The following is a 112,319-nucleotide window of genomic DNA, read 5'->3' on the forward strand; positions in this document are numbered from 1 at the left end:
CTGGGCCTGATGGGCGCAGTGGCGGACGCGGCGCTGGAGGCGGGCGGCGAGGTAATCGGCGTGATCCCCGAAGCGCTGGTCGGCGCGGAGGTCGCGCATCGAGGCTGTACCGAATTGCATGTCGTCCAGACCATGCACCAGCGCAAGCAGCTCTTCACCGACCTGTCGGACGGCTTCGTCACCCTGCCCGGCGGCGTCGGCACGATGGACGAATTGTGGGAAGCGATCAGTTGGGCGCAGCTCGGCTATCATGACAAGCCGGTCGGTCTGCTCAATGTCGCGGGCTTCTACGACCAGTTGATCGGTTTCAACCGGCAGATGGTGGAAGCAGGCTTCATCCGGGCGCAACATGCCGGGATATTGATCCATGCGGACAGTATCGAGGCGCTGATCGACGCCATGGCCGCCTATCAGCCGCACGAGACGATCTTCGCGATGAAGGCGGCGCGGCTTTGAAATTATAGTTCCCCTCCCGCTTGCGGGAGGGGTTAGGGGAGGGCATGTCTCCGGCTGTGATCCTGACAGACCCTCCCCCGGCCCCTCCCGCAAGCGGGAGGGGAGAATTGGTCGCCCACGCCCGCGACAGCATCGCGCGCGGGTCCAAGTCCTTCGCCATGGCGTCCAAGTTGTTCGATCGCGTTACCCGCGAGCGGGCATGGCTGCTCTATGCCTGGTGCCGCAAGTGCGACGATATCGCCGATGGGCAGGATCATGGCGGGACGCTGCGGGGCGTGGCGGACGGGCAGGCGCGCCTGTCGACCATCCGGGTGTTGACCGACGCGGCGCTGCGGGGCGATCCGACCGGCGATCCGGCCTTTGACGGATTCGGCCTGGTAATGCGCGAGTGCGCGATTCCCCCCCGCTATGCCCATGACCTGATCGAGGGCTTTGCGCTCGACGCGCGCGACTGGCGGCCGCGCAGCGAGGCGGACATGTTGCACTATTGCTATCATGTCGCGGGCGCGGTCGGCTGCATGATGGCGGTGCTGATGGGGGTCGATCCGCAGGATCAGGCGACGCTTGACCGGGCCTGTGACCTGGGCCTTGCCTTCCAGCTTGCCAATATCGCCCGCGACATCAGCGAGGATGAGGCGGCGGATCGTTGCTACCTGCCAGAAGCGTGGCTGGTGGAGATGGATATCCCGCCCGGCGAGCATATGAAGCCCTGGGCGCGGCCGCGTCTGGCGGTGCTGGCGCGGCGTATGGCCGACATGGCGGCCGCCTATGAGGAAAGCGCCCGCCATGGCACCGGCGCGCTGCCGCTGCGCGCGGCCTGGGCGGTGCTGGCGGCGGCGGGCATCTATGGCGATATCGCGCGGGAAGTCGCGCGGCGAGGCGAACGGGCCTGGGATCATCGAGTGGTGACGCCCACGCGCGACAAGCTGGGCTGGGTGATCCGGGCAGGTTGCCAGGTGCCGGGCCGTGCACGCCGCTGGCCCGCCGACGCGCCACGCGACACAAAGCTTTGGACCCGGCCGACCTGAACAAAAAGACCGATGCTTTCGCATAAGAAAATCCTCCCCTGCCAGGGGAGGATGAAGGATTACCCCCGGATGCGCGCGCTGAATTTGCAAACGGCATAATCGCCAAAAAAAGGGCCGGTACTTTCGTACCAGCCCAAGGCATGTTCGCAGGAGGAACAAGGTGGGGCGGGCGGGCCATGTCCCGATCGGGCGGCCCGCCCTGCCAAATTTATAGGTTGTAGGCGCGCTCGCCATGTTCACCGAGGTCGAGGCCTTCATATTCGACCTCCTGGCTGACCCGCAGACCGGTGACGGCCTTGGCGATGAAGATGGCGATGGCGGTGCCGATCCCCGCCCAGAGGATGGTCACGACGACCGCTTCGATCTGGACGAGCAGCTTGGCGCCGATCTCATAGTCCGCAGCGCCGGGGCCACCGAAGGCAGGCGAGTAGACGATGGCGGTGCCGATGGCACCGATCATGCCGCCGATGCCGTGGATGCCGAAGGCGTCCAGCGAGTCGTCATAGCCAAGCTTAGGCTTGAGGACGGTGACGGCATAGAAGCAGACGATCGAGGCGACGGCGCCCAGGATGATCGCACCGAACGGACCGGAGTTGCCGGCGGCCGGGGTGACAGCGACGAGGCCGGCGATGATGCCCGAGCAGAAGCCCAGTGCCGAACCCTTGTGACCGTTCAGCTTTTCGGCAAGCATCCAGAACAGACCGGCGGACGCGGTGGCGACGAAGGTGTTGATCATCGCGAGCGCTGCCGAGCCATTGGCTTCCAGCGCCGAACCGGCGTTGAAGCCGAACCAGCCGACCCACAGCAGGCCGGTGCCGACGCCGGTCAGCGTCAGGCTGTGCGGCGGCATGGGTTCCTTGGGATAGCCGATACGCTTGCCCAGGATGATCGCGGCGACCAGCGCGGAAACGCCGGCGTTGATATGCACCACGGTGCCGCCCGCGAAGTCGAGGGCGCCGGCCTTGAAGAAATAGCCGCTTGCCGCCCATACCATGTGCGCGATCGGGTAATAGACGATCGTCAGCCAGATCGCTGCGAAGACCATCACGGCCGAGAATTTGATGCGCTCGACCACCGAACCCAGCACCAGCGCGATCGTGATCGCGGAGAAGGTCATCTGGAAGCAGACGAAGACATATTCGGGAATTTCGACGCCGGCGGTGAAGGTCGCCGCTTGCGAAGCGGGCGTGATACTCTTCAGGAAGGCCTTGTCGAAGGTCGAGACGACGTTGGAGAGGCCGCTGGTGTAATCCGGACCGAAGGCCATCGAATAGCCGTAGATCACCCAGAGCAGCATCGCGAGGCAGGCCACCGCGCCGATCTGCGTCATGACCGACAGCATGTTCTTGGTGCGGACGAGGCCGCCATAGAAGAGGGCCAGGCCCGGCAGGATCATCGCCAGGACCAGGATGGTCGAGGTCATCATCCAGGCGGTGTCGCCCTTGTCGACCGTGGCGGCGGGCGTCGCCGCCTGCGCCCAGGCGGGCAGGGCGGCAAAGAGCGAGAAGGCCGCAGCCCCCGCCACGCCGCCGAGTTTCTTGGAAAAGGTCATTATTTCCCCCTTCTTACAGCGCGGTTTCGCCGGTCTCGCCGGTGCGGATGCGCACGGCCTGACCGACATCGAGGACGAAGATCTTGCCATCGCCGATGGCGCCCGAATTGGCCGCCGCCTGGGTCGCTTCCACGACACGCGGCGCGAGGTCGTCGTCGCAGACCACCTCGATCTTGATCTTGGGAACCATGTTGGTCGAATATTCGGCGCCGCGGTAGATTTCGGTCTGCCCCTTTTGACGACCAAAGCCCTTCACTTCGCTGACCGTCATACCGGCGATGCCGAGCGAGGAGAGTGCCTCGCGGACATCGTCAAGCTTGAACGGCTTGATGATAGCCATGACAAGTTTCATGTCGCCCCCTGTTACTGGTGTGCGGAACCATAGTTAGCAAGAGGCGTGCCAAATCGATAAAGACGGGTTCATGCGGGCTTGTGGTGCGATGCTTCGTGATGCAGCGCCGAAAAAATGGGCAGCGGTCCGCTGCTGCCTAAAAATTGGGCAGGGTTGCCTACCAGTGGCCGCCTTCAGCCACCGCGCTGGCTTCTTCCGGCAGGGTTTCTCGGCCGAGCGCTGCGTTACGGTGGGGAAAGCGACCGAAGCGGGTGATGATCGCATGATGCTGGCGGGCGAAGTCCAGCGATTTCGCGTCGCCCGCGCCTTTGAACAGGGTCAGGGACAGTTCCTGGTCTTCGCGCGCCTCGCTATGCTGGAACGGCATGTAGAAGAAGAGGCGTCCGGCGCCGCCGATCTGGATGTCATAGCCCAGGGCGATGGCGCCGCGCGCCACGTCCCGCGCCAGCGCGTCGGTGGCGAAGGCCAGGGACTGGTCGCGGAACATGTTGCGCGGCATCTGGTCGAACAGCAGCACGGCGGCGAGCGCATCGTCGGCCCGGTCGAGAAAAACCTCCGGCGGCAGGGCGCGTTTTTCCGCCCACAGCGCTTCGAAGCGAGCGGCGCAAAGCTGGTCGAGCGCGGGATCATGGCCCCACCATCCCGCTTCGCCCACCTGGTTGAACCAGAAATCGAGCAGCGCCGCCGCCCAGTCGGCGGTGATCGCATCATGGCTGTCGGTCAGCATGTTCATGCTTTCATAAGCGACGGACAAAGGGCACGGTTCCGCCGTTCGTGCCGCATCCGGCTCCGGTCGCCGCGCCGCCGGCCGGCGTTTTCAGGCTGCCGTGCCGCCCACGGTAAGGCCTTCCAGCAGCAAGGTCGGCTGGCCGACGCCCGCTGGCACGCTCTGCCCGCCCTTGCCGCACATGCCGATACCTTCGTCCAACGCCCAGTCGTGGCCGATGCCGACCACCTTGGTCAGGGCGGTCGGGCCGTCGCCGATCAGGGTCGCGCCCTTGATCGGATCGGTGAGCTTGCCATTTTCGACCTTGTACGCCTCGGTGCAGGAGAAGACGAACTTGCCCGATACGATGTCCACCTGACCGCCGCCGAAGCTCTTGGCGAAAATGCCGGACTTCATGCGGCTGAGCAGTTCCTCCGGATCGTCCTGACCGCCCTTGATGAAGGTGTTGGTCATGCGCGGCATGGGCGCATGGGCGTAGCTTTCGCGACGGCCGTTGCCGGTGGGCGCGACGCCCATCAGCCGGGCGTTGAGGCGGTCCTGCATATAGCCCTTGAGGATACCGTCCTCGATCAGGATATTTTCCTGCGTTGGCGTGCCTTCATCGTCGATCGATAGCGAGCCGCGACGGTCCAGGATGCTGCCGTCATCCACCACGGTGACGCCGTGCGCGGCGACCCGCTGGCCGACGCGGCCGGAAAAGGCGCTGGTGCCCTTGCGGTTGAAATCGCCCTCCAGGCCGTGGCCGATCGCCTCATGCACCAGCACGCCAGGCCAGCCGGGGCCGAGTAGCACGGTCATTTCCCCGGCGGGGGCGGCCACCGATCGCATGTTGACGCGCGCCTGGGCCAGCGCTTCGTCAATGGCGCGGTTCCAGACGCTCTTGTCCATTACCTGGTCGTAGAGATAGCGGCCGCCTACGCCGAACACGCCGGTTTCGCGCCGGCCATTTTCCTCCAGGATGATGGAGACGTTGAGGCGCACCAGCGGACGGATGTCGGTCGCGGTGAAGCCGTCGGCGCGGACGATTTCCACGACCGACCAGCTTCCGGCCAGGCTGACGGACACCTGGGCGACGCGCGGGTCGCGAGCGCGGGCGGCGGCGTCGATCTCGGCGCAGAGTTTCACCTTCTCGGCGAAGGGAACGATCTCCAGCGGGTTGGCGTCGGTATAGAGGTGGCGGTTGGTGCGCTGCGGCGGCGGGGCGGGCTGACCGTTGGCCGGATCGAGCAGGGCCAGCGTCTGCGCCGCCTTGCGGATCGCGGCATCGCTGATGTCGTTGGCATGGGCAAAGCCTGTCATCTCGCCCGACACGCCGCGCAGGCCGAAGCCCGCGTCGGTCGAATAGTCGGCGGTCTTGAGGCGGCCGTCATCGAAGCCGAAGGCCTCGCTCGCCCGATATTGCAGATATAGCTCGCCATCATCGCAGGCGGCCAGCGCTTCGGCCGTCAGGCGACGCGCGCCATCGGGATCGAGCAGGCCGGGGCGATAGAGAAGGCCACGGGCGTCGGTGAAGCCTGAGATGAGCGGGGGAGCGAGTTCGGTCATGCCGCCCGATATAGGGGCGACAATAGCCAAGCCCAATGGAAAATTTAGAGGCGCTTTAGAGGCTGGCGCCCGAAGCGATGTCCGGCCTGGTCACGACGTCGGCATTGTCGGCGACGCCGCCGATCAGCACGAAGCGGCGATCGCAATAGCCGCAATCGACATAGCCATGCTCGTCAATTTCCAGGAAGACGCGCGGATGGCCGAGGGCGGCGGGAATGTCTCCCGAACCGTCGCAGGAAACGCGGGACTTGGAGACTCGGATGATTTCAGGCGGCTGGATCATGGACAATGGCGTTAGCAGCGGCGAGGGTGCGCTGCAATATGCCGTGGCGCTACATCAGCGGCCAATGGAGCGGCGTGCAGGATGCCGGATCGCCCTTCATCGCCCGAACAGCCGGTTTCCAGTCGGCATGATCGCTGGCCGCCATCACCGCAAGTGGTGAGAGCATCAGCAGGACCGGCGCGAAACTGCCGCCAAGAAAGGCTGCGAACGTCATGCAGTAACAGTGCTGCATTCACGCTTGCTGCAGGATGAACGTTACGGCTGCGGATCGGCGTGTGCATGCACGCTTGATCGCAAGACTGGTGGGCGATGACGGGCTCGAACCGCCGACATTCTCGGTGTAAACGAGACGCTCTACCAACTGAGCTAATCGCCCCCTTCGGGTTCGCGCCTATCTAGGGATATCCGGCGCGGGGTCAAGCGGTCAATCGAGCGAAGGGGTCATCGGGCGAGCAGGCGGCGGCTGGCGCCGAACCAGCGCATCAGCGATTCGGCCGTCTCCTGCGCCAGGGTGATGAAGACGCGGCGGCCGTCATGCGGGTCGGCCTGCCGCTCCACCAGCCCCTTGTCGGTGAGCGTGCGAATCCAGCGCAGGGCGGTGGTCGGCGGCACGGCGGCGGCAATGCAGAGGCTGGAAACGGATACGCGCTCCTGCTCCAGCCGGGCGGCGAGCAGGTCGAGCAGCATGTCCCAGGCCGGATCGGCGAACAGGTCGCCGGGCAGGAAATCCGCGCGGATGCGGCGCGCACGGAGCAGGTCGCGAACCTGCTGCGGGGAGATGGCGGGCAGGTCGGCCGGGCGCGCCGTCGTGCTGATGGGCGCGAGCGTGGGCATACCGGCATAATCGCTCGGCCGGTCGGAGATGCGCGGCCCCAGGTCGAAGGAGGGAGGAGCAAGGCGGCTGCGCTGGGTCAGGGCGTCGAGCGTGCGGGCGAGGCGGCCGACCTCCTCGCTCAACTGCTGGAGCCGCACATTTTCCCGATCCATTTCATGGACGCTGCCGCTGATCGGCCGATGCTCGCCCGCCGCCACCAGGGCTGCGGCCAGTTCGGTCCGGTCGGGATCGCAGAGCAATTGGGTATGGGGGCTGCGCACGCAGGCGAAGGCGAGTTCGACCGTTTCCCAGCCCGCCACCAGGATCACCGCCATGCCGGTCTGGATCGCCTGGGTTTCGACCTGGACCAGCAAACGTTCCAGCGTCGGCGTGAAGGTGGGGCAAAAGAGCAGCAGCGCGTCGCATTGCACCTGCGCATCCAGCCGGGTCGACGCTTCGGTCAGGTCGGCAACACCCAGCAGGCGCAGGCCGGCCGCTTGCGCCACCGGCGCCAGATCCTGGACATCGGCCCAGTCCGCCACGACCAGAAGACCGGCGCGTTCGTCGCGCGGCGCAAGCGGCGCGGCATTGCCTGGCAACGGCTGGGCGTAGGAAAAATCTTCCATCATGGTCCGAATCCTGTTCTAGCTTCGTTCCGGAGACTAAAGCAAGAACGGATCGGTTCAGCCCGATCATCGGCCATTATGGAGCGAAGTTGGAAGAAGGCGTGGATTGGCGCTTTCTGCTACGCCCGGTTCGGTCCGTTTTCCATCCGGCCCGATGCCATCGCGGGGCGAAAGTCGAGGAACTTTCCTATCCTCTTAAGAAAGGATGATGATCGGTCCATAATGGAGTCAAACCTCAGAGTTTGTTTGAAAATGCGCGGAAGAGTGCATTTTGAGAGGGCTGGTGCCGCTATGCGCCGAAAGGCGCATCTTCAAACAGCGGTCGCGCGGGCGAAGTCGACATAGAGGGTGCGCAGCCGGGTTGCGACCGGGCCGGGCGTGCCGTCGCCCACGGGCTGGCCGTCGATGCGCACGACCGACAGGCAGAAGGTCGAGGCGCTGGTGATGAAGGCCTCCTTCGCGGCGAGGGCTTCCGCCACGGTGAAGGGGCGGCGGACGACGGCCAGGCCGCTTTCCTCCGCCAGCGTGGCCAGTGCCGCGCCGGTGCAGCCGGCGAGCACCGACTGGCTGTAGGGGCGGGTGATAATGCCTTCGTCGGTGACGATGAAGGCGGTGGAAGAAGCGCCTTCGGTGACGAAGCCGTCCTCCACCATCCAGGCCTCCTGCGCGCCGGCGTCCCTGGCGGCCTGCTTGGCCATGGCCTGGGCGAGCAGGCCCACGCTCTTGATGTCGCGGCGCGCCCAGCGCTGGTCGGGCATGGTGGCCACGGCGATGCCGGTCCTGACGGCGGGCATGTCGCTAAAGCTCTTGGCCTGCACGAACATGAAAAGGGTTGGTTGCAGGCCGGTGGGCGCGATGAAATCGCGGGTCGTGTCGGCGCCGCGCGTGATCTGGAGATAGACCAGCCCTTCGCCGAGCGTGTTGCGGGCGACCAGTTCCTTCTGTGCCGCCTCGATCTCCGCCAGGGTCAGCGGCAGGGCGATGCCGATCGCGGCGGTGGAACGCTCCAGCCGGGCGAGATGGCTGGCGCTGTCGACCAGCCTGCCGTCGATCACGGCGGCGACTTCATAGATGCCGTCGGCGAAGAGGAAACCGCGGTCGAGCGGGGAAATGCGGGCTTCGTCCAGCGGCAGATAGCTGCCGTTCAGATAGGCGACGGACATGGGCGATCCTTGGTGGGGGCGTTCAGGCGCTGCTTTTGCCGTTCGGGCGGGCGGGGTCAAGCGGGTCGCCGGGTGATAGGCGACGCAATTTTTGGAATGGGAGGTTACATCTTGTCATCACATCGAAGTTCACACCGTCGCAGGGGCAATTTCCGCGTCGGTTCGCGGCAATTTCGGCGGAAAAGCGTAGACGATGTGACGCTGGCGCACCATCCACGCGCCACCCCGGTCACGCCAGCGCGTCGCGGACGCCTCACCACCGCGCCACCTGGGTCACACTGGCGCGCCAGCAAGGTCACGGGCGTCTGGATGCGGGGGGAAGCAAGGGCTGTTTCATCCCCCAGGGTAGATCAGAGAAAATCCTACATTGAAAGCGGGACGGCATGTTCGCACCGCCGTCATTCGTTCCGCGTTCCGAGCGCGTTGCGCGGGCCCACCCTCAACTCTTCCCTTGAAAGGGAGGGGAGCGAGACTTGCCGCGCCGCAGGCGTGGCTTAGTCGCAGCGGGGTGGGTTTTGTGTCAGTCGGAAAGCGACCATTTGTTGCCGTTCACATTGTAATGAGTGCTTCCCAAAAGCGGTTACTTTCGGCACGCGCGCGGCCCAATCTGAACCACGCCAACGCTTGAACACTTCACAACGAGGCGGGCCAGGGTAATTCTGGTCACATCTTCAGCCTTAAGGCCCGGGTCCCCAGTTTTGTCCCTGTAACGGCATCTATAGCGACCGGTTCGATCTCTGCCCCGGACTCCGCATCGACATAGCGGGCCAGGTCGCCATCGCAATACAGATGGGCCCACGCTCCGATCATCATGAGTACCGGCAGGAAATCCCGGCCCGCATCCGTAAGCACGTACTCCTCGCGGGGAGGCTTTTCCGAATAGAGACACTTTTCGAGCAATCCACCCTCAGTCAGCGCCTTGAGGCGCTTTGTGAGCACGGACGGCACAATACCGAGGCTCTTCCTGAACTGGTCAAACCTGGTGAGGCCGGCATGGGCATCACGCAGGACAAGAATGCTCCACGCATCACCGACTGAATCAAGGCCACGGGCGACGGGGCACTGCGGAACTGAATTATTTTTCATTACATATCTTTTTGATAGTTACATAGTATCGAAAAGATAGTAACACGACTTCGGGCAATGATCCATACCGAATGAAAGTTGATGACATGCGTAACACAAACAATGGCGTTGCCCTGGTAACGGGCGCATCCTCCGGCATAGGCCTCGTGACAGCCGAAGCCCTGGCGAAAGTCGGCTATCGGGTGTTCGGCACCAGCCGCAAGCCGACAACCAATCCGCCGGGCATTACAATGCTGATCTGCGACGTGACCGATGAAGCTTCGGTCCAGACACTGATTGCGGAGATCGTGAAACAGGCTGGCCGCATCGACCTTGTGGTCAACAATGCTGGCATCGGCCTGCTCGGCGCCGCCGAGGAGTCTTCCATCGCCCAGGCCCAGCGCCTGTTCGACGTCAACGTCTTTGGTGTCGCTCGTGTCGTCAATGCCGTGCTTCCGGCCATGCGCAAGCAGAAAAGCGGCCGGATCATTAATATGAGTTCGATCCTCGGCCTGATCCCTTCCCCGTTCAACGCCTTCTATGCCTCTACCAAGCACGCCATCGAAGGCTATTCGGAATCGCTTGATCATGAAGTGCGCGCCTTTGGCATTCGCGTGGTACTGGTGGAGCCCGGCGTGACGCGCACTTCGTTTGAGGAAAACTTGACGCGCGCCGACCAGTCTCTTCCTGCCTATGCGTCCGAACGGGTACGTAGCGAAAATCTGATGCGCACCTGGGTCGAAAAGGGCGACGATCCGCAGGTCGTTGCTGACATCGTGGTCAAGGCCGCCACCGCGAAGAAGCCCAGGATTCGCTATTCCGCAGGCAAGCAATCCACTCAGGTTCGCGCCCTCCGCCGCTACCTTCCGGAACGGATAATCGACGGCATCCTGCGTAAGGTCAACGGCTTCACCGCGTAGGCGCGTTCGATATCCATCGCGATATCTTCGAAAAGTTCAGGCACCGACGCTCGACTATATCTCTACTCGAAAGCCCAGAACCCATAGCTCTCCTCCCTTATCGGCGAGCGGGTCGATGATGAAGACGGCCAGCTCATCTGCTGGCGGTGTTCTACCAAGTAAAGTAACGGGGCCGTCGCTACGAACTTCGTGGCGACGGCTCTTCCCTTGGCCCGCCCAAATCGGCGATTTCGTCACGCGCCGGTCAGACCACACGCCTGACTTCATGCCGCTTTCCCCTTGAGCGCTTTCTGCCGCCGCCTTTGCACCGACGATCCGATGCCCATCGCTTCGCGATATTTGGCGACGGTGCGGCGGGCGATGTCCATGCCCTTAGCGCGGAGCAGGTCGACCAGCGTGTCGTCGGACAGGATCGCCTGCGGGTCTTCGGCGGAAATCAGCGCCTTGATGTGGCTCTTCACCGCTTCGGCCGAGACGGCGCCGTCGCCGCCCGCCGCCGCGACGCCGCTGGTGAAGAAATATTTGAGTTCGTAGAGGCCGCGCGGGCAGGCGAGATATTTGTTGGAGGTGACGCGGCTGATGGTGGATTCATGCATCCCGATCGCATCGGCGACGGCCCTGAGCGTCAGCGGCTTGAGATGCGCGACGCCCTGGCGGAAAAACTCCTCCTGCTGGCGCAATATCTCGCTCGTCACCTTGATGATCGTCTTCTGCCGCTGGTCGAGCGCCTTCACCAGCCAGTTGGCGCTGGCGAGGCAGTCGGCGAGCCAGGCCTTGCTGGCCTTGTCCTGCGGGCCGCTCGACAGTTCGACATAGTAGCTGCGGTTGACGAGCAGGCGGGGCAGGGTGGCGCCGTTCACCTCGATCGCCCAGCCTTCTCCGGCGGGCCGCACGAACAGGTCGGGCGTCACCGGTGTGGCGCGATCGCTGGAGAAGCGGAGGCCGGGCTTGGGATCATAGCCGCGCAGTTCGGCGATCATGTCGGCCATATCCTCCTCATCCACGCCGCAGATGCGACGGAGGTGGGGCAGGGCGCCCTTCGCCAGCAGGTCGAGATTGGCGAGCAGGCGCGCCATGCAGGGATCATGGCGATCGGCTTCCTTGGCCTGGAGCGCCAGGCATTCGGACAGGCTGCGCGCGCCGACGCCGGTGGGGTCGAATGTGTGGATGACGCCCAGCACCCTTTCGACCTGATAAAGCGGCAGGTTCAGGCCATGCGCAATCTGGAGCAGATTGGCTTCCAGATAGCCGGCTTCGTCGATCTGGCCGATGAGCTGGCTGGCGATGAGGAGGTCCAGGTCCGTCAGGGCGGCGCGGGCCTGATCCATCAGATGTTCCTGAAGGCTGACATCGGGCGCGGCGAAAGCGTCGAAATCGGGCGCATCATCGCCATAGCCGCCGCCGGAGAGCATATCCATGCCACTGCCGCCTGCCGTTCCAAGCGCGTTGGCCATGCGATCACCGGGGCCGTCGTCGATGAAGGTGTCGGCGCCATGGTCGACGTCGAGCGGATTGTCCGCGCCGCCCAGGCCTTGCGCGATCAGATCGTCGCTGGCGCCGGTTTCGGCGGCGAGCGTGGGGCGTTCGACATCGCGGTCGATGCCGTCGGATGCGGGCAGGGCGTCACTGCCGCCGCCGGTTTCGAGCAGGGGATTTTTCTCCAGCTCGCCCGCGACGAAAGCCTCGATTTCCAGGTTGGACAGCGCCAGCAGCTTGATCGCCTGTTGAAGCTGGGGCGTCATGACCAGAGACTGGCTCTGGCGAATGTCGAGGCGCGGCCCTAGCGCCATAAAGACTGGCCCGCGACCGGAAGGAGACGATGCCGCGGTCTCATCTCAAAGCTGGAAATTCTCGCCCAGATAGAGACGCCGGACATCGGCATTGGCGACCAGTTCGGTCGGGCTGCCGGCGAAGAGCATCTGGCCGTCATAGATGATGCAGGCGCGGTCGACGATTTCCAGCGTTTCGCGCACATTATGATCGGTGATGAGCACGCCGATGCCGCGATTCTTGAGATCCTTCACCAGATCGCGAATGTCGGCGATGGAGAGCGGGTCGATGCCGGCGAACGGCTCGTCGAGGAGCACGATCGAGGGATTGGCGGCCAGCGCACGAGCAATCTCACACCGGCGACGCTCGCCGCCCGACAGCGCCATGGCCGCGCTGTCGCGCAGGCGGGTGAGGCCGAATTCTTCGAGCAACTGTTCGAGGCGGGCATCGCGCGACGCCTTGTCCGGTTCGGCCAGTTCCAGCACCGCGCTGATATTCTGCGCGACGCTGAGGCCCCGGAAGATCGAAGTTTCCTGCGGCAGATAGCCCAGGCCCAATATCGCGCGGCGATACATGGGCAGGCCGGTGATATCCTGCCCATCCAGGACGATGCGGCCGTGATCGGGACGGACCAGGCCCATGACCGAATAGAAACAGGTGGTCTTGCCCGCGCCATTGGGACCGAGCAGGCCGACCACTTCGCCCTTGGCCACGGTCAGCGACACGTCGGAGAGGACCACCCGCTTGTCATAGCTTTTCGCGATCGAGATGACCGACAGGCCATCACCCACTTCGATGGGGGCGGGGGGCTGGGCCGGGTTCGGCCGTTCCTGGGCGGTCACGTCGTGCATCCTGTCATCCTTGCGGGCCATGGGGCTCGCGGGGGTAAATTGGCAGCCCTAGGGCGATTGGCAAGCTTTGTGCATGGTAACGCGGCGGGAGCAAGGAGAAAATGGGTGCGCCGTGGCCGGTATGCGGCTGATCCGGCCTGCGTTACCGGATCGGCAGGGCGGTTTCATATTTGGTGGTGGAAAGGGCGAATTGGGACGAGGCGCCCGCGACCGAAGGATGTTTGAGCAGGGTGCGCATCAGGAAATGCTCATAGTCGGCGACATCCGACGCCACGATCCGCAGCAGATAGTCCCACTCGCCCGACATGGAATAGCATTCCATCACCTGTTCGTGGCCGCGCACGAAAGCCTCGAAAGCGGCGATGGCCTCGCCCGAAAATTCCTTCATGCGGACATGGCAGAGGACGGTGACGCCCTGGCCCAGGCCGCGCGGATCGGCGAGCCAGACGGCGCGGCGCAATATGCCCTGATCCTGTAGCGCGCGGACGCGGCGCCAGCAGGACGGACCGGTGCTGCCCACCCGTTCGGCAAGGTCCGCATTGCTCAACGCGGCGTCGCGCTGAAGTTCGGTGAGGATGCGGCGGTCGAGGGAATCCAGGGTGAGAATATTAGTCATGAAATCAGCATAACATGAAAGATATTGCCGATCATCACGGCAAATAACATGATTTTGAAAAGCATTTTCGGCTGTTCTTTGCGACCATTGCCAATATGGAGAAGACCGCCGATGCCCGTCCTGCCCATGCCGCGAAGGATTGGACGATCCCGCAGGACTGGGACCGTTATGATGCGGCCGATCACGCCATGTGGGACCGGCTGTTCGAGCGGCAGGCGGTGATGCTGGAGGGGCGGGTCGTGCCCGAATTTCTCGCCGGCCTCGACATATTGCGCATGGACCGGCCGGGCATTCCCGATTTCCGGGCGCTGTCCGACCGGCTGATGCAGGCCACGGGGTGGCAGGTGGTCGCGGTGCCGGGGCTGGTGCCTGACCGTGTCTTTTTCGAGCATCTCGCCAACCGCCGCTTTCCCGCCGGGCGCTTCATCCGCACGCCGGACCAGGAAGATTATCTAGAGGAACCGGACGTGTTTCATGACGTGTTCGGCCATGTGCCGCTGCTCGCCAACCCGGTCTTCGCCGATTATATGCAGGCCTATGGGCAGGGTGGGCTGCGCGCCGACGGACTGGGCGCGATCGAGAAGCTGGCGCGGCTCTATTGGTATACGGTCGAGTTCGGGCTGATCGACACGCCGCAGGGGCTGCGCCTCTATGGCGCGGGGATCGTATCGTCCAACGCCGAATCGCATTTCGCGCTGGAAGACCCGTCGCCCAACCGGATCGGCTTCGACCTCCGGCGGCTGATGCGCACGCGCTACAAGATCGACGATTTCCAGCAGAGCTATTTCGTCATCGACAGTTTCGAGCATCTGCTGGCGCAGACGACCGGGATCGACTTCGCGCCGCTCTACCGGGAACTGGCCAGGCTGGCGGACCTGGACACCGACACCATCCTGCCGGGCGACCGCGTGCTGACGCGCGGCACCCAGGCCTATGCGAAAAAGAAGGAAGAGGAAGTTTCATGACTGCCAACCCGGACAATCCCCCCCACAATCCGCTCGGCCTCAACGGCTTCGAGTTCGTCGAGTTCACCTCGCCCGATCCGGAGGCGATGGCGGCGCAGTTTCTGGCGCTGGGCTTCACCGCGACGCATCGCCATCCAGCCAAGAATATCACCCGCTACAAGCAGGGGCGCATCAACCTGATGCTGAACCGCGACGATGCCGGGCGGGTGGCGGCGTTCCGCGGCGTGCATGGGCCGTCGGCGAGCGCCATGGCGTTCCGCGTGGCCGATCCGGCGGCGGCGCTCGCCTGGGCGCTGGACAATGGCGCGAAAGCGACGGAAGAAGATGATACCGTCATCGAGGGGATTGGCGGGGCCTATCTCTATTTCATCCAGGATGACGTGGACCTCTATGCCGACTGGGCCGAATTTCCCGGCTGGCGCGAGGCGGAGGCGCGCAACAATGTCGGCCTCGACCTGCTCGACCATCTGACCCACAATGTCCGGCGCGGACAGATGCGGGTGTGGAGCGAATTTTACCGCACCCTGTTCGGCTTCGAGGAACAGAAATTCTTCGATATCAAGGGCAAGGCGACGGGCCTCACCAGCCAGGCGATGATCGCGCCCGACAAGGCGATCCGCATCCCGCTCAATGAAAGCCAGGACGACAAGAGCCAGATCGAGGAGTTCATCCGCGACTATCATGGCGAGGGTATCCAGCATCTGGCGCTGACCACGGCCAATATCTACGACACGGTGGAGCGGCTGCGGGCGCGCGGCGTGCGGTTGCAGGACACGATTGAGACCTATTATGAGCTGGTCGACACGCGCGTGCCGGGCCATGGCGAGGATCTGGAGCGACTGCGGAAGAACCGCATCCTGATCGACGGCGATGTCGAGCAGGAGGGCATATTGCTCCAGATCTTCACCGAGAATATGTTCGGCCCGATCTTCTTCGAGATCATCCAGCGCAAGGGCAATGAGGGTTTCGGTAACGGTAATTTCCAGGCGCTGTTCGAAAGCATCGAGCTGGACCAGATACGGCGCGGCGTCGTGAAGGTGGATGCGTAAGCGAGGAGACGAAATGGCCTATCTCCCCGGTTTCGCCAATCATCATGCGAGCGAGGCGGTGGCCGGCGCGCTGCCGCAGGGGCGCAATTCGCCGCAGCAGCCGGCCTATGGCCTTTATGCCGAACAATTGTCGGGCACGGCCTTCACCGCGCCCAGGGCGGAGAATCGGCGGAGCTGGCTCTACCGGATGCGGCCGAGCGCGGGGCATGGGCCGTTCCGGCCCTATGCGCGCGAGACGCTGATCCGGTCGGCCCCTTTTGACGAAGCGCCCCCTTCGCCCAATCGGATGCGCTGGAACCCGCTGCCGGCGGCGGGGGAGGGCGTGGATTTCGTCGATGGGCTGGTGACGGTAGCGGGCAATGGCGATGTCGGCGCGGGGAAGGGCTGCGCGATCCATCTCTATGCGGCGAGCCGGTCGATGGTCGATCGCGCCTTCTTCTCCGCCGATGGCGAGATGCTGATCCTGCCGCAGCAGGGCGCACTGCGCATCGTCACCGAAATGGGCGTGATCGATGTTGCGCCCGGCCAGGTCGCGCTGGTGCCGCGCGGGGTGCGCTTTCGCGTCGAGCTGCCCGAAGGGACGGGGCGGGGCTATGTCTGCGAAAATTACGGCGCGCTGTTCCGTTTGCCCGAACTGGGGCCGATCGGGTCCAACGGGTTGGCCAATGCGCGCGATTTCGAGACGCCGGTCGCGGCCTTCGAGGATGTTGAGCGGCGCACGCAGGTCGTGCAGAAATATAGGGGGGGGCTGTGGGCCAGCGACCTTGACCATAGCCCGTTCGACGTGGTGGCGTGGCACGGCAATCTGGCGCCCTGGCGCTATGATCTGTCCCGCTTCAACGTCATGGGGACGGTGAGTTTCGACCATCCCGACCCGTCCATCTTCACCGTGCTGACCAGCCCCAGCGACACGCCCGGCACCGCGAACGCCGACTTCGTCATCTTCCCGCCGCGCTGGATGGTGGCGGAGGACACGTTCCGGCCACCCTGGTTCCATCGCAATATCATGAGCGAATATATGGGGCTGCTCCACGGCGCCTATGACGCCAAGGCGGGCGGTTTTGCGCCCGGCGGCGGCAGCCTGCATAACTGCATGGGCGCGCATGGGCCGGACGTGGAAAGCTGGCGCAGGGCGAGCGCGGCGACGCTGGTTCCGCAGAAGATAGAGGAGACGATGGCGTTCATGATCGAGAGTCGATATCCGTTCCGCCCGACCCGCTGGGCGATGGAAACACCGTTGTTGCAGGGCGATTATGACGATTGCTGGCAGGGTTTCCCCAAGGCGAAGCTGCCGCGATGAGCTGGTGGACGACCGACGAGACGCATGACCCCCGGCGGACGAGCTGGGTCGAAAGCGCGCAGGAGCATCAGGATTTTCCGGTGCAGAATCTGCCCTTCGGCCTATTTTCGATCGAAGGGATGCGGCCGCGCGCGGGGGTGGCGATTGGCGACATGGTGCTGGACCTGCCCGCCTGCGCCAATGCGGGCCTGCTGCCGGCGGCGGTTGCGCCGCTCTGCGCCGGGGAGGTGCTGAACGGGCTGATGGCCTTGCCGGCGACGCAGCGTGTCGCGCTGCGGCGGCGGCTGAGCGAACTGCTGTCCGATCCCGCGCATCGCGCGGCGGTGGAGCCGATGTTGCATGCGGCGGTGGATTGCACGCTGCATCTGCCGGCGCGGATCGGCGATTACACCGATTTCTATGTCGGCATTCATCACGCCAATAATATCGGCCGCCAGTTCCGGCCCGACAATCCGCTGCTGCCCAATTATAAATATGTACCGATCGGCTATCATGGCCGGGCGTCGTCGGTGCGGCCTTCGGGCGAACCGCTGGTACGGCCGCGCGGGCAGCGCAAGCCGCCGGAGGCCGACGCGCCGCTCTTCGGCCCGACGGTGCGGCTCGATTATGAGCTGGAGCTGGGCGTGTGGATCGGGCTGGGCAATGATCTTGGCACGCCGATCCCGATCGGGCAGGCGGCGGCGCACATCGCGGGCTTCTGCCTGCTCAACGACTGGTCGGCGCGTGATTTCCAGGCCTGGGAATATCAGCCGCTGGGACCGTTCCTGGCCAAGAATTTCCATTCGACCATTTCGCCCTGGGTGGTGACGCCCGAAGCGCTCGCCCCCTTCCGCATCGCCCAGCCGGCGCGGCCGGAGGGAGACCCCGCGCCGCTCGCCTATCTGAGCGATAGTGACGACCAGACGCATGGCGCGCTAGGGCTGGCGCTGGAGGTGGAATTGAGCAGCGCGGCGATGCGGGCGGGGGGACATGCGCCGCTGCGCCTCAGCCGGGGACCGGCCAGCAACATGTACTGGACGGTGCAGCAGATCGTGACGCATCATGCGTCCAATGGCTGCAACCTGCAACCGGGCGACCTGCTGGGCACCGGTACCATCTCCGCGCTGGGGCGGGACGGCTATGGCAGCTTGATGGAACTGTCCAGCGGCGGGCGGGAGCCGATCACGCTGCCGACCGGCGAGACGCGGACCTTCCTGGAAGATGGGGACGAGGTGACGCTGCGCGCGCGGGGCGAGGCGGACGGGGCGGTGCCGATCGGCTTCGGCGAATGCCGGGCGCGGGTGTTGCCGGCGCAGTAGGGCGGATCGAGATTCGGGTGGAAGGGGAAGCCTCATTTTCATCGTCATTCCGGGCTTGACCCGGAATCCAGAGTCGTAGGTGCTGCCCTTTGTGGCCCTGGATGCCGGATCAGGCCTGCCCTGAGCCTGTCGAAGGGTCCGGCATGACGGCGTAGGAAGTGAATGTCGATCGGCCTCAGCCAAGAAAGGCGGGCGCGTCGGGATAGGCGGGCAGGACCGGTCCCAGCGCTTCCTCCAACGGGCCAAGCCATGGGGCGAAATGCCGCCAATGGTTGAGGCCGTCGGTGAAGATGGGTTGGCGCACCTGTTCGGAACTGGCGGTGCGCACCGCGCGTCGGTTGCGCCAGAAGGACAGGCACTCCTCCTCGAACGGCAGGCCGAGATGGTCGAGCAGCCGCGCGACTTCCCCCGGCGTGTCGGCGACCATGCGTTCATAGAGGACGCGGTGGACCCGGCCGGGCATGGCCGTGTCGAAGGCGGTCATATGGTCGACATAGGCGCGATAGTAGCGGCCGATGTCGGTGAGGTCGTAGCTGAATGCCTGACCGCGCGCGAAATGCTGCTTCCAGCCGGAAAAACAGCAGCCCATCGGATGGCGGCGCGCATCGATGATTCGGGCGTTCGGCAGGATGAGCTGGATCAGGCCGACATGCTGCCAGTTGTTGGGCAGCTTGTCGATGAAGTGCGGCTTGTCACTGCGGCGGTGGATGCGGGTGCGTTCCAGATATTCCTCGCCCAGCCGCGTACGGTCGGCCGGGGTGAGGGACAGGATCATGGCGCGGAAATCGGGAAACTCCCCTTCGTCCACGCGCGATTGCAGGCGACCGGCGATCGCCATCATGTCGGGCAGTTCCATCGTGCCTTCGACCCGGCTGTGGCTGGAAAGGATCTGCTCCACCAGCGTCGATCCGGCGCGCGGCAGGCCGACGATGAAGATCGGATCGGGCGCGGGGCAGCCGCCGTCGCCCCTCTGCGCGATGAAGGGCGCGGTGAAGAGGCCCGATGCGGCCTTCACCTCGGCGGCGAAGGAGTCGGCGTCGTGCAGCACCATGGTCCGGCGCAGGCGGTTGCCCTGGTCATAATGGGCGAAGGCGGCGGGATAGTCCTTCGCATCCTCATATGCCTTGCCCAGCGAGAAATGGAGGTGGAAGATATCTTCCCTTCGCGCTTCCTCCTCCGGTTCGAGCGAGGCGAGCGCCCGTTCCATCGCGGCGACGTCGTTTGCGGTCAGCGTGACCGTCTTGAGGTTGGCAAGGCTCCACCAGGCTTCGCCCATGGTTGGCTGCTGGGCCACGGCCCGGCGATAGGCGTGGATGGCGTCGGCCTGTTGCCCCAGCGTTTTCAGCGCATGGCCCAGATTCTGCCAGACCTGTGGCTGGTCGGGCCGGACGGCAAGCAGGCGTTCGTAGATCGTTCGCGCGCCTTCCTGATCGCCCAGGCGCACCAGCACCGACGCCTTGACGAGATCATAGCCGGGATGTTTGAGCGGGGAGGCGGTGAGTATCTCCGCATGGTCCAGCGCTTCGGGCAGGCGGTTGTTCTGGAGCAGCAGGCGGATGAGGAAATCGCGCGCCAGATCGAAGCCGGGGGCGAGGCGCACCGCGCGTTCGACCAGCGCCAGCGCCCGGCTCATGTCGCCGCGCCGCCACTGGATTTCGCCGGCCAGGCGAATGGCGGGGGGATCGTCGCGCGCGCTGAGTCTGGCGTCGGCGTCGTCGAGGCGACCTTCGTTCATCGCCACCGCCGCGTCGAGCAGGTCGCGGTCGCGGGAGGCGGCGTGGACGCCCGACAGGTCGGCACGCCAGCCGTCCTGATCGCGGCCGGCCTTGCGCAATTCCCCGGCGAGAAGGAACCAGCCGCTGGCGATTGTGGGCTGCTGACGGGTCAGGTTTTCCAGCGCGGCGATGGCCTGACCGGTGTCGCCCGTCTCGCTGGCCGCCTGCGCCAGTTCCCAGAGCAGGGCGGGCACGCGCGGCTGATTGCGGGCGAGGCGGGACAAGCGCGTCAGGGCGGCCTGGGGCTGGCCCAGCCGCCGCAAGGCCTGGCAGGCGATCAGTTCCGCTGGCGCAAAACCCCGTGCCTGCCGCAGGATCGCCTCAGCCTGAGCCAGCGCCGTGGCCGGTTCGGCATCCAGGTGCCGCGCGGCGCACGCCAGTGCCTGATCCAGTGCCGGGTCCAGTGGAGGAGGGCTGATCGCCTTGGCGGCGATGCCCGAAGCGGAATCCATAGACCTGTCCTATTTCTTTTCCCATATGCACAATGAACGCGATTTTTCGGCCGCGCAATGACGATGCGGAAAACTATGTAACAAAGGAGCAACTAAGCTGTTGACTCCTGCCTGCGTTGCCGCATTATCAAAGCTGGACGATCGTACGGAATTATAGAAAAGTCCAAGGGGTAGTCACGACATCATGGGTGTCGCGCCAGCGCGCGGCAGGTTCGGAAGCGCAGGGCGTTCCGGCCACAGGATTGTGCGCCTTTGCGAAGGCCGGGATCGGCCCTGTCCGCAGGGACGGGGTGCAATGCGTCATAAACACACGGGCACACCCGTGGACGGGGAGAGGGAGAAGGGAGGCTTCGTTTCTACAGGGGGAGTCCGATAGAATGAAAATCCAGTCTCATCGCCGGTCGCACTTGATGAAGATACTGGGGGTGACCACGATCCTGGCGGGGCTTGTCTCCCCCGCAATGGCTCAGCAGGCCGCCGCGAATCCGGCCGCCTCGACGCCCGTCGATGATGGTCAGGGCCTGGGTGAAATCGTCGTGACGGCGACGCGCAGCGCGCAGAGCATCCAGAAGGTGCCGATCTCCATGCAGGCGCTGGGCGCCGAAAAGCTGGCGGAGCGGCAGGTCAAGGGATTGAGCGATTTCGCCGCGCTGTTGCCGTCGGTATCGTTCGAGGGCATCGGGCCGGGCCGCAACACCGCTTTTTTCCGCGGCATCGTGCCTGCGGGCGGTGCCTATGCCTCGGTCGGCTATTATCTGGACGACATGCCGATCACCGGCACCGAAGTGCCCGATATCCACGCCTATGACCTGGAGCGTGTCGAGGCGCTGTCGGGGCCACAAGGCACGCTCTACGGCGCCGGGTCGCTGGCGGGCACCATTCGCCTCATCACCAACAAGCCCAAGCTCGACAAGTTCGAGTTTGGCTATGACGTCGAAGCCAATAAATATGGCAAGGGCGATTTCGGCGGCCAGCTCGAATCCTATGTCAATGTGCCGATGAGCGACACGCTGGCGGTGCGGGCGATGGGCTATTACCGGCGCGATGGTGGCTATATCGACAATGTCTTCAACAACGGCACCTTCAACGACGGCCGACCGGCGGTCTATAATCTGGGCGATAACAATCCCAACACGACCTATGCGGTGAGCAACGCGGCCATCGCCAAGGACGATTACAACACGATCAAGGAATTTGGCGGCCGTTTCCAGCTTTTGTGGCAGCCGGTCGAAGGGTGGGACATCACGCCGGAAATCACCGCCCAGAAACAGGTGTCGAACGGCTATTTCGGCTATGATCCGCGCGTCGGCGACCTGGAAGTCCATGACTATGACCAGACCCGCAATGATGATCGCTGGTATCAGGCGGCGCTGTCGATCCATGGCCATATCGGCGACTGGGACGTCGTGTCCGCGACCGGCTATTTCAAGCGCCGCACCCGTACGCTGAACGACTATACCTATTATACCGTCACCTATGACGGCTTCGGCGCGGGCTATGAAAGCTATCTGCAGTTTTTCGACAATTGCACCGGAACGGGCGCGTCGCAGCAATGCTCCATGATTAATCCGACGCAATATTATCACGCCGATACGCACCGCAACAAGTTCACGCAGGAATTGCGGATCACCACGCCCAAGGACTGGCCGTTCGACGTGACCATCGGCGGTTTCTACCAGCGGCAGAAGAATGAGCTGAACACCAGCTACGCGATCCGCGGCCTGGACAGCATCACAGGCTATACCCAGACCGGCGGCGGCGATGTTCCGGGCGGTCTGATCGGTGTGCCGGCCATGTACGGCATCGCCTATGATGAGGATGGCAATCCCTATTTCGACACCAGCGATGTCATCAATGCGAACGGCAATCCGTTGGGCACGATGCTGCTGGGGACGCAGGCGGTGAAGGGGGATGCCTTCTATTTCGTCGAGCAGAACCAGCTTTATCATGACAAGGCGGTCTTCGCCGAAGGCCATTACAACATCACGCCGACACTGAAGCTGACCGGCGGCATCCGCTATTTCTGGACCGATTATAAGGTGAAGGGTTTTGCCGGTGTGGCCGGGTCCGCGGCAGGCGTGGGCTGCACGACGCCGCTGCCGGATGACGAGCGACTGACCTGCATCAATACCAATCCGCTCGCGGCGGACGGGACCGGACGGTATAAGGAGGATGGTGAGACCCATAAGGTCGCGCTGGACTGGCAGTTCCAGCCGGACAAGATGGTCTATTTCAACTATTCGACCGGATTCCGCCCCGGCGGCTTCAACCGGCCGCTGCGCATCCGCAGCCTGGGCCAGATTGTCACCGTGCAGCCGTTCAAGTCCGAAACGCTCACCAATATCGAGGTGGGCGTTAAGACGACCTGGAACAATATCTTCCGCTTCAACGCCGCCGTCTATTATGAAAAATGGAATAATATCCAATATGGCGTCGTGGTGTCGGGCGCGCAGGGGGCGGGCATGACCGGCAATGCCGGCAAGGCCGAGGTGAAGGGTATCGAATATGATGCCGATCTCAGGCTGGGCAAGATCACCATTTCGACGTCCGGCGCCTATAATGACGCCAAGCTGAAAGGGGATTTCTGCAACTTCGCGCTCAACGCGGCGACCCTGTCAATCTCTCAGCTCAGTAGCTGCACATTGGGCGAGTTCGTGGAAGGCTCCGCCCCGCCGACGCCACAGGTCGCGGCGGCCAACGGCACGCGCCTGCCGCGCCAGCCCAGGTTCAAGGGCACGACGTCGATCCGCTACGACACCGACATCGGCGATTATGTCGCCTTCTTCCAGGGGGCGGCGCTGTACCAGACTGGGGCGACGCAGGATCTGAACGTGGAAAGCAACGAATTGCTCGGCAATACCAGGGGCTTTGTCAGCTTCGATTTTTCGGCGGGTGTGAAGAAGGACAGTTGGAGCCTGACCCTGTTCCTTCAGAATGCCTTCGACAAACGAGGGCAGTTGACGAAGAACACCTTCTGCTCGATCGATTTCTGTTCGGGATCGTCGCGCACCTTCCCGATCAAACCGCAATTTTTCGGCATCAGATTCGGGCAGAAATTTTAGGGCGTCGAGCCTTTATAGCGCGCTCTGTTTTTTGTTATCGCATCGTTTTTTGTGGAAAGCCGGTTTCTACCTTTCCGGACGATGCTTTGGGGCCGATCGGCATTCAGGCTTAGCAGAAGGTCTTCGTTCCCCATTCATCGTCATGTTGATGGCAATCAGCGTCCATTCGGTACTTCCCCCCGAAGAGGGGGCTCCGAATGAATCCTGACTTTTGTCAGGATGACGGGTCACAATGAGGGAGAGGTCCGGATTTCCTGAATGCCGATCCGTTCTGGCGCAAGACAGCGTTAAATCGGAGTAGCGGGGGTCATGGTGTTTGCGGCCCTGGATTCCGGCGTTCGCCGGAATGATGGTGATTGACTAGACGCCTGCCGCCAGATTCACGGTAAAAGGCCCGCCGCGCTACGTGGCGCGACGGGCCTTTTCAGTGCGTGATGCGCAAGGCGGGCGAGCGTCGTGGACCGCGCCCCGGCTGATCCGGCCGGGGCGATAGACCATGCTTATTCGCCATCATCCTCCGCATCGGGTCCGGTCATCATCTTTTCGGCGACCTCTTCGGTACGCCCACGGATCGCCTTTTCCAGCTTGTCCGCCATTTCGGGATGTTCTTTGAGGAAGGTCTTGGCGTTCTCACGACCCTGGCCGATGCGCACCGAATCATAGGAGAACCAGGCGCCCGACTTCTCGACCAGGCCAGCCTTGACGCCCAGGTCGAGCATCTCACCGATCTTGGAAATACCCTCACCATACATGATGTCGAATTCGACTTGCTTGAAGGGCGGGGCGACCTTGTTCTTGACCACCTTCACCCTGGTCGTGTTGCCGACGATATCGTCGCGATCCTTGATCTGGCCGGTACGACGGATGTCGAGGCGGACCGAGGCGTAGAATTTGAGCGCGTTGCCGCCGGTCGTGGTTTCCGGATTGCCGTACATCACGCCGATCTTCATGCGTACCTGGTTGATGAAGATCACCATGCATTTGGAGCGGGAGATCGAGCCGGTCAGCTTGCGCAGCGCCTGGGACATGAGGCGCGCCTGAAGTCCGACATGGCTGTCGCCCATCTCGCCCTCGATTTCGGCGCGCGGCACCAACGCGGCGACCGAGTCCACCACCAGCACGTCGATCGCGTTGGAACGGACCAGCGTATCGACGATTTCCAACGCCTGTTCGCCGGTGTCGGGCTGCGACACGATCAGTTCGTCGATATCGACGCCCAGCTTCTTGGCATAGCCGGGGTCGAGCGCATGTTCGGCGTCGACGAAGGCCGCTGTGCCACCATTCTTCTGCGCTTCCGCCACGGCGTGCAAGGCGAGCGTGGTCTTGCCCGAACTTTCCGGGCCATAGATTTCGATGATCCGCCCCTTGGGCAGGCCACCAATGCCGAGCGCGATGTCGAGGCCGAGCGAACCGGTCGAGATCGCTTCGATCTCCATCTTCTCACGGCTGCCCAGCTTCATGGCCGAACCCTTGCCGAAGGCGCGATCGATCTGGGCGAGCGCCGCCTCCAATGCTTTCTGTCTGTCCATTGTCCCTGTCTTCTTGGAATCGATGAGTTGGAGCATTGCGGTCATCGGCCTATCCCCTGTCAAGCGGATCGCGTCGATTCTTTCGGCGCCTGGCGATGATGTATCCTATTTGTTCTTGTGGAACAAGAGGGGAACAGAAATTTCCTATCCGTTTTCGGGAAAGGCGTCTTGTGCGCCCAGTACCTTGTTCAGCGCGCGTTCGACCGCGCCGATGGTGAAGGGTTTGGCGAGGGTCGGCCGGTCGGCATGATCCTGTGGCACATCGTCGGCTATGCCGCCGGTGGCGAAGATGAAGGGAATGTCGGCCTGCGCCAATATGTCGGCCACCGGCCAGCATTTCTCGCCCTGGAGATTACAGTCGAGCAGCGCTGCGTCGAAGCCGCCCTCACGAGCATGGGTGCAGGCTTCGGTCACGGTCGCGGCCACGGCATGGAGCCGATAACCCAGTGCGTCGAGATAATCTTCCAGCATCATGCCGATCATCGCTTCATCTTCCACGACCAGGATCGATTTTGCGTTCGACATCAATGCCACGTCTCCAATTCTTCCGCGCTGGCTATCGCAATGCCCATGGCTTGCCCAGCATAATCGCCTGCACCGCGCACGCTCATTCGGCGGCTGCAGGGCGCATCGCCAGCGCATCGCGCGTGGCCTCCGCCAGTTGATTGACGGAGAAAGGCTTGGGCAAGAAGGCGACATTGGCGATGTCGATCGACTTGCGCAATTGTTCCTCAGCATAGCCCGACATGAAGAGCACCGGCAACTGCGGATGGGTTTGCCGTGCCTGCGTGACCATGGCGGGGCCGTCCATATTGGGCATGACCACGTCGGAAATGAGCAGGTCGATGCCGTCATGGGCGGCCAGCACCTCCAGCCCCTGTTCGCCGTCATTGGCGGTCAGCACCTTGTACCCCTGCCGCGTCAGCGCGCGTTCGGCCACGGCGCGCACCATATCTTCGTCCTCGACCAGCAATATGGTGCCGGTGCCCCAGGTTTCGGTGCGGTGGGCAGGCGGCTGGACGGTAGCGGAAAGGTCGACATCGGCGCCGGCATAGACCGGCAGATAGATGACGAAGCTGGCGCCCCGGCCCAGTTCGGATTCGGCGAAGATATAGCCGCCCGACTGCTTGACGATGCCATAGACGGTGGAAAGGCCCAGGCCCGTGCCCTTGCCCAGTTCCTTGGTGGTGAAGAAGGGTTCGAAGATCTTCGACAGGATGTCCGGCGGGATGCCCAGCCCCGTGTCGGACACGCGCAGCGCGGTATAGTCGCCCACCGGCAATATCTGCTGCCGCATTTCGCGCACCTTGGCGGCGGGGACGGCATAGGTCTGGATGTTGAGCGTGCCGCCTTCGGGCATGGCGTCGCGGGCGTTGACCGCGAGGTTGACGATCACCTGTTCCAACTGGCCGGGGTCGGCGCGCAGGGCGCCCAGATTGCGGCCATGGCTGACATCCAGCCGCACATTTTCGCCCAGCAGGCGTTTCAGCAGGTTCGACACGTCGGACACGATGTCGGGCAGTTGCAGGATCTGCGGGCGCAGCGTCTGCTGACGCGAGAAGGCGAGCAACTGGCGGGTCAGGCCGGCGGCGCGGTTGCTGTTCGACTTGACCTGCTGGAGATCGTCATAGTCGCTGTCGCCCGGCGTATGGCGCATCAGCATCAGGTCGCAATGGCCGATGATGGCGGTCAGGATATTGTTGAAGTCGTGCGCGACGCCACCGGCGAGCTGGCCGATCGCCTGCATCTTGGTCGCCTGCGCGACCTGGCGCTTGAGCTTGGATTCCTCGCTATTGTCCTTGAGGCTGAGCAGCACCGCCGCTTCGCCCAGGCCCCGGACACCCGCCAGGCTGAGCGCGATCGATTCATCGGGCTGGTCGCGCATCCGCACGGCGATGTCGCCCGACATTTGCGGGCCGGCGGCAAAACGGCGCACCGCATCGGCAACCGCCGCCTGATCCTCGCGCACGACCAGATCGCCGGGATAGCTGGGCTTGGTGCCGGATTCGAGGCCGGAGGCGCGCGCGAACGCCTTGTTGACGAACAATATCCGGCCGTCGCGATCGGCCATGGCAAGGCCGAAGGGGAGCAGCGAGAGCAGGGTTTCGATATAGGACAAAGCGGAGGTGCCGCCGCCGCCCGCCGGCTCGTCGATCAGCAGCAGCAGCATCGGGCCGTCCTGCGCCCCCGCCTGCCCGCTACCCATCTGCCCGCCGCCCTGCTGGCTGGCGCGACGCAGCGGCACCTGCAGCAGCCGCAGGGGGAGACCGCCATTTTCCTCACGCGCCAGGAACAGTCGGCCCTTGTCGTCCACCCGCATGTGGGACGCGAAGTCGCGGCCGCTGATATTGGCGTCGATGCGTCCGGCGGCGCGCAGCATGAAGGCGCCGTTGGCGGCGCGGATGCGCCCTTCGCCGCCGATCATCACCGCCATGATACCCGCTTCGCCCAGTTGCCGTCCGGCTTCGCCGGTCAGGAAACGATGGACATCGTCCAGCGCGCTCGGCTGACGGACGGGGGTGAAGCGCCAGAGCAGATAATCTTCCGACCGGCCGGTGCGGGCGATGTCGACATCCAGCCGCATCGCCCCCAGTGTCATGCCTTCCAACCTGGCGTCGCCATCGCGCCAGGCGGCGCGCGCGGTTTGGGACAGACCTTCGGTCAGCACGGTGTCGCCGGTGATGCCCGGCGGGGTCGGATAGCCGGGGAACCATTCACCGAACAGGTCGCTGGCGCAGACCAGCCGCCCGGCGCGATCGGTGACGGCCATGGCGATGTTGGAGGCGGCGGCGGCGGCGCGGGCGACGGTCCAGTCGGGCGTCGCTTCCCGGTCGGACAATTGCGCCGGATAGAGCCGGCGATGCCAGCTCATCAGCGCGGCTATGATGATGATGCTTGCGGCGAAACCCGCCGCGAGCGGCGCGCTGCCCGCCGCGTAGAAGACCAGGCCAGCCGACAGCAGCGCCGCGCCGATCAGCAACGGCAGCGTAAAAGGCGAGGCTGGTTTCACCAGCCACGTCTCATCATCCTTTTTCAGCCGTGCCGCCATGACCGGCCAACCCCCTGCATCGACACTGGAACGAACCACCCGTCAGATACGGGCGGCCTCCTCCAATGCGCTGCTTTTGTGGACCTTGCCAATCCTCAATTTACGCGCCTGCCATTTGCGGCCCATGCGGCGACGCCAGAACCAGTCGGCGAGGATGTAGCCGATGATCGCGCTGGCCACTGAAATCAGGAAAAGGCCGAGCAGCATGGCGGGAGCCGCTTCGGAGAAGAGCCAGGCGCACCATTGGCGGATCGAGGCATGGCCGTCGACTAGCGCCATGAAGCCGGTGGCGTCGGCGCTGCGGCCCAATATCCAATTGCCGAGCCACACCGACGCCATGAGGATGAGCGGCGTGGTGGCGGGGTTGGACAGGAACGTCATCGCCGCCGCCACGGGGATGTTGGCGCGGAACGGCAGGGCGAAAAGCGCGGCGCCGGCGATCTGCACGCCGGGGATCAGCAGGAAGATGCCGACGAACAGGCCCAGGGCCACGCCGCGCGGCACCGAGCGGCGGGTGAAGCGCCAGAGCGAGGGTTCGAGTACGCGATGGGCGACGGGGGCCAGAACCCGGCTCTGCTCCAGCGATTCGCGGGTGGGCGCGTTGGCGTGCCACCAGCGGGCGAGCCGGCCCATTCCCGAATCAGGCTTCATCAGCCGTGCGCCTTCATGATGCGCTGCTGATCGCGCTTCCAGTCGCGTTCCTTGATCGTGTCGCGCTTGTCATGGGTCTTCTTGCCCTTGGCCAGCGCCAGTTCGATCTTCGCCCGCCCCTGACTGTTGAAATAGATCATCAGCGGCACCAGCGTCATGCCCTGACGCGACACGGCGCTGTGCATCTTCTCGATCTCGCGTTCGTGCAGCAACAACTTGCGGGGCCGCTTCGGTTCATGATTTTCGCGATTGCCATGGCTATATTCGGGGATGTTGCTGTTCACCAGGAAGACCTGGTTGCCCTTCACCTCGGCATAGCTTTCGGCGATATTGCCTTCGCCGCCGCGCAGCGCCTTCACTTCGGTGCCCTGCAGAGCGATGCCCGCCTCGAACACGTCCTCGATGAAATAATCGAATCGCGCGCGCCGGTTTTCGGCGACGATCTTCTTCTTGTCGAAGGTTGCGTGACGGGGGCGGGCCATAATGTCTGTTCTACTTCTTTTCCGTACGGATGTAGGGATTTAAACCAATCCCGCAATCTCCAGCGCGCGATCGACGGCGGCGCGGCTCGATTCCGACGGCCAGGTGATCGGCAGGCGGACGTCGCCGGGCATGTCGGGGCGAACACGTGTGAGCGCATATTTGACCGGGCCAGGTGAAGAGTCGCTGAACAGGGCGTCGTGCAACGGGTAGAGACGATCCTGCAGCGCCAGTGCGCCATCCCAGTCGCCCGCCCGGCAAGCCGCCTGGAAATCGGCGCACAGGCGCGGCGCGACATTGGCGGTGACGCTGATGCAGCCCTTGCCGCCCATCGCGTTGAAGCCCAGCGCGGTTTCGTCATTTCCGGAAAGCTGGCAGAAGTCGGCGCGGCAGGCCAGCCGCTGCGCGGTGACCCGGCCGAGATTCCCGGTGGCGTCCTTGATGCCGACGACGGTCTGATATTCCTCCGACAGGCGGTGGATCACCGGCACGCCGATGTCGGTGATGGTGCGGCTGGGCACGTTGTACAGGACGATCGGCAGGTCGCAGCGCTCCGCCAGCCAGGCGAAGTGGCGATAGACGCCTTCCTGATTCGGTTTGTTATAATAGGGCGCCACGACCAGCGCCGCGTCGGCGCCGGCAGCCTGGGCGGCATACATATGCTCCAGCGCGATCCGGGTGTCGTTGGAACCGCAGCCGGCGATCACGGGCACGCGGCCTGCGGCTTGATCGACGCAGATGGCGATGACCCGGTTATGCTCCTCCACCGTCATGGTGGCGCTTTCGCCGGTGGTGCCGCAGGGGACGAGGGCGCTCGATCCTTCCGCAATTTGCCAGTCGACGAAGGCGCGAAAGGCGGCCTCATCCACCATGCCATCGCGAAACGGGGTGATAAGAGCCGGAATCGAGCCCGAAAACATGATAAAACTCCTTCAAATCTCCGGGCGGCCGGGGCATGATCGGTGAAACGGCGCGCTATAGCGCGTCATTCAGGGCCTGATAAGGATGCAAATGGGATTATGTCCAGCATGCGCGCCTCTCCCCATGTCGAAAGTTACCTGATCCGCATGCCGATTATTGCCTTGCTGCTCATGACCGTTGGCGCTGGCGCGCAGACCGAAAACCGGGCGCCAGCCTCTCCGCCCGGCGCGACGGTCCAATCCGTCCCGCCCGAATATGGCCAGCCGAGCCAGCCCAGCCAGTGGAATCAGGTGCAGGCCCGCGTCGGCCAGCCCAGTGACGGGAGCATCGCAGGCACGATCAGCCAGTGGCGCGCGTTGCAGCAGAGCGACGGGCTGGGCGCATCGACCTATGCCAGCTTCATCCTGGCCAATCCCGGCTGGCCCGGCGAGGACCGGATGCGTCGTCTGGCCGAGACCGGGATCAATCCTGACAGCTTCGATCCCCGGCAGGTGGCGGCCTTCTTCGCGCGTTTCCCCGCGCGCACTGCGACCGGCCATGCCCGTAACGCCGTGGCGCTGATGCAGTTGGGACGGATGGACGAGGCGCGGGTGGCCGCGCGCAACGCCTGGATCGGCGGATCGCTCAGCCCGGCGGACGAGGCGCGGCTGCTCTCCCTCTTCGGGTCCAGCCTGACGCCTGCCGATCATGACCAGCGCGCCGATACGCTGCTGTGGGGCAATGACGTCAATGGCGCGATGCGGATGATCGCCTATGTCAGCCCGGCGCGGCGGTCGGTGTTCCAGGCGCGCATCGCCTTCCGCCGCAAGGCGCCGGACGCGGCCGCGCTGATGCAGGCGGCCGAGGGGATCGGCGCGACCGATGCCGGCTTCATCGCCGACAAGGCGATCTGGCTGCGCGATACGGGCAACTGGATTGGTGCACGCCAATATCTGGCGAACCGCGGCACGTTGACTTACCGTCCGAACAATGCCGAGAAATATTATGAAGTGCTGCTGAATCAGGCGCGCGCGGCGGCCAATGACAGCCAGTGGAGCTTCGCCTACGGCATCGCCAGCAAGATCGACGATGCGATCGCGCCGGGTGTCCAGGTGGGCGATCAGCCGATCGGCGTGCGCGACGATTATACCAGCCTGGCCTGGCTGGCGGGGTCGACTGCCTTCTATAATCTCAACCGTTCGGCCGACGCGGTGGCGATGTTCCGCCGCTATGCCGATGCGGCCAAGTCGCCCCAGACCCGGTCGAAGGGCTATTATTGGGCGGGCCGCGCCGCGCTCCAGGGGGGGGATGCCGCCGCCGCCAACAGCTATTTCACCCAGGCCAGCGTCTATCCCGACCAGTTTTACGGCCAACTGGCCCTCGAACGGCTGGGCCGGCCGATCCCCCCGCCCGTGACGGTCGAGCGGCCGGTGCCGATCTCCGCAGCGGAACGCGCCGCCTTTGACAACCGGTCGGTGGTGCGCGCGGTCAAGGCGTTGGGGCAGATGGGCTATTGGGAGGATCAGAGCAAGTTCGCCCGCGCCATCGCCAACAATGCCGACAGCGATGCCGATCATTATCTGGCGGCCGAACTGGCGCAACAGATCAACCGTCCCGACATGGGCGTGATGGTCGGCCGCCGGGCGGTGTCGAGCGGCCTGACCGGCTATGGGACAAGCGCCTTCCCGCGTGTGCCCGTGCCGCCTTCGGCGCAATATAACTGGACCATGGTCCATGCGATCGCGCGGCAGGAAAGCCAGTTCGACAAGCAGATCGTTAGCCATGCCGGCGCGCGCGGCCTGATGCAGCTCATGCCCGGCACCGCGCGCGAGCAGGCGGGCAAGCTGGGCATGGGTTATAATCCCGGTTCGCTCAACGAACCTGGCTATAACATCATGCTGGGATCGGCTTATTTTCAGCGGATGCTGGACTATTATGGCGGCAGCTATCCGCTGGCGGTGGCGGCCTATAATGCCGGGCCGGGCAATGTGAACAAGTGGGTCGCCGCCAATGGCGATCCGCGCCTGCCCGGCGCCGACATGTTGCGCTGGATCGAGCAGATCCCGATTTTCGAAACGCGCAACTATGTGCAGCGGGTGCTGGAAAACGCCGTGGTCTATGAGGCGATGAACCCGGAGCGGGCGAAGTTCCGGGGGACCAATGCGGTGCTGAGCCGCTATCTGGGCAAGCAGACGCCGGGTTGATTTTTTTGGTTCACGCGGAGGCGCGGAGACGCGGAGGGGATTGCTCGAAAGGTCTGCGCGTTGGACGATTTTTTCGCGCATAGGGCGCAGAGAGTTTTGAGGGCAGCTGCGCGGTGGATATCGGCTGAAGGCCGCTCCAAAAATCTCCGCGCCTCCGCGCCTCCGCGCCTCCGCGTGAACCAGATTGCCCACGCATCCTGCTGCGGATAAGGCAGGAGGATGAATACCCCCTATCCCAACTACATCACGCCTGAGGGCTTCGCGAAGCTGCGCGCGGAATATGACCATCTGCTGGGTGTCGAACGACCGGCGATCGTCGAGGTGGTGAGCTGGGCGGCGGGCAATGGCGATCGCAGCGAGAATGGCGACTATCTTTATGGCCGCAAGCGGATGCGCGAGATTGACGGCCAGTTGAAGCGCCTGTCGAAGAAGATGAAGGACGCCAAGGTTGTCGATCCCCGGCAGCAGCCCGACAGGGGCCGGATCTATTTCGGCGCGACCGTGACTATCGCCGATGAGGATGACTTGTCCCGCACCGTGACGATCGTCGGCAATGACGAGACGGATGTGGACGCGGGGCGGATCGGCTGGGGATCACCGATCGCGCGGGGTTTGCGCGGGGCGGCGGTGGGCGATCTGCGCCGCGTGATGCTGCCCGCGGGCGAGAAGGAATATGAGGTGATGGCGATCACCTATCCGGCCTGAGCCTCCACCAGCAGCCAGGCGCGAAAATCCGCCATCGCCGGGCTGTCGGGGCGGGACATCAGGCGGGTGAGCCAATAACCGCCCAGGTCTATGGATGCGGCGAAGGGCTGGACGAGGCGGCCGGCGTGCAGATCGCTTTCGAACAGGGCGGGCGGGGCGAGCGCGACGCCCAGGCCGCGCAAGGCTGCATGCACCATCAGGATCGAGCTGTCGAACACCGGCCCGCGCAGTGGCGGACAGGGCGCGCCGGCCGCCGCGAACCAGCGTGGCCATTCGTCGGCGCGGTAGGAGCGCAGCAGGGTTTCGCGGGCGAGCGCCGCTGGATCGGGCAGGCGCGCCGCCATCTCCGGCGTGCAGAGCGGCGTGAGCGGGGCGCGCAGGATCGGGTCGGCATGGGTGCCGTGCCAGGCGCCGTCGCCGAAGCGGATGGCGAGGTCCAGCCCTTCGCCCGCCAGATCGACGCGGTTGTTGTTGGTCATGATCCGCAGGTCGATATGCGGGCAGGCGCGCGCGAAATCCTCCAGCCGGTCCAGCAGCCAGCCGCCGGCGAAAGTGCCGACCACGCCCAGGTTCAATATCTCGCGCGGGCGGCCGCCCTCGATCCGGCCCAGCGTCGCGCCGATCCGGTCGAGCGCGTCGGCCATGACCGGGAGCAGCGCGCGGCCTTCATCGGTCAGCATCAACCCGCGCGGCAGGCGGCGGAACAATGGCGCGCCCAGCCGTTCCTCCAGTTGCGCCACCTGTTGGCTGACCGCGCCCTGGCTGACGCAGAGTTCGATCGCGGCCTTGGTGAAGTTGAGATGCCGCGCCGCCGCTTCGAAGGCGCGCAGGGCATTGAGGGGCAGTTGGGCGCGGTCCATGGGGCAGGAGGCATAAGCCTGGCTCATGGCTCTGTCGAGAAATGATGCTTTGTCGGCGACGTGGCGGCAGGGCAGCATCGCCTTCACGCAGAGATGGAGGCGGAATGATGCGAAAGAGGATGGTTCTGGCTATTAGCCTGGCTGGGATGGCGGTCATGGGGGCGGGCAAGCCGGACGACCCGCTGACGCGCCCGATCGCGCCCGATTATGCCAAGCGCTGGCTGGAGCCTCAGCCGCCGGCGCGGCTCTATGGGACGACCTATCTGGTGGGCTTTGGCGGGCTGAACGTGGCGCTGATCCGCACCAGCGCGGGGCTGATCATGATCGACGGCGCGGTGCCGCAAGCGGTGCCGGATATTGAGGCGAAGATCCGCCAGCTTGGCTTCTCGATCAAACAGGTGAAGCTGATCCTCAGCACCGAACCCCATTTCGACCATGCCGGCGGCCTTGCCGCGCTGGCGCGGGACAGTGGCGCGACCGTGATCGCCAGCGCGCCCGCCGCCGCCGTGCTGCGTCAGGGCGGGGGCGATCCCGACGATCCACAGGCGGCCTGGCTGGAGCGCTTTCCCGGCGTGACGAAGCTGCGGGCGGTGCGCGACGGGGCGGTGATCCGGCTGGGCGACGTCGCCGTCACCGCCCATGCGACGCCGGGCCATACGCTGGGCAGCATGAGCTGGAGCTGGAAGAGTTGCGAGGGCAAGGCGTGCAAGACGATCGTCTTCGCCTCCAGCCTCAATCCGATCGCGGTGGATGGCTGGCGCTTTGCCGATCCGGCGCACCGGCGCTTCGTCGATGCGTTTCGCACCAGTTTCGCGCGGGTGAAGGCGATGCGCTGCGACATGCTGATCGCCTCGCACCCGCTTGATGGCGATGCCGATCGGCTGGCGAAGCTGGCCAGGGCGCGCACGCCCCATCCCTTCGCCGATCCGGCCGCCTGCCGCCGCTATGCGGCGCGCGCGGAAGCAGCGCTGGAGAAGAAATTGATGGAATGAAAGGGCCGGGCGCGCAGGCCCGCATTGACTCGCGCTGTTCCCGTAAGCGATAAGAACATAACAGGAACAAAAATATCATGAGCGAGTCGCTGCACAGCCTCGCCGCCTTGAAGCGGCATATCGCATCGCTGGACCGTGCGCCAGCGTCGCAGCCCTGCGCCCGTTTCGCCAGCGGGCATGACGGGCTGGACGCGGCGCTGGGCGGCGGCCTTTTGCGCGGGCGGGTGCATGAGCTGTTCGGGGACAGCGCGGACGCGGCGGCGGCGGGCCTGTCCCTGCTCTGGAGTCGTCAGGCGAGCGGCGATGCGCCCCTGCTCTGGTTGCGCACCGTGGCGGCGGGCAAGGCGGGGGGGCATCCCTATGGGCCGGGCCTTGCCGCGCTGGGGATAGACCCCGATCGGCTGCTGCTGGGCGTGATGGCGGATGAGGCGATGCTGTTGCGTGCGGCGGTGGATGCGCTGCGCTGTCCGGCATTGGGCGCGCTGCTGATCGAATTGCGGGGGCGGGCGCCCTTGCTCGACCTTACGGCCAGCCGGCGGCTGGCGCTGGCGGCGGAGGGATCGGGCGTCACTGCGCTGGTGCTGCGGATCGATGCGGAGCCGGTGCCGAGCGCGGCGGAAACACGCTGGCGGGTGGCGGCTGTGCCCTCTGTGCCGCTGCCCGGCAATGCGCCGGGCCTGACCAGCTTCGCCCTCACCCTGTTGCGTCGCCGGGCAGGGTCGGACGGGCAGGCATGGCGGCTGGTGTGGGACAAGGAACGGGGAATATTCGGAGACGCGGGCGATGAACGCCATGACGAGGAACAGCGACATAGCGGTAGAGACGCGCCGCTATCTGGCGCTCAGCTTCCCCTTTCTGCCGATCGACCGACTGCGGATCAGGCGGCCCGATCTCTGGGCGGCCGGGGCTAACGGTGGCGATGGGCCGGCCATCGTCGTGGAGCCGGTGCGCGGCGCGATGCGGCTGGCGGCGGTCGATGCCGACGGGCTGACGATCGGCCTGACGCCGGGCATGACCTTGGCCGACGCGCGGGCGCGTGAGCCGGAGCTGCGCGTCTTCGACGCCGATCCCCATGCCGATCAGGACTGGCTGGAGCGGCTGTGCGACGGCTGCGCCCGCTATACCCCCAATGCCGCGCCCGACGGGGCCGACGGGCTGATGCTCGATATCAGCGGCTGCGGCCATTTATGGGGCGGGGAGGAAGCGCTCGCCGCCGAGGCCGCCGCGCGGCTGGAACGGCACGGGCTGCGCGTGCGCCATGCCATCGCGGCCAGCCCGGAGGCGGCCCATGCGCTGGCCCGTTTTCCCGTCCCGCCCGCGCCCGACGAGGAAGCGGCGGTGCGCCGCCTGCCGGTGGAGGCGCTGGGCCTGGAGGAGGAGAGCGCGGTGGCGCTGCGCCGGGCGGGACTGCGCATAGTGGGCGATTTGGCCGCCCTGCCCGCCGCCACGCTCGCCGCGCGCTTCGGCGAGGAAGCGGTCGATGCGCTGCACGCGCTGCTGGGCCTGGGGCATCGGCCGCTCCGCCCCCGCCGCCCGCGCCCCGCCGTCCGCATCGACCGCCGTTTTGCCGAGCCGCTGGGCAGCACAGCCTATGCGCTCAAGATATTGGAAGAGATGGCGGCCGAGGCGGGCGAGCGGCTGGCCGAGCGGGGCGAAGGCGGGCGGCGGTTCGAGGCGGTCTTCTTTCGCAGCGATGGCCTGGCCTTTCCGCTGCGGGTCGAAACCAGCCTGCCGGTGCGCGATGCGCCTGCCATATTGCGGCTGATGCGCGAGCGGATCGATGCGCTGTCCGACCCGATCGACCCCGGTTTCGGCTTCGACATGCTGCGCCTGACCGTGTCGCAGGCGGAAAGGCTGGCGCCGACCCAACTGGCGCTGGAGGGAGGGGAAGCCCGGCGCGAGGACAGCGTCGCCGCCCTGGTCGACCGCCTGTCGATCCGCGCCGGACGCGCCCGCATCCAGCGGCTGGAACCGCGCGACAGTCATATTCCCGAACAGGCCCAGCTTGCGCTGCCGGCGGTGGAAAGTCGTACGCCTGGAAATTGGGAGAATGCCGGTGAGCCGGACGACCCGCCGATGCGCCCGCTCCATCTGTTCGATCCGCCCCAGCCGATCGAGGTGGTGGCGCAGGTGCCCGATGGCCCGCCGCACCGCTTCCGCTGGCGCCGCGCGCTGCACGACATCACCCGCTTCGAAGGGCCGGAGCGGATCGCACCCGAATGGTGGCGGGCGAAGGATGGCGGGCTTGAAGGCGAGAGCGTCGGTCGCACCCGCGATTATTACCGGGTGGAGGATGCGCGCGGGCGGCGCTACTGGATCTTCCGCCACGGCCTCTATGGCGCGGAGGCGGCGCATCCGGGCTGGTATATCCACGGCCTGTTCGCATGAGCGCCCGGCCCGGAACGATCGAAGACGCGCCGCCCTTTGCCGAGTTGGTGGCGGCGACCAACTTCTCCTTCCTGCGCGGTGCATCGCCCGCATCCGACATGGTCGAGCGGGCGATGGCGCTGGGCCATAAGGGGCTGGGCATCGCCGATCGCAATACGGTGGCGGGGGTGGTGCGGGCGTGGATGGCGCGGCGCGATGCACCGGCCAGGGCGCGGGAAACATTGCTGGATGAGAAGAAGGAAAGGGGCGAACCGCTGACCCTGACACCGGCGGAGGAAGCGTTCTGCCAGACCGACTTGCGGGTCGTGGCCGGCGCGCGGCTGGTGTTCAGCGACGGGACGCCGGATATCGTCGCCTATCCGCGAACGCGCCATGGATGGGGCCGGCTGACCCGGCTGCTGACACGCGGCAATATGCGTGCGGTCAAGGGCGACTGCATCCTCCGTTTCGATGACCTGCTCGATCATCTGGAGGATATGTTGCTGATCCTGTTGCCGGTCGCCAGCGGCGGGGAGGAGGAGGCGCACCGCGATCCGCTGGATTTTCCCTTCGAGGATGAGGCGGATGGAAAGCCCTCCTCCCACCTGTCGCTGGTGCCGCCGCTTCCGCCTCGAACGGTCGAGGAGGTTCTATTGCGCCTCAAGCCCCGCGCGGAGGGCTGTGTCTGGCTCGGCATCGGCCAGGGCTATGGGGGGAAGGACAGGCGCGTCGTCACGCAACTGGCCGCGATGGCGCGGCGGATCGGCGTTCCCCTGCTGGCGACCAATGATGCGCTCTACGCCGCGCCGGCGGCACGGCCCCTGCATGACATCCTCACCTGCATCCGCCATGGCGTGACGATCCAGCAGGCGGGGCGCCGTCTGGAGGCCCATGCCGAACGGCATCTGAAATCACCGGCGGACATGGCGCGGCTCCATGCCCGCTGGCCCGAAGCGGTCGAGGAAAGCATCCGCTTCCTCTCCCTCATCATCTTCGACCTGTCGCAGCTACGCTATGAATATCCGCATGAACCGGTGCCGGAGGGCTGGGCGCCGCAGGACTGGCTGGCGCATCTGGCCTGGAAGGCGGCGCATGAACGCTATGGACCGGCCCTGCCGCCGGGCCTGCGCGAACGGGTGGAGGAAGAACTCGGCTTCATCGCCGACCGCAACTATGCCTATTATTTCCTGACCGTCCATGACGTGGTGAAGTTCGCGCGCGATCAGAAGCCGCCGATATTATGCCAGGGGCGCGGATCGGCCGCCAATTCCGCCGTCTGTTTCCTGCTGGGCGTCACCTCCATCGATCCGTCGCAGCATGACCTGCTGTTTTCGCGCTTCATATCCGCCGACCGCAACGAGCCGCCCGATATCGACGTCGATTTCGAACATGAGCGGCGCGAGGAGGTGATGCAATATATCTATCGCCGCTATGGCCGCCATCGCGCCGGCATAGCGGCGACGGTGATCCATTATCGATCGCGCAGCGCGGTGCGCGAGGTGGCGCGGGCGCTGGGCCTGAGCGAGGATATTCCCGCGCGGATCGCGGGCACCGTCTGGGGCAGCTATTCCAGCGACCTGGGTGGCAAGCGGATCGCCGAAGCGGGCTTCGACCTTGGCAATCCGCAGATCGCCCAGTTGCAGGCGCTGGTGGGGCAGTTGCTCGCCGCCCCTTTCCCCCGGCATTTGTCGCAGCATGTCGGCGGTTTCGTGCTGACCCAGGACCGGCTGGATGAAACCGTTCCGATCCATCACGCGGCGATGGCCGACCGCAGTTTCATCGAATGGGACAAGGACGATATCGATGCGCTCGGCCTGATGAAGGTCGATGTGCTGGCGCTCGGCATGTTGACCTGCATCCGCAAGGCGTTCGACCTTATGCGTGCAAACGGGCTGGGCGACCATCACTTGATGGTGGACATCGAATCCGGGGACGCGGCCGTCTACGACATGCTGTGCAAGGGGGAGAGCATCGGCGTGTTCCAGGTGGAAAGCCGGGCGCAGATCAACATGCTGCCGCGCCTCAAGCCCCGTACCCTCTACGACCTGACGGTGCAGGTCGCGATCGTGCGGCCGGGGCCGATCGAGGGCGATATGGTGCATCCCTATTTGCGCCGGCGCTGCGGTGAGGAGGCGATCACCTATCCCTCGCCCCACCCCGGACATGGCCCAGCCGATGAACTGGAGCAGCTTCTGGGCAAGACCTTCGGCGTACCCCTGTTCCAGGAGCAGGCGATGAAGCTGGCCATCACCGCCGCCGAATTTTCCGATGCGGAAGCCAACCAGTTGCGCCGGGCGATGGCGACCTTTCGCAATGTCGGCACCATCCATCATTTCCGCGAGAAGATGATCGGCGGCATGGTCCGCCGGGGTTACGAACCCGATTTCGCCGCGCGCTGCTTCAAGCAGATCGAGGGGTTCGGCAGCTATGGCTTTCCCGAAAGCCATGCGCTGTCCTTCGCGCGGCTGGTCTATGTGTCGGCCTGGATCAAATGCCACCAGCCCGCGGTCTTTGCCTGCGCGCTGCTCAATGCGCAGCCCATGGGCTTCTACGCGCCGGCGCAACTGGTGCGCGATGCGCGTGACCATGGCGTCACCGTCCATGATGTCGATGTGAACGGGAGCGGCTGGGACAATGGATTGGAGCCGTTGCTGCGATCGCGACGGAGCGACCGGGGCGAGGGGCAGGGACGGGCGCTGGCGCTGCGGCTGGGCTTTCGCCAGATTGACGGGTTCCGCGAGGCCTGGGCGGAGCAACTGGCGGCGGCGCGGGCGGAAGGCGGGCTGTTCACCGACATCGAGGATCTGGCGCGGCGGGCGAGCTTGCCCGCGCGGGCGCTGCGGCTGCTGGCCGATGCCGACGCCTGCCGGTCTCTGGGGCTGGACCGGCGTGCGGCGCTGTGGGAGGCGCGGCGTACGCCGTCGGACGAATTGCCGCTCTTCGCCGCGACGCGCGCACGCGGCGGGCAGGCGCGGGAACTGGGCGCGGAACCGGATGCCGGGCTGCCCGCCATGCCGCTCGCCGAGCAGGTGGCGACCGACTATCAGGTGACGCGCCTGTCGCTGAAGGGCCATCCGATGCAGTTCCTGCGCCCGGTCTTTGCCGCCGAGAATGTGCTGAGCTGTGCGCAGGTGAGCGCGGCGAAGAATGGCGCGCGCGTGAAGGCGGCGGGCGTGGTGCTGGTGCGGCAGCGGCCGGGCAAGGGCAATGCCGTCTTCATCACGATCGAGGATGAGACCGGCATCACCAACATCCTGCTCTGGGCGCGGCTGTTCGAAATGCAGCGCCGTCCCGTCATGGCCAGCCGGCTGATGCTGGTGGAAGGGGAGGTGCAGCGCAGCAAGGAAGGCGTCGTCCACCTGATGGCGACCCGCGTGCAGGACCGCACGGCGGAACTCGACCGGCTGACGCAGGCGGAGACGCGCGACGCCCGCCCCCACGCCCGCAGCGCCAGCCATCCGCGCAATGTGCGGATATTGCCGGGCTCGCGGGATTTTCATTGAGATGCGGAAGGAAAATGGCGGTCAAGAGGTCTTGGCATCGCGCTATCGACAATGCATCATGATCCCATGAAGACCGCTCCGAGTACCATCCGCATCGCGCTTCCGCGTCGCTGACGCGAGAAGCTGAACGCAGGCGATCATGCGATCGCTTGCGGACGCTCGCCTGCGCAACAGCAGGGAAGCCGTCGCCGCATAGGCTTGGATGCAAAGGCACTTCCAATGAGAAATTTCTTCGAAAGCCCCTTCAAGGGCGTCACTCTCGACCGTCAGGTCATGAGCCGCAACATCGTCGTTGGTCGTTACAGCTATTATTCCGGCTATTATCATGGTCATAGCTTTGACGACTGTGCCCGCTTTCTTCTGCCCGATACAGGTGCGGACAGGCTCATCATAGGCAGCTTCTGCTCTATCGGGTCGGGCGCCGCCTTCATCATGGCGGGCAACCAGGGCCATCGTAATGACTGGATCAGCACTTTCCCCTTCTTCTGGATGCCCGATGTATCGGCCTTCGCCGGCGCGGCGAACGGGTATCAGCCAGCAGGCGACACAATCATCGGAAACGACGTGTGGATTGGCTCCGAAGCGATCATAATGCCCGGTGTGCAAATCGGTGACGGCGCGGTGATCGGCACGCGCGCCTTGGTCACGCGCGACGTGAAGCCCTATGCGATCGTCGGGGGCAATCCCGCCAGGGTGATCCGCCATCGCTTCGAGGAGCCTTGCATCTCCATGCTGCTGGAATCGCGGTGGTGGGACTGGACGGACGAACAGCTCGGCAAAGCCATGTCCATCCTGACGAGCGGCGATGTGAAAGCCCTTCACGACCATTGGCAAGAAACCATAAAGCCTGGCGGATAGGCTGCTTCGGGGGAGGTGCTTCACACGCACCTCCCCCGCACGCCTGGTCAATAATCCTTCGAGTAACGCAAATTCGCCGACGACCCCGCGTTGGTGCCGGTCTTCGACAGCAGGCTCAGCGTCTTGGACAGTGCGATTTCCAACTGGGTGGCGGTGAAGCCCTTGGAGTCGGTGATGACCTCCACATAGATATTGTTGGAGATATGCTGGCCGACCGCGAGGCTGGTGCTGCGCCCGGTCGTCTCGTCGCCGCCGACGATGCCGATCCGGTCGAGGCCCGACGCGCCTTGCAGCTTGCCCATCGGGTTCAATCCGCCGCTGCCGCCGCGCAGGCCGTTCAGGGCCGCCGCGAGCTGGATCGCCTGGGTGGCCGACAGGTTGGCGACATTGTCGCCGAACAGGATGCGGGCGAGGATTTCGTCCTGCGGCAGGGTCGGCGTGGAGATGAAGGCGATGTCGGGTTGTTGCGCGCTGCCCGTCACCTGGATGCCCGCCGTTACCGTGTCGATCTTGGTTTCCGCCTTGATCGCCAGCGTCGGGTTCATCATCGGCCCGTTGAAGCTGATGACGCCCTGCTCCAGGTCGAACTGGTGGCCCGAGAAGCTGTAGCGGCCGCGGATCACCTCGATCTTGCCGACGACGCGCGGATCGGCAGTGGTGCCGGTGACGCGCATGTTGGTCTTCCATTCGGAATCGAGGCCCATGCCGGTCACGTAGATTTCATTGTCGGCGCGGACCCGTATGTCGAGCTTCCAGTCGGCGGGCCTGGCAGCCGCCTGGCGCGCGGCCGTGCGCTGGTCCAGCACGTCCGTGCCCACGCCCTTGCGTCGCACACCGGTTAGTTGGCGAACCTCGGTGCCGCCCTGCCACGCGACCTTGTAGCGGGTTTCGGGCAGGGTCAGGTCGCCCTTGATGAGACCGCCATTGGCCGTGCTGTTGGTGATGGCGAGCGTGCCGCTGACGACGCTGGTGATCGCCTCGCTGCGCGCCAGCCGCGCGCGGTTGAGCTTGACCGCGATGTCCATCGGGAATCCGCTCGCCGCCGCCAGCCCGACATTGCCCGACGCCTGCACCGTGCCGTCGCCGGCGCGGCCGGAGAAGTCGGCAATCTCCAGATGGTCATTGGTGAAGCGGCCGTCGAGCTTCATCTGGGTGACGCGGGTGCCGAAGCTCTCATTCTCGTACGTCAGCGCATTGGCGCGGACCACGCCGTTGAGGCGCGGATCGCTGAGCCGTCCGCTGAAATCGGCGGCGACGGCGAGGCCGCCGGTCAGTTGCTGGTCGGCGAGGCCGGCGAAGGAGAAAAGCACGTCGGCCGGCCCGGCATAGCGGATGCCACCACCCAGCGGGGCGTTCTGCAATTGCTCCGACCAGGTTGAGCCTGCGCCCGGAGGCGCCAGCGTGGCGACGAAGCGGCCGAGCGTGCTGTTTCCTTCCCGGATCAGGCCGCGCAGGTCGCCGCCCGCCGACGACAGCTTGCCCTCGACACTCATCGACATCGGATCGGACACGGCGGTCAGGCTGGAGCGGCGGAAGTTGCTGATGGCGAGGCGCGTGGTCGCAGTGGGGAAGGCGTTGCCGATCTGGCTGTAATCCAGCGCGCCGGTCATCCGCCCGCCAATGCCCAGGCCCGGCGCGGCGATGTTGGCGATGGCGAGGTCGAAATCCTTGAACCGGGCCTGCGCCGTCGTCGTGTCGCCGAAACGCCCGGCGAGATCGACCTTGCCCTGCGGCAGGACCAGGGTCGCCGGTTCCAGGCGATAGCCGCCCTGCTCGACGCGGATGATGGCGGGCTGGGCCAGGCGGAAGTCGATATTGGCCGCCTTGCCCTGCAACGCCACGGCATAGAGGTTGGGACGCAGCGCGGCATTGGCGGCGATGGAAAAGGGCACGCCGCTGGAGCCGTCGGCGACCAGTTGCGCCCGTCCGCGTCCGCCCTGATAGTCGATCCGCGCGCGGCCTGCACGCACCACATAGTCGCCATAGGCGGCGTTGGCGAATTGCGCGTCGGCCTTGAACTGCGGCTGGTCGGTCAGGACCATGGAGGCGGTCACGATCGCCCGGCCGATCACGACATCGGCATCGCCTGGCAGCTTGGCGTTGCTGGCGGTGGCGTTGACATCGACGCCCTGCGCCTTGCCCACCGCCGCCAGCCGGACCGCGCCGGTGATGCCGGAGCCGTTCATGGCGAGCTGCCCGGTGAAGGGACCGGCGGCGCTCTGCTGGATGCGGCCATTCATGTCGACCCCGGCGAAGCGCGCCTTGGCGACGTCGATGGTCAGCGGGCCTTGCGCGGTGCGGATCAGGATATTGGCGAAGAAGGGACCATAGGACGACCCGCCGGTCGCTTCGAGCCGATAGCCCGCCGCCTCGCCATTCAGCCTGGCGACCACATTGGTCAGTTGCACTCCGACATTGGGCTGCGCCGCGCGCAGCACCGCCTGCGGCTGTGCCATCGTGCCGCGCACGGTCAGCGCCAGCGGGCCATATTGTCTGGACGAAGCGGTCGCGTCGAAGGCGACCTGCCCGTCCGTGTCATAGCTGCCGGAACCCGAATGGATGGTGAAATTGGGCGCGGCGCCCTTCAGGCCCGCGAGGGTGAATTTGCCCTCCGGCGTCATGCCGATGCGCCCGGTGGCGATGGCATTGCCGCCCAGGAAATCGCGGACGGACGCATTCTCCCACCGCGCGGTGCGCACGCCGAAACGGCCCGACAGGCCGAAACCACCCTTCGGCCCCGGCACCAGTTCGACATCGGTGTTGAGGTTGACGATGCCGACGCCGTCAACCTTATAGTCGTTGACCCGACCTTTCAGCGCACCGCGATAGATGGCCTTGTCGAGGTCGGCCAGAACGATGGCGGTGGCGTCCACCTTGTCGCTGTCGATCTTGAGATTGTCGCTGATGAGCTTGCCGCCCGCATAGGCGAAGTCGCCCTTGACGCGGAGATTCTGCATCAGGCCGCCCGCCGCCGCGTTGAGGCCGGTGACGCGGGTCGCGGTGGCGTTCACGGGAATGCGGATGCGGTCGACGTCGATCACCGCGCGCCCGTTCGCCTTGAGATTCTCGATGCCCGTCGCGTCGAAGGCCAGGCTCTTCGCGGTGACGGCATAGTCGATGAAGGGCGTCGCCATTGGCCCGTCGAGGATGATGGAGGCACGCACGTCGCGGCCTTTCACCTTCTCCATGATTGCACCGGGTGTCAGCAAGGCGGCGTTGATCCTGAGTGCGCTGAACCGGCTGGTGCCAAGGTCGATCAGGCCCTGCGCGTCGGCGGACAAAGCGGGCGAGCGCAGCGTGCCCTTGAGGTTCACGCGCCGATCCTTGAGGCCGGCGGCCAGATCGACGTCCAGTTGCGGCGCAGTCAGCCGGTCGACCGTGCCGGCGAAGACCAGGCCGGGGCGAACCGGGCCTTTTGCGGTGAAATTGCCGTCGCGCGCGGCGAGCGTAATGTTCGCCAGCTCGCCTTTAGGCGTGGTCGCGATGATCCTGCCGTCCCAGGCCTGCCAGCTACCCTTGCCGTCCAGGGTCGCGGTCATGCCGTCGGTCAGGCCCGACATGGCGGCGATGACGCCACCCTTGGGCGCGGTCAGCGTGCCGCTCATGGCGAGGCGGTTCTGGTCCGGCACGGCGTCGAGCTTGGCTTGCAGCCGGTCGCCGCTGTCGACCACGGCATCGGCGGACAGGATCGCCCGGCCATCTGAAATATGGGTGACGCCGTCGATCGCGATCTCGCGCTTCTGGCCGATCACCGGCTTGGCGAGGATGAATTTGGCGATTGTCATCCGGTCGACGTCGATGTCGATGTCGGGCAGGATCGGCGCGTTGGGATCGGTCTTGGTGACGTTGAACTGCGGGCTGCGCGCCAGCACCACCAGCGGCGTTTCCAGCAGGCTGACCGAGATATGATTGTTGATGTAGCGGAAGGGCCGCCACACGACATGGACCTTCGGGCTGACCGCGAACACGCCCTTGGGATCGCGCAGCACCAGATCGTGGATGGTCATGTCGCTGTAGATCGATCCGTCGATCCGGCCGACCTCGATCTTCATCCCCGATTCCAACTGCAACGCGGCGATCTGCCGGATCAAGAAGCGCTTGCCCGGCGGGGTGTTGAGACCGAGCAGCAGGCCCGCGACCAGCACTGTCAGCGCGACGATCAGGCCAAGGAGGCCGATCGCGATCTTCCGCCACAGTGGTCGCTTTCCACGGATCGCCACGGCGTCGGGAGCGGGAAGCGGGGTGTCGTCCTGCGCCATCAGAAAGCCTGCCCGATGCCGATATAGAGGGCGAATTTGGATTCGCCCGGCTGCCGGTTGATCGGCATGGCGATGTCGGCGCGGAACGGGCCGAAATTGGTGTAGAAGCGCCCGCCAATGCCGACGCCGTAGCGCATGTCGGAAAATTGCGGGATCTGGCTTTCATAGACCTGCCCCGCATCGACAAAGGCGACGATGCCGTAATTGCCGAAGCGATAGCGGCCCTCGACCGCGAATTCATTGACCGACCGGCCGCCGATCGGATCGTTGTTCACGTCCTTCGGCCCCAGTTCCTGATAGCCATAGCCGCGCACCGATCCGCCGCCGCCCGCATAGATGCGCCGCGAAGGGGCCACATCGTCGCGATCGACCCCGTTGATCGTGCCGAGCCGCGTGCGCGCGGCGATCACCAGGCTGTCCGACACCGGATAATAGCCGCTGAGGTCAAAGGTCGCGCGCAGATAGGGCGAGAAACTGCCTTGGAGCGATCCTTCCGGTTCGGCGCGCAGGCTGGCGCGGAAGCCCTTGGTCGGGTTGAGCAGGTCGTTGGAGCGATCATAGCCGATCTGCACCGGCAGGCCGCCGATGAAATAGGTGCGCCGCGTCTTGTCCGCCGTCGCTGGATCGACCACCACCTGTTCGTTGGTCAGCAGCACCTCTGCGCCATAGCTGTAGGTCCAGCGCTTCTGGAAGATCGGCGTGGACTGGCGCGACCAGCCGATGTTGAGGCCGGCAGTATAGGCTTCATAGGCGTCGTAATTCTGGTGATTGAGCGAGACGCCGGTCTGGAATGTCTTGTCGCGCTTGCCCGCATTGGACCGGCGGAAGGTCGCCGACGCGCCCTGTTCCTGCGTCCCCGCGATCGCGCCCAGGATCAGCGCGCCTTCGGGCGGGAACATGTTACGATGGGTCCAGGTGCCTTCCGCCCGGAAGCCCTGGCCGGTGCCATAGCCCAGTTCGCCCGCCAGCGTGCGCGGTGGTCCCGCTTCCTGCTCGACATGCAGGTCGACATATTCGGTGCCGTCCGGCGCGCTTTCGTTGGTGCGCACCGGATCGACCGCAACGCTGGAGAATAGTCCGGTCGCGACCAGCGCCTTGCGCAGGTCATCGACCTTGCGGCTGTCATAGAGGTCGCCCGGCCGGTAGCGGCGGATCACCTCCATATGGTCGGCGCCGAACGCCTGTTTCTCGCCGCTGGTGGTGATGGCGCGGAAGATGCCGCGCGGGCCGGTCTCCACGGGCAGCATATAATCGCCCGTCACCGTCGCGGGATCGAGGAGGATGTCGCGTTCGCCGATCTTGGCGAAGGGATAGCCGTTTTCGGGCAGTTTCAGCGCGACATTCGCCTCCGCCCCCTCGACATTGGCGGCGATGATATCGTCGCCGGTCTTCAAGGGCAGGCTGTCGCGCACCAGCGTGGGCGGCACGGTCGGCCCGGCATGGATGACGATCTCGCCGATCCTGTAGCGCTGGCCCGGCGTCACGGAGAGGACGGCTTTCAACGTGCCGTCGCCCGCCTGGTCCAGGCTGGCGAGCGCGGTCGCGTCATAATAGCCCTGCGAATTGAGGATGCGGACGGCCAGCTTCTCATCCTCCTGCGCGCGCGCCTGCACCATGGCGGCGGTTTCCGCCTTGCCCTTGCCGTCGATCAGTGCGGACTCGGCGCGGAACTCGTCGTCCAGCCCGGTCTTGCCGAAGCCCTCGATGCTGGTGGCGTAGCGGATTTCGGGCAGCTTGGCGTTGGGGTCGTCGTTCGCCGCCACATTGGCCGGCACGGTGACGCTGTCGAGCGGGGGCAGCGGCTGGGCCAGTTCCTGTTCCTCTGCCGGTTCGGTGGCAGGGGGCAGTTCGGTGGGCGCGCCCTGACCCTCGACCGACTGCTGCGGCATCTGCTGGTCGATCCAGCTATCGATCGAGGGCAAAGGCGCGTTGGGATCGCTCCCTTCGACCTTGGGCAGGCGCGCCTCGAACTGGTCGTCGGGCAGGATCGTTTCTTCGGTTCCGGTCCGGGACGACGAGGGCGGTGTCGCGATCTGGGCCATCAGCGGCAGCGGCGATGCCGTCAGCAGGATCAGGCTCAACATGCGCCGGACATGATAGGCCTGCCGTCTGCTCATATGGTTGTGATGCCCCTTTCACCGCCGACCATAGAGAAGACCGACGAACTGGCAATACGCGCAAGGCGTTGAGCCGGTTCCAGCTTTGCTGCTGCGGGCGGACGCTTCCCTCTGCGCCGCTCACCGTCTAGAGCTGGATCATGACATTTGCGCTCAATATCTCGCGGTCGATTTCGGGTCAGCCCTGGCGCTGGCGGGGCGCCGGCGCCGACGCGCGCGACCCCACCTATCTGCCCGACGATCTGGTGACGCAATTGCTGCTGGCGCGCGGCTGCCCGCGCGAGGGGGTGGAGGCGCACCGCAACCCCACCATCCGCCAGTTCATGCCCGATCCCAGCCTGTTCCGCGACATGGATGCAGCGGCCGAGCGGCTGGCTGACGCCGTGCAGCGGGGCGAGGATGTCCGCATCTTCGGCGATTATGATGTTGACGGTGCGACCAGCGCGGCGCTGCTGATCCGGTTGCTGCGGGACATGGGCTTGCAGGCGCGGCCCTATATCCCCGACCGGCTGATGGAGGGCTATGGCCCTTCGGGCGAGGCGCTGGTGCGGCTGGCGGGGGAGGGCGCGACCCTGATCGTCACCGTCGACTGCGGTGCGCAGGCGTTTGAAGCGCTGGCCTTGGCGAAGGCGACCGGCGTCGATGTCGTCGTGGTCGATCATCATAAATGCGCGACGCAACTGCCCGAAGCGTTCGCGTTGGTGAACCCCAACCGGCTCGACGAGAATGACGGCGCGGCGGTGCATGGGCATCTGGCGGCGGTCGGCGTCGCCTTCCTGCTTGGCGCGGCGCTGGTGCGGGTGCTGCGGGTGCGGGGTTGGTTCGCCAGCCGGGCGGAACCGGCGCTGATGGAACTGCTCGATATCGTCGCGCTCGGCACCGTCGCGGATGTCGCGCAACTGAAGGGCCTCAACCGCGCCTTCGTGGCGCAGGGACTGAAGGTCATGGCCAAGCGCCGGAATATCGGCCTTGCCGCCCTGATCGACGCCAGCCGGCTGACGCGCGCGCCGCTCTGCCATGACCTGGGCTTCGCACTGGGGCCGCGCATCAATGCGGGCGGGCGCGTGGGGCAGGCGGATCTGGGCGTGCGGCTGTTGACCACGGAAGACCCGGCCGAAGCCGCGCGCATCGCCGCGCAGCTCGACCAGTATAATGAGGAACGCCGCGCCATCGAGGCGACGGTGCAGGAACAGGCCGAGGCTTTGCTCGCCGCGCAGGGCAACCGCGCCGTCGCAGTGATCGCGGGCCAGGGCTGGCACCCCGGCGTCATCGGCATCGTCGCGGGCCGCATCAAGGAGAAGGCCGGGCGCCCTGCCATCGTCATCGCCCTGGATGAGGCGGGCGTGGGCAAGGGATCGGGCCGCTCCATTTCCGGCGTCGATCTGGGCGCGGCGGTGCTGGCGGCGAAGGACAGCGGCCTGCTGGTCGCGGGCGGTGGCCACGCCATGGCGGCGGGACTTACGGTGGCCGCGGACCGGATCGATGCGTTCGCCGATTATCTCGACGATCGCCTGTCCGCGGCCGTTGCCAGGGCGCGCGACGATCGGGCGCTGCTGATCGATGCGGTGCTGGCGCCGGCGGGTGTGAACCCGGACTTCATCGCCGCGATCGAGCAGGGTGGCCCCTATGGTGCGGGCTGGCCGGCGCCGCTTATCGCCGCCGGGCCGATGCGCGTCATCAAGGCGGATGTCGTGGGCAACGGCCATCTGCGCGCGATCATGGCGGGTGAGGATGGCCGGTCGATCAAGACCATCGCCTTCCGCCAGGCCGAAACCGACCTTGGCCAGGCGATCCTGGGGGCGCCGCGCGACCGACGGCTGTGGGTCGCGGGCAAGGCGAAGATCGACGACTGGGGCAGCCGCCCCGCCGCTGAACTGCATCTGGAGGATGCGGCCTGGGCGGATTGAACAAGATTGCAATTTTCTTGGGGTTAGGGGTTGACCCTTTCCCCGTCCCCGCCTAATTGCGCCCTCGCTTCGCAGCGCTGCCACGGCAGCGCCGACGAGTGGCCCCTTCGTCTAGCGGTTAGGACGCGGCCCTTTCACGGCTGAAACACGGGTTCGATTCCCGTAGGGGTCACCAGTAAAGCGATTTATCACTTTGATTTGGCGGCATATTTCCTGAAATTTTGGAAATGGATCCCACGGCTGGTCCCACATTTTGAGTGGGCTTCAATGGCATGATTCGGTGCTTCGCGGGACATCTGGCACTGCGCAATTGGGTCGCCCGTTTCGCTGATACGCCGGGTGAGCATCCGCCGTAGATCTCAAACGGCTACGGTTATCCTCTGCAACCGATCGCAGGCGCTCAATCGCTGAAGGCCACCAGCCCCATCCCTCTGCTCACGGCTCCCTCAAGAAGATCCCGTATGGCATTGAACGCCGCAAGCGACTGCCCGCTCCCCCCCAATCCGGGAGCATTTGCCATGAAGGTCTGCAACAGGATCGTGACTTGCGCGGGCTTCAGCATCGAATCCCGGAAATATAGGAGATCGGTGCCAGCCTGCCGACTCTTTTCAAACAGGGTGGCAAGCGAACGATGCGCATCGAGATCAATGGAGCCTGCGAACTCCAGATGACCAGGCTCTTCCGGCATAAACCTTGTCGAGGGAGGCGCGTAGTAGATGTCCAGCATATTCCATCAACCAAAATTCCCGCGCCGATCGTCGGCGCTGTCCTTCTTCAATCGAACCAGAGCCATATTCGCGAGCGAGGCGTCCGCATTCTTGTCCGCGATAGCCAGAAAACGCAATTGCTCGGCTGATTGAAGCTTTCAACCCGCGGACAATCTTCCAGTATCGAGAGCAAGTCTTGATCGAACCGAAGAATGCCATCGTGACGGGCACAGCGGATGCGATAGGGTCTACCGCATGGCCTTTCCAATCCGCATCCAGGATATGGCCCCTGATTTCCCGGCCGTCGGATGTTTCCACACAGCCGGAAAATGCTTTAGGGCTGCTGTCGATGCGTTTCTTTCCTCGTCTGCTTCTCCTGCTGCTCGGCCTTGCGCCCGTCGCGGCCCTTGCCCTTCCCGCCAACAGGCCGACGCCCGGTTACACCCGCGTTGCGATAGAGACCTCGGTCGGCACGATCATCGTCGCGGTGGACCAGAAGCACGCGCCGCGCACTTCGGCCAATTTCCTGACCTATGTCGATGACGGGCGGTTCGACGGCGTCACCTTCTACCGCGCGGCGCGGCGCAAGAGCGATCCAAAGCTGGGCCTGATCCAGGGGGGGATCGACACCGATGCGCGCCGCTCCCTGCCGCCGATCCCGCACGAGCCGACGACACAGACCGGCATCCGGCATCTCGATGCGACATTGTCCATGGCCCGGCCAAACCGGCCCGATTCGGCGATGGGCAATTTCTTCATCACCATCGGCCCGACGCCGAACATGGACGCGCGTGGCGACTATATCGGCTATGCCGCCTTCGGCCATGTCGTGGCGGGGATGGATGTGGTGAAGAAGATATTGGCCGTGCCGACCTGTTGCGGGTCAGGGCCGATGCGCGGGCAGATGATCGTGAAGCCCATCGCCATCCTGCACGCGCGGCGGCTGGACGGCACGCCCAAAGCCTCGCGCGGGGTCAAGCCCTGGCTGATCGGCCTCCGGAAGACGGCGAAGTAGAGCGTTCCCAAGCGGGTGGAATCCTTGCTGTTCCCCGGCTTTCGCCGGAGAACAGGTCCGCATGAGTTGCCATCAATATATCCTGGTAAGACTTGGAAAACGCCTTAAATCAAAAGCTATAGCGGCCGAGCCGGCGCAATCGGCTCGACCGCTCTGGACGGGGCCACACACACTCAGGCGAATGCCGCCTGATCGCGCATCCATGCCCGCCCGCTGCCCTTGGGCGGCCGGGCCTGGATTTTCTTCCACGCCTGCTCGTGGAAGAAGAAGGCGACGGCATTTATCATCGGCTCGATCAGGGCAATGCCGCTGGCCAGCGCGACCGATCCCGTCATGAGATAGGCGACGGTGAAGCCGACGGTCAGGTGGATGGTCAGGTAAGTGCCGGTCTTGATGAGATCGAGCGATACGGTCCGGGGCATGAGTGGCGTCTCCTTTGTTGCAGTCCAACTAAGAGTCATTCGCAATAGTGGCCAATGGCTTTTTCTGCTGGCTCTGATCGGCGCGGCCGATCAGGATGCTATGAAAAGGAGATGCTGACATGGCTGGACGGATCAGGGTGGGCATTGGCGGCTGGGTCTATGAACCCTGGCGCGGCAGCTTTTACCCGCAGGGGCTGCGGCAGAAGGATGAACTGGCCTATGTCGGGGAGCATCTGACCGCGACCGAAATCAACGCCACTTATTATAGCAGTCAAAAGCCCGCGACCTTCGCTGGCTGGGCCAAAGCGGTGCCAGACGGCTTCCAATTTGCGGTGAAGGCGTCGCGCTATTGCACGAATAGAAAAATCCTTGCCGAGGCGGGCGAGTCGGTCGCCAAATTCGTCGGGCAGGGCCTGGCCGAGCTGGGCGATCGGCTGGGACCGGTCCTCTGGCAGTTCATGGCGACCAAGGCGTTCGATCCGGACGATTTCGGCGCGTTCCTGAAATTGCTGCCCGCCAGTGTCGATGGCGTGCCGCTCCGCCATGCGCTGGAGGTGCGGCATGGCAGTTTCGACGATCCCGCCTTTCTCGCCCTGGCGCGGGATGCCGGGGCGGCGGTGGTCTTCGCCGACCATGACGAATATCCGGCGATCCGGGGCCATGATGTCGGCTTCTCCTATGCGCGGCTGATGCGTACGCGGGCTAACGAGCCGATCGGCTATGCCCCCGCCGATATCGGGCGCTGGGCTGAACGGGCGAAGGGGCAGGCGCAGCAGGGTGACGTCTTCACCTTCTTCATCAGCGGCGCCAAGGAAAGGAACCCCGCTGCGGCCCAGTCGATGATTGTGGCTCTGGGGTAACGGGGCTGTTGCATTTGATGCAACCGGAAAGCCGCGCTTTGCGATTGTTACAATAATATGACGGGCGTAAGGGCCTGCATCCCCACAATATGGGGATTTATCTTGTGACAATGGAGTAAAATATGCGTCAGGCTTTTCAGGGCGCTGTGCTGGCCGTTGCGGTCGGTGTGCAGATGCTGACTTTCTATTCGGTGCTTTATGCCTGATCGCGGGGGTCCCGCGATCTTCATCCCGACTGGTCGGGATGCCAAAAGGCCGCTCCTGGATTGAACCAGGGCGGCCTTTTTATTTTGGGGTAACTTTGTATTTGGGCGCCATCGGCCGGGAAGGTTTCAGCCTTCCGCAAGCCATCCGGCGAGCAGATAGGCCACGACGCCAATCGGCCCCAGCGCGCAGAGCGTCAACAGAACCAGCGCAACACGGACGAGCGTGACATCAAGGCCGGTGCGGTTGGCGACGCCCGCGCACACGCCCATGATCTTGCCGTTGCGACGGTCGAGGGTGAAGCTGTTGTTCATGAGTTTGGCCTTCTGCTTGGATATGTTTTTATGTGAGGGGGGCGATCAGGCGATCGGCACCACCGGGACGGCTGCGCCGATGAACAGGCTGGCGAAGACGACGGCGCCGACGAGGGCGAAAGCGACGGTCTGGAACTTGGCGATAGACATGATATTTACTCCCTGCTGTGTGTCGGCCGGACCATCCGGCCTTGATGCCAAGCGTATAAGCAGGGGGCGTGCCAGTTTCGATTTTTGGCAGAAATACGTTGATTTTCCTATGGTGGCGTAAAATGGCTCGTGCGGGAAATTCCGTCAGTTGGGAAATTTCACCGCAACTTGGCAAAAACATCATGGGTTTTTGATGCGCGAGGCATTTCTTTTCGTCTATGGCAGCCTGCGCACCGGTTTCGGCGGCCCGATGGCGCTGCGGCTGCGGTCGGAGGCGCGGCATGTCGGTCGGGGCTGGGCGCGGGGGAGGCTCTACCGGATCGCCGACTATCCCGGCTTCGTGCCTGGGGAGGAAGGGCGGGTAGCGGGCGATCTGTTTGCGCCGGCCGATATCGATGCGACCCTTGCCTGGCTGGACGACTATGAAGAATGCGCGCCGTGCTTCCCCGCGCCGCATGAATATCGGCGCGAGCTGCTGGCGGTCGAGGGAATGGCGGGACCGGTCGAAGCGTGGACCTATGTCTATGCGCGCGACGTGGTCGGCCTGACGCGGATCGCGGATGGGGATTTTCTGTCGGGCGGCTAAGCGGCTGTCTGGGAATGCGCCCTTCGGCGCATTGCGGCACCGGCCCTCACCCCCACCCGGCCACCCAACGGCAGTATCATATGGGTGGCCGGGTGGGGGTGAGGGCCGGTGCGGTCTCAAAATGCGCTTTTCCGCGCATTTTCAAACAGACTCTAAGCCCCGGAGGGAAGCGGCGATATGCAGACGCTGCATATCGCCGCCCCTTGTCGTGACGCCATCCATCCACTCTTCCGTTTCCCTGTCCTTGCTCTACTCTGCGCGCCTCAGCCATGGGGAAGAGGAGCGTGCCGATGACCACCGATAATCGCGACGACAGTGAGCGCCTGCCCGACGATCGCAACTGGATCGGCACGACAGGCCTGCAACGCCGCCATGTGCTCGCCGGGGGCGCCTTCGCCGCCGGTTTCGCGGCGGCGTGCCATCCGGTCGCCAGCAGCGCGGTACAAACGTCGGGCGAGGGGTTGAAGGAGGAGACTGTCTCCATCCCCGCGAGCGACGGTTTCGCCATGCCCGCTTTCGTCGCCCGGCCGGCCGGCAGGAAGGCCGCGCCCGTCATCGTCGTCGTGCATGAGATTTTCGGCGTGCATGAATGGATTCGCGACATGTGCCGCCGCTTCGCCAAAGCGGGCTATTACGCCATCGCGCCCGACCTGTTCGCCCGTCAGGGCGACGCCACCAAGATCGCCGACTTCAAGCAACTGGTCGGCACGATCGTGTCCAGGACGCCCGATGCGCAGGTATTGACCGACATCGACGCCACCTATGCCTGGGCGGGCAGCCATGGCGGCGACGCCAGGCGGCGCGGCATCACCGGTTTCTGCTGGGGCGGGCGGGTCGTCTGGCTTTATGCCGCGCACAGCGCCGCGCTCGATGCGGGGGTGGCCTTTTACGGCCGGCTGGTGACGGACAAGACCGCGTTGCAGCCGCTGAGCGTGATTGAGGAGGTCGGCAAGCTCAAGGCCCCGGTGCTCGGCCAATATGGCGAACTGGACAAGGGCATCCCGCAAACCGACGTGGCAGCGATGCGCGCCGCGTTGGCGAAGGCGGGCAAGTCGCCGCCCGACGCCATCACCGTCCACAAGGGGACGGATCATGGCTTCATGGCCGATTATCGCCCCAGCTACAACGAAGCGGCGGCCAAGGTCGCCTGGCAGGAAACGCTTGGCTGGTTCGGCAAATATGTGAAGGGGTGAACGCCCCTCTTGCCCGTTCGCCCCGAGCTTGTCGAAGCCCTTCTCTTTCGGTCAAAGAAAGAAGAGCCCCTTCGACAAGCTCAGGGCGAACGGGGTAAAAGAGGGGGCCTTATTATTTCCCCTTCATCGCCTCCACCGCGGCCAGCGTGCTCTTCACATGGCCGGCATAGCTCATCTCGCTATGGACAAAGGCGATGCGGCCCGACGGCGCGATGACATAGGAGGTGCGGTCGGTCATGCCCGGCCGCATCTTGAGCGCCACGTCATAGCCCGACACGATGCCCGGCCCGGCCGATGCGACGGCGAACTTGCCCGCGCATTCCTTGGTGGAGAAGGCGACGAGATCGTCCACCGGGTCCGCCGACATGCCGATGACGGTGGCGCCCGCCGCCTTGAACTTGTCGATATTCTCCGCGAACTCGCGCGCTTCGGCCGAACAGCCCGGCGTGAAGGCCTTGGGGAAGAAATAGAGCACGACCGGCCCGCGCTTCAACTGATGCGACAGGGTCAGGGTGAAGGTCTTGCCCGCCTGCGCGCCGCGGGTGGTGAAGTCGGGCGCCTTGGCGCCCACGGCGAGCGCGGCCATGGCGCCGCCCGACGAAAACAGGGCAGCGGCGGCAGCGGCGAGGAGAATGGGCAGACGCTTCATCGATAAGCTCCTTGGATCAGGCGGCATTAATCAGTTTTCGGGACAGGCTGTTCCCATAGTTCGATCGCATTGCCCTCCGGATCGTGAATGCGGGCAAAACGGCCGACCACGGGGTCGTCCCATTCGGGCTTGGTGATGATCGCAACGTTCGCCGCGCGCAAGTCCGCCAGCAGCGCGTCGAGGTTCGATACGCGAAAATTGAGCATGAACGCCTTGTCGGCAGCGAAATAATCGCTGTCCGCCTTGAATGGCGCAAAGACCACAGGCCCGCCCAACGTCTGCCACACCCATTCATTGGGTTCCATGCCGGGTTCGGCCACGCAGCCGCCACCGACATTGAGATGGGTCCGATACCAGGCGGCCAGCGCCTCAGGATCGCGCGAACGGAAAAACAGGCCGCCCATTCCCAATACCGGCATGGCATCGACTCCCTTTATGGGGTTACAAGTTATCATGATGGCGGGGCCGAGTCATGCGGCGGAACCGGGAAGGGGCGATCGGGTTACTATGGTCATGCGAAGAATCCTGCCTCTTTTGCCCTTGCTGCTCATCACCGCCTGCAACCAGAAGGACGGGCAGCAGGAGCAGCAATCCGGCGTCGTCGCGAACATCGTCGACCAGACCTTGCCGAATGTGGAGGAAGGGCCGGTGCCCGCCAACGTCATCACCCCGGTCGAACCGCCGCCGGTGATCGATGCACCACCCCCGCCCGCCGCGCCGAACGGCCTGATCCCGGCGGGACTGCAAGGACGCTGGACGGGAATGGACGAACGCTGTGGTGACCGCTCCGCCGACCTGGGCCTGACCATCGCGCCCGACGAACTGATATTCCACGAAAGCGTGGGCACGGTGCAGTCCGTGCGCGAACGAAGCAATGGACGGATAGCGGTGAACGCCGCCTTCACCGGCGAAGGGCAGAGCTGGACGCGCACGCTGCAACTGCAACCTTCCGCCGATGGCAAAACGCTGACGATCATGAACGACGGGACGGCAGTGACGCGCAAGCGCTGCTAGACGCCGACCGGCGGACGACGGGAGGCGGGCAGAAGGGGACATAAAATCCTCCCCTGCAAGGGGAGGGGGACCGCCGAAGGCGATGGAGGGGTGTCCAGCTATCGATAGGGTGACACCCCTCCGTCTGGCTTGCGGCCAGCCACCTCCCCTACCAGGGGAGGATGAAAAAACCCGACCGTCCGCAAACCACCCATTACCGTCATCCTATCGATAGGGGGTCTCACGCGATGGCGCGATAGGCTTAGGATAAGCGCCGCGCCCGACTGCTGCGCGCTTCCGCCGGAGATGCCAGCTTTCGCTGGCATGACGAGACTGTAGGATGGCTTTCGCGTGGTGACGCCCGCAAAGATGCCGGTTCGTCAATCCACCCAACTTCGTCATTCCCGCGTAGGCGGGAACCCATCTCCTGCCATTGCCCCAGGCATAAGGCCGGGGAGGCATCGAAAACAGGCCGCAGCCACCCTTCGGCACGAGCCTCTCCGCCTTCCCCAATCCTATTCCCTTTCAATGTAGGATTTCTTCTGATCTATCCTTGTCGATGGACCAGCACGCCTTCCGCCCCCGTTCCCCCCAGCCGATCACCGCCGCACCGGCGCGCAACTGTGACCCATCCGGCGCGTCCCTGTCGCGCGGGCGGCGCGTCGGCGTGACCACCCTGTTGCGCCAGGCGCGCGTCGATGGCGCGTCTGTGTCGCTTCGCCGTGGCTTTTCTGCCGCATTGGCTGCCAATCGCGCCAAAAATAGCCTCCTGCGACACTGTGAACTTCGGCGCTGTCGCGTGCCTGTGACCTTCCCGCATGGATCTGGTCGCCGGCAAAGGCAGCTTCCCCCCGCTTCGACTCCCCGCTACAGCCACGCGATGATCGGCCGCCTGACTTTGAGCGATTTCCGCAACCATGCGGATGCGCTGATCCTGCCCGATCATGCCTTCATCCTGCTGACCGGCGACAATGGCGCGGGCAAGACCAATATATTGGAAGCGGTATCGATGCTGGCGCCGGGGCGCGGCCTGCGCGGCGCGGCGCTCAGCGCGATGGCGCGGCAGGAGGGGGCGGGCGGTTTCGGCGTCGCGGCGGAAGTGGACGGGGTGGTGCTGGGCACCGGCGTCGCGCAGGCCAGCGGCGAGCGGCGGCAGGTGCGGATCGGCGGGGTCGCATCCTCCGCCAATGCGCTGGCCGACTACCTCTCGATCGTCTGGCTGACCCCGGCGATGGACCGCTTGTTTCTCGACAGTCCCGGCGGGCGGCGGCGTTTCCTAGATCGGCTGACGCTGGCGCTGCATCCGGGCCATGCGGCGCACAGCGCCCGTTATGATGCGGCGATGCGCGCGCGCAACCGGCTGCTTGCCGACCTGCGCCGGGCCGATCCGGTCTGGCTGACCGCGCTGGAGGCGCAGATGGGTGAACATGGCGCGGCATTGGCCGGTGCGCGCGCCGATCTGGTGGCGCGGCTGAACCTGATGCTGGCCGATCAGCCCGACGCGCCCTTCGCCCGGCCGCTGGTCGCGATCGAGGGGGATGAGGGTGAGAGTGACGAAGAGCCGCTCGCCACGCGGCTGGCGCGCGACCGGCGGCGCGATGCGGTGGCGGGACGCACCCTGTCCGGTCCGCATCGCCACGACCTGGCCGTCACCCATGTCGCCAAGGGGCAGGCGGCCGCCCTCTGTTCGACCGGTGAGCAGAAGGCGCTGCTGCTCTCGATCCTGCTGGCCCATGCCGCGCTGGTCGCCGCCGATCGGGGGCAGCCGCCGGTGCTGTTGCTGGACGAAGTGGCGGCGCATCTCGACCCGGTGCGTCGGGCCGCCTTGTTCGATCGTCTGGCCGCGACCGGGGGGCAGATATGGATGACGGGCACCGAATCCGGGCTTTTCAGCGATCTACCGTCCGCAACGCGACTGACGGTAACGGCTGGGCACGTCTTTCGTTCCGCAACATAACGCATCGATAAAACGATTCGTCGCCCGGCGCTTGTCCATCCGTCCCGCGTCTGCCCTAAGACCGTCATCAAGGGTTAAGCCTACACAATAAGTCGGGGTCGCAATCGCATGATCGGTGGTTTTAGGACGTTTTTCGCCGCATCTGTTCTTGCGCTCACGACCCTGGTCGCTGTTCCCGCCACCGCCCACACACTGCAATGCGTGCCCTTCGCCCGTCAGGCTTCGGGCATCCAGCTTTTCGGTAACGCCAACACCTGGTGGGGTCAGGCCGAGGGTCATTATGACCGCGGTCATGAGCCGCGCGTCGGCGCCGTCCTCGCTTTCTCGTCTAGCCGTGCCATGCCGATCGGCCATGTCGCCATGGTCAGCAAGGTGGTGAATGACCGTGAAGTGCTGCTGACCCACGCCAACTGGTCCTATCGCGGCGGTATCGAGCGCGATGTCCGCGCCGTCGACGTGTCGCCCAATAATGACTGGACCGACGTGCGCGTCTGGTACGCTCCGATCGGCGGGCTGGGTCTGCGCTCCAACCCGGCCAAGGGTTTCATCTACGCCGATGCGCCCAAGGCGATCGAGCAGCCGGTCCGCATCGCTTCGGCGGACAATGCCGGTGGTGCGGCGCTTCGCGCTGCCTTCTAAGGAACGCAATCCTGGTCCAAATGAAAAAGGGGCGCTTCGGGCGCCCCTTTTCCTATTTCACTCGGCGTCGGCGGCCTTGTCCTCGGTGGCTTCGGCCGGATTTTCGAACCAGGCCTCGACCTCGCCGGTTAGCTTGATGGTCAGCGGATTGCCGTGGCGGTCGCGGGTCTTGCCGGCGGCGACGCGGATCCAGCCTTCGGAAATGCAATATTCCTCGACATCCTTGCGCTCACGGCCCTTGAAGCGGATGCCGATGCCGCGTTGAAGCACGTCCATGTCGAAATGGGGGCTGCGCGGATTGGTGGACAGATGGTCGGGAGGCGTGTCGCTCATGGTCAAGTTCCTTGGGAAGTTGGCCTGCGCCTAGCGCCTCGGCGCGCCTGTCGTCAACCGCCGCGCCGTTCATGCCGCATGGCCGCGCAGCATGAACGGCGCGGTCATCCTGCTTCAGCGGCAGACACGCGCCCGCACGCGCCGATCGCGATAATGATCGTAACGCCATTCGGTCCAGCAGCGCTGGCGATAGCCATAGCGCGGACGATCATAGCCGCGATGACCCCGCCAGTCGCGACGGTCCCCGCGCCAGTGACGCCGGTCGTCCCAGCGCCTGTTATCCCGACGCCGGTCATTCCAGCGGCCGTCGCGGTCGCGGTCGCCGCGCCAGCTATGGCCGCCACGGTCTTGCGCCTGTGCCGGAGCCGTCACCGCGCCCAGGCTGGCGACGGCAAGGGCCAACGCCGCGGCGCTCTTCCAGAAAAATTTCATGTCGCTCTCTCCTCACATGTCCCGCCCGTCAACAGGTGGGGCATGGAGGGGGAATGCACCGGACCGGCTGAACCGGCCGGGAACATGACTGTCAGCGATGGTTAATCCGGATCAGCGGCCCCGAAGGGCTGCCTCGGCATCCTGCATATAGTCGCGGGTGATGGGCAGGCTGCGGCGGTCGCGGACATATTGGACCTGATAATTCACCATGCTGCCATGCTCGAACACGGTCGCCGCCCCGGCCAGGTAAAAGGTCCAGAGGCGGAAAAAGCGCTCATCATACAGCGCGACGATCTCGGCCTTGTGCGCGATCGTCCGCCTGTACCATTCGCGGATGGTGAGGCCGTAATGGATGCGCAGCACCTCCACATCCGTCACCATCAGGCGCGTGCCCTCGCTACCCTGAATCATCTCCGACAAGGCGGGGATATAGCCGCCGGGGAAGATATATTTCTGGGTGAAGGCGTCGGTGATGCCCGGCCCGTCGACGCGACCGATCGTGTGGATCAGCATGACGCCATCGGGCGCCAGCAGCTCGCGGCACTTGTTGTAGAAGGTGCGGAAGTGCGCCGTACCGACATGTTCGAACATGCCCACCGACACGATCCGGTCGAACGGCCCCTGCATGTCGCGATAATCGATCAGCTCGAAGCGGACATGGTCGGCCACGCCCGCTTCCTCGGCGCGCTGGCGTGCGACCTTGAGCTGCTCTTCGGACAGGGTGATGCCAGTCACGTCGACGCCGCAGGTGCGGTGCAGGTACAGCGCCATGCCGCCCCAGCCGCAACCGATGTCCAGTACCTTCATGCCGGGCTTCAGGTGCAGCTTGGCGGCGATATGCGCCTTCTTGTCTTCCTGCGCCTGCTCCAGGCTGATCCCGGCCTCATTGTCGGCATCGGGGAAATAGGCGCAGCTATATTGGCGGTCGCGGTCGAGGAAGAGGGCGTAGAGCGCGCCCGACAGGTCGTAATGATGGGCGACGTTGGCCTTGGACCGGGATTTATGGTTCAGGCGCCAGAATTTCTGCCGGGCGGTCTTGAAGCCGCGGCTGAGGAGGCTCTTGGCATCGATGGAGCGGCCCTGTTCCCAGGGATTGTTGGCGCGGATCATGGAGATGAACTCCATGATGCCGCCGCCTTCTATGGCGACACGGCCGTCGATCCAGGCTTCCGCCATGCCAAGGCGCGGGTCCTTGATGATGTCGAGCGGCACGCGCCCGTCCTTGAAGCGCAGGGCCATGTTGGGAAAGGCCGGGTCGGGTTGCCCGACCGTGAAGCTGCCCCCATTGGCGTAGTGGACGGTAAGCTGGCCGCGTGTGACCAACCGCTTGAGAACACGTTCAAACAGTTTCATGCTGCTACCCTGTCATGTCATTTCGCAGGCGTCAAATGCCCGCTTAGCAGTCATGGCCGGCATGGTCTTCCCAATAACTGCCTTTTGTCAGCGCACACTGAACGAGCGGGGCGGCCTCACCTTCGAGCGAGGATTCCGGGAACGGCTGGCCGGCGTTGGCGTCGTTTTTCCGGGGACGGCGAGATGTAACAGTTTTGCAACACAAGGGGTGAAATTGAATGAAATAAATACTCTACCCCTTTGCAACTCAATCTGACGATCCTAGATGGCGATTGCGCGATCATGATGCAGATGGCGCCCTTCTCTCTCTGATAATGGAGAGAAAAGGAGCAGGAGGAATCGTGAGAATAAGTTCATGATTGCTTTGCATCAAACCTGAACGCCGGATGAACATCTAAGTCACGGCGACAAGAATAACATCGAGGACTTTATGAAGACTGTGATTTTCGCAGCCATTGCTGCTGCCGCTGCTGTTTCCGCTCCTGCTTTCGCTCAGGACGCTGCACCCTTCACCGGGCCGCGCGCGGGCGTGACCTTGGGCTATGACAAGTTCGACGGCCGCGACGGCTTCGCTTACGGCGTGACCGCAGGCTATGACCTCGCCGTCGTCCCCGGCGTGACCTTTGGTCCGGAAGTTTCCTTCGGCGACACCACCACCAGCGCCGGCGCTGGTGCGGAAGTCAGCCGTGACCTGGCCGCTTCGGTCCGCCTCGGCTACACCGTGACCCCGCGCATCCTGGCGTTCGGCAAGGTTGGCTATGCCAACACCCGCATCGACCTGGGCAATGGCGGCGCGTCGTTCGAAGGCGTGCGCTACGGCGGCGGTCTGGAATATTCGGTGACCCCGAACACCTACATCTCGGCCGAATATCAGCGTAGCGAATATGAAGCCAACATCGGTGGCCGCGACGCTGGCGTCGTCGGCATCGGTTTCCGTTTCTGATCCCTCTCAAAAGATCGGAACAAGGGAAGGGCGGTCCAACGGGCCGCCCTTTTCCTATGCGGGAAGCGGCTTGAGGTCTGGTTCCACCCACCCCCGGCGCGCCTCCGCCGACATGAGCCGCTCGCGCGACCAATAGGCGAAGGGCCAGTCCTTATCCCCTAGCGATGAAGCCATCAGCGCCGCCAAAGCGGTTGAGGGGCCGACGTCGCCGGGCAAGCTGGCGAGCAGAAGGCGCGCCATATGCAGCGACGCCTGGGTGATGGTTTCATGATAGCCGTCCGTATCGCTGTTCACTCCGCCCACGCTTTCATTGTAGCGGCGGATCAAGTCCGGCATGTCGCGTTCGGGTTGTACATCCGGGCGCTTGAGGATCAACCATAGCGCAGTCGCGAAATGGGCGACATGGGTCCACGCCACCTTGGGCAGGGTGCAGGCGCAAAAGCCCTCCGCCAGCGCTTCCATCTCTTCGTCGGTCATCATGGCTCTTCCCCCAAAAGAAAACCCCGCCGTTTCGGGCGGGGTTCCTGTTCCACGCTTCATGCGCGCGTCGTCAGCCCCGGATCATCCGAGCGCGGCTTGCTTCTCTTCGGCCAGGCGCTTCATTTCCGCCTTGCTCTTCTTCTCGCTTGCCGACTTGAGCTGACCGCAGGCGGCCATGATATCGCGACCGCGCGGCGTGCGCACCGGTGCGCTGATGCCGCCTTCGAACACGATGCTACTGAATGCGCGAACCCGCTCCGGCGTCGAACATTCATAATCGGTGCCGGGCCAGGGGTTGAACGGGATCAGGTTGACCTTCGCCGGCAGCTTATATTTGCGGATCAGCCGGACCAGTTCGTGCGCGTCGGCGTCGCTGTCATTCTTGTCGCGGATCATCACATATTCGAAGGTGATGCGCCGGGCATTATTCGCCTTGGGATAATCGGCGCAGGCCTGAAGCAGTTCTTCGATGCCATATTTGCGGTTGAGCGGCACCAGTTCGTCGCGCACTTCCTTGGTCACGGCATGGAGCGAGACGGCAAGGTTGACGCCGATCTCTTCGGCCGCGCGCGCCATCATCGGCACCACGCCCGACGTGGACAGGGTGATACGACGCTTCGACAGCGCCAGCCCGTCGCCATCCATGACCAGTTTCAGCGCGTCGCGGACATGATCGAAATTATAGAGCGGCTCGCCCATGCCCATCATGACGATATTGGTCAGCATACGCCCGTCGGGCGAATATTGCGGCGCATCCTCGTCTTCATCGACATCGTTCACGGCCGCCATATTGCCCTTGGGCCATTCGCCTAGCGCGTCGCGCGCCAGCATGACCTGGCCGACGATTTCGCCCGGCGTCAGATTGCGCACCAGCCGCATCGTGCCGGTGTGGCAGAAGCTGCAATTCAGGGTGCAGCCGACCTGGCTGGACACGCAGAGCGTGCCGCGGTCCGCATCGGGGATGAAGACCATTTCATAATCCTGGCCGTCGTCCGACCGGAGCAGCCATTTGCGCGTGCCGTCGCTCGACACCTGCGCTTCCATCACCTGCGGGCGGCCGACGACGAAGCGTTCGGCCATCCAGCCGCGCATCGGCTTGGCAAGGTCGGTCATGGCGTCGAAATCGGTCTCGCCGCGATGATAGAGCCAGTGGAAGAGCTGCTTGGAGCGCAGCTTGGCCGCCTTGGCGTCCAGCCCCGCTTCCTCCAGAGTGTCCTTGATCTGCGAGCGCGACAGCCCCATCAGGTCGGTGCGTCCATCCTCACGCGGCGTCACCGCGCGGGGCACGGGCACAGGGTCGATATGGCCGGGAATCGGCATCAGGGGGCTGGCGGCTGTCTGCATGGCCGCGCACATAGTCGATTTTCCCGGAGTTTTAAAGATGCGTTCGGTCAGCGCAGTTTCGCGCAGCCCAGGGCCGCCGCGTCGATCGCCGTCGCCGCGCCGCGCAGGGCGTAGCTGTCGGCGAAGGCACGGCCGTTCGCGCCGACCGTCTGCACGCTCATGCTGCTGGCCGAGCGCAGCGCGGCGATGATCTGCGCGTCGCTGCGCGCGTCGGGCGCCCAGGCGTCGATTTGTCCCGCGACCAGCGGGAAACGGCGATCGCCGATGCTCAAGGTGACGGGCGCTTGCGGCGCGCGGGCGCGGCTGAGGCGGATATGGACCTGTCCGCGCACCCGCTGGCGCGGCCAGTTGCCGACCGAGGCGAAGCCCTTGAGCGCCTGCCCTCGTCGCACGACAGGTTGGGCAATGGCGTAGCAGCGCGGCGTGGCGGAATCGCGAAAGGCGCCCCAGCTTTCGAACATGCCCAGCGAATCGCGTGCCACCACCGGTTCGGTGGCGAGCAGGAGCAGGATCGAAAAGGCAAGGATGCGGCGCATTCCTTTTGGCAAAGCCCAAGCCGTCCCCTTTTGCAACCCTGCCGCGACATGAAAGGGCGAAGGGGTGCTTGCAGGGACCGCAACAGTGGTTATGAAGAAGCATCCATCATTGTCGCCGGGATTCGACCGAATCCGGGCTATCGGCTTAAAAAGAAACGGACAGAACAGGGACATGAAGGCCACCATCGAACGCGCAACGCTCCTCAAGAGCCTGAGCCACGTCCAGTCGGTGGTCGAGCGGCGCAATACGATTCCGATCCTGTCCAACGTGCTGATCGAGGCGTCGGTCGACGGCGCGATCAAGCTGATGGCGACCGATCTTGATCTGCAGGTGGTGGAAAGCGTGTCCGCCCAGGTGGAGCAGGCCGGCGCGACTACCATTTCGGCACATACCCTGTTCGACATCGCCCGCAAGCTGCCCGAAGGCAGCCAGGTGTCGTTGCAGGCGGCCGACGGCAAGATGCTGATCCAGGCGGGCCGCGCGCGCTTCAACCTGTCGACCCTGCCGCGCGACGATTTCCCGGTGATCGCCGAAGGCGACCTGCCGACGATATTCGAACTGCCGGCCGAGACGCTCAAGCAGATCATCGACAAGACGCGCTTTGCCATTTCGACCGAAGAAACGCGCTATTATCTGAACGGCATCTATTTCCACGTTTCGGAAGATGCCAGTTCCGGTGGTCAACCGGTGCTCAAGGCCGCCGCGACCGACGGCCACCGTCTCGCCCGCGTCACCGTGCCGCGCCCCGATGGCGCCGACGGGATGCCGGGCATCATCATACCGCGCAAATGCATCGGTGAACTGCGCAAGCTACTGGATGAGGTGGACGGATCGGTCCAGATCAGCCTGTCGGCCAGCAAGATCCGCTTCGGCCTGGGCAGCGCGATCCTGACCAGCAAGCTGATCGACGGCACCTTCCCCGACTATAGCCGCGTCATTCCGACCGCGAACGACAAGCTGCTCAAGATCGACCCGCGCAGCTTCGAGCAAGGCGTGGATCGCGTCGCGACCATCGCCACGGAAAAGACCCGCGCGGTCAAGATGAGCCTGGATCGCGACAAGATCACCCTGTCGGTCACCAGCCCTGAAAATGGCACGGCGGCAGAGGAAGTGCCCGGCGCCTTCCAGGGCGAAGGTTTCGATATCGGCTTCAATGCGCGCTATCTGCTGGACATATTGGGCCAGATCGATACCGATCTGGTCGAACTCCATCTGGCCGATGCCGCCGCGCCGACGCTGATCCGTGAGAGCGACGAAAGTCCGGCGCTCTATGTATTGATGCCGATGCGGGTCTGAACCCGCCCTGGGGCGGGATGACAGGTTGAGTCAGACTCCCCGTTCCGGCATGATGTCCCCGGCGAAGGCCTTGGTCTGGCGCGGCTTGGTTCGTCCGTTGCCGCACCCGACGCTTATTCAGCCGCGCGGTCGGCTGCCGGCTCCGCCAGTGGGGAAGAAGAGCTTGCGGAAGCTGATCGAGACGGTGCGTCCCAGCGGGTCGAGATAATCCTGCTGGTAGCGCAGCGGCGTCGCCCCGGTCGCATCGCGCACCTCGCGGCGCTGGTTGAAGATGTTGTCGATGCCGATCGACACCCGCGATCCACGCAGGAAGGGCATGTCCTTGGTAAGCTGCGGCATCTGCCCCAGATTGGCGAAGATGCGCAGGTTCGCCGTCGCCAGGCTGCCGAAGTCGAGCCGTGAAGCTCCTCCTGCCGTTCCGCTCAGGGCGCCGTCGACATGGGTGCCGCTTTCCCAGTCAATACCCAGCCGCGCGCCGATGCCGTTGTTGGAATAGCCGATGCGTGCCTTGATCTCATGCCGAGGCTGGCCGCCCGACGATCCGGTGGCGTCACCGTTCAGCAGGTCCAGTTCCGGCACGCCGGGCGCGATCAGGATGCTCTCCTCCAGATGCCAGGTATGATAGAGGCTGAAGCTGAGGCGTCCGCCGCCCTGACCGCCGCCCGATCCGCGAAAACCGCCGGGTCCGCCAAAGCCGCCCCCTGGTCCGCCCGGACGCGGGCCATCGCCGCCTGGACCCGCACCGCCGTCGCCGCGCGGCCGGTCGCCGCCTGCTCCCGGCGGTGCACCGCCTTCCTGACCGCCCTGGCGCCGCTCACGATTGCCGAACAGCGCCTGCAATTCGGGCGGCCGATCTTCTGGTCGTCCACCCGATGCGCGCCATGCTTCCACCAGTTTCTGGATACGCGACTTCAGCGGTATGGACAGGTCGAAGCCCCAGCGGAGCTGCGTACTCTGCGATCGGAGGAAGTTGATCGGCCGGGCATCGATCTGCAACAGGTTGCCATCTTCATCGCGCAGGAAGCGCTGCGGGAACGCCTCCTCAATTGATGGGGTGGGTGTGGGGAAGGCGGCGATCGGGTTGCTGGTGCGGCTGTTGAGATAGGTCGCCGTCAGCGTCAGGTTCGGCTTTTCGAAAGGTTTCACCGTTGCGCTCAGGCGGAACTGGTCGCGCACGCTTTCGCGAAGCGACGCATTGCCGCCCGATAGCTGGGTCACGAACACGCTCTGTCCGGTCGCATAGTCGAAAACCGAGACGTTGGGCGTGGAGATGAGCGGATCAGTGATCTGCGAGCCGGTCGGCGCGGCGCGATCTTGATTGGCGGAGGCGAGAATCTGGACTGCCCGCACCGGTTGCCAGCGCAGCCCATAGCCCAGGGTCGAAAGCGTGCCGAAGTCGGAAAGCTGCTGCGCGGCGACGTTCAGGTTGACGCCGATATCGCCGATGCCGCCCAGCACGCCCTTCGACCGGCTGGTGAGCGGCACGTCGATACTCACCTGCCCACTGGCGATCTGGCGGCTATAGTCGGTTTCGCGCTCCACGCCGGAGCGGATCGATCGGCTTTCGAAACCGTTCGCCGATCCACCCACTCGAATCGAGGTCATGACGTCGCCTGCCGGCATACGGAACAGCGTGCCGCTCACCAGCAGGTCGGCGGTCACGGCCTGGCTCTTGGCGCGCGCCGTGTCGGTCATGCGGGTGGAGAGGAGGCCGGGTGCGAAGTCGCCATAGGGATTGACGCTGCCGTCGCCCGCATCAAGCGCTGCCTGGATCGCGTCGGTCGCGACGCCCCGGTCGGTGCGGGTGCGGGTGATCGACAGGTCGCCATTGCCGGTGAAGGACCATTGCCATTTGCGGCTCAACTGCCCGTTCAGGGTCAGGCCGATATGGCCGGTGGTGCCTCGGATCTGCTGCCCCAGCGCGCCTGCCTGTGCCAGATAGCGGTAGAGGGTGACGTCCTGGCCGAAGGGCGAGAAGGGACTGCCAGCATTGAGGCCTAGCGCTGCCGTCGACAGGCCTTGCAGCGAGTCATTGTCCGACAGTTCCAGCCGCCCGTTAAGCGTGGCCGACACGCCGCCCAACGCTCGCGCGAGCGTGGCGTTGGCGGAGAAATTCTCGGTTGCGGGGCTGAGCGTGCGATAGCGCGTAAGGTCACTGAGACTGGTCACGTTGGCGCCTGCGACGAAATCGCCCAGCATGGGCGCGCCATTGGCGGCGCTGGCCGGCACGCTGGCGATCGTCACATTCTGTCCTGCCAGTGCCGAAAGGGCTGGGTCGATCTCTGCACGTTGGGTTGCCGAAAGGATGTTGCCCGCCAGCGAATAGGGACGGCTGGACGGGATCGTCGTGATGTCTCGCTGGCTTTCCAGCAGGCGTGCGGCACGGCTATAGTCTAAATTCAGGGTGAAACGATTGTCGCCGCGGATGCGGAGCAGCCCGGCATCCACCTCGCCATTCTCACCTCCGCCTTCGGTCGTGGTGCCCAGCTTGATCTCACCGGTCTCCGCGCGGAAACGCTGGCGCAGCACGATGTTCACCACTTTCTGCGTCGGCGCATAGCCATAGGTCAACGCCACCTGCTCGGGCAGGATATCGACCCGCGCCACCGCTTCGGACGGCAGATCGCGAATCTCGGCGAAGCTGGAGATGCGCTTGCCATTGAGCAGGATGATCGGCGTGCCGTTGGTTTGCGGCGACAATTCGGTGATGAGTTCGTTGATGGAAGTGACGCCCAGCGCGCGGACATCGGCGGGGGACAGTTGCTGTTCGGGTTCGATTTCGCCCATCACCGCGCCGCGCTGCGGCTGGCCGGTGACGATGATTTCCTCACCCTCCTCGGGCGCTTCCTGTGCGGTGCCCTTGGGCTGGTCCTGCGCCATCAGCGCGCCGGGTGCTACGCCCAGCAGGAAAGGCAGCAGAAAAACAGATGCGGATCGACGCACGAAAACCCCCACGGACAGACCGGAACCCCTATTTGTCTAACCGCCACTTGTCGCAAGACTCTGGCAATTGCCGGACAAATTTGTCGCAAATTGTATTGGGCTGGCTGAACAGGGGCTGGCTGGATATCAGGCCGCGTCGTGAAAGATGAGGCCGAGCACATAGCGCGTGCCGGACAGAAGGCGGCTGACGCCATGGCGCATCTGTACCCGGTGGACGCCGTGCGTACCCGTTACCGGCCGGTCGCGCACCGGGAAGATCACGGCGTCGCCCTGCGACAGCGGCACCATCTCCGGTCGCGACTGCATCCGCGGACGTTGTTCGGTGAGGATGAAAGCGCCACCGGTGAAGTCCCGTTCCGGCTGCGACAGCAGGATCGCTGCCTGCAATGGGAAGATATGCGGGCCATAGACATCTTGATGCAGCGCATTCCAGTCGCCCGCTTCATAGCGGAGCAGCAGCGGGGTCGCCTTGTCCTGCCCGCCCAGCGCGCAGCGGGCGAGGAAGTCGGCATGACGTGTCGGATAGATGTCGCCCGTTCCCAGCATCGCCGCCCAGCGATTGGCGACATCCGCTAGCGCGGGATAGAGCATTTCGCGGAATGCTGCGACGGGCGCCGGCAGCGGATAGGCGAAGTAACGATAGCGCCCGCTGCCATAGCCATGGCGCGCCATTACCACCTCCTTGCGGAAAGCGGCGGGATCGTCCCACAGCGCGATGATCGCGGCGCGTTGATCGGGGGAAAGAAGCGCAGGCAGGCGCGCCGCGCCATGGCGGTCGAGATCGGTGAAGTCCATGGCACAAGGATGGCGGCGGCGCTAGCTGGCGTCATCCCGCGCCTTGCGGTCAAACGCGAATGTCTTGCCCCCTCTCTCCAGTCGAGTTGAGTCTGGTTCAATCCTTCGGTTTACGGAACCGGAAGAGGAAGCGATCGGTCTTGCCGCGTATCGACGGGTCGAACACCAGCTTGCTATGATCGTCCGTCGGATTGGCGAGCAGCGGGCTTTCCGCCTCCAGCACGAAACCCGCAGCGGCGAAATCGGCCTTGACCACGGCGGGATCGATACGGTGCAGCTTGTCCACGATCGCCCGCGTGTCCCCCGCGCCGCCGACATGATCGACGATGCCGACGATCCCGCCCGGCCTGGTCGCGGCATAGAGCGTCTTCACGAAGGCGGCCGGGTCGGTGCGCGGAATGCGAAACTTGTCCGACTGCCAGTAAAGATCGTGGTAGCTCATGTTGATGATCGTGAAGTCGAAACTGTTCGCCGGCGCGCTGAACGCCTCGAACGGGTAGCGCACCCATTGCACTTCGGGCCGGCGCGCGACCAGCGTCTGCCATGTCTTCTGTTCCTCAGGCTGGGTGTAGAACTGGTTCGGTTCGTACGCTGTCACCTTGCCCTTGCGCCCCACCGCATCGGCCATGATCTCCGCCCAATAACCCGATCCGGTCATGATGTCGGCCGTCTTCATACCCGGTTTCAGGCCCAAGAAAGCGAGCGTTTCTGCGGGCTTGCGGCTTTCGTCCAGCGCCTTTGCTTCAGCCGGGCGCTTGGGGTCTGCCATCGCGGCGGCATAGTCGGGGGATGACGCCGCGTTGGCGGGTGGGGTGATCGCCAATGTAGCGGCAAGGCAGAGCATGGAAAAAGCGCGCATGATGGAATTCCTCCCGAAAGCGGATGATGCGCCCGACTGGCGCGTTGCTCAAGCAGGCTCGATGACGATGGTCGACGGGTATCGCTCTTTTGTCGAAGAGAGTCTGGCCGATGCCTGAAAGCGGATGTTGTGCTTCATTCGGCGCGAAGCCCAGTCTAGAACAACGCCATGCGCACACTGTATCCCCCGATCGAACCATTCGCCTCCGGCCATCTCGATGTCGGTGACGGCCATCACATCTATTGGGAACGGGTCGGCACGCCCGGCGCCAAGCCTGCGGTTTTCCTGCATGGGGGGCCGGGCGGCGGCATCTCGCCCGACCATCGTCGGCTGTTCGATCCCGCGCGTTATGACGTGCTGCTGTTCGACCAACGCGGCTGCGGCCAGTCGACGCCGCACGCCAATCTCGACGCCAACACCACTTGGCATCTGGTCGCCGACATAGAGCGGCTGCGCAACATGATGGGTGTCGACCAATGGCTGGTATTCGGCGGTAGCTGGGGGTCGACCCTGGCGCTGGCCTATGCCCAGACCCATGCCGCGCGTGTGACCGAACTGGTCCTGCGCGGCATCTTCACCATCCGGCAGAGTGAGATCGACTGGTATTATCAGCATGGCGCCAGCCGCATCTATCCCGACAAATGGGAGCGGTTTGTGAGCCCGATCCCGGAGGCCGAGCGCGGCGACATGGTCGCCGCCTATCGCCGCGTCCTGACCGGAGACGATCGCGCGGCGCAAATTGCCGCAGCGCGCGCCTGGAGCGTGTGGGAGGGGGAGACGATCCGCCTGCTGCCCGATCCCGCTCTGTCGGCGACCCATGACGCGGACGATTTCGCTTTGGCCTTCGCGCGGATCGAAAATCATTATTTCGTCCATGGCGGCTGGCTGGAGGACGGACAATTGATCCGCGACGCGGGCAAGCTGGCCGGCATTCCCGGCGTCATCGTGCAGGGGCGCTACGATATGGCTTGCCCGGCGGAAACAGCCTGGGCGCTGCACCGCGCCTGGCCGCAAGCGCGCTTCGAGATGATCGAGGGCGCGGGGCACGCCTATAATGAGCCGGGCATATTGGATGCACTGGTGCGGGCTACGGATGGGTTTGCGGAATAGGCCTATGCGGTGAGTGGGAGTGGGGGGCAATGCCGGTTTGCGACCGATCCGCCGCTGAACGTTGTGCGTCGCGATGCTGCGATATGCAATGCCAAGCCTCTGGACGAACCGCTTGCAATCAAGCACAAGCCTCTTCGCTTTGGGCGCAAGGGGAGGCGATTAGCGGATGAAAATATATGTGATCGCCGCCATGGGGCTGCTTCTGGGAGCGGCCCCGGCGCCCGAACCGCAATGGCAGCCTATCTTTGATGGCAAATCGCTCGACGGCTGGACGCCCAAGATCACGGGCCATGCCGTTGGCGAAGATCCCCTCCACACGTTCATCGTTCAGCATGGCGCTATCCGCGTGTCCTATGCTGGCTATAAGAGCTTTAATGGCGAGTTCGGCCATCTGTTCTGGAAGGCGCCGCTGAAAGCCTATCGTATCCGGTTCGAATATCGTTTCTTCGGGGAAGACCTGCCTGGAATCAAAGTGTGGCAGGCAACAAATTCCGGCCTGATGCTTCATGCGCAGGCGCCTGAGACCATGCGCCGCGACCAGGATTTTCCGGTCAGTCTGGAAATGCAGCTGCTCGGAACCCCACGGCCTACCGAGGAGCCGACCGGCAATCTCTGCACGCCGGGCACCACCGTGGTTTTTGAGGGCAAGCGCGATCCGCGACACTGTATTCCGTCAAGCTCGCCTCTGATGCCTGTCGGTCGGTGGACGAAAGCGGAGCTTGAGGTGTTGCCATCGGGTGAGATCACCCATTTCATCGATGGCAAGGCCGTGTTGCGATATTCCGATGTCGAACTGGACCCAGAGTCTGAGGATGCCAAGCCGCTGATTGCGGCGGCTGGTGGCGCATTGCAGTTGAAGCAGGGATATATCGCCCTTCAAAGCGAGGGGCATCCAATCGAATTTCGAAACATCGAACTCCAGCGGCTCGAATAGGCTGGAGACGCGGGGGCGGACGACAATCGCGATGCCGCCCTCGATCAATTTGCCCTTTGGGCTTCCCCTCGCGGGGCATCATCATGGATACTCGTTAAAGATTTTGGCGGGTGAGGTGGAAGGTGGGTGCCGCCTGCGACCGGCATGATGGCTGCGGCCAGACCGCACCCATCACCGTCCGAACTTCTTCTGCACCTTCCCATAACGCAATTTCCGCGTCCCTGGCTTGCCCTCGGTCGCCCGCCCTCTCGGCGCCGCCACCTGCTGCTCTGCCGGCAGTCCAAGTTCTTCCGCCTCCAGCTTGCGGATTTCGTCGCGGATGCGGCCGGCTTCCTCGAACTCCAGGTCTGCTGCTGCTGCGCGCATCTTCTTTTCCAGATCCTCGATATAGGCGCGCAGATTGTGGCCGACGAGGTGCGGGCGATCCTCCAGCCCCGTGTCGATCGTGACCTGATCTTTCGATGCCACATGGGCGATGATGTCGCCGATATTGCGCTTGATTGTGGTCGGCGTGATGCCATGTTCGAGATTGTACGCCTCCTGCTTCTCGCGCCGGCGCGAGGTTTCGTTCAGCGCCCGTTCCATGCTGCCCGTCACCCGGTCGGCATAGAGGATAACGCGGCCCTCCACGTTGCGCGCGGCGCGGCCGATCGTCTGGATCAGCGAGGTTTCACTGCGTAGAAAGCCCTCCTTGTCCGCGTCGAGGATCGCGACCAGCCCGCATTCGGGAATGTCCAGCCCTTCGCGTAGCAGGTTGATGCCGATCAGCACGTCATAGACGCCCAGCCGCAAATCGCGGATCAGTTCGATACGTTCCAGCGTCTCGACGTCGCTATGCATGTAGCGGACCTTGATCCCAGCCTCGTGCATGAACTCGGTCAGATCTTCAGCCATGCGCTTGGTCAGGGTCGTGACGAGCGTGCGATAACCTTGCGCGGCGACCTTGCGGCATTCGTTGATGAGGTCATCGACCTGATCCTCGACCGGTTTGATCTCGACCGGCGGATCGATGAGGCCGGTGGGGCGGATCACCTGTTCGCTGAACACGCCGCCGGTCTGCTCCATCTCCCAGGGGCCGGGCGTCGCGGACACGGAAACGGTCTGCGGCCGCATCACGTCCCATTCGTTGAAGCGCAGCGGTCGGTTGTCGATGCAACTGGGCAGGCGGAAACCATATTCGGCCAGCGTGATCTTGCGCCGATGGTCGCCGCGCGCCATCGCGCCGATCTGTGGTACGGTCTGGTGGCTTTCGTCCACGAACAGCACCGCATTTTCCGGCAGATATTCAAACAGGGTCGGCGGAGGTTCGCCGGGCAGGCGACCAGTCAGGAAGCGGCTGTAATTCTCGATCCCCGCGCAGGAGCCGGTAGCCGCGATCATCTCCAGGTCGAAATTGGTGCGCTGCTCCAGCCGCTGCGCCTCCAGCAGCTTGCCCTCCGCAACCAGTTCCTTCAGCCGCTCGGTCAGTTCGAACCGGATCGCTTCCATCGCCTGCTTGAGCGTCGGGCCAGGCGTGACATGGTGGCTGTTGGGGAAGACTTTCACATAATCGAGGCTGGCGATCTTCTTCCCCGTCAGCGGATCGAACTCGACAATTTCCTCAATCTCGTTGCCGAAGAAACTGATGCGCCAGGCGGTGTCCTCATAATGGGACGGGAAAATCTCCAGATTATCGCCCTTCACGCGGAAATTGCCGCGCGCGAAGGCTGCATCGTTGCGCTTATACTGGAGCGCGACCAGCTTGCGGATGATCTCACGCTGGTCTTCGATCCCGCCTTTCTTCATTGCGAAGGTCATGGCCGAATAGGTTTCGACCGATCCGATGCCGTAGAGGCAGGAGACCGACGCGACGATGATGACATCGTCCCGCTCCAGCAGCGCGCGGGTCGCCGAATGCCGCATCCGGTCGATCGCTTCGTTTACGCTGCTTTCCTTCTCGATATAGGTGTCGGATCGCGCGACATAGGCTTCGGGCTGGTAATAGTCGTAATAGCTGACGAAATATTCGACGGCGTTCTCCGGGAAGAAGCTCTTGAACTCCCCATAGAGCTGCGCTGCCAATATCTTGTTGGGAGCCAGGACCAGGGCGGGGCGCTGCAGCGCCTCGATCACCTTGGCCATGGTGAAGGTCTTGCCGGAGCCGGTGACGCCCAGCAGCACCTGGTCCCTCTCGCCGGCCAGCGCCTGTTCGACCAGTTCGGGGATCGCCGTGCGCTGGTCGCCCGACGGTTCATAGTCGGAAACGAGCGTGAAGGGACGGCCGCCCTCACTCTTTTCGGGGCGGGCAGGGCGATGCGGGACGAAGCCTGCGCCGGTTTCCGGTTCATCGAGCGTGGTGCGGATCTGGATGGACATGGGGCGAATATGGGGCTTTTGGCTGACGGCGCAATCGCCGTTATGGTTTCAACTCGAACGCCGTCTTGGGCGGTGGCGGATTGACGACCGGCTTGTCGCCGAAACGGGCGCGCAGGGGACTGTCAGGAATTCCGTGTGTGGGCGGGCATAATGGGTAAGAAGGAGACCCTGTATGCCTCGACGCAAGGAGCCGGCGATCCCGGCTGATTTACTCGATCAACTCTTGGCCGGCAGCGATGCCGCCAGTGCGCTCCAGCAGGGCGGCCTGCTGGATTCATTGAAGAAGGCGCTGGCCGAACGGGCGCTCAACGCCGAGATGGATTACCACCTTGGCGATGCCCCGCAGGTCGGGAACAGCCGCAATGGCTATGGCCGCAAGACGGTGGTGACGGACACCGGCAAGATCGAGATCGAGGTGCCGCGCGATCGTCATGCCAGCTTTGATCCGCAACTGATCGCCAAGTACCAGCGCCGGTTTCCGGGCTTCGACGACAAGATCGTCTCGATGTATGCGCGCGGCATGAGCACACGGGAGATCGTCGGGCACTTGCGCGATCTGTACGGTATCGACGTCTCGCCGGACCTGATCTCGACGGTGACCGACGCCGTGCTCGAAGAGGTCGCCGCCTGGCAGGCCCGACCGCTCGATCCGGCCTATCCGCTGGTTTTCTTCGACGCGATCCGGGTCAAGATCCGTGACGAAGGTCTGGTCCGCAACAAGGCTATCCACATCGCGCTGGGCGTGCGTGCCGATGGCGGCAAGGTCGTCCTGGGCCTGTGGATCGAGCAGAACGAGGGCGCCAAATTCTGGCTGCGGGTGATGAACGAGCTGAGGAACCGCGGTGTTGAGGACATCATGCTGGCCGTCGTAGACGGCCTGAAGGGCTTTCCAGAGGCCATCACCGCCGTGTTCCCCGAGGCGATCGTCCAAACCTGCATCGTCCACCTGCTGCGCAACTCGATGGACTTCGTGTCGTGGAAGGATCGCAAGGCGCTCGCTGGTGCACTGAAGACCGTCTACCGCGCCACCGATGCCATCGCTGCCGAGGAGGCCCTGACAGCCTTCGAGGCCGGCGAATGGGGTCGGCGCTATCCTGCGATCGGCCAGAGCTGGCGCCGTGCATGGGCCGAGGTTATCCCGTTCTTTGCCTTCCCCGACGAGGTCCGCCGCATCGTTTATACGACAAACGCCATCGAGGCGTTGAATGCCCAGCTTCGACGGGCGGTCAGGGCCAGGGGGCACTTTCCCAGCGACGATTCAGCGACCAAGCTGCTCTATCTGATCTTGAACCGATCCGAGAAAGAGTGGAAAATGCCGCCACGTGAGTGGTCCATGGCCAAGGCCCAGTTCGCCGTGCTGTTCGGAGAACGCTTCATCAAGGCCATGGCAGCGTAATGTTCAACCGCCCGCCCACACACGGAATTCCTGACAGTCCCGCGCGCAGGGCTCTTTCGCGTCGCTCGCCATCGACCACTTTGACATTGACCTCTTCAGGGTATTTCATGCTGACGTGGAATTTCTTGCCCACGATGGCATATTCCAGAACTGATCAGCGCAGGTTCGGTCCTTCCGGTTCAAGATACCAAGCTTCCCAGAGAAGATCGGCCAAGTTCGTTTTTCGCGGATCATACCAGCGCACCACATTGCCTTCATCTTTGAAAATGCTTGTATCCACCCAGCCTTCGCCAATTTCCACATAAAGAAAAACGCCGTCAGGATCGCCTCCTACGGTTTCGGTAAGCTCCCGCCCGATCTCGTTCATGAGTGGGCCCAGGATCTCCAACTTATCTTTCTCCATTGGACTCGCCTTTCGCTTCATTCGAGAACTCTCGGACACGCTTCTTTCCGTCGACATACCATGTAACGGTGAGGCTATAGGGTCGTTTGGAGGTTCCTTCATAAAGCGGCATGATGTCCACGATGACTTTCTTTCCCGCGCGTAAATCCCTGGCCCACCCATCTTCCATGGCGCGGTAGGCACCACGATTGAAGTTCCTATCCTGGGCGAAATGGTTGAAGCTGTCGCCGGGACCGTTGAAGCGAGCAGCGATGAAATGACCGCCAATGTCCGCTGCATCTAAACTCCCCCCAAAGTTTCGCGATGCCCTAGCAAATCAATAAGAACAAATCAAGAACATGTAATCCTTTTACCCCATGCCATTGAACCGGCGCGCAACGCTGATATGGTCGGGGAAGGTGAGGAAGCAGGGAGGAAGATCATGCGGCGAACAGCCTTGATGCTCGCGGTTCTGACGGTCGGCTTGGCGGCTTGTGGCGACAAGCCCGGCGACAAGGCGGACGAGATCGCCGCGACCGACGCGATGAGCAAGGCGCAGGTGAAGGCGCAGGTCGACAAGGTGCAGCTCAAGCCGGGCCAATGGGAGGGCAGCTACACCATCCAGGATATCGACCTGTCCGGTATGCCGGGCGCGACGGCCAGCATGAAAGACCAGATGAAGCGCATGATGAGCCAGACCACGCACAAATATTGCGTCACGCCGGAGGAAGCTGCCAACCCAAGCGGCGCCATGTTCTCCGGCCAGGAGAACAAGAATTGTACCTATGGCGGCTTCGATGCGAAGGGCGGCGCGGTGAAGGGCCAGATATCGTGCAAGTCGCAGGGCAGCACGATGAACGCCACCATGTCCGGCGCCTATGCCTCCGACCACTATAGCATGGACATGGACATGAAGATGGCGGGCGGTCCCCAGGGCATGACCATGGCGATGACCGCGCGATCGGAGGGCAAGTGGATCGGACCGGAGTGCGCGCCGGAACAATGATTTCCGAACGTTGTGATTGAAGCAGCGCCATGCTGGCTGTGCGACCGGCCGCTGGGTCGAGTGGCATCATCCCTTGCCTAAAAGCCGGGGCGGGCGGGACGTGGTGCCGCTGCACCCGATCAGTCACCGCATCATCCATGCGCCCACGCGGCGTCGGCGATGATGAGGCCGATATGGTGTTTTCTCCTTGCGCTTTACGGGCAAGCGGTAGAGCTTCCGTCAGCGTTCCTATCGAGAACAGGGGAGAGGATATGCGAAAGACTGTGCGTGCGGCGCTGCCGCTGGCGTTGACCTTTGGCCTGGCCGCTTGCGGTAGTAATCCGGCGTCTGCGCCGGAAGCGGAAGAGGCGCCGGTCGTCATGCAGGCGGGACAATGGGCGCTGACCCGTAAGACCACCGGCTACAATACGCCGACAGTGACCCCGGCCCAATATCAGGAAGCGTTGAAGCAGATCAGCGAGGATAAGGTCTGCATTGCCGTCGACAAGGAGGGCCTGCCCGACGCCAATGCGCTTGCCGGCAAGGAAGGGACGGACTGCAGCTACAAGGACAAGATGGTGCGCAAGGGGCGACTGATCGCGACGCTGAGTTGCAAGGCAGGCGCGGGTACGTCCGAAATCGTGGTCGAGGGCAATTATACCGCCGACACGCTGACGCTGGGGACGACCATGACCAAGGCCGAAGGGGGACAGCCGGTGCTGCGCACCACCCACGATCTGACAGGAAACCGGGAGGGCGATTGCCCGGCTGCTTCCTGACTATTCGTCCGGACAGTGGGCGTCCATTATCACTCCAGCGCGCGGATCGCCCGCTCGTCGCAGCTTTTGCGTCCGACCGGCACCGAGCTGACCGTCGGCACCGGTAGCGATTGGCCGATGCGCAGCGGGGCAAAGCGCTTGCGCTCTATGCCCGCGCAGCGCAGCGCCAGTTCCAGCATCCGGGGCGGCGTGTCCCATTGCTCGTAGGACAGGCGGAAGGTGCCCCAATGAATGGGGATGGCGGTGGATGCGCCCAGCCGCTTGAACACCTCTACTGCTTGGGATGGGCCGATATGCGCGTCGGATTGCATTTGCCCCTTCCAGAAGCGGAAGGCGCCGATCGGGATCAGCGCCAGGCGGATAGGGCCAAGGCGCGCGGCTTCGGCGGGCCAGGCCATGTCCCCTGCGCCTGTGTCACCCGCGAAGAAGATGTTCCCGGCGCGCGTCTCGATCACGAAGCTGGACCAGAGCGCGCGGTTGCGGTCGGCGCCCCAGCGACTGCCCCAATGATGGTTGCGCGTCACATGGACGCGATAGTCGGGGCAATGTTCGTAATTGCCGCACTGGATGACCGCATCAGGTGCCAGCCCGTTGAGCGATGCGCCGCTGATCGACTGACTCCAATCCAGCGCGGTCGAGGGAATGCCGTTCGCCTTCAGGATCGTATCATTGCCCAGGCTCGTGACGATTTTCGGCCTGTCCCTCTCCCACAGGCGCTTGAGCGTGGGCATGTCCATATGGTCATAATGATTGTGGCTGAGCAGGATCAGGTCGATCTTGGGCAGGTCGTCGAAGCGTATGCCGGGCTGAGCGATCCGCTTGGGGCCAAGCGGGGGCAGGGGGCTGGCATAGTCCGACCAGATCGGGTCGGTCAGGATGTTGAGACCCGCCGCCTGCACCAGCACGGTCGCATGGCCGACCCAGGTCGCCACCATGCCGCGTGGTGCGGCGAAGGGCGCGGGGCGGGTGGGCTTGACCGCGATCGCCTCTGGCCAGGGCGGTCGGTCATCATTGCCCAGCAGCCAGCGCGCCATGAAGCCGCGCCGGGTGGCGCCGGGTGGCGCGGGTATCTCGATCGCGCCGTCGGGGTTGAAGAAATGCGCGCCGTCAAAATGTCGGCTGGCCGGCCCCGCATAATAGATGCGGTCCAGGAAGGGCGGAATGATGGTGATCGCCAGGCACAGCGCGACGACCAGAAACAGCAGCGCGACGCCCGCGCCTCTTATGATGCTGAAAAGGCGGCCCATGCTGCTCCCCGCGCTAACAATGTCTAGCGACATAGCGCGGATCGGCGGGGCGGCAAGGGGAAGGTGGGGGGCAGCAGCGGCGCGGTCGCGCTCAGCTTTGATCCCGATAGGCCATCTGCAGGATGCCCCAGTGGCGGCCATGGACATGGATCGACGCGATCACCTGCTTGAGCAGGACGACTTCGCCCTTGGCGGTGGGACGGCGATAGGCCTTGATGCAGAAAGGCTGGATGGTCCTGCATTGGTCGCGCGTGTCGGGGAAATCGAACATCAGCCCCTGGCGCGAATGTTCGGCGTTCCAGACATCGTCGCCCGGCCGCTGCGGGTGGGACCGTTCCGGCATGGCGATGGCGCCATAGGCGTTGCGGTCGGTGAAGGTCATGCCGAACAGGCCGGGATAGGCCCGCGCCATCTCCTGCCGCGCGCGCGCTGCGGCCAGCATCACCGGCTGTACTGGATGGCTGTACTGGATGGGATGGGTGGCGGGGATCGGTAGATATTTTTCGCTGAAGACATCGGCTTCGCTGATCCGGCCTTCGGCGATAGCGCGTTCGATAGACAGCGCGACCGCCTCGGCCGATTCCAGGCTGAAGCGGATATAAGGCGAATCGGGAATGTCGATGCCGCTTTCGGCCAGATATTGCAGCAGCAGGTTGGTGTCTTCGCTGGCGCTGGTGACGCGGCCCGACAAGCGTTGCAGGCCACCGGCATTGTCGTTCGATGTGCTGGCGAGGGCAGCCAGGCCGGTACGAATTTCGCCTGCCGATCCCACCATCGACGCGATGCGCTGCGCGACCGTTTCGCTGTTCCCGGACAGGTCGAGCATCAGCGCCGCCAGCCGTTCGACCAGCGTTTCGATGTTGCGCGTATCGGATTGGGCGGTGCGGGCGGTTTGCGCGCCCCGCGTGATGCTGTCCAACATGCCGCCAGCCTCGCTGGTCAGCGCCGCGATGGACCGATCGATCGTCTGGGTCGCTGCACCGGTTTCCTGCGCCAGCTTCTTCACCTCGGCCGCGACCACGGCAAAGCCGCGCCCGGCATCACCGGCGCGTGCTGCCTCGATCGTGGCGTTGAGCGCCAGCAAATTGGTCTGGCTGGCGATGCCGCTGATAACGCTGGTGACATGGGCGACGGTCTTCAGCGCCTGGCCGAAGCCATCGAGCCGCGCATGGATGCGGCTCACCTGTTCGATCAGGTCGACGAAATTGCCGTTCGCGGTCGATAGCTGGCGGCCTGAATCGTCGATGATGGCGCGGGCTGCGACCGCTTTCTCGCGCGCATCCTGCCCAGCCAACGAGACACGCTCGCCATCCTGCGACAATTGTGCGGCGGCACCGCTGATCGCTTCGATCGTGCGGGCCTGATGCGTCACTCGTTCGGCGAGTTCGCTGATGTCGACCTGCAAGTCGAGCGTGCGTATCCCTAGATCGCCGGACAATTTGGCGACCTTTGTAACCGCGCGCGCGATGCTATCGGAATATATGTCCCTGCTCACGGGGCATAGCGCTATCCGTTCGTGGTAAATTAAGCGTTAGCGCTTTGTGCCCATTTCAAAACGCGCCGGCCAGCGCCAGCAGCACGCCCGTCACCACCAGTATCAGGCCAATAGCTTCGCTGCGCCGCATCCGTTCCTTGAGGTAGAAATGGCCGAAGGCCATGGTGAAGACGACCTCGATCTGACCGACGATCCGCACCAGCGCGACCGGAGCGGTGGCAAAGCCGGTGAACCAGCAGGCGGAGCCTAGCGCGGAGAGCAGGCCGACCTGTCCCGACACGCGCCAGCTTGCGAAGACCCGGCCGATCTCGCCCCGCTCGCGCGCCAGCATCCAGCCGCCCAGGATCAGCGTTTGAAGCAGCACAGTGATGCACAGGACGATCAGCGCTGCAAGGATGCGGTCATCACCACCCACTTGCTGTGTCGCGCGGCGGATGCCGATCGCGGTCAGCGCGAAGAAGAAGCCCGACGCCATGCCGGTGATGGCGGCAGGCTGGCCCAGCGCGCGCAGGAAGTCCACCGGCCCCATCCGCTTGCCTCCGGTCGACAGCAGCATCACGCCTGCAACGCCGCAACCGACGCCTGCCCAACTCAGCGCCGCCAACCGTTCACCCATCAGCAGGAAGGAAAGGATCGCGCCCTGCACCGCCTCCGTCTTGGAATAAGCGGTGCCGACCACGAAATTGCGGTGGCTGAACGCCAGGATCAGCAGGTTGGTGGCGATGATCTGGGCCAGGCCTCCGGCGATGCAGAAGAGCAGGAAGCGCGGCTGAAGCGTCGGCCAGGGCGCGGGGAAGGAAAACCGGTAGAGGCCAAGCAGCGCCAGCGTGAATGGAATGCCGTAAAGATAGCGGACCAGACCCGCGCCGTTCAGAGACAGGCTGTGGCTGACGCGGCGCTGGATCGCGGTGCGCCAGGCCTGGGTGGCACCGGCCATCAGCGTGGCGGGCAGCCAAAGGGGGGAGGAGATCATGCCCGCCCTATACAGGGCCGACATGTCGCGTCACCCCCATCCTCACCAATAGCGACCCAGCGACTGTGTCACCCGGCGCTTTCATTTCCTCTGTCATGGGCAGGAAGAATATCGGGGGATATCATGGAGGCGTCGCGGCTCCACAGAGCGCGATAGGGGCCTCTTTCTCAATGTCTTTATGTTGCTGAATTGTCACGGATGGAAATATATTGCGGCTCTCACCTGGCTGCGCGGAGCCTTGTCACCATGCCGCCACAAATTGCTCCTAGCCGCCGCCTCATCCTGGACGCGGGCGCGCAGGGGCGCTGACGTCCTGGTCACAAATCAACAGACTATCGGGGAAGTACCTTGTCCAAACTCACTTTCGGACGGTCGGCGCTGCTGCTGACCACGGCTCTGGTCGCGTTCGCCATGACGGGCGCCGCCCATGCGCAGGACGCCGGCGCCAATGACGGCGCGCTCGACGAGATCGTCGTCACCGCTGAACGCCGTTCCGAAAATCTTCAGAAGGTGCCGATCTCGGTCGGTGTCGTGCAAGGCGACGCGCTGCGCAACCTTACATCCGGCGGCGGCGACATTCTCGAACTCGCCGCGCGCGTGCCCGGCCTCTATGCCGAAACCACCACCGGCCGCATCTTCCCGCGCTTCTACATTCGTGGTCTGGGCAATATCGACTTTTATCTCGGCGCGTCGCAGCCGGTGTCGATCATCCAGGACGATGTGGTCCTTGAGCATGTGGTGCTGAAATCGAACCCCGTGTTCGACGTCAACCAGGTGGAAGTGCTGCGCGGTCCGCAGGGGTCGCTGTTCGGCCGCAACACCACCGCGGGCATCATCAAGTTCGACACCAACCGTCCGACCATGGACTGGCAGGGCCGCGCCCAGGCCAGCTATGGCAGCTACAACACCGTAACCTTCGACGGCGGCATCGGCGGCCCGATCGTGGCCGACAAGCTCGCCTTCCGCGTCTCGGCGCTCTACCAGCATCGCGACGACTGGGTCGACAACACGTATAGCGGCCCCAGCGCCGACGGCACCGTCAGCCCGAAGAAGGACGCCATGGGCGGCTTCAACGAAAAGGACATTCGCGTCCAACTGCTGATGACCCCGTCGGAATCGCTGTTGATGCTGACCAGCGTCCACGCGCGCGATTATGACGGCACCTCGACCATCTTCCACCGCGCCGGCCTTATCAAGGGATCGAACAGCGTCGCCGGCACGCCGCGCAGCTCGGTCGCGCTCGACGAAGCGCACAACAATCCGCAGGCCTACAAGACCTACGGCGCGTCGGAAAATATCGCGCTGGATTTTGGCCCGGTTACGCTGACCTCGATCACCGCCTATGAAACCACCAGCGGCTACAGCCGGGGCGACACGGACGGCGGTGCGGGCGCCGACTATCCGGTGAACGGTATCGCCAACGGCTTTGGCCAGTCGCAGGGCCAGGTGCGCGATCTCGACCAGCTCACCCAGGAAGTCCGCCTCGCCAGCAATGGGGACAACGCCTTCAAATGGCAGGTCGGTGGCATGTATTTCGACAGCCGTGACACCACCGATTTCTACCAGCGCGCCTATTTCCTGACCGGTGCCGCCAACAATCCCAATAACTGGGTGCGCCTGCACAACAAGAATGAAAGCTGGGCCGTCTTCGGCCAGGCGAGCTACGAAGTCGTGCCGGGCCTGACCATCACCGCCGGCGGCCGTTATACCAAGGACACCAAGGAAACCCGCCTGGTCCGCGCCACTGCCAACGCCGCAGGTGTGTCGAGCTACACTGGTCGCCGCTACGTTAAGTTGACGGGCAAGGAACCGAGCTGGGACGTCAGCGCCCTTTATGAAGTCAGTCCTGAGGTCAGCCTTTACGCCCGCGTCGCGCGCGGTTTCCGTGGTCCCACCATCCAGGGCCGCTCGGCTGTATTCAACAGCGACTTCACCACGGCGGATTCGGAAACGATCCTGTCCTATGAAGGCGGCATCAAGACCAACCTGTTCAACAACCGCGTCCGCTTCAACCTGTCGGGTTTCGCCTATCGGGTGAAAGACATCCAGCTCAACGGCAACGACGTGAACGGCAATGGTGTCCTCTTCAACGCCGACAAGGCCGATGCCTATGGCATGGAAGCGGAACTGGAAGCGCGGCCGTTCGAGAATCTGACCCTGTCGGCCGGCCTCAGCCTGCTGCACAGCGAGATCAAGGACAAGAATGTCTATGCCCAGGTCTGCATCCTGAACGGCGTCGTCGTCTGCACGGTCGAGGACCCGACGATCAAGGTCGGTGCCAACACCTTCGCCCAGATCGACGGCAACCCGCTGCCCAACGCGCCCAAATATACGGCGAACATCACGGCCCGCTACGACGTGCCGCTCGGTAATGGCGGCAAGATCTTCGTCGCGACCGACTGGAACATTCAGGGTTACACGAACTTCGTCCTCTACAAGACGAAGGAGTTCTATTCGAAGGGCGATTTCGAAGGCGGCCTCAAGATCGGCTACACCGCACCCGACGGCAAGTACGAGATCGCCGCCTTCGCCCGCAACATCACCAATGAGAAGAACCTCAAGGGCGTGATCGAAAACTATATGGCGGCGGTCTTCAACGAACCGCGCGTCATCGGCGTGTCGCTCAGCGGCAAGCTGTAAGAGGGACGGTTATTCCTCCCCATGCGAAGCATGGGGAGGGGGACCAGCGGCATCGGTTACGGATAATGTTTGCTTCAGGAAATTGACGAGTAGCTTGCCTGCTCTGCCTTCGGCATGGGCAAACCACCATATGCTTGCGACAAACCCGAACGTAACGAGCGCCAGGATCATTTTGATGATGATATAAGTTGCCGGATCAGCCGGGGAATGGACGGGCTGATAAGTCAGCAGAGCGAAACTGCCCCACACACCGGCGGCCGCCAGGGGAATCAAGGTAAGGACGAACTGGATGCCGGGAACCGTTCGCCCGGTAATGCGCGTGCCAGATTCTTCGGCGCGCAGCCACACAATCAGCTTCGGCTTGGAATTCCGATTGATCCAGTCAAACGCACCAAGCCACATCAACAACAGGTGCCCGAAGAAGCGGCCCCTCGGTCTGAGATCGTTGGGACGTTGCCATCCCGGCACGAATTTCGCCTCCAATCGCCGCCGGCACTCGTCCGGCGGCAGCGGAGAATAGAGATTGATCCGTTCGCCGAAGGGCTGAAAGCTCATACCTGAATTCATGGATTAGAACCGATGCCAACCCGTTCCCCGGCGAAGGCCGGGGTCCAGCTCCAGCGTCAGAACTGGACCCCGGCCTTCGCCGGGGAACAAGCAACCGAAGTTGATGAGTCATTCTCTCCGCAACTTGGCATCACACCCCCTCCAGTAGCTTCTCCCGCTTGATCTTCTCCTGCCACACCAGCGGAGCGAGGCGGTGGACATTCTGGCCTTCGCTATCCACGGCCACGGTCACGGGCATGTTCTCCACCGTGAACTCGTAGATCGCTTCCATGCCCAGATCCGCAAACCCCACGACCCTGGCTTCCTTGATCGCGCGGGCGACCAGATAGGCCGCGCCGCCGACCGCCATCAGATAGGCGCTCTTGTGCTTGGCAATGCTTTCCGTCGCAGCCGGACCGCGCTCGGCCTTGCCGACGCAGGCGGCCAGCCCCTGTTCCAGCATCATGTCCATGAAGCCGTCCATGCGGGTCGCGGTGGTGGGGCCGGCCGGGCCGACCACCTCGTCGCGCACCGGATCGACCGGGCCGACATAATAGATGACACGGCCCTTGAAATCGACCGGCAGGCTCTCGCCCTTGGCCAGCATGTCCTTGATCCGCTTATGCGCAGCGTCGCGCCCGGTCAGCATCTTGCCATTGAGCAGCAGTCGGTCGCCATGCTTCCAGCTCTGCACCACGTCCGGCGTCAGAGTGTCGAGATCGACGCGGATCGCTTCCTTGCTCGGCTTCCAGTCGACATCGGGCCATTCGGACAGTTTGGGCGCCTCCAGATAGGCCGGCCCCGATCCGTCGAGCGTGAAATGCGCATGGCGGGTCGCCGCGCAATTGGGGATCATCGCCACCGGCTTGCCCGCCGCATGGCAGGGATAGTCGTAGATCTTGACGTCGAGGATGGTGGACAGCCCGCCCAGACCCTGCGCGCCGATGCCCAGCGCATTGACCTTGTCGAAAATCTCGATCCGCATCTTCTCGATGTCGTTCTGCGGCCCGCGCGCCTTGAGTTCCCCCATGTCGATGGGTTCCATCAGACTTTCCTTGGCCAGCGCGACCGCCTTTTCCGCCGTGCCGCCGATGCCGATGCCCAACATGCCCGGCGGGCACCAGCCCGCACCCATCTGCGGGATCATCTCCAGCACCCAGTCGACGATCGAGTCGCTGGGGTTCATCATCTTGAACTTGGTCTTGTTCTCGCTGCCGCCGCCCTTTGCCGCAACGTCCACGATCACTTTGTCGCCCGGCACCATCTCGACATTCAGTACGCAGGGCGTGTTGTCCTTGGTGTTCTGGCGCGAAAAGGCCGGATCACGCAGGATCGACGCGCGCAGGCGATTTTCGGGGTTGAGGTAAGCGCGGCGCACGCCCTCATCGACCACGTCCTGCATGGAGCGGCTGTTATCGTCCAGGCGGCAGTCCATGCCCCATTTAACGAAGACATTGACGATGCCGGTGTCCTGGCAGATCGGGCGATGCCCCTCCGCGCACATGCGGCTGTTGGTCAGGATCTGGGCGATGGCGTCCTTGGCCGCCGGATTGGCCTCCGCCTCATAGGCTTTGCCCAGCGCGCGGATATAATCCATCGGGTGGTAATAGCTGATGAACTGGAGCGCGTCGGCCACGCTTTCGATCAGATCGGCGGTCTTGATGACGGTCATCTACCCTGGTCCCTATTCTTGCGGCCCGCCTCTGCACGGCGGATCCTGGCAGCGGCGGCTATAGGCTTTTGCGAGTCTGAGTCCAGCCGCGGTGCCGATCTGCGGGTATATCGGCTGGGATATCAGGCGGGGGAGGGCATCGGCAGCAATTGATAGTTCCAACTGGCGTTAGTCCGTATGATTCGCGCCGGCACACCTGCTGCGACGCAGTTGGCGGCCACGTCCTTCACCACGATCGCACGAGCCGAGATGACACTGCCGGCGCCGATGCTCGTGCCTTTCATGATCACGGCGCCATCCCCGATCCAGACCCGGTCGCTAATCTTCACATGGCCGCCCGGATTGATGCGCTGCCCGCTCGCCAGATCGACCACCGAGTGCAAGTCGCTGACGGTGATCCATGTATTGCCCGCGACAAGACAGCCTTCTCCAATGCTGATGTCGAAGGATTCATGGCACTGTATCTGGCAGGTCCAGGTGAAGCCGGTATAGGCGCCGATCGATACCGTCGAATCCTTCACAGTATAGAGGGCGATGGCGCCCAGGCGGCATCCCGCGCCGATGCGTACAGTGCAATCGGCGCCCACCGTCAGGTTGATTTGAGCGGCATGGCAGTCTGGCCCAATCTCTATTGATCCGCCCTTGCCCGCAAAGGTGATGACACCGCTACTATCTTCGATGAACGCTTCGGGGATGCTGACGTGATTGCCCTCTGTATTGTGAATCTGGACTGGCACAGGCAGGCATCCTTATATGAGGGCCGATCGACATTTAGATGATGACGTGGCGATCCGAAGGCCAGCGAGGTTAAGATGGTGGTTTTCCGTGACCCGGAATATACTAAAAATATGTGTGTTCAGGAAGTACGAACAACCGTCATTTGCAGTCGGTCAGGGATGAATGTCAGATGGCTCCAGTAAATATATGATTCTAGTGTGGTATATGGATTGGAAGTACGCTAAGATACCAGCCGTTATAGCATGGCGTACTTAAAGTCCACCACATTGGGGTAGGTAGACATTCAAGAAATGAAGCATTTTCCCCAATTTTATCCGTCATCCTGACGAAAGTCAGGATCCATTCGGCGCGATTTCTCCTGGGAAGTGCTGAATGGATGTTGATTGTCATCAACAGGGCAGCGAATGGGGAGCAAGGCACTTTGCCAAGCTTGAATGTCGATCCGTCATAGTGGACCGGATGATCTGCATTTCCGGTCGGCTGTTGAACGGAAGTTGGAGTCCATCAATCCATTGGCGCTTCCCGGCCCCTTCATGCTGCCTTGTCCGGGCGCTGTGACGCATTTGCGTGGCAAGCCTTATTTATTTTTTCTGTTGTATGCGGCCCCTTGCCTTTTCCGGAGCCAAGGGAAGTCCATGCGTCGCTGCGATGCGGCGTGCCGCGACGGCGACGAAATGAATCGGATGCGCGGTGAACAGAGTCTCCGAATAGTCATTTACCCTCTTGCGCCTGAAACGCGCTGTGGCACTATCCCTTGTATCGGGTTAACGGGGTCTACCCAACAGATTGTGATCGCGTCGCTGGAATGCTTTCCGGCGCAGGGGCGTTTTGTCCCTGCGGTCCGCTCAGTTGGACCCAATTTACGTGCCCGTGCGGAGCGGTTCATGCTAGGATACGCACCTCGCTTGTGTCCCGGCTGACCGAATCGAACGGAACAGGAACAACGGGGACTCGCTATGGATTTTCGGGACAGTGGACAGACAGGTGCTGGCGACGTGGCAACGGTGATGGAAGAAGTGTTGGAAGCAGCGATCGAGACGAGCAAGCCGGAGCCTGTCAAGGCGGCCGAGCCGATGTCCTCCTCCACGGTGCTCGCGCGCCGTTTCGAGGTGACGACCGATGCGTCGCGCGACGCGCTGCTGACCGAGTTCGGCAAGGACACGCTGAACGATCGCTATCTGTTGCCCGGCGAAAGCTATCAGGATCTCTTCGCGCGCGTTGCGGCGGCCTATGCCGACAATGCCGACCATGCCCAGCGCGTCTATGATTATATTTCGCGCCTTTGGTTCATGCCGGCGACGCCCGTATTGTCGAACGGCGGCACCGGTCGCGGCCTGCCGATCAGTTGCTATCTCAATTCGGTCGATGACAGCCTTGAAGGCATCGTCAACACCTGGAACGAGAATGTCTGGCTCGCTTCGCGCGGCGGCGGCATCGGCACCTATTGGGGCAATGTGCGCGGCATCGGTGAGCCTGTGGGCCTCAACGGCAAGACCAGCGGCATTATCCCGTTCGTCCGCGTGATGGACAGCCTGACCCTGGCGATCAGCCAGGGCAGTCTGCGCCGCGGTTCGGCCGCCTGCTATCTCGATATCTCCCACCCGGAGATCGAGGAGTTCCTCGAAATCCGCAAGACGTCCGGCGATTTCAACCGCAAGGCGTTGAACCTGCACCATGGCGTGCTGCTGACCGACGAGTTCATGGAAGCCGTTCGCGACGGCGCCGAATTCAACCTGCGCAGCCCCAAGGACCAGTCTGTGCGCGGCAGCGTCAACGCCCGCGCCCTGTTCCAGAAGCTGGTCGAGGTGCGCCTGGCCACCGGTGAACCCTATATCGTGTTCAACGACACGGTGAACCGGATGATGCCCAAGCATCATCGCGACCTGGGCCTCAAGGTGTCGACGTCGAACCTCTGCTCGGAAATCACCCTGCCGACCGGTCGCGACCATCTGGGCAACGACCGCACGGCCGTTTGCTGTCTCTCGTCCATGAACCTGGAAACCTGGGACGAGTGGAAGGACGACCCGATGTTCGCGGAGGACATCATGCGCTTCCTCGACAACGTCCTTCAGGACTATATCGACCGCGCGCCGCCGGAAATGGCGCGCGCCAAGTATAGCGCCAGCCGTGAACGCTCGGTGGGTCTGGGCGTCATGGGCTTCCACAGCTTCCTCCAGGCGCGCAACATTCCGTTCGAAGGCGCGATGGCCAAGTCGTGGAACCTGCGCATCTTCAAGCATATCAACGCCAAGGTGAACGAGGCGTCGATGATGCTGGCGCAGGAGCGCGGGCCGTGCCCCGACGCCGCCGACCAGGGTGTGATGGAGCGTTTCAGTTGCAAGATGGCGATCGCGCCCACCGCGTCGATCAGCATCATTTGCGGCGGCACCTCCGCCTGCATCGAGCCGATCCCGGCCAATATCTACACTCACAAGACGCTGTCGGGCAGCTTCTCGATCAAGAATCCCTATCTGGAAAAGCTGCTGATCGCCAAGGCGAAGGACAGCAGCGCGGTCTGGAACTCGATCCTGGAAAAGGGCGGCTCGGTCCAGCATCTCGACTTCCTGAGCCAGGAAGAAAAGGACGTATTCAAGACCAGTTTCGAAATCGATCAGCGCTGGCTGCTCGAACTCGCCGCCGATCGCACTCCCTATATCGACCAGGCGCAGTCGCTGAACCTGTTCATCCCGGCCGATGTGGAGAAATGGGATCTGCTCATGCTCCATTTCCGCGCCTGGGAACTGGGCATCAAGTCGCTTTACTATCTGCGGTCCAAATCGGTCCAGCGTGCGGGCTTTGCCGGCGGCGTGGAAGCCGACAACACGATCGATGCGCCCAAGTTCGAAATCGGCGAGACCACCGACTATGACGAGTGCCTTGCCTGCCAATAAAGGCTTGAAGCCGGGCGCGACGGCCTATGCCGCCGCGCCCGCGCGCTCACGCTTCTTCTTCGAACGTCACCGCGACATCGGCATTGGCGGACAGGCGCACGGTGCCGTCATCCTCGACCGCCGCGATCAGACCCTGGCTGATATAGTGATGATGCCCCTTATGGCTTCCTTCTCCGCTGTCCGCCTTGGTCAGCTTGATCCGGTCACCGTCCATATGGTCGACGGTGCCGACATGGACGCCATCGGCGCCGATCACTTCGGCATGTTCCTGAATGCTGCTAAGGTCGATCATGATATTTCTCCTGTGCGGGGGGTAACGAGCGTTGAACGCGCAAGGGCGGAGATGGTCGCATGATGGCAGCCATGCCTCTAAGGATGAGAATTGTCCTCTCGGCTATGCTTTCGGTCGGAGTTGGCGTTGGAATATATAGCTATTGGGTCGATACGCCCCAGTGGCGAGCCCTGTTCTGGATCATGTTGTCGCTCAGTCAGATTGCTATTTTCTCCTATGAGTTGCGTCATCCGCCGGCGCTTGCGCCGGTGACCGCAACGACCGATGATTTCGTCCGCAAAATTCGCCAGCCACGTCGTGCAAGTCAGCTCAGAATAGCCGGCATTGTAATCTTCGCGTTCATGCTGGTCGCCAATATTTACATATTCTTCTCGGAGTAATCCCATGCCTCTTCTCCAAGCCTCCAAGGTCTACAAGCCCTTCGAATATCCCTGGGCTTATGAGTTCTGGAAGCGCCAGCAGCAGCTCCACTGGCTGCCCGAGGAAGTGCCTTTGGGTGAGGATTGTCGCGACTGGGCGCAGAAGCTCTCCGACCATGAGCGCAACCTGCTGACCCAGATTTTCCGCTTCTTCACCCAGGCCGACGTGGAAGTGCAGGATTGCTACCACGAAAAATATGGCCGCGTGTTCAAGCCGACCGAGGTCAAGATGATGCTGACCGCGTTCAGCAACATGGAAACGGTCCATATCGCCGCTTACTCGCATCTGCTCGACACGATCGGTATGCCCGAAAGCGAATATAGCGCCTTCCTCCAATATAAGGAGATGAAGGACAAGCACGACTATCTGCAGCAGTTCGGCGTCGATACGGACGAGGATATCGCCCGCACCCTCGCCATGTTCGGCGGCTTTACCGAAGGTTTGCAGCTCTTCGCCAGCTTCGCGATGCTGATGAACTTCCCGCGCTTCAACAAGATGAAGGGCATGGGCCAGATCGTCACCTGGTCGATCCGCGACGAAACGCTCCATTGCGAGGGCATCATCAAGCTGTTCCATGCTTTCTGCGCCGAACGCCAGTGCCTGACGCCGGCCGTCAAGGACGACATCCTGGACATGTGCCAGAAGACGGTGCGGATCGAGGACGCCTTCGTCGATCTGGTCTTCGAAATGGGACCGGTGCCGGGCATGACGCCCAAGGACATCAAGAAATATGTCCGCTACATCGCCGACTGGCGCCTGGGCCAGCTCGGTCTCAAGCCCATCTACATGATCGACGAGCATCCGCTCCCCTGGTTGACCCCGCTGCTGAACGGCGTGGAGCACGCCAACTTCTTCGAAACCCGCGCGACCGAATATTCGAAGGCGGCGACCCGTGGCCAGTGGAACGACGTCTGGGACGCCTTCGACCGCCGTCAGAAGGTCAAGGGCACCGAACCCGCCAATGCGGACACGGACCCGGACATGTTCAAGGCAGCGGGAATCGCGGCGGAGTGAGTTTCAAATCAAACAAGGAGGAGGCCAGTATGAGTTAGCCTGGAGTATTAAAACTATTCCCCAATCACCCACAGAAGACACGCCTTGCCAGTTCTTTAGTACCCCTATGGATGGCGGAAGAGAGATTAATCAGGCCACCAGACTCCATAGGCCTACATAACTTAGCGAGAACTAAGATCGGAAGTGGGGCAGTGCTACAAGGTTTCTGACAATGCTGAATTTCAGTATTTATCAGAATCGAAGTGGATTTTGGGCGTGGGAAGTTTTGGATGAAGAAGCAGTTTATGTTCGGTCCGAACGAGCTTTTGTGCAGGAGCATGAGGCCCGGGAGGATTTGAAGAACTCGACCTCTCTCATCCAGAACCATCTCAACCTCAACTAACTTTGATTCGGAAGGACGGGTGGGAAACTGCCCGTCCAACCGAAGGCGGCGGTGATGATTAATACCGATGATCTATTCAGCTTTCAGAAATGAATTTGCAATTGGTTGGTAGATCAAAGCCATTGCATCCATAGTGGATCAACCTCCCGCCAAAATGGCGAAACCTGCGTTATGCTTGCTCCATGTCCGAGCAAACCACGATCCGTCACGCCTATATCTGCAATGTCTGCGGCAGCGACCATGTGACGCGCGACGCCTGGGCCGCATGGGATGTGGACAGGCAGGACTGGGTGCTGGAGGCTGCCTTCGACTACGCCTATTGCCATCGCTGCATGGGCAACGCGCGCCTGGATCGGGTCGTGCTGACCAGCTCGACCACCTTCTCGGCGCCAGAGCGTGGAGGTGGCGCGGAGTTCGGGTGATCTTTTTTAACGCCATTACTCTACATTTCCGCGCTATGCTCTTTGGTGTCCGCCTTCGTTCGCTCTTCACCAGCCGCTGGATGGCGTTGCTCTGGGCGGTGCTGGTGATCCTGACGGCGATCCAGATCGTCGGCTCCGGCGATGACAACCAGGATCGCGGCGAGCAGGGCGGCGGCGTTATCACGGCCGATGGCGTCACCCATGCGCCGCGCGCCGCCAGCTCATATTAGATGTTTGATCCCAGGCTTTGATGGTGCATTATTCACCACCAGCTGGAAGGAAGCGCTATGGGCCAGATACTCCACGGGTGCGCCACGACGACTGAGGCAGTCCGTCGAGCGATACAACATAGTCAAGAGAGCCTGAGGGCGCTGGCCCGGCGACACGGCATCAACCAGAAGACCGTCGCCAAATGGAAGCGGCGCACCTCCACGGCCGACCTGCCGACCGGCCCCAAGGTCGCGCGATCGACGGTTCTGTCGGTTGAGGACGAAGCCGTCATCGTCGCCTTCCGCCGGCACACGCGGGACTGTCAGGAATTCCGTGTGTGGGCGGGCATAATGGGTAAGAAGGAGACCCTGTATGCCTCGACGCAAGGAGCCGGCGATCCCGGCTGATTTACTCGATCAACTCTTGGCCGGCAGCGATGCCGCCAGTGCGCTCCAGCAGGGCGGCCTGCTGGATTCATTGAAGAAGGCGCTGGCCGAACGGGCGCTCAACGCCGAGATGGATTACCACCTTGGCGATGCCCCGCAGGTCGGGAACAGCCGCAATGGCTATGGCCGCAAGACGGTGGTGACGGACACCGGCAAGATCGAGATCGAGGTGCCGCGCGATCGTCATGCCAGCTTTGATCCGCAACTGATCGCCAAGTACCAGCGCCGGTTTCCGGGCTTCGACGACAAGATCGTCTCGATGTATGCGCGCGGCATGAGCACACGGGAGATCGTCGGGCACTTGCGCGATCTGTACGGTATCGACGTCTCGCCGGACCTGATCTCGACGGTGACCGACGCCGTGCTCGAAGAGGTCGCCGCCTGGCAGGCCCGACCGCTCGATCCGGCCTATCCGCTGGTTTTCTTCGACGCGATCCGGGTCAAGATCCGTGACGAAGGTCTGGTCCGCAACAAGGCTATCCACATCGCGCTGGGCGTGCGTGCCGATGGCGGCAAGGTCGTCCTGGGCCTGTGGATCGAGCAGAACGAGGGCGCCAAATTCTGGCTGCGGGTGATGAACGAGCTGAGGAACCGCGGTGTTGAGGACATCATGCTGGCCGTCGTAGACGGCCTGAAGGGCTTTCCAGAGGCCATCACCGCCGTGTTCCCCGAGGCGATCGTCCAAACCTGCATCGTCCACCTGCTGCGCAACTCGATGGACTTCGTGTCGTGGAAGGATCGCAAGGCGCTCGCTGGTGCACTGAAGACCGTCTACCGCGCCACCGATGCCATCGCTGCCGAGGAGGCCCTGACAGCCTTCGAGGCCGGCGAATGGGGTCGGCGCTATCCTGCGATCGGCCAGAGCTGGCGCCGTGCATGGGCCGAGGTTATCCCGTTCTTTGCCTTCCCCGACGAGGTCCGCCGCATCGTTTATACGACAAACGCCATCGAGGCGTTGAATGCCCAGCTTCGACGGGCGGTCAGGGCCAGGGGGCACTTTCCCAGCGACGATTCAGCGACCAAGCTGCTCTATCTGATCTTGAACCGATCCGAGAAAGAGTGGAAAATGCCGCCACGTGAGTGGTCCATGGCCAAGGCCCAGTTCGCCGTGCTGTTCGGAGAACGCTTCATCAAGGCCATGGCAGCGTAATGTTCAACCGCCCGCCCACACACGGAATTCCTGACAGTCCCGCACACGCTGTTGCCACTCGACGACTGCTTGTACGCCCTGCAGGCCACGATTCCTCACCTGACGCGCTCGTCGTTGCATCGCTGTCTGCAGCGTCACGGCATCTCCCAACTGCCCACGATCGAGGGCGATGCGCCCAACAAGCGCAAGTTCAAAAGCTATCCGATCGGCTACTTCCACATCGACATCGCCGAGGTTCGCACCGAAGAGGGCAGGCTCTACCTCCTGGTTGCAATCGACCGCACATCGAAGTTCGCCTTCGTCGAGCTGCACGAAAGGGCCACCACTAGGGTCGCTGCCGATTTCCTCCGGCATCTCATCGCCGCCGTGCCGTACAAGGTGCGCACTGTCCTCACCGACAATGGCATCCACTTCACCGATCCGAAGTACCCGGGATCCGCTGTCGAAGAGGTCAAGCTCGCCATCACGAACGGTGAGCGGTTCCGCTGCCACTCCTTCGCCCTCGCCTGCGCCCAGAACGACATCGATCACCGGCTAACCAAACCTCGCCACCCCTGGACCAATGGGCAGGTTGAAAGGATGAACCGCACCATCAAAGAGGCGACAGTCAAACGCTACCACTACGATACGCACGACCAACTCAGGCAGCATCTTGGCGACTTCGTCGCCGCCTACAACTTCGGTCGTAGGCTCAAGACCCTCAAAGGTCTCACCCCGTATGAAGCCATTTGCAAAGCCTGGCTCAAAGAGCCACACCGATTTACGTCAGACCCGACCCACCAAATCCCGGACCAAACATCTAAGCTGTACGATCGTGTCCGGCCGTTTCCTATTTCTGCCCTACGCTGCCTTGTCTCGCCATACGGACATGGCCGTTTTCTCCACCATGCCTTGCGTAATCACGGAGGAGGGAAAGCTATATGGAAAATATCCGCAGTTAAGGGGAGTAATGCCTATTTCGCGTCGTGGCCCGCATGTTCCGGCCGGCAGCAGAATAGATGCTTTGATTTCGTTCATGCAACATTCTCTGCACTTGCGGGTTTTACGGCCAGATCAAATTCCGAGGGAAGGACCTCACTCATGCCATTCTCGCTGAAACAGGCCGTTATCGCCATTTCACTCGGCGCCATGACCCTGACCGGTATCGCCGCCACGCCGGCCCTGGCGCAGCCCGGTCGCGATGCGCGTGAACAGCGACGCGATGTGCGTGAGCAGCGCCGTGACGTTCGCAATGTCCGCGATACGCGGAAGGATTATCGGCGCGATGGTCGCGATAACCGGAGGGATTATCGTCGAGACGATCGTCGTGGTTGGCAGGAGAGTCGTCGCAATGATCGCCGCCCTGGCCGCGTCGTCTATAATTATGACTGGAACCGCCCCGATCCGCGCTATGGCCGCTCCTATCGGCCCGACCGCTATTATCGCGGCGGCTATGCGCCGATCCGGGTCGATCGCCGCACCCGCATCTATCGCGGCTATGACGATCGTTATTATTGCCGCCGTCAGGACGGCACCACGGGTCTGATCGTCGGCGCGGCGCTGGGTGGCTTGCTCGGCAGTCAGATCGATCAGGGCCAGTCGAACATCGCAGGTGTCCTGATCGGTGGTGGCGCGGGCGCGCTGCTCGGCCGGGAGATCGATCGCGGCGGGGTTAGCTGCCGTTAAGCTGATGAGGGGGCACGTCCTCTCTCAACACCAGGGATGGCGGCTGCCGTCCCAGTTCCGGGCGAGGTCTTCGGCAACCAATATGCCGCCGACGGACTCGCCCCCGCGCGTCACCAGGCGCAGGGCGCGGCCATAGCGGTCCGTGTCGCGCGCTTCTCGCGCCAGGGAGAAAGGGCCGGCGTTCAACAGCGCCCGCAACCGCCGCGTCGCCCGTGCACCCAGTTCACCCTCCGCTGCGCAGCGCGGCCCATGGGTTTCGGGCGTGTCGATGTCGACGATCCGGTATTTCTCGCCCCGAAACCGGAAAGTATCGCCATCGATCACGCAATTGATCCCGCCGCCGCTGTGGCAGATCGTGAAATCGGCGGAAAGCGTGTCGGCGGCCAGGCCCCGTGTTGGCGCAGTCACCCTCGACCAGCCCTGCTGCTGCACCCAGCCCGGCCCATAGCAGCCGAGGAGCAGCCCTAGGCATAGAGTGAAGAGGAGCGCTGTGGCTCCGTGTCCCGTCTTTATCCGCCGTTCGCGCGCATATGCTTGTCGTGCCATGCTGCCGGCCTAACGGCCTGTCGATGAACCGCAGCCCGAAGTCGCTCCACCTTTCCGCCGATCCGGGTGGGTTTCGATGTGGCGGGGCAATGCTCCCGGCTCCGTGCCGGGCGCGACCATCCGAAACGGAGCTGATCCCCCGCTTGGTGAAAGCGCTGGACAGGGCGGACATCAACCGGCAAAGGCGCGAGCGATCCTTTCGCACTGCAACAGGAATCCCCTCATGTCCCGCCAGCTCATTTCCTCCGGCTCGCCTTTCGAGGCGCAGGTCGGCTATTCGCGCGCCGTCGTTCAGGGCGACTGGTGCTTCGTTGCCGGCACCACCGGCACCGATCCCGAAACCAAGATCATGCCCGAAAGCGTTGTCGATCAGGGTCGTAACGCGCTCAAGGTCATCGGCAAGGCGTTGGAGGATGCGGGCTTTTCCTTTGCCGATGTGGTCCGCGTGACCTACTATATCACCGATGCCGCCTATTGGAACGATCTGGGCAAGGCGACTGCTTCCGTGTTCGGCGATATCCGTCCCGCCGCCAGTTGTGTTGTCGCCGGCCTTATCAAGCCGGAGATGAAGATCGAAATCGAAGTCACCGCCTTCAAAGGGTAATGGGAGCCGACCGCTATGATTACCATGTACGGCATCAAGAATTGCGATACGATCAAGAAGGCGCGTAACTGGCTGGATAATGAGCGTGTCCCCTACAGCTTCCACGACTATAAAGTGTCGGGCGTGGACAAGGCCCGGCTGGAGGAATGGGTGATGGAGCATGGATGGGAAACCATCCTCAACCGTTCGGGTACGACGTTCAAGGCGCTGGACGCGGGCGACAAGGCGCATATCGACGCTGACAAGGCGATCCTGCTGATGATGGCCAATCCTTCGATGATTAAGCGGCCTATCCTTGACACCGGACGGGAAACCATCGTCGGTTTCAAGGCGACGACCTATGAGAACGCGCTGCAAGGCGTGAAGGCGTGATCGGGCGGGGGCTGCTGCGCATCGGACTGTTCCTGCTGATGAGCCTCATCCCCCTCTCCATCGCTTCTGCCGCCGATCCGATCCTGATCGCGCATCGCGGCGCGAGCGGCGAACGGCCCGAACATACGCTCGCCAGCTATGAGCGGGCGATCGACCAGGGTGCCGACTATATCGAGCCGGACCTGGTGCTGACCAAGGACGGTGTTCTCGTCGCCCGGCATGAAAATGAGATCAGCGGCACCACCGACGTCGCTGACCATCCCGAATTTGCCGATCGCAAGACGAGCAAGACCATCGATGGCGTCGCGATGACGGGCTGGTTCACGGAGGATTTCACCCTCGCTGAGCTGCGCACGCTGCACGCTCGCGAGCGGCTCCCCGATCTGCGCCCGGCCAACAAGCGCTTCAATGATCTCTATCCGATCCCGACCTTCGAGGAGATATTGAAGCTGGTCCGCGCCAAGGAGGCGGAAACCGGCCGCCGCATCGGCATCTATCCCGAAACCAAGCATCCCAGCTATTTCGCCGGCATCGGCCTGCCGCATCAGGCGGCTTTGCTCGATATGCTGAGCCGCTATGGCTATCAGACGGAGGCTGATCCGGTCTTCATCCAGTCCTTCGAGGTCGGCAATCTCAAGGCGTTGCGCACCGCTACCCGCTTGCGCCTGATCCAGCTTGTGGATGCGCAGGGCGGCCCTGCGGACCTGCCCGGCACCAGCTATGCCGACATGCTGACGGTGCAGGGCTTGGCCGACATCGCGACCTATGCCGATGGCATCGGCCCCTCGGCGGCGCTCGTCATCGCGCCGGAAGGCCCCACCGCCCTGGTCGGCCGCGCCCATGATGCGGGGTTGCAGGTCCATGTCTGGACGCTGCGGATGGAAAACAACTTCCTGCCCGTTGCCTATCAGCGGCCCGACGGTCCGCAGGGGCGGGGTGATTTCGCCGGCTATGTCCGGGCCATCGCTGCCACCGGCGTGGACGGCATCTTCAGTGACTTCCCAGGGCAGGCGCGGCAGGCTTTGTCGGGTGGCGCGCCTTAGCCAAGGCGGAAACATCTCGAAAACTTCTTTATCAATCACGTGGCTTGACTTGCCAAAGCCCGCGCGCAGGCGAATAACGAATCCATGCTGTCCCAGAAGACCCGTTATGCAATCCGCGCGCTTCAGCATCTCGCCGACCGCTATCGCCAAGGCCCGGTTCCCCTGAATGAAATCGCCACGCGGCAGAATATCCCGGCCAAGTTCCTGACCGTGATCCTGTCCGAACTGTCGCGTGAAGGGCTGGTGGCGACGCAGCGGGGCAGGGATGGCGGTTATTGGCTGGCGCTGGCGCCAGTCGATATCAGCTATGGCGACATTGTTCGCCTGACGCGGGGGTCATTGGCGCTGACGCCCTGCGCCAGCCGCTTCGCGCATGAAAGTTGCACCAACTGCCTGCCCGAATCGGAATGCAGGCTGCATCGCGTGATGCTGCGGGTTCGCGACGAGACGGCGAAAGTGCTCGACAGCATCAGCCTGGCCGAACCCTTCGCCGCGTCTGACGAACTGGCATAGCGATTTCAGCCGCATAGATTATTCGCGGATCGGAAATCGCGTACCACCAAAGGGCTTCCCTTGCGCGTGGCGCGCGGCTTCGCCACATCGGGAGCATGACCACGCCCCCGCTCAAAGCCGTCCTCATACCCGTCACCCCGTTGCAGCAGAATTGTACCCTCTTCTGGTGCACGGAAACGATGCGCGGGGCCTTCGTCGATCCGGGCGGCGACCTGCCGGTACTCAAGAAGGCGGCGGCGCAGCATGGCGTGACGATCGAGAAGCTGCTCGTCACCCATGGTCATATCGACCATTGCGGTCAGGCGGGGGTGCTGGCGCGCGATCTGGGCGTGCCGATCGAGGGACCGCATGAGGATGACCGCTTCTGGATCGACCGCCTGGCAGCCGATGGGGAGCGGTGGGGCGTGCCTGGCGAAAGCTTTGAACCTGACCGCTGGTTGAAGGATGGGGATCAGGTGAGCGTCGGCAATCTGCTGTTCGACGTCATCCACTGTCCGGGGCACACGCCGGGCCATGTTGTTTTCCACCACGCGCCCAGCAAGCTTGCTATCGTCGGCGACGTGTTGTTCCAGGGTTCCATCGGCCGCACCGACTTCCCGCGTGGCAATCATCAGGATCTGATCGACGCCATTACTGGCAAGCTCTGGCCCTTGGGCGGGGATACCGCCTTCGTGCCTGGCCATGGGCAGATGAGCAATTTCGCGCATGAGCGCCGTACCAATCCCTTCGTCGCCGATTCGGTGCTGGCGCGTTAGGTTATTCCCGTGCGGCAAGCGCGGGCGGAGCCGGGATTTCCTGCGTCGCCGTATAAGCCACGCTGAGCGCCGCAATCGCCAGCGCGACCATGATGCTCCAGGTGAGCAGTGCGCCGCTTGCGCGCCAGACGGTGGGGTTGTCCGCGTCCATGCCGAACGCATGGGCGATGCGCGCCACGAGATAGACCAGCGCGCCGATCCACAGCCACAGCGATGCGCCTACCGCCAGTTCGATCAGGGCGAACAGGATCAGCACGATCGGCGTATATTCGACATAATTGGCGTGCGCCCGCATCCGGCGCGCCAGCAGATTGTTGCCCGCGTCGCCATGCATCACCTTGGCGCTCATGCGAATCCGCGCGCAGCGAATGGCCAGCCAGAGATTGAGCAGCGTGCAGGCGGCAGCAAAGGTCAGGGTGATGGGTAGCAGCATGGATATATTCCCTTCTCTAGGTTGGCCGCACCCTAGACAGCCCGTCCGCAGGGGCAAGGAAGGACTTGCGCCTTCGGCAAAAAGCGCTATAGGCGCAGGGCTTCGCGATCACCTGGGCCGCATGGTCTGCGGCGCTGTTGGCGTCGGTATCTGTTCGGAACCGGCCGGTCGCACAACCTGATTGATATGGAATAAGGTGCCGACATGGCTGTCCCCAAGCGCAAGACTTCTCCTTCCCGTCGCGGTATGCGCCGCAGCCATGACGCGCTGCGCGTTGACGCTTTCCAGGAATGCTCCAACTGCGGTGAACTGAAGCGCCCGCACAATCTGTGCGACGCCTGCGGTCACTATAACGGCCGCGAAATCGTCGCCGTCGGGGCGTAAGCCCGTCCTCTACTCCGCAAAGGGGTGAATTAAAGTGTCCAGCCAACCGCGAATCGCAATCGACGCGATGGGCGGGGACGAAGGCGTGCGCGTCATGATGGCAGGGGCTGCATTGGCCCGCCGTCGTCATGATGGCCTCCGCTTCACCCTGTTCGGCGACGAAGCGCGGATCAAGGCGGCGCTCGACCATCATCCCAATTTGCGGGCTGCGTCGGACATCGTCCATGCCGATACGGTCGTCGCCGGATCGGACAAGCCGAGCGTCGCGATTCGCAAGAAAAACAGCTCCATGGCCAAGGCGATCGCCGCCGTGAAAGCGGGAGAGGCCGGGGCTGCGGTGTCCGCCGGAAACACCGGCGCATTGATGGCCATGGCCAAGGTGGCGTTGCGTACCATGCCGGGCGTCGATCGTCCCGCGCTGGCGGCGATGCTGCCGACGCTGGGCGACAATGACGTTATCATGCTGGACCTGGGCGCGAACACCGAATGCGACGCCCGCAATCTTGTCCAGTTCGCGGTGATGGGCGCGGCCTATGCGCGCATTGCCTTCGACCTCGATCGGCCGCGCGTGCGCTTGCTCAATATCGGCACCGAGGAACTCAAGGGCACCGATGAGATTCGCGATGCCGCCGCCGTCCTGCGCGGTGCGAGCAGCCTGCCTCTCCAGTTTGATGGCTTTACCGAAGGCGACAAGCTTGCTCGTGGCGATACGGACGTCATCGTCTGCGACGGCTTTTCGGGCAATGTCGCGCTCAAGACAGCGGAAGGCACGGCCCGTTTCGTCACCGACGTCCTGCGCAAGGCCTTCACCAGTTCCATCCGTTCGAAGATCGGCTTCCTGATCTCGAAGCCGGCCATGCATCTGCTCAAGCATCACCTCGACCCCAATAATCATAATGGCGCGGTCTTTCTGGGCCTCAATGGGGTTGTCGTGAAAAGCCATGGCAGCGCGGACGAGAAGGGCGTGGCCAACGCCGTCCATGTCGCCGCGCGTTTGCTGGAAGAAGACATCACCCGTCGCATTGCGGCCGACATGGCGGGGATAGAGGGCCTGTCGGCTGCCGCGTCGAAGCTGGAGCAGCCCGTCAAGTGATCCGCCGTTCGATTCTTCTGGGAACAGGGTCAGCCCTGCCCGCGCGCATTGTCACCAACGCAGAGCTGGCGCAGACCGTCGACACCAGCGACGAATGGATCGTCGAACGGACCGGCATCCGCACCCGGTATATCGCCGCTGAGGGTGAAACGACCGCGACGCTGGCGACCCAAGCCGCCGGCATCGCGCTGGAGGCGGCCGGGCTTGCTGCGCAGGATATCGACCTCATCATCCTGGCGACGGCGACGCCTGATCAGACCTTCCCCGCCACCGCGACCAAGGTGCAGGCGGCGCTGGGCATCGATGACTGCGTTGCTTTCGACGTAGCGGCGGTCTGTTCGGGGTTCCTCTATGCAGTCACTGTCGCCGACAGCATGATCCGTTCGGGCGCCGCCAACCGCGCGTTGGTGATCGGTTCGGAGACCTTCAGCCGCATCCTCGACTGGGAAGATCGCGCCACTTGCGTTCTGTTCGGCGACGGGGCGGGCGCGATCGTGCTGGGTTTTGAGGAAAGCGCTGACGGCGCGCGCGGCATCCTGGCCTCAAAGCTTCATGCCGATGGCCGCCATAACCAGCTTCTCTATGTCGATGGCGGACCGTCGACGACGCAGACGGTGGGCAAGTTGCGCATGAAGGGACAAGAAGTGTTCCGCCATGCCGTGGTCAACCTGGCCTCGGTCCTGAACGAAGTGATGGAGCAGGCAGGTCTTGCCACCAGCGATATCGATTGGCTCGTGCCGCATCAGGCCAATGCCCGTATCCTCGATGCCACGGCGCGCAAGCTGAAGCTGCCGGCCGAGCGTGTTGTCATGACGGTGGATCGCCACGCGAACACCTCTGCTGCTTCGGTGCCTCTCGCGCTGGATGTCGCTGTGCGCGACGGACGGATCAAGCCGGGCGACCTCATCGTGCTTGAAGCGATGGGCGGCGGTTTTACTTGGGGCGCCTGCGTTCTGCGTCTATAATAGACCTTTCAGGGGCCATCTTGCCGAATCACTGCGAATCGGTCAGATTTCAGGCGGATCATCGGGGGGTGATCGCCGGGAGCAGGCGAGAGGGGACGAGAAATGAGCGACACTGGCACATTGACGCGCGCGGACCTGGCGGAGAGTCTGAACCGCCATGTCGGCCTGTCGCGCGCCGAAGCGGCTGCGTTGGTTGAATCGATCCTCGATCATCTGTCTGCGGCGCTTGAGCGTGGCGAGAATGTGAAGATTTCCAGTTTCGGAACCTTCGTCCTGCGCGACAAAACGCAGCGTATGGGCCGCAACCCCAAGACCGGGGTTGAGGTGCCGATCGAACCGCGCCGGGTTCTTACCTTTCGCGCCAGTCAGACGATGCGCGACCGGGTGGCCTGACTCTGGGGCATTGGCCAGTTAGACGGCCTCATTTGACTGGAAAATGCTTTAGCGCGTTTATCTGCCGCTTTTTCTGTCTTAACCGTGATTTACCATGGTTGACCTGGCCGGGATGATGGGTGCAACATCCCTGTCATGAAAAAAGCGGAGGGGGCATTCCTTACCATCAGCGAGCTGGCCGGCCAGCTTGGTCTGCCCCAGCATATTTTGCGCTATTGGGAAACGCGCTTTCCCCAACTTCGGCCGCTCCAGCGATCGGGCAATCGTCGCTATTACCGGCCAGGTGATGTGGCTTTGGCGCAGCGCATCCACCATCTCCTCCATGTCGAGGGCTTCACTGTCAAAGGCGCGCAAAAGGCGCTCACCGAGGGAGATGGCGTGGCCGTGACCGTACCGGCTGCAGCCGATCCTCCTGCCGATGATCTGGTCGTTCGGCTTGAAGGCATACGCGCCGCGTTGGCGGCCGCGCTTAAGAACTGATGCATCGTCTCAAAATGCGCTTTTCCACGCATTTTGAGACGGATCTCTGGGAGCGCTACAGCGTCCGGGCGTAGATCAGGTCGCGGAATGGCACATCCCCGACCATGAAGGTCGTCTCGCCAATATGGGAAAAGCCATGCCGGGCATAGAAGCGTTGTGCACGCTCATTATGCAGATAGACGGCGAGCAGCAATCGCTCAGCCCCGCGGTGGCGGGCTTCCTCTTCGACCCGCACCATCAGTGCGCCACCATGACCGCCGCCCTGCCATCCGGCCAGGAGATAGATGCGCTTGATCTCCAGGTCGCGCGCTGCATCCGTCGGCACCGGCAGGTCGGGCGGGGTCAGCATGGCATAGCCCACCGGCGCGCCGAGCGGCGTTTCACCGATCAGGATCGTCTGTGCGGGGTCCGCCAGTGCGGCCTCATAATAGGGCGCCCCATGCGCCACGCCGATATGGGTGAGCAGCGCCGGACCCGGATGATCGTGCGCGAAGCTGGTGAGGAAGGTCGCGCCGCCCAGGATCGACAGGGCGGTCGCATCGTGCGGTCCGGCGTGTCGCCAGGTGATTGGCGTCATCGTGCGCGCGCCCTCAACGCGATCCTGGTCCGAGCGCCGGGTCCAGGTCGCGGGGGCGAGTGAAGCTGGCGATCGTCGCGGCATTGATCGCTATTTGCGTCCAGCTTTCAATCGCCAGGTCCATGACGGCCAGGCTGGCGGTGGGAAATTTCACCTCCACATCCTCCCGCAGTGGATTGGCGCCATCGTCGGGGACCAGATCCAGGATCAGTTCCTCGAAGCCCGGATTATGCCCCGCCATCAGCACGCTTTGCGCACTGTCGGGCAGATCGCGCACGACATCGAGCAAGGTTGCGGAGGATGCGAGATAGATGCGGCGGTCCCAATGGGCATCCAGTGTTTCGCCATAACCCGAAAAGAAGGTGTCGAGTGTCTGCACCACCCGCACCGCAGGCGATGCGACCAGCAGGTCGAACCGCATCTTCCGCCTGGCGGCGAACTGGCCCATCAGCAGCGCAGCCTTCTCCCCCCGGCGGTTCAAAGGCCGGTCGAAGTCGCGCGCCACCGGATCGTCCCAATCCGATTTGGCGTGACGCAACAGGGTCAGACGCTTCATTCACTCTCCTGACGGGGCAAGCCGGATTCGTATCCCTGATGCCCGAAGGCGGCCTGTTCGCCAAGGGCTTCGCGGGGAATTGCGGCGCTGACGGCGATGATCGCCTCGTCGAGCGTCAGGCGGCGCACCGGTGTTCCGGGCGGAAAGGCGCTGAGCAGCCGGCTGGGCATCGCGGCCGAGAGGATGACGAAACTGCCCCGGTCCTCGGCGCGGCGGATGAGGCGGCCGAACGCCTGGGCCAGCCGCGCGCGGATCAGCCGGTCGTCATAGGCGTTGCCGCCGCCCGCCAGCCGGCGAGCGGCGTGCAGCACGGTGGGCTTGGACCAAGGCACGCCTTCCATCACCACCAACCGCAGCGAATGGCCGGGTACATCGACGCCATCGCGCAAGGCATCGGTGCCGAGCAGCGAAGCGCGCGGATCGTCGCGGAAGATGTCGACCAGCGTGCCGGTATCCATCGGATCGACATGCTGGGCGTAGAGCGGCAGGCCGGTCCGCGCCAGCCGGTCGGCGATGCGGGCATGTACCGCGCGCAGCCGCCGGATCGCGGTGAACAGGCCCAGCGTCCCGCCGCCCGCCGCCTCGATCAGCCGGGCATAGGCGCCCGACAGCGCGGCGATGTCACCCCGCTTGATATCGGTCACGATCAGCACTTCGGCGCGGTTGGGATAGTCAAACGGGCTGTCCGCCTCGAACCGTTCGGCGCCATGGGGCAGGTGGATCGCGCCGTTGCGCTTTTCCGCATTGTCCCATTCGCCGCCCCCCTTGAGCGTCGCGGAGGTGATGAGGACGCCCTGCGCCGGTTTCAGCACCGTTTCGGCCAGCGGGCGGGTAGGGTCGAGCCAATGGCGATGGATGCCGATGTCGAACTCCCGTCCTTCGGCCCGATCGACCGCGAGCCAGTCGACATAGTCGGGGTCGGCCGGGCCGCCGATCCGCGCCAGCAGCGCCAGCCAGGCTGCGATCAGGTCGCGTCGCCAGCCGAGCGACGCCACCGCGCCCTCGATCCGCGCGCGCGCCGCACCGTCCAGCCAGTCGGGCGCATCCTCGATCACCGCCTCCAACCGGCGTGACAGGCGGACGATCGGCTTGATGAGCGCATCGAGCGCCAGGGCCGCTTCCTGTGCGGCTTCGACAAGCGCGCCGTCGGGTTCCGCCAGTTCCGTCTCAAGCCCGTAGCCGGCGTCCGCTTCCCCGGCGTCGGCGGCGCGCGTGTAGACGGTGCCGCGTACGGCGGCGAGCAGCGCTTCCAGCGGGCCGAAAGGTTCGCCCGCCACCACGCGCTTCAGCCATTCGTCGGCGGGTAGCGCCTGCGCCGCGTCGACCGCCGCGCGGATCGCCTGACCGCCTTCCTCGTCATAGCTCGCCAGGTCGGAGAGGCGTGCGGCAAGGCCCCTTCGGCGTCCGCGCGATCCGCCCTCAGGCCCCATGATCCAGCGGCGCAGTTCGATTGCCTCCTGTCCCGACAGGGCGACCGAGAAGGTTGAATCCGCCGCGTCGAAGAGATGATGGCCCTCGTCGAAGACGATGCGCTGCGGACGTTGCCCAGTCTCACGGCCGCGCGCGGCATTGATCATCACCAGCGCATGATTGGCGATGACGATATCGGCGTCGGCCGAGGCGCGGGCCGACCGTTCGATGAAGCATTTGCGATAATGCGGGCAGCCGGCATAGATGCACTCGCCGCGCCGGTCGGTCAGCGCAGTCGATCCGTTGCGACGGAACAGGGTCGGCAGCCAGCCGGGCAGGTCGCCGCCAACCATGTCGCCATCCTTGGTGAAGGCGGCCCAGCGTGCGACCAGCTGCGCCAATATGGCGGCGCGGCCCGAAAAGCCGCCTTGCAACGCATCTTCCAGATTGAGCAGGCAGAGATAGTTTTCGCGGCCCTTGCGCACCACCACGCGCCGCGCGGCGACGGCGGGATCGGGAAAGAGACGCAGGGATTCGCGGTCGAGCTGACGCTGCAATGCCTTGGTATAGGTGGACACCCACACCGTCCCCTGTGCTTCCCCGGCCCAGAGCGAGGCGGGTGCGAGATAGCCCAGTGTCTTGCCGATGCCGGTCCCGGCTTCGGCCAGCAGCATATTGGGCTGGTCGCGATAGGTACGCGGGCGGAAGGCGGCGCTGGCGGCGGCGGCATAGGCGCGCTGGCCGGGACGCGTCTCCGCCTGCGCGCCGGTCAGGGCGTCGAGCCGGGCCAGAACCTGGTCTTCGGACAGGGTGATCGTGCGCGGAGCCGGACGGGCCTGTGCTTCCTCCCATTCGGGCAGCTTGGAAAAGAGCCAGCGTTCCGCCTCGCGCGGGCGCGGGATGCGTGGCACGACCAGCGGCGACCAGGGCCAGCGCAACCGATGCAGCGCCTGGCCCGCTGTCCAGCCGCCTTCGCGCTCGGCCCAGTCGGATGATTCGAGCCGGGCGAGCAGCAGGGCGGCGGCCTGTTGCAGCAGGGCGGGAATATCTCCCTCATTGGCCGGAGCAGGCAGGGCTAGCGCTTCGGCCAGCCCCTTGGGCGTGGGCACCAGAAAGCGGGCGGGATGGAGGAATGCCCAGAGTTCCAGCAGGTCGAGGCCGTTCAGTTCGGGATAGCCCAGCCGCTGGCCGGTCAGGGGCGCATTGAGCAGCAGCACCGGCGTTTCGGCCGCGCGCGCGATCGCCTGCCCCTTGGCCAGCGCCTGGGTGCGGCCCTCTTCGCGCAGCCAGATGCCGCCATGGCTGGCGTGGAGCGCGGGCAATGTGGCGGGATCGATCACCCGCCCGGCTTAGGCGAACGGGAACAAAAGGAAAACCTGTTTCAGTCCGCCCGGCGTCCAAATCCGCTGCCGGTCGTTGCCATAGTGGCGGAAGGCTGGAGGGTGATGGAGCTATGTTTTGCGGTGCGGGCCTGTTCCAGCCGTTCATAGAGCGGGCCGTCGGTCAGGTCATAAGGGAACCGGATGCCGATCCGATCTTCCTCCGACCATTGCACCGTGCCGAACACGATATGGCCGTCGAGGTCGAGTTGGCATTTGGAGCGCGTAGGGAGGGTGCAGCCCAGGATTTGCGCGCCACCTTCGCTCAGATCGATGATCCTTCCTTCCAGGCTGTCGAGCACCGTCGTGACAACGACCGGGACATCCACGGCGATACGTTCGCGGTTGCGCTTGGTGTGCATAACGCCTCCAATCCCGGCGAATATGGACATATAGGGTTAATCAACATTGAATTGAGAGTGATTCTTAACGCATATTTGCCTCCAAACACCGTTTTCTTTCGGGCCGTCCGGGGGTAGGGGCTTGGCTCATGACCGTGTCCGAACTTCTCCGCACCGCTGCGCAGGCGGCCAAGGCCTGGCCCTATGAGGAAGCCCGCAAGCTCCTGAAGCGCTATTCGTCCAATGGGTCGGAAGGCGGCGTGCCGGACAAGGGGCATATCCTGTTCGAAACCGGCTATGGTCCGTCGGGCCTGCCGCATATCGGCACCTTCAACGAAGTGCTGCGCACCACCATGGTCCGCAACGCCTTTCATGCGCTGTCGGATATCCCGACGCGGCTGGTGGCGTTCAGCGACGATATGGACGGCTTGCGCAAGGTGCCGGACAATGTGCCCAACCAGGCGATGCTGACCGAGCATCTGGGCAAGCCGCTAACGCAGGTGCCTGACCCGTTCGGGAAGTTCGAAAGTTTCGCGCATCACAACAACGCAATGCTGCGCGAATTTCTGGACCGGTTCGGGTTCGACTATGAATTCGTGTCGGCGACCGAGCGCTACAAGGCCGGCGCCTTTGATGAAGCGCTCCGCCAGGTGCTGCGCCGTTATCAGGCGATCATGGACATCATGCTGCCGACCCTGCGCAAGGAACGGCAGGCGACCTATTCGCCGGTGCTGCCGATCAGCCCCAGGAGCGGCATCGTGCTCCAGGTGCCGGTCGAGGTGATCGACGCCGAAGCGGGCCTCGTCCGCTTTCAGGATGAGGGCGAATGGATCGAGCAGTCGATCCTGTCGGGCGGCGCGAAGCTGCAATGGAAGGTCGACTGGGCGATGCGCTGGTATGCGCTGGGCGTCGATTATGAAATGGCGGGCAAGGATCTGATCGATTCGGTGACGCAATCGTCGAAGATCTGCCGCGCGCTGGGCGGCCGTCCGCCTGAGGGTTTCAACTACGAGATGTTCCTCGACGAAAAGGGCGAGAAAATCTCCAAGTCGAAGGGTAATGGCCTCAGCCTCGAACAATGGCTGACCTATGGCCCGCAGGAAAGCCTGGCCTTCTACGCCTATCGGGAGCCGAAGAAGGCGAAGCAGCTCCATATGGGCGTCATCCCGCGCGCCGTGGACGAATATTGGCAGTTCCGCGGCAACTACCCCACCCAGGCGATCGAGCAACAACTGGGCAACCCGGTCCATCATGTCCATGACGGCAAGCTGCCCCAGGGCAAGTTGCCGGTGACGTTCGGCCTGCTGCTCAACCTGGTCGGCGTGATGGGGGATGCCAGCCGCGAGCAGGTGTGGGGCTATCTCCAAAATTATGTGCCGGACGCCAACCCGGACAGCTATCCGGAACTCGACGCGCTGATCGGTCATGCGCTCGCCTATCACCGCGATTTCGTCGCGCCGACACTCAAGCGCCGTACACCGGACGCGAACGAGGCGGCGGCGCTGCGCAAGCTGGACGAAGAACTGGCCGCGTTGCCGGCCGAAGCGACGGCAGAGGATATTCAGAATATCGTCTATGCCATTGGCAAGGACGAAGCGTTCGGCTTCGCCGAGCTGCGCGACTGGTTCAAGGCGCTCTACCAGACGTTGCTGGGCGCCGATCAAGGGCCGCGCATGGGCAGCTTCATTGCCCTCTATGGCGTTGAAAACAGCCGCAAGCTGATCGCTGAGGCTCTGGCCGCCTGAATTAGCGCAAGAATCGGCTCGAAAGGGGAACATTTCGGGCCGATCGGCGTTTGCGAAAACGGTCCACCCCCCTTTCGGACTGATGATGCGCCTTTGGCGTATCATCGGCCGCGTGCGCCCGGAAACGGGCGACGCGGCCAAGGGCGGAAACAGGAAATGGCCCCGATCGCATGATCGGGGCCATTTCCTTTTACCTGGTCGCAGTGCTTACCAGAAGAAACCGCGATGCGCGTCGATCACGCGGCCGGTGCGGACATTGACCAGCAGCACGTCATTATAATGGCGGACCCATTGCTGGTTCGCGCCCGGCCGGGGCAGGCGATAGCGATAGGGATCGGCGATATAGTAGCGCGAGCTGTAATAGGCCGGACGAAGCTGGGCGCCGCGGTTCCAGGCGGTGTAGCGGAAGGGCGCCCGCCAGTTGCCGCCGCGATAGACGTCGCGATGGCTGCGGCGATAGTCTTGCCAATCCTCACGCACATCCTGGCGGGCATCGCGCACGTCGCGACGGGCATCACGGACGTCACGGCGGTCGCCATAGCGCTGCGCCTGGCGCAGATCGCGTTGCTGCTCGCGCAGATTATGTTCGCTGCGGCGTACTTCACCCATCGACTGGGCCGAAGCCACACTCGGCGCAACGGTGGCGGCGAGCAGGCCCAATATGATCAGTTTACGCATGATATGTCTCCCATTCGGCTTGGCGATCGAACCTTGATCCCTGGATCGGCTTCGTCGCCAACAAGAGGAGATATGACCCTTCGCGCCTGAACGATCCGGGAATGATGCAGTCAGATTCCAGTCATTTATGTCGCAAATTGTATCGCGCCGGTTCAGCCCCAGGGGCGTTCGCGAAACCATTTGGTGACGACATATTTGGTGCCGCGCTCCACGGGCCGTGCGGCGTGCAGACTGAAGAGGTTGGGCGCGCCGTCGCTGGCCATATTGTTCCAGATCAGGATCATCCCCTCCACCGGCGGCACCATGAATTCACATTGCGGGAAATGTGTCTCGCCCCCCGCCTCGACCGGCGAGAGATAGATCATCGCGGTCCAGGTTCGCTGCCCGCCGGACTTGCGCATCGCTTTCCAATAGTTGGCGGTGACGGGGAAATAATCGCAATGGACCTTATATTCCTGTCCCTCCGTATAGCGCTGGCCCTGCAGTGTTTCGCCATGGCTCGCGGGCAGGCCCGTGAGCGCGCAGATGCGGTTCGTGATCGCTTCCACCAACGGGCTTGCAGGGCTGAGGTTGCCGCTATGGCTGGTGCGATATTCGGCGTTGGCACTGCCGGAAAAAAGCGTCGAAGGTTTGGCGCTCGCGTCGATCAGCGTGCGCAGGCCCGCGCATTCCTCGGTGCTCAGAAAGCCCTGGCGGCCATAGATTTCCAGATGAGGCGTATCGATGCGGTTCACCATCGGGTTGCGGTCCAGGCGAGCGCGGACGGCGTCGCCAATCTGCGCACGGACGGGCGAGGCGATACCGCCGTCATCGATCATGTCGGTCATGCATGACGTCCTGCCACAGCCGGGCCA

103 protein-coding genes, 2 tRNA genes and 2 pseudogenes (1 of these 107 only partly in view) are annotated in these 112,319 nt (G+C 63.9%); 52 read left to right on the forward strand and 55 right to left on the reverse strand.

What is annotated here, in order from left to right; all coding sequences use genetic code 11:
• Both MOK15_RS14455 and MOK15_RS14460 read left to right on the forward strand, forming a co-directional pair.
• Positions 1-456 carry the 3' portion of a TIGR00730 family Rossman fold protein gene (locus tag MOK15_RS14455; protein WP_242932252.1) on the forward strand. 126 nt of this gene lie to the left of the window's left edge, so the window shows 456 of its 582 coding nt (coding positions 127-582); the start codon falls outside the window, past its left edge; the stop codon is at positions 454-456.
• 56 nt (positions 457-512) lie between these two features.
• On the forward strand, positions 513-1,484 hold the full coding sequence (locus MOK15_RS14460; protein ID WP_347567225.1) for a phytoene/squalene synthase family protein: 972 nt from the start codon (positions 513-515) through the stop codon (positions 1,482-1,484).
• Positions 1,485-1,692: 208 nt separating this feature from the next.
• On the opposite strand, the gene MOK15_RS14465 is transcribed toward MOK15_RS14460, so the two are convergent.
• From MOK15_RS14465 to MOK15_RS14510, 10 genes are all read right to left on the reverse strand, one after another.
• Positions 1,693-3,036, reverse strand: coding sequence for an ammonium transporter (locus MOK15_RS14465; RefSeq protein ID WP_242932253.1), 1,344 nt, complete (start codon positions 3,034-3,036; stop codon positions 1,693-1,695).
• Between the two features lie 13 nt (positions 3,037-3,049).
• The gene (locus tag MOK15_RS14470; protein ID WP_004209785.1) at positions 3,050-3,388 is read right to left on the reverse strand and encodes a P-II family nitrogen regulator; all 339 of its coding nucleotides are present in this window, start codon (positions 3,386-3,388) and stop codon (positions 3,050-3,052) included.
• A gap of 157 nt (positions 3,389-3,545) precedes the next feature.
• Positions 3,546-4,121, reverse strand: coding sequence for a DUF924 family protein (locus tag MOK15_RS14475; protein WP_242932254.1), 576 nt, complete (start codon positions 4,119-4,121; stop codon positions 3,546-3,548).
• 84 nt (positions 4,122-4,205) lie between these two features.
• On the reverse strand, positions 4,206-5,660 hold the full coding sequence (tldD, locus tag MOK15_RS14480; protein ID WP_242932255.1) for a metalloprotease TldD: 1,455 nt from the start codon (positions 5,658-5,660) through the stop codon (positions 4,206-4,208).
• 55 nt (positions 5,661-5,715) lie between these two features.
• Positions 5,716-5,943 carry a zinc-finger domain-containing protein gene (locus tag MOK15_RS14485; protein WP_242932256.1) on the reverse strand — a complete coding sequence of 76 codons (228 nt, stop codon included), beginning with the start codon at positions 5,941-5,943 and terminating at the stop codon, positions 5,716-5,718.
• A gap of 49 nt (positions 5,944-5,992) precedes the next feature.
• On the reverse strand, positions 5,993-6,157 hold the full coding sequence (locus MOK15_RS14490) for a hypothetical protein (RefSeq protein WP_242932257.1): 165 nt from the start codon (positions 6,155-6,157) through the stop codon (positions 5,993-5,995).
• An 86-nt stretch (positions 6,158-6,243) separates the two neighbouring features.
• A tRNA-Val gene (locus tag MOK15_RS14495) sits at positions 6,244-6,319 on the reverse strand.
• Between the two features lie 65 nt (positions 6,320-6,384).
• Positions 6,385-7,386: a winged helix DNA-binding protein gene (locus tag MOK15_RS14500; protein ID WP_242932258.1), complete on the reverse strand. Its 1,002-nt coding sequence runs from the start codon at positions 7,384-7,386 to the stop codon at positions 6,385-6,387.
• Positions 7,387-7,694: 308 nt separating this feature from the next.
• Positions 7,695-8,546 carry a D-amino-acid transaminase gene (locus MOK15_RS14505; protein WP_242932259.1) on the reverse strand — a complete coding sequence of 284 codons (852 nt, stop codon included), beginning with the start codon at positions 8,544-8,546 and terminating at the stop codon, positions 7,695-7,697.
• Positions 8,547-9,209: 663 nt separating this feature from the next.
• Positions 9,210-9,632 (reverse strand): helix-turn-helix domain-containing protein, encoded by a 423-nt coding sequence (locus tag MOK15_RS14510; RefSeq protein ID WP_242932260.1) that lies wholly within the window; start codon positions 9,630-9,632, stop codon positions 9,210-9,212.
• 86 nt (positions 9,633-9,718) lie between these two features.
• Here MOK15_RS14510 and MOK15_RS14515 point away from each other — a divergent pair, with 86 nt between their 5' ends.
• Positions 9,719-10,531, forward strand: coding sequence for an oxidoreductase (locus MOK15_RS14515; RefSeq protein ID WP_242932261.1), 813 nt, complete (start codon positions 9,719-9,721; stop codon positions 10,529-10,531).
• Between the two features lie 263 nt (positions 10,532-10,794).
• On the opposite strand, the gene rpoN is transcribed toward MOK15_RS14515, so the two are convergent.
• The 3 genes from rpoN to MOK15_RS14530 form a co-directional block, all read right to left on the reverse strand.
• A complete protein-coding gene (gene rpoN / locus MOK15_RS14520) occupies positions 10,795-12,321 on the reverse strand; it encodes an RNA polymerase factor sigma-54 (protein ID WP_242932262.1) in 1,527 nt (508 codons plus the stop codon).
• Between the two features lie 45 nt (positions 12,322-12,366).
• On the reverse strand, positions 12,367-13,152 hold the full coding sequence (gene lptB / locus MOK15_RS14525) for an LPS export ABC transporter ATP-binding protein (protein WP_242932769.1): 786 nt from the start codon (positions 13,150-13,152) through the stop codon (positions 12,367-12,369).
• 142 nt (positions 13,153-13,294) lie between these two features.
• Positions 13,295-13,768 (reverse strand): Lrp/AsnC family transcriptional regulator, encoded by a 474-nt coding sequence (locus tag MOK15_RS14530; protein ID WP_242932263.1) that lies wholly within the window; start codon positions 13,766-13,768, stop codon positions 13,295-13,297.
• A 95-nt stretch (positions 13,769-13,863) separates the two neighbouring features.
• Here MOK15_RS14530 and phhA point away from each other — a divergent pair, with 95 nt between their 5' ends.
• Genes phhA through fahA form a run of 4 tightly spaced genes read left to right on the forward strand, consistent with a single transcriptional unit; the run spans position 13,864 to position 18,380 of the window.
• Positions 13,864-14,733 carry a phenylalanine 4-monooxygenase gene (gene phhA, locus MOK15_RS14535; RefSeq protein ID WP_242932264.1) on the forward strand — a complete coding sequence of 290 codons (870 nt, stop codon included), beginning with the start codon at positions 13,864-13,866 and terminating at the stop codon, positions 14,731-14,733.
• On the forward strand, positions 14,730-15,782 hold the full coding sequence (gene hppD, locus MOK15_RS14540) for a 4-hydroxyphenylpyruvate dioxygenase (protein WP_242932265.1): 1,053 nt from the start codon (positions 14,730-14,732) through the stop codon (positions 15,780-15,782). Before phhA ends, hppD begins: the two co-directional genes overlap by 4 nt.
• Positions 15,783-15,795: 13 nt before the next feature.
• Positions 15,796-17,082 (forward strand): homogentisate 1,2-dioxygenase, encoded by a 1,287-nt coding sequence (gene hmgA / locus MOK15_RS14545; protein ID WP_242932266.1) that lies wholly within the window; start codon positions 15,796-15,798, stop codon positions 17,080-17,082.
• Positions 17,079-18,380: a fumarylacetoacetase gene (gene fahA, locus MOK15_RS14550; protein ID WP_242932267.1), complete on the forward strand. Its 1,302-nt coding sequence runs from the start codon at positions 17,079-17,081 to the stop codon at positions 18,378-18,380. Before hmgA ends, fahA begins: the two co-directional genes overlap by 4 nt.
• A 175-nt stretch (positions 18,381-18,555) precedes the next feature.
• On the opposite strand, the gene MOK15_RS14555 is transcribed toward fahA, so the two are convergent.
• On the reverse strand, positions 18,556-20,607 hold the full coding sequence (locus tag MOK15_RS14555; RefSeq protein WP_242932268.1) for a tetratricopeptide repeat-containing sulfotransferase family protein: 2,052 nt from the start codon (positions 20,605-20,607) through the stop codon (positions 18,556-18,558).
• A gap of 410 nt (positions 20,608-21,017) precedes the next feature.
• On the opposite strand from MOK15_RS14555, the gene MOK15_RS14560 reads away from it, so the two are divergent.
• Positions 21,018-23,669: a TonB-dependent receptor gene (locus MOK15_RS14560; protein WP_242932269.1), complete on the forward strand. Its 2,652-nt coding sequence runs from the start codon at positions 21,018-21,020 to the stop codon at positions 23,667-23,669.
• A gap of 500 nt (positions 23,670-24,169) precedes the next feature.
• On the opposite strand, the gene recA is transcribed toward MOK15_RS14560, so the two are convergent.
• From recA to dapA, 6 genes are all read right to left on the reverse strand, one after another.
• Complete coding sequence (gene recA, locus MOK15_RS14565) at positions 24,170-25,243, reverse strand: recombinase RecA (protein ID WP_278254157.1); 1,074 nt, start codon at positions 25,241-25,243, stop codon at positions 24,170-24,172.
• Positions 25,244-25,342: 99 nt separating this feature from the next.
• Entirely contained in the window at positions 25,343-25,723 is a 381-nt protein-coding gene (locus MOK15_RS14570; RefSeq protein WP_242932270.1) for a response regulator, read from the reverse strand.
• 82 nt (positions 25,724-25,805) lie between these two features.
• A complete protein-coding gene (locus MOK15_RS14575; RefSeq protein ID WP_242932271.1) occupies positions 25,806-28,247 on the reverse strand; it encodes a response regulator in 2,442 nt (813 codons plus the stop codon).
• A 42-nt stretch (positions 28,248-28,289) separates the two neighbouring features.
• Positions 28,290-28,898, reverse strand: a complete 609-nt coding sequence (locus MOK15_RS14580; RefSeq protein ID WP_242932272.1) for a DUF2062 domain-containing protein — start codon at positions 28,896-28,898, stop codon at positions 28,290-28,292.
• A complete protein-coding gene (smpB, locus tag MOK15_RS14585; protein WP_242932273.1) occupies positions 28,898-29,380 on the reverse strand; it encodes an SsrA-binding protein SmpB in 483 nt (160 codons plus the stop codon). The genes MOK15_RS14580 and smpB overlap by 1 nt, the downstream gene beginning before the upstream one ends.
• 39 nt (positions 29,381-29,419) lie before the next feature.
• A complete protein-coding gene (gene dapA / locus MOK15_RS14590) occupies positions 29,420-30,298 on the reverse strand; it encodes a 4-hydroxy-tetrahydrodipicolinate synthase (RefSeq protein WP_242932274.1) in 879 nt (292 codons plus the stop codon).
• Between the two features lie 99 nt (positions 30,299-30,397).
• Here dapA and MOK15_RS14595 point away from each other — a divergent pair, with 99 nt between their 5' ends.
• Both MOK15_RS14595 and greB read left to right on the forward strand, forming a co-directional pair.
• The gene (locus MOK15_RS14595; RefSeq protein WP_242932275.1) at positions 30,398-32,482 is read left to right on the forward strand and encodes a lytic transglycosylase domain-containing protein; all 2,085 of its coding nucleotides are present in this window, start codon (positions 30,398-30,400) and stop codon (positions 32,480-32,482) included.
• Positions 32,483-32,701: 219 nt separating this feature from the next.
• On the forward strand, positions 32,702-33,187 hold the full coding sequence (greB, locus tag MOK15_RS14600; RefSeq protein ID WP_242932276.1) for a transcription elongation factor GreB: 486 nt from the start codon (positions 32,702-32,704) through the stop codon (positions 33,185-33,187).
• Here greB and MOK15_RS14605 read toward each other — a convergent pair.
• Positions 33,175-34,047: a LysR family transcriptional regulator gene (locus MOK15_RS14605; RefSeq protein ID WP_242932771.1), complete on the reverse strand. Its 873-nt coding sequence runs from the start codon at positions 34,045-34,047 to the stop codon at positions 33,175-33,177. The two genes, greB and MOK15_RS14605, sit on opposite strands and share 13 nt — an antisense overlap.
• Positions 34,048-34,154: 107 nt before the next feature.
• Here MOK15_RS14605 and bla point away from each other — a divergent pair, with 107 nt between their 5' ends.
• From bla to catB, 5 genes are all read left to right on the forward strand, one after another.
• Positions 34,155-35,039: a subclass B3 metallo-beta-lactamase gene (bla, locus tag MOK15_RS14610; RefSeq protein ID WP_242932772.1), complete on the forward strand. Its 885-nt coding sequence runs from the start codon at positions 34,155-34,157 to the stop codon at positions 35,037-35,039.
• Between the two features lie 77 nt (positions 35,040-35,116).
• Positions 35,117-35,950 (forward strand): hypothetical protein, encoded by an 834-nt coding sequence (locus tag MOK15_RS14615; protein WP_242932277.1) that lies wholly within the window; start codon positions 35,117-35,119, stop codon positions 35,948-35,950.
• Positions 35,832-37,427, forward strand: a complete 1,596-nt coding sequence (locus tag MOK15_RS14620; RefSeq protein ID WP_242932773.1) for a DNA polymerase Y family protein — start codon at positions 35,832-35,834, stop codon at positions 37,425-37,427. The genes MOK15_RS14615 and MOK15_RS14620 overlap by 119 nt, the downstream gene beginning before the upstream one ends.
• Positions 37,424-40,909 carry an error-prone DNA polymerase gene (locus MOK15_RS14625; protein ID WP_242932278.1) on the forward strand — a complete coding sequence of 1,162 codons (3,486 nt, stop codon included), beginning with the start codon at positions 37,424-37,426 and terminating at the stop codon, positions 40,907-40,909. Before MOK15_RS14620 ends, MOK15_RS14625 begins: the two co-directional genes overlap by 4 nt.
• A gap of 219 nt (positions 40,910-41,128) precedes the next feature.
• Positions 41,129-41,767, forward strand: coding sequence for a type B chloramphenicol O-acetyltransferase (gene catB, locus MOK15_RS14630; RefSeq protein ID WP_242932279.1), 639 nt, complete (start codon positions 41,129-41,131; stop codon positions 41,765-41,767).
• 47 nt (positions 41,768-41,814) lie between these two features.
• On the opposite strand, the gene MOK15_RS14635 is transcribed toward catB, so the two are convergent.
• Both MOK15_RS14635 and MOK15_RS14640 read right to left on the reverse strand, forming a co-directional pair.
• On the reverse strand, positions 41,815-46,026 hold the full coding sequence (locus MOK15_RS14635; protein ID WP_242932280.1) for a translocation/assembly module TamB domain-containing protein: 4,212 nt from the start codon (positions 46,024-46,026) through the stop codon (positions 41,815-41,817).
• Positions 46,026-48,143, reverse strand: coding sequence for a BamA/TamA family outer membrane protein (locus MOK15_RS14640; protein ID WP_242932281.1), 2,118 nt, complete (start codon positions 48,141-48,143; stop codon positions 46,026-46,028). The genes MOK15_RS14635 and MOK15_RS14640 overlap by 1 nt, the downstream gene beginning before the upstream one ends.
• A gap of 140 nt (positions 48,144-48,283) precedes the next feature.
• Between MOK15_RS14640 and recJ the strand changes: the two genes are divergently transcribed.
• A complete protein-coding gene (gene recJ, locus MOK15_RS14645) occupies positions 48,284-50,050 on the forward strand; it encodes a single-stranded-DNA-specific exonuclease RecJ (RefSeq protein ID WP_242932282.1) in 1,767 nt (588 codons plus the stop codon).
• 100 nt (positions 50,051-50,150) lie between these two features.
• Positions 50,151-50,225: transfer RNA gene (locus MOK15_RS14650), tRNA-Glu, on the forward strand.
• Between the two features lie 225 nt (positions 50,226-50,450).
• On the opposite strand, the gene MOK15_RS14655 is transcribed toward MOK15_RS14650, so the two are convergent.
• The gene (locus tag MOK15_RS14655) at positions 50,451-50,777 is read right to left on the reverse strand and encodes a hypothetical protein (RefSeq protein ID WP_242932283.1); all 327 of its coding nucleotides are present in this window, start codon (positions 50,775-50,777) and stop codon (positions 50,451-50,453) included.
• 329 nt (positions 50,778-51,106) lie between these two features.
• Here MOK15_RS14655 and MOK15_RS14660 point away from each other — a divergent pair, with 329 nt between their 5' ends.
• Entirely contained in the window at positions 51,107-51,772 is a 666-nt protein-coding gene (locus tag MOK15_RS14660) for a peptidylprolyl isomerase (RefSeq protein WP_242932284.1), read from the forward strand.
• A gap of 173 nt (positions 51,773-51,945) precedes the next feature.
• On the opposite strand, the gene MOK15_RS14665 is transcribed toward MOK15_RS14660, so the two are convergent.
• Positions 51,946-52,194 (reverse strand): DUF2061 domain-containing protein, encoded by a 249-nt coding sequence (locus MOK15_RS14665; RefSeq protein ID WP_242932285.1) that lies wholly within the window; start codon positions 52,192-52,194, stop codon positions 51,946-51,948.
• A gap of 119 nt (positions 52,195-52,313) precedes the next feature.
• Between MOK15_RS14665 and MOK15_RS14670 the strand changes: the two genes are divergently transcribed.
• Positions 52,314-53,054, forward strand: a complete 741-nt coding sequence (locus MOK15_RS14670) for a DUF72 domain-containing protein (RefSeq protein WP_242932286.1) — start codon at positions 52,314-52,316, stop codon at positions 53,052-53,054.
• A gap of 332 nt (positions 53,055-53,386) precedes the next feature.
• On the opposite strand, the gene MOK15_RS14675 is transcribed toward MOK15_RS14670, so the two are convergent.
• The gene (locus MOK15_RS14675) at positions 53,387-53,572 is read right to left on the reverse strand and encodes a PspC domain-containing protein (protein WP_242932287.1); all 186 of its coding nucleotides are present in this window, start codon (positions 53,570-53,572) and stop codon (positions 53,387-53,389) included.
• 343 nt (positions 53,573-53,915) lie between these two features.
• On the opposite strand from MOK15_RS14675, the gene MOK15_RS14680 reads away from it, so the two are divergent.
• Together MOK15_RS14680 and MOK15_RS14685 are read left to right on the forward strand one after the other, a co-directional pair.
• A complete protein-coding gene (locus MOK15_RS14680) occupies positions 53,916-54,308 on the forward strand; it encodes a gamma-glutamylcyclotransferase family protein (protein ID WP_242932288.1) in 393 nt (130 codons plus the stop codon).
• 290 nt (positions 54,309-54,598) lie between these two features.
• Entirely contained in the window at positions 54,599-55,501 is a 903-nt protein-coding gene (locus MOK15_RS14685; protein WP_242932289.1) for a dienelactone hydrolase family protein, read from the forward strand.
• Positions 55,502-55,613: 112 nt separating this feature from the next.
• Here MOK15_RS14685 and MOK15_RS14690 read toward each other — a convergent pair whose 3' ends face one another.
• Both MOK15_RS14690 and MOK15_RS14695 read right to left on the reverse strand, forming a co-directional pair.
• Positions 55,614-56,150: a peroxiredoxin gene (locus MOK15_RS14690; RefSeq protein ID WP_242932290.1), complete on the reverse strand. Its 537-nt coding sequence runs from the start codon at positions 56,148-56,150 to the stop codon at positions 55,614-55,616.
• A gap of 26 nt (positions 56,151-56,176) precedes the next feature.
• Entirely contained in the window at positions 56,177-56,569 is a 393-nt protein-coding gene (locus MOK15_RS14695; RefSeq protein WP_242932291.1) for a VOC family protein, read from the reverse strand.
• Between the two features lie 94 nt (positions 56,570-56,663).
• Between MOK15_RS14695 and MOK15_RS14700 the strand changes: the two genes are divergently transcribed.
• The 3 genes from MOK15_RS14700 to MOK15_RS14710 all read left to right on the forward strand — a co-directional run bounded on the left by MOK15_RS14700 (position 56,664) and on the right by MOK15_RS14710 (position 59,739).
• Complete coding sequence (locus tag MOK15_RS14700) at positions 56,664-57,164, forward strand: hypothetical protein (protein WP_242932292.1); 501 nt, start codon at positions 56,664-56,666, stop codon at positions 57,162-57,164.
• 859 nt (positions 57,165-58,023) lie between these two features.
• Positions 58,024-59,100, forward strand: a complete 1,077-nt coding sequence (gene recF / locus MOK15_RS14705; protein WP_242932293.1) for a DNA replication/repair protein RecF — start codon at positions 58,024-58,026, stop codon at positions 59,098-59,100.
• Positions 59,101-59,208: 108 nt separating this feature from the next.
• A complete protein-coding gene (locus MOK15_RS14710) occupies positions 59,209-59,739 on the forward strand; it encodes a CHAP domain-containing protein (RefSeq protein ID WP_242932294.1) in 531 nt (176 codons plus the stop codon).
• Positions 59,740-59,796: 57 nt separating this feature from the next.
• Here the strand turns inward: MOK15_RS14710 and MOK15_RS14715 are convergent, their stop codons facing one another.
• The 3 genes from MOK15_RS14715 to MOK15_RS14725 all read right to left on the reverse strand — a co-directional run bounded on the left by MOK15_RS14715 (position 59,797) and on the right by MOK15_RS14725 (position 61,857).
• Positions 59,797-60,072 carry a DUF3297 family protein gene (locus MOK15_RS14715; protein WP_242932295.1) on the reverse strand — a complete coding sequence of 92 codons (276 nt, stop codon included), beginning with the start codon at positions 60,070-60,072 and terminating at the stop codon, positions 59,797-59,799.
• Positions 60,073-60,186: 114 nt separating this feature from the next.
• Positions 60,187-60,504: a hypothetical protein gene (locus MOK15_RS14720; RefSeq protein ID WP_242932296.1), complete on the reverse strand. Its 318-nt coding sequence runs from the start codon at positions 60,502-60,504 to the stop codon at positions 60,187-60,189.
• 111 nt (positions 60,505-60,615) lie between these two features.
• On the reverse strand, positions 60,616-61,857 hold the full coding sequence (locus MOK15_RS14725) for a cyclopropane-fatty-acyl-phospholipid synthase family protein (protein WP_242932297.1): 1,242 nt from the start codon (positions 61,855-61,857) through the stop codon (positions 60,616-60,618).
• Positions 61,858-62,287: 430 nt separating this feature from the next.
• Between MOK15_RS14725 and MOK15_RS14730 the strand changes: the two genes are divergently transcribed.
• Positions 62,288-62,800, forward strand: a complete 513-nt coding sequence (locus MOK15_RS14730; RefSeq protein WP_242932298.1) for an outer membrane beta-barrel protein — start codon at positions 62,288-62,290, stop codon at positions 62,798-62,800.
• A gap of 54 nt (positions 62,801-62,854) precedes the next feature.
• Here MOK15_RS14730 and MOK15_RS14735 read toward each other — a convergent pair whose 3' ends face one another.
• From MOK15_RS14735 to MOK15_RS14745, 3 genes are all read right to left on the reverse strand, one after another.
• Positions 62,855-63,277, reverse strand: coding sequence for a hypothetical protein (locus MOK15_RS14735; RefSeq protein ID WP_242932774.1), 423 nt, complete (start codon positions 63,275-63,277; stop codon positions 62,855-62,857).
• An 84-nt stretch (positions 63,278-63,361) separates the two neighbouring features.
• A complete protein-coding gene (rlmN, locus tag MOK15_RS14740; RefSeq protein WP_242932299.1) occupies positions 63,362-64,624 on the reverse strand; it encodes a 23S rRNA (adenine(2503)-C(2))-methyltransferase RlmN in 1,263 nt (420 codons plus the stop codon).
• Between the two features lie 47 nt (positions 64,625-64,671).
• Positions 64,672-65,160 carry a hypothetical protein gene (locus MOK15_RS14745; protein WP_242932300.1) on the reverse strand — a complete coding sequence of 163 codons (489 nt, stop codon included), beginning with the start codon at positions 65,158-65,160 and terminating at the stop codon, positions 64,672-64,674.
• A gap of 172 nt (positions 65,161-65,332) precedes the next feature.
• Here MOK15_RS14745 and dnaN point away from each other — a divergent pair, with 172 nt between their 5' ends.
• Entirely contained in the window at positions 65,333-66,457 is a 1,125-nt protein-coding gene (gene dnaN / locus MOK15_RS14750) for a DNA polymerase III subunit beta (RefSeq protein ID WP_242932301.1), read from the forward strand.
• 117 nt (positions 66,458-66,574) lie between these two features.
• Here dnaN and MOK15_RS14755 read toward each other — a convergent pair whose 3' ends face one another.
• From MOK15_RS14755 to MOK15_RS14765, 3 genes are all read right to left on the reverse strand, one after another.
• Positions 66,575-69,400, reverse strand: a complete 2,826-nt coding sequence (locus MOK15_RS14755; RefSeq protein WP_242932302.1) for a TonB-dependent receptor — start codon at positions 69,398-69,400, stop codon at positions 66,575-66,577.
• 126 nt (positions 69,401-69,526) lie between these two features.
• Positions 69,527-70,195 carry a 2OG-Fe(II) oxygenase gene (locus tag MOK15_RS14760; RefSeq protein WP_242932303.1) on the reverse strand — a complete coding sequence of 223 codons (669 nt, stop codon included), beginning with the start codon at positions 70,193-70,195 and terminating at the stop codon, positions 69,527-69,529.
• Positions 70,196-70,292: 97 nt separating this feature from the next.
• Positions 70,293-71,054 (reverse strand): methyltransferase domain-containing protein, encoded by a 762-nt coding sequence (locus MOK15_RS14765; RefSeq protein WP_242932304.1) that lies wholly within the window; start codon positions 71,052-71,054, stop codon positions 70,293-70,295.
• Between the two features lie 168 nt (positions 71,055-71,222).
• Here MOK15_RS14765 and pip point away from each other — a divergent pair, with 168 nt between their 5' ends.
• Both pip and MOK15_RS14775 read left to right on the forward strand, forming a co-directional pair.
• Positions 71,223-72,164 carry a prolyl aminopeptidase gene (gene pip / locus MOK15_RS14770; RefSeq protein WP_242932305.1) on the forward strand — a complete coding sequence of 314 codons (942 nt, stop codon included), beginning with the start codon at positions 71,223-71,225 and terminating at the stop codon, positions 72,162-72,164.
• A gap of 166 nt (positions 72,165-72,330) precedes the next feature.
• Positions 72,331-73,098 (forward strand): DUF1080 domain-containing protein, encoded by a 768-nt coding sequence (locus MOK15_RS14775; RefSeq protein ID WP_242932306.1) that lies wholly within the window; start codon positions 72,331-72,333, stop codon positions 73,096-73,098.
• A 171-nt stretch (positions 73,099-73,269) separates the two neighbouring features.
• On the opposite strand, the gene uvrB is transcribed toward MOK15_RS14775, so the two are convergent.
• Positions 73,270-75,453, reverse strand: coding sequence for an excinuclease ABC subunit UvrB (uvrB, locus tag MOK15_RS14780; RefSeq protein ID WP_242932307.1), 2,184 nt, complete (start codon positions 75,451-75,453; stop codon positions 73,270-73,272).
• 172 nt (positions 75,454-75,625) lie between these two features.
• On the opposite strand from uvrB, the gene MOK15_RS14785 reads away from it, so the two are divergent.
• Complete coding sequence (locus MOK15_RS14785) at positions 75,626-76,849, forward strand: IS256 family transposase (RefSeq protein ID WP_242929997.1); 1,224 nt, start codon at positions 75,626-75,628, stop codon at positions 76,847-76,849.
• Positions 76,850-77,003: 154 nt separating this feature from the next.
• Here the strand turns inward: MOK15_RS14785 and MOK15_RS22020 are convergent, their stop codons facing one another.
• Positions 77,004-77,216, reverse strand: coding sequence for a hypothetical protein (locus tag MOK15_RS22020; RefSeq protein WP_347567205.1), 213 nt, complete (start codon positions 77,214-77,216; stop codon positions 77,004-77,006).
• Positions 77,217-77,238: 22 nt separating this feature from the next.
• On the reverse strand, positions 77,239-77,520 hold the full coding sequence (locus tag MOK15_RS14795) for a DNA/RNA non-specific endonuclease (protein ID WP_347567226.1): 282 nt from the start codon (positions 77,518-77,520) through the stop codon (positions 77,239-77,241).
• Between the two features lie 153 nt (positions 77,521-77,673).
• On the opposite strand from MOK15_RS14795, the gene MOK15_RS14800 reads away from it, so the two are divergent.
• A complete protein-coding gene (locus tag MOK15_RS14800; protein WP_242932308.1) occupies positions 77,674-78,237 on the forward strand; it encodes a DUF3617 domain-containing protein in 564 nt (187 codons plus the stop codon).
• A 251-nt stretch (positions 78,238-78,488) separates the two neighbouring features.
• Complete coding sequence (locus tag MOK15_RS14805) at positions 78,489-78,995, forward strand: DUF3617 domain-containing protein (RefSeq protein WP_242932309.1); 507 nt, start codon at positions 78,489-78,491, stop codon at positions 78,993-78,995.
• A 29-nt stretch (positions 78,996-79,024) separates the two neighbouring features.
• Here the strand turns inward: MOK15_RS14805 and MOK15_RS14810 are convergent, their stop codons facing one another.
• From MOK15_RS14810 to MOK15_RS14820, 3 genes are all read right to left on the reverse strand, one after another.
• The gene (locus tag MOK15_RS14810) at positions 79,025-80,242 is read right to left on the reverse strand and encodes an MBL fold metallo-hydrolase (protein ID WP_242932310.1); all 1,218 of its coding nucleotides are present in this window, start codon (positions 80,240-80,242) and stop codon (positions 79,025-79,027) included.
• A gap of 91 nt (positions 80,243-80,333) precedes the next feature.
• Positions 80,334-81,737, reverse strand: coding sequence for a methyl-accepting chemotaxis protein (locus tag MOK15_RS14815; RefSeq protein WP_242932311.1), 1,404 nt, complete (start codon positions 81,735-81,737; stop codon positions 80,334-80,336).
• A 55-nt stretch (positions 81,738-81,792) separates the two neighbouring features.
• On the reverse strand, positions 81,793-82,710 hold the full coding sequence (locus MOK15_RS14820; protein ID WP_242932776.1) for a DMT family transporter: 918 nt from the start codon (positions 82,708-82,710) through the stop codon (positions 81,793-81,795).
• Between the two features lie 348 nt (positions 82,711-83,058).
• Between MOK15_RS14820 and MOK15_RS14825 the strand changes: the two genes are divergently transcribed.
• Positions 83,059-85,350 (forward strand): TonB-dependent receptor, encoded by a 2,292-nt coding sequence (locus MOK15_RS14825; protein ID WP_242932312.1) that lies wholly within the window; start codon positions 83,059-83,061, stop codon positions 85,348-85,350.
• Positions 85,351-85,359: 9 nt separating this feature from the next.
• On the opposite strand, the gene MOK15_RS14830 is transcribed toward MOK15_RS14825, so the two are convergent.
• From MOK15_RS14830 to MOK15_RS22025, 3 genes are all read right to left on the reverse strand, one after another.
• Positions 85,360-85,917 carry a hypothetical protein gene (locus tag MOK15_RS14830; RefSeq protein ID WP_242932313.1) on the reverse strand — a complete coding sequence of 186 codons (558 nt, stop codon included), beginning with the start codon at positions 85,915-85,917 and terminating at the stop codon, positions 85,360-85,362.
• A gap of 130 nt (positions 85,918-86,047) precedes the next feature.
• A complete protein-coding gene (locus tag MOK15_RS14835) occupies positions 86,048-87,568 on the reverse strand; it encodes a fumarate hydratase (protein WP_242932314.1) in 1,521 nt (506 codons plus the stop codon).
• A 122-nt stretch (positions 87,569-87,690) separates the two neighbouring features.
• Positions 87,691-88,305 carry an acyltransferase gene (locus MOK15_RS22025; protein WP_242932315.1) on the reverse strand — a complete coding sequence of 205 codons (615 nt, stop codon included), beginning with the start codon at positions 88,303-88,305 and terminating at the stop codon, positions 87,691-87,693.
• Positions 88,306-89,262: 957 nt separating this feature from the next.
• Here MOK15_RS22025 and MOK15_RS14845 point away from each other — a divergent pair.
• On the forward strand, positions 89,263-91,197 hold the full coding sequence (locus tag MOK15_RS14845; RefSeq protein WP_242932316.1) for a ribonucleoside-diphosphate reductase subunit alpha: 1,935 nt from the start codon (positions 89,263-89,265) through the stop codon (positions 91,195-91,197).
• A 46-nt stretch (positions 91,198-91,243) separates the two neighbouring features.
• On the opposite strand, the gene MOK15_RS14850 is transcribed toward MOK15_RS14845, so the two are convergent.
• A complete protein-coding gene (locus tag MOK15_RS14850; protein ID WP_242932317.1) occupies positions 91,244-91,489 on the reverse strand; it encodes a DUF2171 domain-containing protein in 246 nt (81 codons plus the stop codon).
• A 59-nt stretch (positions 91,490-91,548) separates the two neighbouring features.
• On the opposite strand from MOK15_RS14850, the gene MOK15_RS14855 reads away from it, so the two are divergent.
• From MOK15_RS14855 to MOK15_RS14890, 8 genes and pseudogenes are all read left to right on the forward strand, one after another.
• A complete protein-coding gene (locus tag MOK15_RS14855; RefSeq protein WP_242932318.1) occupies positions 91,549-91,869 on the forward strand; it encodes a hypothetical protein in 321 nt (106 codons plus the stop codon).
• A gap of 4 nt (positions 91,870-91,873) precedes the next feature.
• Positions 91,874-92,923, forward strand: a complete 1,050-nt coding sequence (locus MOK15_RS14860) for a ribonucleotide-diphosphate reductase subunit beta (protein WP_242932319.1) — start codon at positions 91,874-91,876, stop codon at positions 92,921-92,923.
• A gap of 564 nt (positions 92,924-93,487) precedes the next feature.
• Positions 93,488-93,727, forward strand: coding sequence for a hypothetical protein (locus MOK15_RS14865; protein ID WP_242932320.1), 240 nt, complete (start codon positions 93,488-93,490; stop codon positions 93,725-93,727).
• Entirely contained in the window at positions 93,724-93,957 is a 234-nt protein-coding gene (locus tag MOK15_RS14870) for a hypothetical protein (RefSeq protein WP_242932321.1), read from the forward strand. The genes MOK15_RS14865 and MOK15_RS14870 overlap by 4 nt, the downstream gene beginning before the upstream one ends.
• Positions 93,958-94,014: 57 nt before the next feature.
• Positions 94,015-94,251 (forward strand): annotated as a pseudogene (locus MOK15_RS14875) (helix-turn-helix domain-containing protein); the annotation flags it as partial.
• A gap of 58 nt (positions 94,252-94,309) precedes the next feature.
• Positions 94,310-95,533, forward strand: coding sequence for an IS256 family transposase (locus MOK15_RS14880; protein ID WP_242929997.1), 1,224 nt, complete (start codon positions 94,310-94,312; stop codon positions 95,531-95,533).
• 42 nt (positions 95,534-95,575) lie between these two features.
• Positions 95,576-96,319: pseudogene (locus MOK15_RS14885) on the forward strand (IS481 family transposase); the annotation flags it as partial.
• Positions 96,320-96,613: 294 nt separating this feature from the next.
• A complete protein-coding gene (locus tag MOK15_RS14890) occupies positions 96,614-97,198 on the forward strand; it encodes a glycine zipper 2TM domain-containing protein (protein WP_242932777.1) in 585 nt (194 codons plus the stop codon).
• Between the two features lie 24 nt (positions 97,199-97,222).
• On the opposite strand, the gene MOK15_RS14895 is transcribed toward MOK15_RS14890, so the two are convergent.
• A complete protein-coding gene (locus tag MOK15_RS14895) occupies positions 97,223-97,744 on the reverse strand; it encodes a thermonuclease family protein (protein WP_242932322.1) in 522 nt (173 codons plus the stop codon).
• A gap of 223 nt (positions 97,745-97,967) precedes the next feature.
• Between MOK15_RS14895 and MOK15_RS14900 the strand changes: the two genes are divergently transcribed.
• The 5 genes from MOK15_RS14900 (at position 97,968) to MOK15_RS14920 (ending at position 101,031) form a co-directional block, all read left to right on the forward strand.
• Positions 97,968-98,348 (forward strand): RidA family protein, encoded by a 381-nt coding sequence (locus MOK15_RS14900; RefSeq protein ID WP_242932323.1) that lies wholly within the window; start codon positions 97,968-97,970, stop codon positions 98,346-98,348.
• Between the two features lie 15 nt (positions 98,349-98,363).
• Positions 98,364-98,720: an ArsC family reductase gene (locus MOK15_RS14905; protein ID WP_242932324.1), complete on the forward strand. Its 357-nt coding sequence runs from the start codon at positions 98,364-98,366 to the stop codon at positions 98,718-98,720.
• Positions 98,717-99,763: a glycerophosphodiester phosphodiesterase gene (locus tag MOK15_RS14910; RefSeq protein WP_242932325.1), complete on the forward strand. Its 1,047-nt coding sequence runs from the start codon at positions 98,717-98,719 to the stop codon at positions 99,761-99,763. Before MOK15_RS14905 ends, MOK15_RS14910 begins: the two co-directional genes overlap by 4 nt.
• A gap of 84 nt (positions 99,764-99,847) precedes the next feature.
• Positions 99,848-100,276 carry an Rrf2 family transcriptional regulator gene (locus tag MOK15_RS14915; protein WP_242932326.1) on the forward strand — a complete coding sequence of 143 codons (429 nt, stop codon included), beginning with the start codon at positions 99,848-99,850 and terminating at the stop codon, positions 100,274-100,276.
• Between the two features lie 95 nt (positions 100,277-100,371).
• A complete protein-coding gene (locus MOK15_RS14920; RefSeq protein ID WP_242932327.1) occupies positions 100,372-101,031 on the forward strand; it encodes an MBL fold metallo-hydrolase in 660 nt (219 codons plus the stop codon).
• Position 101,032: 1 nt separating this feature from the next.
• Here the strand turns inward: MOK15_RS14920 and MOK15_RS14925 are convergent, their stop codons facing one another.
• Positions 101,033-101,464 (reverse strand): MAPEG family protein, encoded by a 432-nt coding sequence (locus MOK15_RS14925; RefSeq protein WP_242932328.1) that lies wholly within the window; start codon positions 101,462-101,464, stop codon positions 101,033-101,035.
• A 204-nt stretch (positions 101,465-101,668) separates the two neighbouring features.
• On the opposite strand from MOK15_RS14925, the gene rpmF reads away from it, so the two are divergent.
• The 5 genes from rpmF (at position 101,669) to MOK15_RS14950 (ending at position 104,779) form a co-directional block, all read left to right on the forward strand.
• Positions 101,669-101,848, forward strand: coding sequence for a 50S ribosomal protein L32 (gene rpmF, locus MOK15_RS14930; RefSeq protein ID WP_242932329.1), 180 nt, complete (start codon positions 101,669-101,671; stop codon positions 101,846-101,848).
• Between the two features lie 67 nt (positions 101,849-101,915).
• Entirely contained in the window at positions 101,916-102,941 is a 1,026-nt protein-coding gene (plsX, locus tag MOK15_RS14935) for a phosphate acyltransferase PlsX (RefSeq protein ID WP_242932778.1), read from the forward strand.
• On the forward strand, positions 102,938-103,906 hold the full coding sequence (locus tag MOK15_RS14940; protein WP_242932330.1) for a beta-ketoacyl-ACP synthase III: 969 nt from the start codon (positions 102,938-102,940) through the stop codon (positions 103,904-103,906). The genes plsX and MOK15_RS14940 overlap by 4 nt, the downstream gene beginning before the upstream one ends.
• A 102-nt stretch (positions 103,907-104,008) precedes the next feature.
• Entirely contained in the window at positions 104,009-104,299 is a 291-nt protein-coding gene (locus tag MOK15_RS14945; protein WP_242932331.1) for an integration host factor subunit alpha, read from the forward strand.
• Positions 104,300-104,434: 135 nt separating this feature from the next.
• The gene (locus tag MOK15_RS14950) at positions 104,435-104,779 is read left to right on the forward strand and encodes a MerR family transcriptional regulator (protein WP_242932332.1); all 345 of its coding nucleotides are present in this window, start codon (positions 104,435-104,437) and stop codon (positions 104,777-104,779) included.
• Between the two features lie 55 nt (positions 104,780-104,834).
• On the opposite strand, the gene MOK15_RS14955 is transcribed toward MOK15_RS14950, so the two are convergent.
• From MOK15_RS14955 to MOK15_RS14970, 4 genes are read right to left on the reverse strand one after another with little or no spacing between them, the layout of a single operon-like run.
• Entirely contained in the window at positions 104,835-105,356 is a 522-nt protein-coding gene (locus tag MOK15_RS14955; RefSeq protein ID WP_242932333.1) for a GNAT family N-acetyltransferase, read from the reverse strand.
• A gap of 13 nt (positions 105,357-105,369) precedes the next feature.
• Positions 105,370-105,912 (reverse strand): histidine phosphatase family protein, encoded by a 543-nt coding sequence (locus MOK15_RS14960; protein WP_242932334.1) that lies wholly within the window; start codon positions 105,910-105,912, stop codon positions 105,370-105,372.
• The gene (locus MOK15_RS14965) at positions 105,909-108,662 is read right to left on the reverse strand and encodes an ATP-dependent DNA helicase (protein WP_242932335.1); all 2,754 of its coding nucleotides are present in this window, start codon (positions 108,660-108,662) and stop codon (positions 105,909-105,911) included. The genes MOK15_RS14960 and MOK15_RS14965 overlap by 4 nt, the downstream gene beginning before the upstream one ends.
• A gap of 41 nt (positions 108,663-108,703) precedes the next feature.
• The gene (locus MOK15_RS14970; RefSeq protein ID WP_242932336.1) at positions 108,704-109,063 is read right to left on the reverse strand and encodes a PilZ domain-containing protein; all 360 of its coding nucleotides are present in this window, start codon (positions 109,061-109,063) and stop codon (positions 108,704-108,706) included.
• Between the two features lie 128 nt (positions 109,064-109,191).
• Between MOK15_RS14970 and MOK15_RS14975 the strand changes: the two genes are divergently transcribed.
• A complete protein-coding gene (locus MOK15_RS14975; protein ID WP_242932337.1) occupies positions 109,192-110,787 on the forward strand; it encodes a lysine--tRNA ligase in 1,596 nt (531 codons plus the stop codon).
• A 207-nt stretch (positions 110,788-110,994) separates the two neighbouring features.
• Here the strand turns inward: MOK15_RS14975 and MOK15_RS14980 are convergent, their stop codons facing one another.
• Positions 110,995-111,465 carry an RcnB family protein gene (locus MOK15_RS14980; RefSeq protein ID WP_242932338.1) on the reverse strand — a complete coding sequence of 157 codons (471 nt, stop codon included), beginning with the start codon at positions 111,463-111,465 and terminating at the stop codon, positions 110,995-110,997.
• A gap of 152 nt (positions 111,466-111,617) precedes the next feature.
• Positions 111,618-112,292 (reverse strand): 2OG-Fe(II) oxygenase, encoded by a 675-nt coding sequence (locus MOK15_RS14985; RefSeq protein ID WP_242932339.1) that lies wholly within the window; start codon positions 112,290-112,292, stop codon positions 111,618-111,620.
• Positions 112,293-112,319 lie beyond the last annotated feature (27 nt).

Source organism: Sphingobium sp. BYY-5 (assembly GCF_022758885.1).
In the GTDB taxonomy this organism is placed as follows: domain Bacteria; phylum Pseudomonadota; class Alphaproteobacteria; order Sphingomonadales; family Sphingomonadaceae; genus Sphingobium.

Bases quoted from the DNA above. Each gene is read 5' to 3' on its own strand.
- MOK15_RS14745 (WP_242932300.1), bottom strand. From the start codon at position 65,160: ATGCGCCGCATCCTTGCCTTTTCGATCCTGCTCCTGCTCGCCACCGAA.
- MOK15_RS14490 (WP_242932257.1), bottom strand. From the start codon at position 6,157: ATGACGTTCGCAGCCTTTCTTGGCGGCAGTTTCGCGCCGGTCCTGCTG.
- MOK15_RS14685 (WP_242932289.1), top strand. From the start codon at position 54,599: ATGACCACCGATAATCGCGACGACAGTGAGCGCCTGCCCGACGATCGC.
- MOK15_RS14680 (WP_242932288.1), top strand. From the start codon at position 53,916: ATGCGCGAGGCATTTCTTTTCGTCTATGGCAGCCTGCGCACCGGTTTC.
- MOK15_RS14880 (WP_242929997.1), top strand. From the start codon at position 94,310: ATGCCTCGACGCAAGGAGCCGGCGATCCCGGCTGATTTACTCGATCAA.
- greB (WP_242932276.1), top strand. From the start codon at position 32,702: ATGAATACCCCCTATCCCAACTACATCACGCCTGAGGGCTTCGCGAAG.
- MOK15_RS14725 (WP_242932297.1), bottom strand. From the start codon at position 61,857: ATGAAACTGTTTGAACGTGTTCTCAAGCGGTTGGTCACACGCGGCCAG.
- MOK15_RS14695 (WP_242932291.1), bottom strand. From the start codon at position 56,569: ATGCCGGTATTGGGAATGGGCGGCCTGTTTTTCCGTTCGCGCGATCCT.
- MOK15_RS14980 (WP_242932338.1), bottom strand. From the start codon at position 111,465: ATGCGTAAACTGATCATATTGGGCCTGCTCGCCGCCACCGTTGCGCCG.
- recA (WP_278254157.1), bottom strand. From the start codon at position 25,243: ATGACCGCAATGCTCCAACTCATCGATTCCAAGAAGACAGGGACAATG.
- MOK15_RS14730 (WP_242932298.1), top strand. From the start codon at position 62,288: ATGAAGACTGTGATTTTCGCAGCCATTGCTGCTGCCGCTGCTGTTTCC.
- MOK15_RS14510 (WP_242932260.1), bottom strand. From the start codon at position 9,632: ATGAAAAATAATTCAGTTCCGCAGTGCCCCGTCGCCCGTGGCCTTGAT.
- MOK15_RS14765 (WP_242932304.1), bottom strand. From the start codon at position 71,054: ATGCGCGCTTTTTCCATGCTCTGCCTTGCCGCTACATTGGCGATCACC.
- rpoN (WP_242932262.1), bottom strand. From the start codon at position 12,321: ATGGCGCTAGGGCCGCGCCTCGACATTCGCCAGAGCCAGTCTCTGGTC.
- MOK15_RS14675 (WP_242932287.1), bottom strand. From the start codon at position 53,572: ATGAACAACAGCTTCACCCTCGACCGTCGCAACGGCAAGATCATGGGC.
- MOK15_RS14900 (WP_242932323.1), top strand. From the start codon at position 97,968: ATGTCCCGCCAGCTCATTTCCTCCGGCTCGCCTTTCGAGGCGCAGGTC.
- MOK15_RS14595 (WP_242932275.1), top strand. From the start codon at position 30,398: ATGTCCAGCATGCGCGCCTCTCCCCATGTCGAAAGTTACCTGATCCGC.
- uvrB (WP_242932307.1), bottom strand. From the start codon at position 75,453: ATGTCCATCCAGATCCGCACCACGCTCGATGAACCGGAAACCGGCGCA.
- dapA (WP_242932274.1), bottom strand. From the start codon at position 30,298: ATGTTTTCGGGCTCGATTCCGGCTCTTATCACCCCGTTTCGCGATGGC.
- fahA (WP_242932267.1), top strand. From the start codon at position 17,079: ATGAGCTGGTGGACGACCGACGAGACGCATGACCCCCGGCGGACGAGC.
- MOK15_RS14710 (WP_242932294.1), top strand. From the start codon at position 59,209: ATGATCGGTGGTTTTAGGACGTTTTTCGCCGCATCTGTTCTTGCGCTC.
- MOK15_RS14800 (WP_242932308.1), top strand. From the start codon at position 77,674: ATGCGGCGAACAGCCTTGATGCTCGCGGTTCTGACGGTCGGCTTGGCG.
- MOK15_RS14975 (WP_242932337.1), top strand. From the start codon at position 109,192: ATGACCGTGTCCGAACTTCTCCGCACCGCTGCGCAGGCGGCCAAGGCC.
- MOK15_RS14660 (WP_242932284.1), top strand. From the start codon at position 51,107: ATGCGTTTCTTTCCTCGTCTGCTTCTCCTGCTGCTCGGCCTTGCGCCC.
- MOK15_RS14845 (WP_242932316.1), top strand. From the start codon at position 89,263: ATGGATTTTCGGGACAGTGGACAGACAGGTGCTGGCGACGTGGCAACG.
- recJ (WP_242932282.1), top strand. From the start codon at position 48,284: ATGACATTTGCGCTCAATATCTCGCGGTCGATTTCGGGTCAGCCCTGG.
- lptB (WP_242932769.1), bottom strand. From the start codon at position 13,152: ATGCACGACGTGACCGCCCAGGAACGGCCGAACCCGGCCCAGCCCCCC.
- dnaN (WP_242932301.1), top strand. From the start codon at position 65,333: ATGAAGGCCACCATCGAACGCGCAACGCTCCTCAAGAGCCTGAGCCAC.
- MOK15_RS14560 (WP_242932269.1), top strand. From the start codon at position 21,018: ATGAAGATACTGGGGGTGACCACGATCCTGGCGGGGCTTGTCTCCCCC.
- MOK15_RS14580 (WP_242932272.1), bottom strand. From the start codon at position 28,898: ATGAAGCCTGATTCGGGAATGGGCCGGCTCGCCCGCTGGTGGCACGCC.
- MOK15_RS14820 (WP_242932776.1), bottom strand. From the start codon at position 82,710: ATGATCTCCTCCCCCCTTTGGCTGCCCGCCACGCTGATGGCCGGTGCC.
- MOK15_RS14925 (WP_242932328.1), bottom strand. From the start codon at position 101,464: ATGCTGCTACCCATCACCCTGACCTTTGCTGCCGCCTGCACGCTGCTC.
- MOK15_RS14955 (WP_242932333.1), bottom strand. From the start codon at position 105,356: ATGACGCCAATCACCTGGCGACACGCCGGACCGCACGATGCGACCGCC.
- MOK15_RS14555 (WP_242932268.1), bottom strand. From the start codon at position 20,607: ATGGATTCCGCTTCGGGCATCGCCGCCAAGGCGATCAGCCCTCCTCCA.
- MOK15_RS14670 (WP_242932286.1), top strand. From the start codon at position 52,314: ATGGCTGGACGGATCAGGGTGGGCATTGGCGGCTGGGTCTATGAACCC.
- MOK15_RS14960 (WP_242932334.1), bottom strand. From the start codon at position 105,912: ATGAAGCGTCTGACCCTGTTGCGTCACGCCAAATCGGATTGGGACGAT.
- MOK15_RS14835 (WP_242932314.1), bottom strand. From the start codon at position 87,568: ATGACCGTCATCAAGACCGCCGATCTGATCGAAAGCGTGGCCGACGCG.
- bla (WP_242932772.1), top strand. From the start codon at position 34,155: ATGCGAAAGAGGATGGTTCTGGCTATTAGCCTGGCTGGGATGGCGGTC.
- MOK15_RS14865 (WP_242932320.1), top strand. From the start codon at position 93,488: ATGTCCGAGCAAACCACGATCCGTCACGCCTATATCTGCAATGTCTGC.
- MOK15_RS14575 (WP_242932271.1), bottom strand. From the start codon at position 28,247: ATGGCGGCACGGCTGAAAAAGGATGATGAGACGTGGCTGGTGAAACCA.
- MOK15_RS14920 (WP_242932327.1), top strand. From the start codon at position 100,372: ATGACCACGCCCCCGCTCAAAGCCGTCCTCATACCCGTCACCCCGTTG.
- MOK15_RS14465 (WP_242932253.1), bottom strand. From the start codon at position 3,036: ATGACCTTTTCCAAGAAACTCGGCGGCGTGGCGGGGGCTGCGGCCTTC.
- MOK15_RS14640 (WP_242932281.1), bottom strand. From the start codon at position 48,143: ATGAGCAGACGGCAGGCCTATCATGTCCGGCGCATGTTGAGCCTGATC.
- MOK15_RS14890 (WP_242932777.1), top strand. From the start codon at position 96,614: ATGCCATTCTCGCTGAAACAGGCCGTTATCGCCATTTCACTCGGCGCC.
- catB (WP_242932279.1), top strand. From the start codon at position 41,129: ATGAGAAATTTCTTCGAAAGCCCCTTCAAGGGCGTCACTCTCGACCGT.
- recF (WP_242932293.1), top strand. From the start codon at position 58,024: ATGATCGGCCGCCTGACTTTGAGCGATTTCCGCAACCATGCGGATGCG.
- MOK15_RS14720 (WP_242932296.1), bottom strand. From the start codon at position 60,504: ATGAAATTTTTCTGGAAGAGCGCCGCGGCGTTGGCCCTTGCCGTCGCC.
- MOK15_RS14950 (WP_242932332.1), top strand. From the start codon at position 104,435: ATGAAAAAAGCGGAGGGGGCATTCCTTACCATCAGCGAGCTGGCCGGC.
- MOK15_RS14655 (WP_242932283.1), bottom strand. From the start codon at position 50,777: ATGCTGGACATCTACTACGCGCCTCCCTCGACAAGGTTTATGCCGGAA.
- MOK15_RS14605 (WP_242932771.1), bottom strand. From the start codon at position 34,047: ATGGACCGCGCCCAACTGCCCCTCAATGCCCTGCGCGCCTTCGAAGCG.
- MOK15_RS14620 (WP_242932773.1), top strand. From the start codon at position 35,832: ATGACGAGGAACAGCGACATAGCGGTAGAGACGCGCCGCTATCTGGCG.
- plsX (WP_242932778.1), top strand. From the start codon at position 101,916: ATGGGCGGGGACGAAGGCGTGCGCGTCATGATGGCAGGGGCTGCATTG.
- MOK15_RS14830 (WP_242932313.1), bottom strand. From the start codon at position 85,917: ATGAATTCAGGTATGAGCTTTCAGCCCTTCGGCGAACGGATCAATCTC.
- MOK15_RS14775 (WP_242932306.1), top strand. From the start codon at position 72,331: ATGAAAATATATGTGATCGCCGCCATGGGGCTGCTTCTGGGAGCGGCC.
- phhA (WP_242932264.1), top strand. From the start codon at position 13,864: ATGGAGAAGACCGCCGATGCCCGTCCTGCCCATGCCGCGAAGGATTGG.
- MOK15_RS14760 (WP_242932303.1), bottom strand. From the start codon at position 70,195: ATGGACTTCACCGATCTCGACCGCCATGGCGCGGCGCGCCTGCCTGCG.
- hppD (WP_242932265.1), top strand. From the start codon at position 14,730: ATGACTGCCAACCCGGACAATCCCCCCCACAATCCGCTCGGCCTCAAC.
- MOK15_RS14500 (WP_242932258.1), bottom strand. From the start codon at position 7,386: ATGATGGAAGATTTTTCCTACGCCCAGCCGTTGCCAGGCAATGCCGCG.
- tldD (WP_242932255.1), bottom strand. From the start codon at position 5,660: ATGACCGAACTCGCTCCCCCGCTCATCTCAGGCTTCACCGACGCCCGT.
- MOK15_RS14475 (WP_242932254.1), bottom strand. From the start codon at position 4,121: ATGAACATGCTGACCGACAGCCATGATGCGATCACCGCCGACTGGGCG.
- MOK15_RS14485 (WP_242932256.1), bottom strand. From the start codon at position 5,943: ATGATCCAGCCGCCTGAAATCATCCGAGTCTCCAAGTCCCGCGTTTCC.
- MOK15_RS14635 (WP_242932280.1), bottom strand. From the start codon at position 46,026: ATGGCGCAGGACGACACCCCGCTTCCCGCTCCCGACGCCGTGGCGATC.
- MOK15_RS14785 (WP_242929997.1), top strand. From the start codon at position 75,626: ATGCCTCGACGCAAGGAGCCGGCGATCCCGGCTGATTTACTCGATCAA.
- pip (WP_242932305.1), top strand. From the start codon at position 71,223: ATGCGCACACTGTATCCCCCGATCGAACCATTCGCCTCCGGCCATCTC.
- MOK15_RS14905 (WP_242932324.1), top strand. From the start codon at position 98,364: ATGATTACCATGTACGGCATCAAGAATTGCGATACGATCAAGAAGGCG.
- rlmN (WP_242932299.1), bottom strand. From the start codon at position 64,624: ATGCAGACAGCCGCCAGCCCCCTGATGCCGATTCCCGGCCATATCGAC.
- MOK15_RS14615 (WP_242932277.1), top strand. From the start codon at position 35,117: ATGAGCGAGTCGCTGCACAGCCTCGCCGCCTTGAAGCGGCATATCGCA.
- MOK15_RS14850 (WP_242932317.1), bottom strand. From the start codon at position 91,489: ATGATCGACCTTAGCAGCATTCAGGAACATGCCGAAGTGATCGGCGCC.
- MOK15_RS14700 (WP_242932292.1), top strand. From the start codon at position 56,664: ATGCGAAGAATCCTGCCTCTTTTGCCCTTGCTGCTCATCACCGCCTGC.
- MOK15_RS14855 (WP_242932318.1), top strand. From the start codon at position 91,549: ATGATGGCAGCCATGCCTCTAAGGATGAGAATTGTCCTCTCGGCTATG.
- MOK15_RS14805 (WP_242932309.1), top strand. From the start codon at position 78,489: ATGCGAAAGACTGTGCGTGCGGCGCTGCCGCTGGCGTTGACCTTTGGC.
- MOK15_RS14810 (WP_242932310.1), bottom strand. From the start codon at position 80,242: ATGGGCCGCCTTTTCAGCATCATAAGAGGCGCGGGCGTCGCGCTGCTG.
- MOK15_RS14985 (WP_242932339.1), bottom strand. From the start codon at position 112,292: ATGACCGACATGATCGATGACGGCGGTATCGCCTCGCCCGTCCGTGCG.
- MOK15_RS14895 (WP_242932322.1), bottom strand. From the start codon at position 97,744: ATGGCACGACAAGCATATGCGCGCGAACGGCGGATAAAGACGGGACAC.
- MOK15_RS14515 (WP_242932261.1), top strand. From the start codon at position 9,719: ATGCGTAACACAAACAATGGCGTTGCCCTGGTAACGGGCGCATCCTCC.
- MOK15_RS14860 (WP_242932319.1), top strand. From the start codon at position 91,874: ATGCCTCTTCTCCAAGCCTCCAAGGTCTACAAGCCCTTCGAATATCCC.
- rpmF (WP_242932329.1), top strand. From the start codon at position 101,669: ATGGCTGTCCCCAAGCGCAAGACTTCTCCTTCCCGTCGCGGTATGCGC.
- MOK15_RS14570 (WP_242932270.1), bottom strand. From the start codon at position 25,723: ATGTCGAACGCAAAATCGATCCTGGTCGTGGAAGATGAAGCGATGATC.
- MOK15_RS14665 (WP_242932285.1), bottom strand. From the start codon at position 52,194: ATGCCCCGGACCGTATCGCTCGATCTCATCAAGACCGGCACTTACCTG.
- MOK15_RS14970 (WP_242932336.1), bottom strand. From the start codon at position 109,063: ATGCACACCAAGCGCAACCGCGAACGTATCGCCGTGGATGTCCCGGTC.
- MOK15_RS14735 (WP_242932774.1), bottom strand. From the start codon at position 63,277: ATGACCGACGAAGAGATGGAAGCGCTGGCGGAGGGCTTTTGCGCCTGC.
- MOK15_RS14715 (WP_242932295.1), bottom strand. From the start codon at position 60,072: ATGAGCGACACGCCTCCCGACCATCTGTCCACCAATCCGCGCAGCCCC.
- MOK15_RS14945 (WP_242932331.1), top strand. From the start codon at position 104,009: ATGAGCGACACTGGCACATTGACGCGCGCGGACCTGGCGGAGAGTCTG.
- hmgA (WP_242932266.1), top strand. From the start codon at position 15,796: ATGGCCTATCTCCCCGGTTTCGCCAATCATCATGCGAGCGAGGCGGTG.
- MOK15_RS14470 (WP_004209785.1), bottom strand. From the start codon at position 3,388: ATGAAACTTGTCATGGCTATCATCAAGCCGTTCAAGCTTGACGATGTC.
- MOK15_RS14625 (WP_242932278.1), top strand. From the start codon at position 37,424: ATGAGCGCCCGGCCCGGAACGATCGAAGACGCGCCGCCCTTTGCCGAG.
- MOK15_RS14505 (WP_242932259.1), bottom strand. From the start codon at position 8,546: ATGTCCGTCGCCTATCTGAACGGCAGCTATCTGCCGCTGGACGAAGCC.
- MOK15_RS14690 (WP_242932290.1), bottom strand. From the start codon at position 56,150: ATGAAGCGTCTGCCCATTCTCCTCGCCGCTGCCGCCGCTGCCCTGTTT.
- MOK15_RS14915 (WP_242932326.1), top strand. From the start codon at position 99,848: ATGCTGTCCCAGAAGACCCGTTATGCAATCCGCGCGCTTCAGCATCTC.
- MOK15_RS14530 (WP_242932263.1), bottom strand. From the start codon at position 13,768: ATGACTAATATTCTCACCCTGGATTCCCTCGACCGCCGCATCCTCACC.
- MOK15_RS22020 (WP_347567205.1), bottom strand. From the start codon at position 77,216: ATGAACGAGATCGGGCGGGAGCTTACCGAAACCGTAGGAGGCGATCCT.
- smpB (WP_242932273.1), bottom strand. From the start codon at position 29,380: ATGGCCCGCCCCCGTCACGCAACCTTCGACAAGAAGAAGATCGTCGCC.